The 112,342-nt window shown below is 60.2% G+C and carries 107 protein-coding genes, 1 other RNA gene and 1 pseudogene (1 of these 109 running past the window's edge); 72 read left to right on the top strand and 37 right to left on the bottom strand.

Annotated features, from left to right (window positions below):
* The first annotated feature begins 21 nt into the window (after positions 1-21).
* The 6 genes from hemC to JFT58_RS01815 all read left to right on the top strand — a co-directional run bounded on the left by hemC (position 22) and on the right by JFT58_RS01815 (position 5,525).
* Entirely contained in the window at positions 22-963 is a 942-nt protein-coding gene (gene hemC / locus JFT58_RS01835; protein ID WP_034129044.1) for a hydroxymethylbilane synthase, read from the top strand.
* Complete coding sequence (locus JFT58_RS30150; RefSeq protein ID WP_054896010.1) at positions 960-1,718, top strand: uroporphyrinogen-III synthase; 759 nt, start codon at positions 960-962, stop codon at positions 1,716-1,718. The genes hemC and JFT58_RS30150 overlap by 4 nt, the downstream gene beginning before the upstream one ends.
* 18 nt (positions 1,719-1,736) lie before the next feature.
* Entirely contained in the window at positions 1,737-2,852 is a 1,116-nt protein-coding gene (locus tag JFT58_RS30145; protein WP_034129042.1) for a uroporphyrinogen-III C-methyltransferase, read from the top strand.
* Positions 2,853-2,857: 5 nt separating this feature from the next.
* Positions 2,858-4,099: a heme biosynthesis protein HemY gene (locus tag JFT58_RS01825; RefSeq protein WP_034129041.1), complete on the top strand. Its 1,242-nt coding sequence runs from the start codon at positions 2,858-2,860 to the stop codon at positions 4,097-4,099.
* Positions 4,100-4,335: 236 nt separating this feature from the next.
* On the top strand, positions 4,336-4,857 hold the full coding sequence (locus JFT58_RS01820) for a disulfide bond formation protein B (RefSeq protein WP_034129040.1): 522 nt from the start codon (positions 4,336-4,338) through the stop codon (positions 4,855-4,857).
* Between the two features lie 209 nt (positions 4,858-5,066).
* Positions 5,067-5,525, top strand: a complete 459-nt coding sequence (locus JFT58_RS01815) for an Rsd/AlgQ family anti-sigma factor (protein WP_034129039.1) — start codon at positions 5,067-5,069, stop codon at positions 5,523-5,525.
* 53 nt (positions 5,526-5,578) lie between these two features.
* Here the strand turns inward: JFT58_RS01815 and JFT58_RS01810 are convergent, their stop codons facing one another.
* Positions 5,579-6,256: an FKBP-type peptidyl-prolyl cis-trans isomerase gene (locus tag JFT58_RS01810; protein WP_054896009.1), complete on the bottom strand. Its 678-nt coding sequence runs from the start codon at positions 6,254-6,256 to the stop codon at positions 5,579-5,581.
* Between the two features lie 192 nt (positions 6,257-6,448).
* On the opposite strand from JFT58_RS01810, the pseudogene JFT58_RS01805 reads away from it, so the two are divergent.
* Positions 6,449-7,474, top strand: a pseudogene (locus JFT58_RS01805) (AlgP family protein); the annotation flags it as partial.
* Positions 7,475-7,626: 152 nt separating this feature from the next.
* Here the strand turns inward: JFT58_RS01805 and JFT58_RS01800 are convergent.
* Positions 7,627-8,091 (bottom strand): TIGR02444 family protein, encoded by a 465-nt coding sequence (locus tag JFT58_RS01800; RefSeq protein ID WP_034129036.1) that lies wholly within the window; start codon positions 8,089-8,091, stop codon positions 7,627-7,629.
* A gap of 50 nt (positions 8,092-8,141) precedes the next feature.
* Here JFT58_RS01800 and abc-f point away from each other — a divergent pair, with 50 nt between their 5' ends.
* From abc-f to JFT58_RS01775, 5 genes are all read left to right on the top strand, one after another.
* Positions 8,142-10,052 (top strand): ribosomal protection-like ABC-F family protein, encoded by a 1,911-nt coding sequence (gene abc-f / locus JFT58_RS01795; RefSeq protein WP_014720438.1) that lies wholly within the window; start codon positions 8,142-8,144, stop codon positions 10,050-10,052.
* Complete coding sequence (locus JFT58_RS01790) at positions 10,052-10,618, top strand: mechanosensitive ion channel family protein (protein ID WP_003195372.1); 567 nt, start codon at positions 10,052-10,054, stop codon at positions 10,616-10,618. The genes abc-f and JFT58_RS01790 overlap by 1 nt, the downstream gene beginning before the upstream one ends.
* A 169-nt stretch (positions 10,619-10,787) precedes the next feature.
* The gene (locus JFT58_RS01785; RefSeq protein ID WP_005792425.1) at positions 10,788-11,420 is read left to right on the top strand and encodes a LysE family transporter; all 633 of its coding nucleotides are present in this window, start codon (positions 10,788-10,790) and stop codon (positions 11,418-11,420) included.
* Positions 11,421-11,622: 202 nt separating this feature from the next.
* The gene (locus JFT58_RS01780) at positions 11,623-13,518 is read left to right on the top strand and encodes an FTR1 family protein (RefSeq protein WP_054896007.1); all 1,896 of its coding nucleotides are present in this window, start codon (positions 11,623-11,625) and stop codon (positions 13,516-13,518) included.
* 1 nt (position 13,519) lies between these two features.
* Complete coding sequence (locus JFT58_RS01775) at positions 13,520-13,975, top strand: YaiI/YqxD family protein (protein WP_034129032.1); 456 nt, start codon at positions 13,520-13,522, stop codon at positions 13,973-13,975.
* A 146-nt stretch (positions 13,976-14,121) separates the two neighbouring features.
* Here the strand turns inward: JFT58_RS01775 and elbB are convergent, their stop codons facing one another.
* A complete protein-coding gene (elbB, locus tag JFT58_RS01770; protein ID WP_034129031.1) occupies positions 14,122-14,787 on the bottom strand; it encodes an isoprenoid biosynthesis glyoxalase ElbB in 666 nt (221 codons plus the stop codon).
* 115 nt (positions 14,788-14,902) lie between these two features.
* Here elbB and JFT58_RS01765 point away from each other — a divergent pair, with 115 nt between their 5' ends.
* Entirely contained in the window at positions 14,903-16,138 is a 1,236-nt protein-coding gene (locus JFT58_RS01765) for a sterol desaturase family protein (RefSeq protein ID WP_034129030.1), read from the top strand.
* Here the strand turns inward: JFT58_RS01765 and JFT58_RS01760 are convergent.
* Positions 16,119-16,754, bottom strand: a complete 636-nt coding sequence (locus JFT58_RS01760) for a DedA family protein (protein ID WP_034129029.1) — start codon at positions 16,752-16,754, stop codon at positions 16,119-16,121. The two genes, JFT58_RS01765 and JFT58_RS01760, sit on opposite strands and share 20 nt — an antisense overlap.
* Positions 16,755-16,962: 208 nt before the next feature.
* Between JFT58_RS01760 and hemB the strand changes: the two genes are divergently transcribed.
* Complete coding sequence (gene hemB / locus JFT58_RS01755; RefSeq protein ID WP_034129028.1) at positions 16,963-17,976, top strand: porphobilinogen synthase; 1,014 nt, start codon at positions 16,963-16,965, stop codon at positions 17,974-17,976.
* A gap of 18 nt (positions 17,977-17,994) precedes the next feature.
* Positions 17,995-20,217 (top strand): polyphosphate kinase 1, encoded by a 2,223-nt coding sequence (gene ppk1 / locus JFT58_RS01750; RefSeq protein ID WP_054896006.1) that lies wholly within the window; start codon positions 17,995-17,997, stop codon positions 20,215-20,217.
* A gap of 139 nt (positions 20,218-20,356) precedes the next feature.
* Here ppk1 and ppx read toward each other — a convergent pair whose 3' ends face one another.
* The gene (ppx, locus tag JFT58_RS01745) at positions 20,357-21,859 is read right to left on the bottom strand and encodes an exopolyphosphatase (RefSeq protein ID WP_003195352.1); all 1,503 of its coding nucleotides are present in this window, start codon (positions 21,857-21,859) and stop codon (positions 20,357-20,359) included.
* Between the two features lie 755 nt (positions 21,860-22,614).
* On the opposite strand from ppx, the gene JFT58_RS01740 reads away from it, so the two are divergent.
* The 5 genes from JFT58_RS01740 (at position 22,615) to JFT58_RS01720 (ending at position 27,920) form a co-directional block, all read left to right on the top strand.
* Positions 22,615-23,274, top strand: coding sequence for a DUF1120 domain-containing protein (locus tag JFT58_RS01740; protein ID WP_054896005.1), 660 nt, complete (start codon positions 22,615-22,617; stop codon positions 23,272-23,274).
* Between the two features lie 115 nt (positions 23,275-23,389).
* On the top strand, positions 23,390-24,049 hold the full coding sequence (locus JFT58_RS01735) for a DUF1120 domain-containing protein (protein WP_157717968.1): 660 nt from the start codon (positions 23,390-23,392) through the stop codon (positions 24,047-24,049).
* A 105-nt stretch (positions 24,050-24,154) separates the two neighbouring features.
* Positions 24,155-24,856: a fimbria/pilus chaperone family protein gene (locus JFT58_RS01730; RefSeq protein ID WP_081095710.1), complete on the top strand. Its 702-nt coding sequence runs from the start codon at positions 24,155-24,157 to the stop codon at positions 24,854-24,856.
* 6 nt (positions 24,857-24,862) lie between these two features.
* The gene (locus JFT58_RS01725) at positions 24,863-27,367 is read left to right on the top strand and encodes a fimbria/pilus outer membrane usher protein (protein WP_269837097.1); all 2,505 of its coding nucleotides are present in this window, start codon (positions 24,863-24,865) and stop codon (positions 27,365-27,367) included.
* Between the two features lie 10 nt (positions 27,368-27,377).
* Positions 27,378-27,920, top strand: a complete 543-nt coding sequence (locus JFT58_RS01720) for a hypothetical protein (RefSeq protein WP_070415456.1) — start codon at positions 27,378-27,380, stop codon at positions 27,918-27,920.
* A 4-nt stretch (positions 27,921-27,924) separates the two neighbouring features.
* Here the strand turns inward: JFT58_RS01720 and JFT58_RS01715 are convergent, their stop codons facing one another.
* From JFT58_RS01715 to JFT58_RS01700, 4 genes are read right to left on the bottom strand one after another with little or no spacing between them, the layout of a single operon-like run.
* Complete coding sequence (locus JFT58_RS01715; RefSeq protein ID WP_034129024.1) at positions 27,925-28,662, bottom strand: amino acid ABC transporter ATP-binding protein; 738 nt, start codon at positions 28,660-28,662, stop codon at positions 27,925-27,927.
* The gene (locus JFT58_RS01710) at positions 28,649-29,299 is read right to left on the bottom strand and encodes an amino acid ABC transporter permease (RefSeq protein ID WP_054896002.1); all 651 of its coding nucleotides are present in this window, start codon (positions 29,297-29,299) and stop codon (positions 28,649-28,651) included. The genes JFT58_RS01715 and JFT58_RS01710 overlap by 14 nt, the downstream gene beginning before the upstream one ends.
* Positions 29,296-29,964 (bottom strand): amino acid ABC transporter permease, encoded by a 669-nt coding sequence (locus JFT58_RS01705; protein WP_054896001.1) that lies wholly within the window; start codon positions 29,962-29,964, stop codon positions 29,296-29,298. The genes JFT58_RS01710 and JFT58_RS01705 overlap by 4 nt, the downstream gene beginning before the upstream one ends.
* Positions 29,965-29,978: 14 nt before the next feature.
* Positions 29,979-30,764, bottom strand: coding sequence for a transporter substrate-binding domain-containing protein (locus tag JFT58_RS01700; RefSeq protein WP_054896000.1), 786 nt, complete (start codon positions 30,762-30,764; stop codon positions 29,979-29,981).
* 254 nt (positions 30,765-31,018) lie between these two features.
* On the opposite strand from JFT58_RS01700, the gene JFT58_RS01695 reads away from it, so the two are divergent.
* From JFT58_RS01695 to JFT58_RS01670, 6 genes are all read left to right on the top strand, one after another.
* On the top strand, positions 31,019-31,714 hold the full coding sequence (locus JFT58_RS01695) for a FadR/GntR family transcriptional regulator (protein WP_034129020.1): 696 nt from the start codon (positions 31,019-31,021) through the stop codon (positions 31,712-31,714).
* A 121-nt stretch (positions 31,715-31,835) separates the two neighbouring features.
* Positions 31,836-32,165 (top strand): thioredoxin TrxA, encoded by a 330-nt coding sequence (gene trxA / locus JFT58_RS01690; RefSeq protein ID WP_034129019.1) that lies wholly within the window; start codon positions 31,836-31,838, stop codon positions 32,163-32,165.
* A 234-nt stretch (positions 32,166-32,399) separates the two neighbouring features.
* On the top strand, positions 32,400-33,659 hold the full coding sequence (rho, locus tag JFT58_RS01685) for a transcription termination factor Rho (protein WP_003176825.1): 1,260 nt from the start codon (positions 32,400-32,402) through the stop codon (positions 33,657-33,659).
* 156 nt (positions 33,660-33,815) lie between these two features.
* Positions 33,816-35,798, top strand: a complete 1,983-nt coding sequence (locus JFT58_RS01680; protein WP_054895998.1) for an acyltransferase family protein — start codon at positions 33,816-33,818, stop codon at positions 35,796-35,798.
* 59 nt (positions 35,799-35,857) lie between these two features.
* Positions 35,858-37,324: a 4-hydroxy-3-polyprenylbenzoate decarboxylase gene (gene ubiD / locus JFT58_RS01675; RefSeq protein ID WP_003195329.1), complete on the top strand. Its 1,467-nt coding sequence runs from the start codon at positions 35,858-35,860 to the stop codon at positions 37,322-37,324.
* Positions 37,324-38,292, top strand: coding sequence for a CDP-6-deoxy-delta-3,4-glucoseen reductase (locus JFT58_RS01670; protein ID WP_034129017.1), 969 nt, complete (start codon positions 37,324-37,326; stop codon positions 38,290-38,292). The genes ubiD and JFT58_RS01670 overlap by 1 nt, the downstream gene beginning before the upstream one ends.
* A gap of 60 nt (positions 38,293-38,352) precedes the next feature.
* Here JFT58_RS01670 and JFT58_RS01665 read toward each other — a convergent pair whose 3' ends face one another.
* Positions 38,353-38,835 carry a hypothetical protein gene (locus tag JFT58_RS01665; protein WP_054895997.1) on the bottom strand — a complete coding sequence of 161 codons (483 nt, stop codon included), beginning with the start codon at positions 38,833-38,835 and terminating at the stop codon, positions 38,353-38,355.
* Between the two features lie 250 nt (positions 38,836-39,085).
* On the opposite strand from JFT58_RS01665, the gene JFT58_RS01660 reads away from it, so the two are divergent.
* Complete coding sequence (locus JFT58_RS01660; RefSeq protein WP_054895996.1) at positions 39,086-39,739, top strand: gamma-glutamylcyclotransferase; 654 nt, start codon at positions 39,086-39,088, stop codon at positions 39,737-39,739.
* Here the strand turns inward: JFT58_RS01660 and glpT are convergent.
* Positions 39,736-41,073, bottom strand: coding sequence for a glycerol-3-phosphate transporter (glpT, locus tag JFT58_RS01655; protein ID WP_003195321.1), 1,338 nt, complete (start codon positions 41,071-41,073; stop codon positions 39,736-39,738). The genes JFT58_RS01660 and glpT overlap by 4 nt on opposite strands.
* Positions 41,074-41,364: 291 nt before the next feature.
* On the bottom strand, positions 41,365-42,342 hold the full coding sequence (locus JFT58_RS01650) for an NADPH:quinone oxidoreductase family protein (protein WP_054895995.1): 978 nt from the start codon (positions 42,340-42,342) through the stop codon (positions 41,365-41,367).
* Between the two features lie 150 nt (positions 42,343-42,492).
* Here JFT58_RS01650 and JFT58_RS01645 point away from each other — a divergent pair, with 150 nt between their 5' ends.
* Complete coding sequence (locus tag JFT58_RS01645) at positions 42,493-42,900, top strand: flagellar basal body-associated protein FliL (RefSeq protein WP_014720413.1); 408 nt, start codon at positions 42,493-42,495, stop codon at positions 42,898-42,900.
* Between the two features lie 115 nt (positions 42,901-43,015).
* On the opposite strand, the gene JFT58_RS01640 is transcribed toward JFT58_RS01645, so the two are convergent.
* Positions 43,016-43,465, bottom strand: coding sequence for an EVE domain-containing protein (locus JFT58_RS01640; protein WP_054895994.1), 450 nt, complete (start codon positions 43,463-43,465; stop codon positions 43,016-43,018).
* A gap of 195 nt (positions 43,466-43,660) precedes the next feature.
* On the opposite strand from JFT58_RS01640, the gene JFT58_RS01635 reads away from it, so the two are divergent.
* Complete coding sequence (locus JFT58_RS01635) at positions 43,661-43,810, top strand: hypothetical protein (protein WP_010207387.1); 150 nt, start codon at positions 43,661-43,663, stop codon at positions 43,808-43,810.
* Between the two features lie 9 nt (positions 43,811-43,819).
* On the opposite strand, the gene JFT58_RS01630 is transcribed toward JFT58_RS01635, so the two are convergent.
* From JFT58_RS01630 to JFT58_RS01615, 4 genes are all read right to left on the bottom strand, one after another.
* Positions 43,820-44,452 carry a 5-formyltetrahydrofolate cyclo-ligase gene (locus JFT58_RS01630; protein ID WP_034129012.1) on the bottom strand — a complete coding sequence of 211 codons (633 nt, stop codon included), beginning with the start codon at positions 44,450-44,452 and terminating at the stop codon, positions 43,820-43,822.
* Between the two features lie 57 nt (positions 44,453-44,509).
* Positions 44,510-44,688, bottom strand: a non-coding RNA gene (gene ssrS / locus JFT58_RS01625) — 6S RNA.
* A 30-nt stretch (positions 44,689-44,718) separates the two neighbouring features.
* Positions 44,719-45,036, bottom strand: coding sequence for a cell division protein ZapA (locus tag JFT58_RS01620; protein ID WP_054895993.1), 318 nt, complete (start codon positions 45,034-45,036; stop codon positions 44,719-44,721).
* Positions 45,033-45,242, bottom strand: a complete 210-nt coding sequence (locus JFT58_RS01615) for a TIGR02449 family protein (protein ID WP_003177365.1) — start codon at positions 45,240-45,242, stop codon at positions 45,033-45,035. Before JFT58_RS01615 ends, JFT58_RS01620 begins: the two co-directional genes overlap by 4 nt.
* 138 nt (positions 45,243-45,380) lie before the next feature.
* Here JFT58_RS01615 and JFT58_RS01610 point away from each other — a divergent pair, with 138 nt between their 5' ends.
* From JFT58_RS01610 to gcvH, 9 genes are all read left to right on the top strand, one after another.
* Positions 45,381-45,938, top strand: a complete 558-nt coding sequence (locus tag JFT58_RS01610) for a YecA/YgfB family protein (protein ID WP_034129010.1) — start codon at positions 45,381-45,383, stop codon at positions 45,936-45,938.
* Between the two features lie 21 nt (positions 45,939-45,959).
* Positions 45,960-47,282 (top strand): Xaa-Pro aminopeptidase, encoded by a 1,323-nt coding sequence (gene pepP, locus JFT58_RS01605; protein ID WP_034129009.1) that lies wholly within the window; start codon positions 45,960-45,962, stop codon positions 47,280-47,282.
* Positions 47,279-48,466 carry a 2-octaprenyl-6-methoxyphenyl hydroxylase gene (gene ubiH / locus JFT58_RS01600; RefSeq protein ID WP_054895992.1) on the top strand — a complete coding sequence of 396 codons (1,188 nt, stop codon included), beginning with the start codon at positions 47,279-47,281 and terminating at the stop codon, positions 48,464-48,466. Before pepP ends, ubiH begins: the two co-directional genes overlap by 4 nt.
* Entirely contained in the window at positions 48,459-48,944 is a 486-nt protein-coding gene (locus JFT58_RS01595; RefSeq protein ID WP_198834280.1) for a DUF4442 domain-containing protein, read from the top strand. The genes ubiH and JFT58_RS01595 overlap by 8 nt, the downstream gene beginning before the upstream one ends.
* A gap of 8 nt (positions 48,945-48,952) precedes the next feature.
* A complete protein-coding gene (locus JFT58_RS01590; RefSeq protein WP_169918784.1) occupies positions 48,953-50,170 on the top strand; it encodes a 2-octaprenyl-3-methyl-6-methoxy-1,4-benzoquinol hydroxylase in 1,218 nt (405 codons plus the stop codon).
* 162 nt (positions 50,171-50,332) lie between these two features.
* Positions 50,333-51,337, top strand: coding sequence for an extracellular solute-binding protein (locus JFT58_RS01585; protein WP_014720404.1), 1,005 nt, complete (start codon positions 50,333-50,335; stop codon positions 51,335-51,337).
* 150 nt (positions 51,338-51,487) lie between these two features.
* The gene (locus JFT58_RS01580) at positions 51,488-53,104 is read left to right on the top strand and encodes an ABC transporter permease (RefSeq protein ID WP_054895990.1); all 1,617 of its coding nucleotides are present in this window, start codon (positions 51,488-51,490) and stop codon (positions 53,102-53,104) included.
* Between the two features lie 156 nt (positions 53,105-53,260).
* Entirely contained in the window at positions 53,261-54,343 is a 1,083-nt protein-coding gene (gene gcvT, locus JFT58_RS01575; RefSeq protein ID WP_034129004.1) for a glycine cleavage system aminomethyltransferase GcvT, read from the top strand.
* A 52-nt stretch (positions 54,344-54,395) separates the two neighbouring features.
* The gene (gene gcvH / locus JFT58_RS01570) at positions 54,396-54,779 is read left to right on the top strand and encodes a glycine cleavage system protein GcvH (protein WP_054895989.1); all 384 of its coding nucleotides are present in this window, start codon (positions 54,396-54,398) and stop codon (positions 54,777-54,779) included.
* A gap of 144 nt (positions 54,780-54,923) precedes the next feature.
* Here gcvH and JFT58_RS01565 read toward each other — a convergent pair whose 3' ends face one another.
* From JFT58_RS01565 to JFT58_RS01550, 4 genes are all read right to left on the bottom strand, one after another.
* The gene (locus tag JFT58_RS01565; protein WP_198834279.1) at positions 54,924-56,066 is read right to left on the bottom strand and encodes a DegT/DnrJ/EryC1/StrS family aminotransferase; all 1,143 of its coding nucleotides are present in this window, start codon (positions 56,064-56,066) and stop codon (positions 54,924-54,926) included.
* Positions 56,067-56,230: 164 nt separating this feature from the next.
* Positions 56,231-56,545, bottom strand: coding sequence for a DUF2388 domain-containing protein (locus JFT58_RS01560; RefSeq protein ID WP_003176799.1), 315 nt, complete (start codon positions 56,543-56,545; stop codon positions 56,231-56,233).
* 78 nt (positions 56,546-56,623) lie between these two features.
* Positions 56,624-58,321, bottom strand: coding sequence for a GspE/PulE family protein (locus JFT58_RS01555; protein WP_054895987.1), 1,698 nt, complete (start codon positions 58,319-58,321; stop codon positions 56,624-56,626).
* A 79-nt stretch (positions 58,322-58,400) separates the two neighbouring features.
* Positions 58,401-58,739, bottom strand: coding sequence for a hypothetical protein (locus JFT58_RS01550; RefSeq protein ID WP_038451930.1), 339 nt, complete (start codon positions 58,737-58,739; stop codon positions 58,401-58,403).
* 127 nt (positions 58,740-58,866) lie between these two features.
* Between JFT58_RS01550 and JFT58_RS01545 the strand changes: the two genes are divergently transcribed.
* A complete protein-coding gene (locus JFT58_RS01545; protein WP_054896032.1) occupies positions 58,867-59,337 on the top strand; it encodes an Lrp/AsnC family transcriptional regulator in 471 nt (156 codons plus the stop codon).
* A gap of 127 nt (positions 59,338-59,464) precedes the next feature.
* Here JFT58_RS01545 and JFT58_RS01540 read toward each other — a convergent pair whose 3' ends face one another.
* Positions 59,465-60,832 (bottom strand): CYTH domain-containing protein, encoded by a 1,368-nt coding sequence (locus JFT58_RS01540; RefSeq protein ID WP_020301821.1) that lies wholly within the window; start codon positions 60,830-60,832, stop codon positions 59,465-59,467.
* A gap of 158 nt (positions 60,833-60,990) precedes the next feature.
* On the opposite strand from JFT58_RS01540, the gene argE reads away from it, so the two are divergent.
* The gene (gene argE / locus JFT58_RS01535; protein WP_054895986.1) at positions 60,991-62,139 is read left to right on the top strand and encodes an acetylornithine deacetylase; all 1,149 of its coding nucleotides are present in this window, start codon (positions 60,991-60,993) and stop codon (positions 62,137-62,139) included.
* A 133-nt stretch (positions 62,140-62,272) separates the two neighbouring features.
* Positions 62,273-63,571 carry an amino-acid N-acetyltransferase gene (gene argA / locus JFT58_RS01530; RefSeq protein WP_003195273.1) on the top strand — a complete coding sequence of 433 codons (1,299 nt, stop codon included), beginning with the start codon at positions 62,273-62,275 and terminating at the stop codon, positions 63,569-63,571.
* A gap of 113 nt (positions 63,572-63,684) precedes the next feature.
* Here the strand turns inward: argA and tauA are convergent, their stop codons facing one another.
* A complete protein-coding gene (gene tauA, locus JFT58_RS01525) occupies positions 63,685-64,671 on the bottom strand; it encodes a taurine ABC transporter substrate-binding protein (RefSeq protein WP_054895985.1) in 987 nt (328 codons plus the stop codon).
* A gap of 370 nt (positions 64,672-65,041) precedes the next feature.
* Here tauA and JFT58_RS01520 point away from each other — a divergent pair, with 370 nt between their 5' ends.
* The 8 genes from JFT58_RS01520 to JFT58_RS01485 all read left to right on the top strand — a co-directional run bounded on the left by JFT58_RS01520 (position 65,042) and on the right by JFT58_RS01485 (position 72,294).
* Positions 65,042-66,385 (top strand): OprD family porin, encoded by a 1,344-nt coding sequence (locus JFT58_RS01520; RefSeq protein WP_034128998.1) that lies wholly within the window; start codon positions 65,042-65,044, stop codon positions 66,383-66,385.
* A 274-nt stretch (positions 66,386-66,659) separates the two neighbouring features.
* Entirely contained in the window at positions 66,660-67,298 is a 639-nt protein-coding gene (locus JFT58_RS01515) for a peroxiredoxin (RefSeq protein ID WP_003195267.1), read from the top strand.
* 328 nt (positions 67,299-67,626) lie between these two features.
* Positions 67,627-68,220: an NADPH-dependent FMN reductase gene (ssuE, locus tag JFT58_RS01510; RefSeq protein ID WP_054895984.1), complete on the top strand. Its 594-nt coding sequence runs from the start codon at positions 67,627-67,629 to the stop codon at positions 68,218-68,220.
* Between the two features lie 97 nt (positions 68,221-68,317).
* Positions 68,318-69,286, top strand: coding sequence for a sulfonate ABC transporter substrate-binding protein (locus JFT58_RS01505; RefSeq protein ID WP_054895983.1), 969 nt, complete (start codon positions 68,318-68,320; stop codon positions 69,284-69,286).
* 26 nt (positions 69,287-69,312) lie between these two features.
* Entirely contained in the window at positions 69,313-70,461 is a 1,149-nt protein-coding gene (gene ssuD / locus JFT58_RS01500) for an FMNH2-dependent alkanesulfonate monooxygenase (RefSeq protein ID WP_003195260.1), read from the top strand.
* A 9-nt stretch (positions 70,462-70,470) separates the two neighbouring features.
* Complete coding sequence (gene ssuC / locus JFT58_RS01495) at positions 70,471-71,256, top strand: aliphatic sulfonate ABC transporter permease SsuC (protein WP_003195258.1); 786 nt, start codon at positions 70,471-70,473, stop codon at positions 71,254-71,256.
* Complete coding sequence (gene ssuB / locus JFT58_RS01490; protein ID WP_032902254.1) at positions 71,253-72,059, top strand: aliphatic sulfonates ABC transporter ATP-binding protein; 807 nt, start codon at positions 71,253-71,255, stop codon at positions 72,057-72,059. The genes ssuC and ssuB overlap by 4 nt, the downstream gene beginning before the upstream one ends.
* A gap of 19 nt (positions 72,060-72,078) precedes the next feature.
* On the top strand, positions 72,079-72,294 hold the full coding sequence (locus JFT58_RS01485; protein WP_003176783.1) for a TOBE domain-containing protein: 216 nt from the start codon (positions 72,079-72,081) through the stop codon (positions 72,292-72,294).
* Positions 72,295-72,416: 122 nt separating this feature from the next.
* On the opposite strand, the gene JFT58_RS01480 is transcribed toward JFT58_RS01485, so the two are convergent.
* Together JFT58_RS01480 and JFT58_RS01475 are read right to left on the bottom strand one after the other, a co-directional pair.
* Positions 72,417-73,046, bottom strand: coding sequence for a TetR/AcrR family transcriptional regulator (locus JFT58_RS01480; RefSeq protein WP_054895982.1), 630 nt, complete (start codon positions 73,044-73,046; stop codon positions 72,417-72,419).
* A 230-nt stretch (positions 73,047-73,276) separates the two neighbouring features.
* Positions 73,277-74,653 (bottom strand): glutamine synthetase family protein, encoded by a 1,377-nt coding sequence (locus JFT58_RS01475; RefSeq protein WP_003195252.1) that lies wholly within the window; start codon positions 74,651-74,653, stop codon positions 73,277-73,279.
* A gap of 597 nt (positions 74,654-75,250) precedes the next feature.
* Here JFT58_RS01475 and JFT58_RS01470 point away from each other — a divergent pair.
* The 7 genes from JFT58_RS01470 to JFT58_RS01440 all read left to right on the top strand — a co-directional run bounded on the left by JFT58_RS01470 (position 75,251) and on the right by JFT58_RS01440 (position 83,652).
* Positions 75,251-76,609 (top strand): glutamine synthetase family protein, encoded by a 1,359-nt coding sequence (locus tag JFT58_RS01470; RefSeq protein ID WP_003195249.1) that lies wholly within the window; start codon positions 75,251-75,253, stop codon positions 76,607-76,609.
* Between the two features lie 57 nt (positions 76,610-76,666).
* Positions 76,667-78,031, top strand: coding sequence for an aspartate aminotransferase family protein (locus JFT58_RS01465; protein WP_014720386.1), 1,365 nt, complete (start codon positions 76,667-76,669; stop codon positions 78,029-78,031).
* A 183-nt stretch (positions 78,032-78,214) separates the two neighbouring features.
* Positions 78,215-79,309 (top strand): polyamine ABC transporter substrate-binding protein, encoded by a 1,095-nt coding sequence (locus tag JFT58_RS01460; protein ID WP_034129075.1) that lies wholly within the window; start codon positions 78,215-78,217, stop codon positions 79,307-79,309.
* A 241-nt stretch (positions 79,310-79,550) separates the two neighbouring features.
* Positions 79,551-80,645 (top strand): polyamine ABC transporter substrate-binding protein, encoded by a 1,095-nt coding sequence (locus JFT58_RS01455; protein ID WP_034128995.1) that lies wholly within the window; start codon positions 79,551-79,553, stop codon positions 80,643-80,645.
* Positions 80,646-80,711: 66 nt separating this feature from the next.
* Complete coding sequence (locus tag JFT58_RS01450) at positions 80,712-81,854, top strand: ABC transporter ATP-binding protein (protein WP_003195240.1); 1,143 nt, start codon at positions 80,712-80,714, stop codon at positions 81,852-81,854.
* Entirely contained in the window at positions 81,851-82,771 is a 921-nt protein-coding gene (locus tag JFT58_RS01445; RefSeq protein WP_003195238.1) for an ABC transporter permease subunit, read from the top strand. Before JFT58_RS01450 ends, JFT58_RS01445 begins: the two co-directional genes overlap by 4 nt.
* The gene (locus JFT58_RS01440; RefSeq protein WP_003195236.1) at positions 82,768-83,652 is read left to right on the top strand and encodes an ABC transporter permease subunit; all 885 of its coding nucleotides are present in this window, start codon (positions 82,768-82,770) and stop codon (positions 83,650-83,652) included. Before JFT58_RS01445 ends, JFT58_RS01440 begins: the two co-directional genes overlap by 4 nt.
* A 128-nt stretch (positions 83,653-83,780) precedes the next feature.
* Here the strand turns inward: JFT58_RS01440 and JFT58_RS01435 are convergent, their stop codons facing one another.
* Positions 83,781-84,422: an HD domain-containing protein gene (locus tag JFT58_RS01435; RefSeq protein WP_054895981.1), complete on the bottom strand. Its 642-nt coding sequence runs from the start codon at positions 84,420-84,422 to the stop codon at positions 83,781-83,783.
* A 248-nt stretch (positions 84,423-84,670) separates the two neighbouring features.
* Between JFT58_RS01435 and JFT58_RS01430 the strand changes: the two genes are divergently transcribed.
* Positions 84,671-85,636: a GlxA family transcriptional regulator gene (locus JFT58_RS01430; RefSeq protein WP_054895979.1), complete on the top strand. Its 966-nt coding sequence runs from the start codon at positions 84,671-84,673 to the stop codon at positions 85,634-85,636.
* Here the strand turns inward: JFT58_RS01430 and JFT58_RS01425 are convergent.
* Complete coding sequence (locus JFT58_RS01425) at positions 85,614-85,967, bottom strand: carboxymuconolactone decarboxylase family protein (protein WP_034128991.1); 354 nt, start codon at positions 85,965-85,967, stop codon at positions 85,614-85,616. The two genes, JFT58_RS01430 and JFT58_RS01425, sit on opposite strands and share 23 nt — an antisense overlap.
* A 99-nt stretch (positions 85,968-86,066) precedes the next feature.
* Between JFT58_RS01425 and JFT58_RS01420 the strand changes: the two genes are divergently transcribed.
* Entirely contained in the window at positions 86,067-86,975 is a 909-nt protein-coding gene (locus JFT58_RS01420; protein ID WP_198834278.1) for an AraC family transcriptional regulator, read from the top strand.
* Positions 86,976-87,084: 109 nt separating this feature from the next.
* Here JFT58_RS01420 and JFT58_RS01415 read toward each other — a convergent pair whose 3' ends face one another.
* Both JFT58_RS01415 and JFT58_RS01410 read right to left on the bottom strand, forming a co-directional pair.
* Positions 87,085-89,439, bottom strand: a complete 2,355-nt coding sequence (locus tag JFT58_RS01415; protein WP_054895978.1) for a penicillin acylase family protein — start codon at positions 89,437-89,439, stop codon at positions 87,085-87,087.
* Between the two features lie 26 nt (positions 89,440-89,465).
* Positions 89,466-90,041, bottom strand: a complete 576-nt coding sequence (locus JFT58_RS01410) for a DUF6436 domain-containing protein (RefSeq protein WP_054895977.1) — start codon at positions 90,039-90,041, stop codon at positions 89,466-89,468.
* 98 nt (positions 90,042-90,139) lie between these two features.
* Between JFT58_RS01410 and JFT58_RS01405 the strand changes: the two genes are divergently transcribed.
* Positions 90,140-91,081 (top strand): alpha/beta hydrolase, encoded by a 942-nt coding sequence (locus tag JFT58_RS01405; RefSeq protein WP_054896031.1) that lies wholly within the window; start codon positions 90,140-90,142, stop codon positions 91,079-91,081.
* An 86-nt stretch (positions 91,082-91,167) separates the two neighbouring features.
* On the opposite strand, the gene JFT58_RS01400 is transcribed toward JFT58_RS01405, so the two are convergent.
* The gene (locus tag JFT58_RS01400) at positions 91,168-91,920 is read right to left on the bottom strand and encodes a DUF2059 domain-containing protein (protein ID WP_003195224.1); all 753 of its coding nucleotides are present in this window, start codon (positions 91,918-91,920) and stop codon (positions 91,168-91,170) included.
* 131 nt (positions 91,921-92,051) lie between these two features.
* Here JFT58_RS01400 and JFT58_RS01395 point away from each other — a divergent pair, with 131 nt between their 5' ends.
* Entirely contained in the window at positions 92,052-92,684 is a 633-nt protein-coding gene (locus JFT58_RS01395) for a 2OG-Fe(II) oxygenase (protein WP_054895976.1), read from the top strand.
* A gap of 2 nt (positions 92,685-92,686) precedes the next feature.
* Positions 92,687-93,169 (top strand): DUF523 domain-containing protein, encoded by a 483-nt coding sequence (locus tag JFT58_RS01390; RefSeq protein WP_034128986.1) that lies wholly within the window; start codon positions 92,687-92,689, stop codon positions 93,167-93,169.
* A gap of 108 nt (positions 93,170-93,277) precedes the next feature.
* Here the strand turns inward: JFT58_RS01390 and JFT58_RS01385 are convergent, their stop codons facing one another.
* Positions 93,278-93,751 carry a transporter substrate-binding domain-containing protein gene (locus JFT58_RS01385; RefSeq protein WP_054895975.1) on the bottom strand — a complete coding sequence of 158 codons (474 nt, stop codon included), beginning with the start codon at positions 93,749-93,751 and terminating at the stop codon, positions 93,278-93,280.
* A gap of 134 nt (positions 93,752-93,885) precedes the next feature.
* Here JFT58_RS01385 and JFT58_RS01380 point away from each other — a divergent pair, with 134 nt between their 5' ends.
* The gene (locus tag JFT58_RS01380) at positions 93,886-94,326 is read left to right on the top strand and encodes a DUF4399 domain-containing protein (protein ID WP_034128985.1); all 441 of its coding nucleotides are present in this window, start codon (positions 93,886-93,888) and stop codon (positions 94,324-94,326) included.
* A gap of 135 nt (positions 94,327-94,461) precedes the next feature.
* Here JFT58_RS01380 and serA read toward each other — a convergent pair whose 3' ends face one another.
* Positions 94,462-95,691 carry a phosphoglycerate dehydrogenase gene (gene serA / locus JFT58_RS01375; protein ID WP_003195214.1) on the bottom strand — a complete coding sequence of 410 codons (1,230 nt, stop codon included), beginning with the start codon at positions 95,689-95,691 and terminating at the stop codon, positions 94,462-94,464.
* Between the two features lie 205 nt (positions 95,692-95,896).
* On the opposite strand from serA, the gene JFT58_RS01370 reads away from it, so the two are divergent.
* The 4 genes from JFT58_RS01370 to JFT58_RS01355 all read left to right on the top strand — a co-directional run bounded on the left by JFT58_RS01370 (position 95,897) and on the right by JFT58_RS01355 (position 100,180).
* On the top strand, positions 95,897-97,291 hold the full coding sequence (locus JFT58_RS01370; RefSeq protein WP_005792341.1) for an FAD-binding oxidoreductase: 1,395 nt from the start codon (positions 95,897-95,899) through the stop codon (positions 97,289-97,291).
* 22 nt (positions 97,292-97,313) lie between these two features.
* Entirely contained in the window at positions 97,314-97,979 is a 666-nt protein-coding gene (locus tag JFT58_RS01365; RefSeq protein WP_034128983.1) for a fumarylacetoacetate hydrolase family protein, read from the top strand.
* Positions 97,980-98,226: 247 nt separating this feature from the next.
* The gene (locus JFT58_RS01360; protein ID WP_034128982.1) at positions 98,227-99,150 is read left to right on the top strand and encodes an SdiA-regulated domain-containing protein; all 924 of its coding nucleotides are present in this window, start codon (positions 98,227-98,229) and stop codon (positions 99,148-99,150) included.
* A 121-nt stretch (positions 99,151-99,271) separates the two neighbouring features.
* Entirely contained in the window at positions 99,272-100,180 is a 909-nt protein-coding gene (locus JFT58_RS01355) for an SdiA-regulated domain-containing protein (protein WP_034128981.1), read from the top strand.
* On the opposite strand, the gene JFT58_RS01350 is transcribed toward JFT58_RS01355, so the two are convergent.
* Both JFT58_RS01350 and rpiA read right to left on the bottom strand, forming a co-directional pair.
* A complete protein-coding gene (locus tag JFT58_RS01350; RefSeq protein WP_054895973.1) occupies positions 100,181-102,127 on the bottom strand; it encodes an autotransporter domain-containing protein in 1,947 nt (648 codons plus the stop codon).
* Positions 102,128-102,460: 333 nt separating this feature from the next.
* On the bottom strand, positions 102,461-103,132 hold the full coding sequence (rpiA, locus tag JFT58_RS01345; protein ID WP_003195201.1) for a ribose-5-phosphate isomerase RpiA: 672 nt from the start codon (positions 103,130-103,132) through the stop codon (positions 102,461-102,463).
* 138 nt (positions 103,133-103,270) lie between these two features.
* Between rpiA and ilvA the strand changes: the two genes are divergently transcribed.
* Positions 103,271-104,785, top strand: coding sequence for a threonine ammonia-lyase, biosynthetic (gene ilvA / locus JFT58_RS01340; RefSeq protein ID WP_034128978.1), 1,515 nt, complete (start codon positions 103,271-103,273; stop codon positions 104,783-104,785).
* A gap of 40 nt (positions 104,786-104,825) precedes the next feature.
* The gene (locus JFT58_RS01335) at positions 104,826-105,239 is read left to right on the top strand and encodes a DUF2269 family protein (protein ID WP_014720366.1); all 414 of its coding nucleotides are present in this window, start codon (positions 104,826-104,828) and stop codon (positions 105,237-105,239) included.
* Between the two features lie 105 nt (positions 105,240-105,344).
* Here the strand turns inward: JFT58_RS01335 and JFT58_RS01330 are convergent, their stop codons facing one another.
* Complete coding sequence (locus JFT58_RS01330; RefSeq protein WP_054895972.1) at positions 105,345-106,001, bottom strand: HAD family hydrolase; 657 nt, start codon at positions 105,999-106,001, stop codon at positions 105,345-105,347.
* 143 nt (positions 106,002-106,144) lie between these two features.
* On the opposite strand from JFT58_RS01330, the gene JFT58_RS01325 reads away from it, so the two are divergent.
* Both JFT58_RS01325 and ptsP read left to right on the top strand, forming a co-directional pair.
* Positions 106,145-106,624 carry an RNA pyrophosphohydrolase gene (locus JFT58_RS01325; protein WP_003176750.1) on the top strand — a complete coding sequence of 160 codons (480 nt, stop codon included), beginning with the start codon at positions 106,145-106,147 and terminating at the stop codon, positions 106,622-106,624.
* 22 nt (positions 106,625-106,646) lie between these two features.
* Positions 106,647-108,926, top strand: coding sequence for a phosphoenolpyruvate--protein phosphotransferase (ptsP, locus tag JFT58_RS01320; RefSeq protein ID WP_003195193.1), 2,280 nt, complete (start codon positions 106,647-106,649; stop codon positions 108,924-108,926).
* 230 nt (positions 108,927-109,156) lie between these two features.
* Here the strand turns inward: ptsP and JFT58_RS01315 are convergent, their stop codons facing one another.
* Entirely contained in the window at positions 109,157-109,903 is a 747-nt protein-coding gene (locus tag JFT58_RS01315; protein ID WP_054895971.1) for an NRDE family protein, read from the bottom strand.
* A 216-nt stretch (positions 109,904-110,119) separates the two neighbouring features.
* On the opposite strand from JFT58_RS01315, the gene lgt reads away from it, so the two are divergent.
* Positions 110,120-110,932: a prolipoprotein diacylglyceryl transferase gene (gene lgt / locus JFT58_RS01310; protein ID WP_003195189.1), complete on the top strand. Its 813-nt coding sequence runs from the start codon at positions 110,120-110,122 to the stop codon at positions 110,930-110,932.
* Between the two features lie 51 nt (positions 110,933-110,983).
* Complete coding sequence (locus JFT58_RS01305) at positions 110,984-111,817, top strand: thymidylate synthase (protein WP_014720362.1); 834 nt, start codon at positions 110,984-110,986, stop codon at positions 111,815-111,817.
* Positions 111,818-111,947: 130 nt separating this feature from the next.
* Here JFT58_RS01305 and cadR read toward each other — a convergent pair whose 3' ends face one another.
* On the bottom strand, positions 111,948-112,342 hold the 3' portion of the coding sequence (cadR, locus tag JFT58_RS01300) for a Cd(II)/Pb(II)-responsive transcriptional regulator (RefSeq protein ID WP_003195185.1). Its footprint extends 46 nt past the window's final position; only the last 395 of its 441 coding nucleotides appear in the window; its start codon lies off the right edge, out of view — the gene reads right to left on this strand; the stop codon is at positions 111,948-111,950.

Below are 112,342 nucleotides of genomic sequence, written 5' to 3'. Positions count from 1 at the left end.
CTATTCAGTACGGATTGATCCATGTCCTCTCGCGAAATCCGCATCGCCACCCGTAAAAGCGCCTTGGCCTTGTGGCAGGCCGAATACGTCAAAGCACGCCTTGAGCAGGCCCATCCCGGCCTCAAGGTCTCCCTGGTGCCCATGGTCAGTCGCGGCGATAAGCTGCTGGACTCGCCACTGTCCAAAATCGGCGGCAAGGGCCTGTTCGTCAAGGAATTGGAAACTGCGCTGCTGGATAACGAAGCCGACATCGCCGTGCATTCGATGAAAGACGTGCCCATGGACTTCCCTGAAGGCCTGGGCCTTTTTTGTATCTGCGAGCGCGAAGACCCGCGCGACGCCTTCGTTTCCAACACCTTCGCGTCTCTGGACGAATTGCCGCCAGGCAGTATCGTCGGCACCTCCAGCCTGCGTCGCCAGGCCCAGTTGCTGACGCGGCGTCCCGACCTGCAGATCCGCTTTTTGCGTGGCAACGTCAACACGCGCCTGGCCAAGCTGGACGCCGGGGAATACGACGCGATCATCCTCGCCGCTGCCGGCCTGATCCGCCTGGGCTTTGAAGACCGCATCACCTCGGCCATCAGCGTCGAAGACAGCCTGCCAGCTGGCGGGCAGGGTGCAGTCGGCATCGAATGTCGCACCGCCGACAGCGAAATTCACGCACTGCTCAAGCCTCTCGATCACGCGGACACCGAAGTGCGTGTTACCGCCGAGCGTGCCTTGAACAAACACCTCAACGGTGGCTGCCAAGTGCCCATCGCCTGCTATGCCGTACTCGAAGGTGAGAACCTGTGGCTGCGTGGCCTGGTCGGTGATCCGGACGGCGGTAACCTGCTGACCGCCGAGGTGCGTGGGCCGCAGCGTGATGCCACGGCACTGGGGATTCAGGTTGCCGAGGAACTGCTGGAAAAAGGCGCGGGTGCCATTTTGCAAAAAGTCTATGGCGAGGCCGGCCCGCAGTGACCAAATGGCGAGTGCTGCTGACGCGGCCTGCCGAGGAGTCGACGGCCGTGGCGGCGTTATTGGCCAAGAGCGGCATTCACAGCAGCTGCCTGCCTTTGCTGGAGACCGAAGCCTTGCCGGTGACTGCTGAGCAACGCGCGGTATTCGGCGCGCTGCCGCGCTATTGTGCCGTCATCGTGGTGAGCAAGCCGGCTGCACGCCTGGCGTTGCAGCGGTTGGGGGACAGTGTGCCGCCAATGCCCTGGTTCAGTGTCGGCGCGGCGACGGCACAGATACTGGCCGATCATGGCCTCAAGGTTCACTATCCCGCCACTGGCGACGATAGCGAGGCCTTGCTTGAACTGCCCGCCTTGCGCGAGGCTATTGCACTGCCGGGCGGCCGGGTGTTGATCCTGCGCGGCGAGGGCGGGCGTGAGTTGCTGGCAGAGCGTTTACGCGAGCAAGGTGCTAGTGTCGATTACCTGGAATTGTATCGGCGTTTTCTTCCGGTGTATGAAAAGGGCGCGTTGATGCAACGCATCCAGTTGGAACGCTTGAACGGCCTGGTGGTCAGCAGTGGGCAGGGTTTTTTACACCTGCACGCGTCAGCCGGCCCCGATTGGCCAGAGGTGGCACAGCTGCCGTTGTTCGTGCCCAGCCCGCGTGTATATGAAATGGCGCGTGCTGCGGGTGCAGAAAAAGTTGTGGATTGTCGCGGCGCGAGTGCCGCGGCTTTGTTAGTGGCGTTAGGGAGCTATCCCGTTCCCACTCTCTGATACGCAAAGGACGGATACGTGAGCGAAACAGCCTTGCCTAAAGATGAAGCTCAGCCCGCGCTTGATGCGCCGGTCGAGACACCGGTCAGCGCGCCACGCCGTGGCAATGGCCTGGCCGTCGTCGCCTTGCTGTTGGGCGCTGCGGGCGTAGCCGCCGGCGGCTGGGGGATCTGGCAGGTCCGTGCCCTGCAAGCCAGCAGCCAGCACCAACTGGGCCAGGTGCAGACCCTGGATGACCAGTCCCAGAGCCTCAAGCAAGGCCAGCAACAGCTGGCCGCCCGCCTGGCGCAGTTGCCGGGTGCGGATGAGCTGGAAGAGCGTCGCCGCCTGGTCACGCAGTTGCAGGGAGATCAGCAGCGCCTCAACCAGCGTCTGGAAACCGTGTTGGGTGCCAGCCGCAAGGACTGGCGCCTGGCCGAGGCCGAGCATCTGATCCGTCTGGCCAGCTTGCGTTTGTCCGCCTTGCAAGACATTAACAGCGCCCAGTCGCTGGTCCAGGGTGCCGACGAGATTCTTCGCGAACAGAGCGACCCAGGGGCTTTCGCTGCACGGGAGCAATTGGCCAAGAGCCTGGCCGCGCTGCGCAGCACCGAGCAACCGGACCGTACCGGCCTGTACCTGCAATTGGCTGCCTTGCGTGACCAGGTGGTGCAACTGGCGGCGATTGCCCCGGAGTATCAGCTCACGGAGCCTGCTTCCCAGGGGCGCCCCACCAGCGATACGCAGAACCAGTTGAGCCAGTGGTGGGAGCAGATCTCCCGTTATTTCCGCATTGACTTCAACCCGGATGACAACATCCGTCCCTTGCTGGCAGGCCAAGGCCTGAACCAAGTGCGCCTGGCCTTGAGCCTGGCACTGGAGCAAGCCCAATGGGCTGCGCTTAACGGCGAGGCGGCCGTCTACAGCCGCTCGTTGGGGGAAGCGCGCAGCGTGTTGCAGGACAACTTCAACCAGGACAACCCGCAGAGCAAGGCGATGCTGGCGCGCATTGCCGAGCTTGAGCCCAAGGCCGTGTCCGTGGTCACGCCTGACCTGGCCGCGAGCCTGGCCGCTGTGCAGGCGTACCTTGAGCGTCGTCATCTGTCGGCCGACGAAGCCAAGGCCGCGGCTGGCAAACCGGCGACCCAGGAGTAGAGCTGATGAAGCGTTTCTATGTGATCCTGGTGCTCGCAATTGCGCTCGCCCTGGCCCTGGGTGTAGGCATTTCGAAGCACACCGGCTACGTGTTGATTACCTATCCTCACCTGCTGCATTACGAATCAAGCCTGTGGGCGACATTGGTGGCGGTGTTTGCCATCGGCCTGGCGATTTATCTGGTCCGCGTGTTGTGGAGCCTGGTCACCACATCCGGTGGCGTGGTCAACCCCTGGTCACGGCGCAATCGCAGCCGCCGTGTTCAGATCGCTATCGAGCAAGGCCAGATGGACCTCGCCGAGGGACGTTGGGCCAGTGCGGAGCGCCACTTGCACCGCGCCGCCGAAGCAGAGCGTCAGCCGCTGCTGTATTACATCGGTGCCGCCCGTGCGGCTAATGAACAGGGCCGTTATGAGGAATCCGACGGCTTGCTGGAGCGCGCTCTGGAGCGCCAGCCCCAGGCCGAACTGGCCATTGCCTTGAGCCACGCGCAATTGCAGATGGATCGAGGTGATACGGAAGGCGCGCTGGTCACTCTTCAGGCGATGCATGAGCGTCACCCGCATAACGCGCAAGTGCTGCGACAACTGCAACGCCTGCATCAACAGCGTGGCGATTGGTCGTCTGTGATTCGCCTGCTGCCTGAGCTGCGCAAGGACAAAGTCTTGCCCGCCAATGAACTGGCCGAGCTGGAGCGTCGCGCCTGGGGCGAGAACCTGAGCCTGGCGGCCCAGCGTGAAGAGCAAGGCGAAGCAGGGTTGCAGTCCTTGGAACGCGCATGGGAGCAACTGACCACTGCCCAGCGCCAACAGCCACAACTGGTGTTGGCGTATGCCGACCAACTGCGTCGATTGGGCGCGGATGCCAAGGCCGAAGAAGTGCTGCGTGGTGCTCTCAAGCGCGGTTATGACAGCCACTTGATCCGGTTGTACGGCCTGTTGCGCGGCAGTGATCCTGCGCGCCAATTGAAGTTTGCCGAAGGCTGGCTCAAGGACCACCCAGGCGATGCCAGCCTGTTGCTGACGCTGGGCCGTCTGTGCCTGCAAAACAGTCTGTGGGGCAAGGCGCGGGATTATCTGGAAAGCAGCCTGCAAGTGCAGCGCAATCCCGAAGCCTGCGCCGAATTGGCTCGCCTGCTGGCCCAATTGGGCGACACCGAGCGCAGCAACCAGCTGTTTCAGGAAGGCTTGGGATTGCTCGACAATCGCCTGCTGTCTTCGCCGCTGCCGGTGCCTGCGCGAGCTTGAAGTAGGAAAGGGTGAGTGGGTTGGCTCGGACCGATCCGACACCCGCTCCTTCAACGCTTGAAAACACTCGGTTTAACTGGCCTTGTTACTAATTCCTACTTGTTGTAACTGAATTTCCTCGGGCCCGTGGCGGGATGTCCTTATGTTTTCGAGGAAATGTCTGCTCTAGGGCGTATTGAAAGGGGTCGGGCCTTTCCTCTACCGTAGCGACCTATCTCTTGCAGTGCGGATAAACAATGTCTTTGGCCCCTTTACGCTCTTTGTTTTTCCTGGCGTTCATGGCGGGTGCGCTGACGTTGGGCGCGTCTTTCTACCTTCAATACGGCGCGCTGCTACGACCTTGTTTTCTATGCCAGGTACAGCGCCTGTTCCTCGCGTCTTTTGCCTTGATCAACCTGATTGCCGCACTTCACAGACCTGGGCGTTCCGGCCATTGCCTCTACGGGCTGGCGAGCATGGCCTGTGCGTTGCTGGGCGCCATCACCGCAGGCAGGCAAGTGCTGTTGCAGAACAGGCCGGCAAGTCAGGTCGGGGATTGCTGGCCCAGCGTGCAGCACATGCTTGAAAACCTGTCTGTCTGGCAGGCAATGCGCTCGGTGTTCAATGGCACGGTCGATTGTGTCGAAATCAACTGGACGCTGTTTGACCTGAGCCTGCCTGAGTGGAGTCTGTTGTTCTTCGTGGCGATGCTGATCCTGGGGTTCATGCAGGTGTCACGGTTGTTGTTCGACAGGCATTTGCGCCTCGCAACGCCTTGAAAACAAGACTCAGGTTGTAGGAGCGGATTAAACACTTGTATGAACATTCTCTCCTGCGTACCTTGAAGCCATAGTCATGCGGGCATAATCTGGCCCGCACGCGTTATCCAAACCGCTTGTCAGACACGGCCTTGTCCGTCTGCTGCTTCATCCTTGAAGTGTTGCGCAGGTACAGAGCTGCGGCGCCCCAATAGGGAAGAGAGATCATCATGTTGGAAAGTTGTCAGAATGCTCAGGAACGCTGGGGTGGGGTGCATAAGCTGATCGATAGATGGCTGTTGGAGCGCCACGAACTGATTCAGGCCTATGACACTCTTGGTGCCCATCCCGATGCATTGGCTGAGAAGCAAAAGCCTCTGCAAGAATTCTGCGGGTCTTTGGTGGACTACGTGTCTGCGGGTCATTTTGAGGTTTATGAGCAGCTGACCGGCGAAGCGAAAGCCTTCAATGACAAGCGCGGATTGGAATTGGCCGAAACCCTTTACCCGCGCATTGATGTGATCACCGAGAAGCTGCTGGCCTTCAATGATCTGTGTGATGAAGGCAAGTGTGTTGCTGAAAAATTCAAGGAGCTCGGCGGTCTGCTCCATGAGCGTTTCGAGTTGGAAGATTGCCTGATCGAAGTGTTGCACACGGCCCACAAACAAAAGGCTGCTGTCCAGGCCTGACCCTCGGCGGGGAGATACAAAACGGTGCGCATGTCGCACCGTTTTTTTATGGGTCAGTGGCGAGTGCCGAGTAGTTCGATCTCGAACACCAGCGGCGTATAGGGGGGGATCAACTCACCTGCGCCGTCTGCGCCATAGGCCTGGGCTGAAGGAATCACCAGACGCCATTTCGCACCCACCGGCATCTGTTGTAATGCACTGCTCCAACCGCTGATCACGCTGTTGAGGCGAAACCATTGCGGTTGCGTACTTTTGTCGAAGACAGTTCCATCAGGCAGTCGGCCCACGTATTTAACCTGCACTTCATCGCTGGCCAACGGCTTGTTGCCAGTGCCGGGTGCCAGCTCGGTGAGCAGGATACCATCGGCCAACTGACGAACGCCGGCTGCGGCTATTTCCCTTGAGAGAAATTGCTGCTCGGCAGCGAGTGCTTTTTCGCTTTGAGGTCGTTGGGCGTCGGCGGCGCTCTGCGCTTCGTGCTGTGCGAGGATCTGTTCGATGCGCGCGTTATCCAGCGCCAGTGGCTTGCCTTGGTAGGCTTGCTTGAGTCCGTCGAGCAGGGCCTGTATCTGCAGGTCGGGGACTTCCTGGCGCAACCGTTCGCCAAGGCTTGCGCCCATGCTATAGGCAAGATCGTGCGGGGTTGCGGCGGTGGTGTTTGAAGAGGGTTGCTCGCTTGCATCGGCCACGCAGATCGCCAAGCCGAACACTAGAAAAAGGTAACGCGACATGGGCATTCTCCCGGCGAAAGTGCGACGGATTATGCCAGTGCGGCTGCGTAAAAAGTGACGTGGTTTTCCGTTATATCGATAAGAATTTTCGCACGCTGCAACGCAACGCAAAGGATACTGTCAACATGCCCTAGCGGCGGTAAGAGCAGAGGGCTAGTATGAGCCGCACCCACGTCAGCCAGGAGGTAAACCATGTCGGCCAAACAGAAGCCTGTAAATACCCCGTTGCACTTGCTCCAACAACTTTCGGGCAGCCTGCTCGAACATCTGGAAAGCGCGTGCTCCCAAGCCTTGGCTGATGCAGAAAAACTGCTCGCCAAACTGGAAAAGCAACGCGGTAAAGCGCAAGAAAAACTGCACAAGTCCCGCACCAAACTGCAAGACGCCGCCACTGCCGGCAAGTCCAAGGCGCAAGCCAAAGCCAAAGGCGCGGTCAAAGAACTTGAAGAGCTGCTGGATGCTCTCAAGGATCGCCAAGCCGAAACCCGCAGCTACATTTCCCAACTCAAAAAAGACGCTCAAGAAAGCCTGAAATTGGCCCAAGGCGTTGGCCGTGTGAAGGAAGCCGTAGCTAAGGCACTGGGTGCTCGTACGCCTGCAAAAGTAGCCGCGAAGCCAGCCGCTAAAACCGCTGCTTCCAAACCAGCCGCCAAGCCGGCTGCTAAAACTGCTGCTGCCAAACCAGCCGCGAAGCCAGCCGCTAAAACCGCTGCTTCCAAACCAGTCGCCAAGCCGGCTGCTAAAACTGCTGCTGCCAAACCAGCCGCTAAGCCAGTTGCTAAAACTGCTGCTGCCAAACCAGCCGCTAAGCCAGCTGCTAAAACTGCTGCTGCCAAACCAGCCGCTAAAACTGCTGCTGCCAAACCAGCCGCTAAAACTGCTGCTGCCAAACCAGCCGCTAAAACTGCTGCTGCCAAACCAGCCGCTAAGCCAGCTGCTAAAACTACTGCTGCCAAACCAGCCGCGAAGCCAGCCGCTAAAACTGCTGCTGCCAAGCCAGCCGCGAAGCCAGCTGCTAAACCTGCTGCTGCCAAACCAGCCGCGAAGCCAGCCGCTAAAACTGCTGCTGCCAAGCCAGCCGCGAAGCCAGCTGCTAAACCTGCTGCTGCCAAACCAGCTGCCAAGCCAGTCGCTAAAACGGCAGTTGCCAAACCGGCCGCTAAACCCGCTGCTGCCAAACCAGCCGCTAAGCCAACTGCTAAACCTGCTGCCGCCAAACCGGCCGCGAAGCCCGCTGCCAAGCCAGCGCCCGCAAAGCCAGCTACTCCAGCAGCACCCACTGCTACTCCGGCAGCAGCCACCGCTCCAACTGCATCGGCCAGCAGCACCCCTGCACCGGTAGCGCCAAGCACCACCCCAACCAGCGCTTCCTAAGTGTTGGTGGCCATGGCGCGCAATTGCAGCAGCGCGTCGTGGTCAAGGTTGGCGGCTTCGGTCGCCAGGCCTTCAAGCCATTCTTGCTGACCCGGCACCTCATTGATCGGCCACGCCTGCGCCAGCGCTTCCAAGCGCGCCAGCAGCGTTCTTTCGGCCTCCAGTTCCAGTGTCTTGACCTGCTCTCGTAGCAATGCCAATTGCGCATCCTGCTGGGCCAAGGCTCGCCATTGCCCGCGCATTTGTCGCAAGGGTTCGACAACCTGCACCCGCCACGGCTGGGCAATCTGCTGCAGTGCCTGAACGCGTTCGGGCTTATATGCCACACCTCGCCATTCCAGCCACGCACCACACAACAACAGGCACACGTCTGCCCCTTGCTCCTGCAAGCGCAGGCAAGCGGCCTCCACGCCCGGGCGAGCGTAGGTCGAAAGGGCAAAGCTCCACAGGTCAGCGCACATATTCACACCCAAGCCAGCGGCCAACGAAGCTGGTAGACTCCGCCGCCATTATGATCCGACTTCAAAGCCTAACATTACAGCGTGGCCCGCAACGTCTTCTCGAAGACGCCGAGCTGACCCTGCACGCCGGTCACAAAGCCGGCCTGATCGGAGCCAATGGCGCCGGCAAATCCACGTTGTTCGCCTTGTTGCTGGGTGAGCTGACCCCGGATTCGGGGGACTGCCTGCTGCCGGCCGACTGGCGCATTGCCCATATGCGCCAGGAGATCGACACCCTGGACCGTATCGCCATCGACTACGTGCTCGATGGCGACCTGCGCCTGCGCCAGGTGCAGCACGACCTGGCTGAGGCCGAAAAAGCCCAGGACGGTGCCGCACAGGCGCGCCTGCACTCGGAGCTGGACAGCGCCGACGGCTATACCGCCGACGCCCGTGCTCGCAAGATGCTCGCCGGCCTTGGGTTTACCAACGAACAGATGGACCGTCCGGTCGCCGACTTCTCCGGCGGCTGGCGCATGCGCCTGAACCTGGCCCAAGCGCTGATGTGCCCCTCGGACCTGCTACTGCTCGACGAACCGACCAACCACTTGGATCTCGATGCGATCCTGTGGCTGGAAGACTTCCTCAAGAGTTACCAGGGCACCTTGCTGCTGATTTCCCACGACCGGGATTTCCTCGACGCCGTGGTCGATAACATCGCCCATGTCGAACAGAAGAAAATCACCCTTTACCGTGGCGGCTATACCGCGTTCGAACGCGCGCGTGCCGAACGCCTGGCCCAGCAGCAACAGGCCTTTGAAAAGCAACAGGCGCAACGTGCGCACATGGAAAGCTACATCGCAAGGTTCAAGGCCCAGGCTACCAAGGCCCGCCAGGCCCAGAGCCGGATCAAGGCCCTGGAACGCATGGAAGAGCTGTCGGCGGCCCACGTCGATTCGCCGTTCGACTTTGTCTTCCGTGAGTCGGTGAAGATCTCCAGCCCGCTGTTGGACCTCTCGGACGCTCGCCTTGGCTATGGCGACAAAACCATCCTTGAGAAGGTCAAGCTGCAGCTCACGCCGGGCGCACGCATCGGTTTGCTCGGCCCGAACGGTGCAGGCAAGTCGACACTGATCAAGAACCTCTCGGGTGAGCTTGAGCCGCTGGCCGGCCGCCTGACCCGTGGCGAGAACACGGTGGTGGGTTACTTCGCCCAGCACCAACTGGACTCCCTGGATGCCAAGGCCAGCCCGCTGTTGCACCTGCAACGCCTGGCGCCGACCGAGCGCGAGCAGACCCTGCGCGACTTCCTCGGCGGTTTCGACTTCCGTGGCGCGCGTATCGACGAACCCGTGCTGAATTTCTCCGGTGGCGAAAAAGCCCGCCTGGCCCTGGCCCTGATCGCGTGGGATCGCCCGAACCTGTTGCTGCTCGACGAACCGACCAACCACCTGGACCTGGAAATGCGCCTGGCGCTGACCATGGCTCTGCAGGAGTTCAGCGGTGCGGTATTGGTGGTGTCTCACGACCGTCACCTGCTCAAGAGCACTACCGACAATTTCCTGCTGGTGGCCGACGGCAAGGTCGAAGAGTTCGACGGCGACCTGGACGACTATGCGCGCTGGTTGACGGAATACCGCCTGCGCAATGCGCCGGCCAGCAACACGCCGGTCAACCCGGACAAGACCGACAAGAAAGCCCAGCGCCAGGCCGCCGCCGCGCTGCGCCAGCAGTTGGCGCCGCACAAGCGTGAGGCCGACAAGCTGGAAGCCGAACTGGGCAAGGTGCATGAGCGCCTGGCCAAGATCGAAGCCAGCCTGGGCGACAGCGCCGTGTATGAGGCGGCGCGCAAGGACGAGCTGCGTGACCTGCTGGCCGAACAGGCCAAGCTCAAGGTGCGCGAGGGGCAACTGGAGGAAACCTGGATGGAGGCCCTCGAATTGCTCGAAACCCTGCAAGCGGAGCTGGAGGCGCTGTCCTGATGGAAGCGTTGCAATTGCCAGTCCCGGTGCAATGGATCGAGCCCATCTGGATTGGCGTGCAAATCCTGCTGATCCTGCTGGCCGGCTACCTGGCCCAGCGCTTTGTCGCCAAAGGCCTGACACGCCTGGGTGAGCGCTACCCGTTTCCGCCGCAATTGTTGATGCCCCTGCGCGGTGGCTTGCGCTGGCTGATCATGGGCAGTGCACTGATCTTTGTATTGGGCCGCCTGGGTGTGTCGGCCACGGTGTTGTGGACGGCCTTGTCGGGCTTTGTCGCGGTGGCGGCCGTGGCGTTCTTCGCCATGTGGTCGGTGCTGTCCAACCTGCTGTGCGCGATACTGATCTTTACCGTCGGGCCGTTTCGCCTGGGTGATATCGTCGAGCTGGTGGACACCGTCGACAAGCCGGGCGTGAAGGGCCGGGTCGTGGCGATCAACTTGCTCTACACCACGCTGATCGAAGTCGAGGAAGCCGGGACCAACAGCGCGATGGTGCAGGTGCCCAATAGTCTGTTCTTCCAGCGCTCGGTACGCCGTTGGCCCGGCTCTGGCACCAACATCCTGTAGGAGCAAGCTTGCTCGCGAAGACCGTCAACGATAACGCAGCGCTTGCAGTCAGCCCGCATCGCCTGTGCATTTTTCGCGAGCAAGCTCGCTCCTGCAGAAATCTGTAGCCAGCCTTTGGTCGCTGGAGTTAGCTTAAGGCACAACCGCTAACTCCCTTGCGAGGTGTGCAATGGCTCTCGATACATGGCTGGCCTTTTTCCTGGCCAGTTGGATCATCTCCCTTTCTCCTGGCGCCGGTGCCATCGCCTCGATGTCTAGCGGCCTACAGTACGGTTTTGTGCGTGGCTACTGGAACGCCATCGGCCTGCAACTTGGCCTGGCGATGCAGATTGCTGTGGTCGCCGGTGGTTTGGGGGCCATTCTGGCGGCCTCGTCTACTGCGTTCTATGCGATCAAATGGTTCGGCGTGGCCTACCTTGTGTACCTTGCCATCAAGCAATGGCGCGCTTTACCCATGGACATGACCGATGACGCCGCCGTGCGCCCGATCGGCAAACCGATGGCGATGATGTTCCGCGGCTTTCTGGTCAACGCCAGCAACCCCAAGGCGCTGGTATTCATGCTGGCGGTGCTGCCGCAGTTCGTGAACCCGCAGGCGCCGTTGTTGATCCAGTACCTGATCCTTGGTGCGACCATGATCAGCGTCGATATGATCGTGATGGCGGGCTACACAGGGTTGGCCTCGAAAGTCTTGCGCCTGTTGCGTACGCCTAAACAACAGAAACGTGTGAACCGCACCTTTGCTGGCTTGTTTGTCGGCGCTGCCGGTTTCCTTGCCAGCCTGCATCGCGCCACGGCCTGACCAAGCGACTGGCTCAAAAATGTGGGAGCGGGCTTGCTCGCGAATACGGTATATCAGTCAAAGAAAATAGTGACTGAAGCACCGCATTCGCGAGCAAGCCCGCTCCCACATTGGCTTTAGCGTGATATGAAATAACACCTTGAGTCGAATCCATTAAAGCTCAACAATAGTGTTACTTCGTATTTCCACTTGAGATTCATTCATGACCGCCCCTTTCCGCTTTCTCGCCTGGCTGCTGTTGCCGGCATTGCTGTCGTGCAGCCTCAATCTGTCGGCCGCGACCGCCGAGGGCGCGCCGCAAGCCCTGCATTTGCTTGACTACATTGGCGCCGACTACCCACCGACGGTAGAGGCGGGCAAGGTGGTGGATGACTCTGAATACCGCGAACAAGTCGAGTTTCTCGGGGTATTGCAGGGGCTGGTGGCGGAGTTGCCAGACAAGCCTGAGCGCGCCGAGCTGGTAAAGGGCGTTGATGAGCTGCTGGCCGCGGTCACTGCCCACCAGGACGGCGCGAGCGTTGCCCGCCAGGCTCGTCAATTGGGCGCCAAGCTGGCCGTGGCGTATGAAGTCAGCCAGGCCCCGGCCATCACGCCGGACCCGACGCGCGGCGCGCCGCTCTACGCCCAGCATTGTTCGGTGTGCCACGGCACAACGGGCGCCGGCGATGGCCCGGCAGGCGTGGGCATGACCCCACCGCCGGCTAACCTGCGCGATGCAACGCGCCTGGACCGCCTGAGCCTCTACGCGATCTATAACACCCTCGGCCTGGGCGTCGAAGGCACCGACATGCCGTCGTTCGCTGACCAATTGGACGACCGCCAGCGCTGGGACCTGGCAACCTATATCGCCGGCTTCACGGCCGACCCGGCCGCTGCCAAAGGCGAGCAGACATTCAACCTCGCCGACCTGGCCCGCCAGACCCCCACTGAAGTACTCGCCGCTGACGGCCCTGACGCTGCCACGACATTCCGCGCCCAGCGTGCGCAGCCGCCGCAGGTTCAGCGTGGCCCCGCGCAGTTGCTCGACTACACTGCCGCCACCCTGGACAAGAGCCTCGCGGCTTTCCGCAACGGCGACCATGAGCAGGCTTACGATCTATCCGTCGCAGCCTACCTGGAAGGCTTCGAGCTGGTGGAAAGCTCCCTGGATAACGTCGATGCCAATGTGCGCAAAGACACCGAGAAGGCCCTGATGGCCTATCGGCAATCGTTGCAGGACGGCTTGCCTATCGAGCAGGTGCAGCAGCGCTTGGATGCAGCCAAAGGCAAACTCACTGAATCGGCTGGTTTGCTGGGCGGCGATGGCCTGAGCTGGTCGTTGAGCTATATCTCCGGCTTGCTGATCCTGCTGCGTGAAGGCCTGGAAGCGATTCTGGTGCTGGCCGCGATCCTCGCCTTCCTGCGTAACACCGGCCAGCAATCGGCGGTGCGCAGCGTCAACGTCGGCTGGGGCCTGGCGCTGTTGGCAGGTTTGGGTACCTGGGCCTTGGCGGCCTATGTCATTGACGTCAGCGGCGCCCAGCGTGAGTTGCTTGAGGGCTGCACGGCGTTGTTTGCCAGTGTGATGGTGCTATGGCTCGGCGTGTGGATGCACGACCGGCGTCACGCGGCGGCCTGGCAGGACTACATCAAGAGCAGCCTGGTGGGCGGCGGTGGGCGTTTCGGGTTTGCCGTGCTGGCGTTCTTCTCGGTATATCGCGAACTGTTCGAAGTGATCCTGTTCTACGAAACCCTGTGGCTGCAGGCCGGCCCTGCCGGGCACAACGCGGTGCTGGCCGGTGGTGCCACGGCGCTGGTGCTGCTGGTGGGCCTGGCCTGGGTGATCTTGCGCGGTTCGGCGAAGTTGCCCCTGGCGCTGTTCTTTGGCATCAACGCCGCGTTGCTGTGTGCGCTGTCGGTGGTGTTCGCCGGGCACGGTGTGAAAGCCTTGCAGGAAGCGGGCATTTTCGGCACGCGGCCAGTGGCGTTCTTTGACTTCGACTGGCTGGGCATCCACGCCGATGCGTACTCGTTGGGGGCACAGGCCGTGGCGATCCTGGCGATTGTGGTGTTGTATGGCCGTAGCCGCCTGACCGAAAAGCACCGGGCGGCGGCGTAGCATGCGCGTGTGGATCGACGCCGACGCCTGCCCTCGGGCGGCCAAGGACCAAGTGGTGAAGTTTGCCCTCAAGCGCCAGTTTGAGGTGGTGCTGGTCGCAGGGCAAAGCCAGATCAAGCCTAGCTTTGCCTGTGTGAAGCTGATCGTGGTGCCCAGCGGGCCGGATGCCGCCGATGATTACCTGGTGGAGCACGCCGTGCCCGGCGAACTGGTGATTTGCAGCGACGTGCCCTTGGCCGATCGACTGGTGAAGAAGGGCATCACGGCCCTCGACCCGCGTGGCAAGGAGTTCAGCCCTGCGAACATGAGCGAGCGGTTGGCGGTGCGCAACCTGTTCACCGACCTGCGCGAGCAAGGCCAGATGGGCGGCGGCCCGCCGCCCCACAGCGAAAAGGACAAGCAGGCGTTTGCCAATGCGCTGGACCGAATTCTTACCCGCTTGATGAAACCAGCCTGACCTGTGGCGAGGGAGCTTGCTCCCGCTGGGCTGTGCAGCAGCCCCAAAGCCGTCGTCAGTGTTTTATCTGAATCACCGCGTCAGCTTAGATGGGGCGGCTTCGCCACCCAGCGGGAGCAAGCTCCCTCGCCACAGGTGCATCCCCATCAGTCGTTTTCGTGGGTTAATTCCAATACCCGATCCACCAGCTTGTTGATGCCGGACGCCACCTCGCTGATGTTCTTGCCCAGCATATAGGCCGGTGTACTCACCAGCTTGCGCGCCTGGTCCTCGACGATATCCTCCACAGTGCATTCGACGTGGGTGGCGCCCATCTTGTCCAGGGCTGCGGCGGTGCTGGCATCGTTGCCGATGGTGCAGGTCACGCCAGGGCCGTAGATCTTGGCGGCCAGGGCCGGCGAAATGCAGATCAAACCCACCGGCTTGCCCGCTTCGGCAAAGGCTTCAGCCAGTGCCAGCACCTGGGGGTTGATGCTGCAGCCGGCGCCTTCCACGGCAAAGTTCGACAGGTTCTTGGCCGCGCCAAAACCGCCCGGCACGATCAGCGCGTCAAAGTCTGCGGCGTTGGCTTGGCCAATATCCTTCACGGCGCCTCGAGCGATGCGCGCGGATTCCACCAGCACATTGCGAGACTCGGGCATTTCTTCGCCCGTGAGGTGGTTGATCACGTGCAACTGCGCAACGTCGGGTGCAAAGCATTCCACTTGAGCGCCGCGCTGGTCCAGGCGCAGCAGGGTGATCACGCTTTCATGGATCTCTGCGCCGTCGTACACGCCACAGCCGGAAAGGATCACTGCAATCTTTTTGCTCATGGGCATTTCTCCTGATTCATGGCGTTAAATGTCTACTAATTTGTAACCTCTTGCCAATGGGAACTCACGTCGCTGCACCTAATCTTGATGTAACAAAAATAGACCGGACTAGCCCATGGACTTTGTGCCTTACGCAGTACCGTTTTTTATTGCCCTGATCGTGGTCGAGTTGCTGGCCGACCGTTGGCGTGGCGTGCGCAACTACCGAGTGGCGGATGCCATCAACAGCCTCAGCACCGGAGTGCTGTCCACCACCACAGGCTTGCTCACCAAGGGCGTGGGCCTGCTGACCTACGCGTTCGCCATCGAGCACCTGGCGCTGTTCGAATTGCCTGCCCAGAGTGCCTGGACCTGGGTGTTTGCCTTTGTGTTCTATGACTTCTGCTACTACTGGCTGCACCGCATGGGTCATGAGCGCAACATACTGTGGGCCGCGCATTCGGTGCATCACCAGAGCGAGGACTACAACCTCAGCACCGCTCTGCGCCAGACCAGCACCGGTTTCCTGCTGAGCTGGATCTTCTACTTGCCCCTGGCGGTGGTTGGTGTGCCACTGGTGGTGTTTATCAGCGTGGCGTCGCTCAACCTGCTGTATCAATTCTGGGTCCATACACGCCATGTTCCCAAGCTTGGCTGGTTCGAATGGTTTTTCGTCACACCGTCCAATCATCGGGCCCACCATGCGCAGAACGCTCTCTACATGGATCGCAACTACGGCGGGGTGTTCATTATTTGGGACCGACTGTTCGGTACCTTCCAGGAGGAAGACGATAACGAACCGGTGATTTTCGGTGTGACCACACCCTTGGCCAGCTGGAACCCGCTGTGGGCCAACCTGCAGTTTTATGCGCAACTCTGGAGTGACGCCCGGCGTACTGAGCGTTGGTGGGACAAGCTGCGTATCTGGTTCATGCGCACCGGCTGGCGCCCGGCGGACGTCAAGGCCAAGTACCCGATGGCCAAGCCGGACCTGAGTCAGTTCCGCAAATTCGAGGTGCCGCTGGATGTGCGCCAACAGGTCTACATCGCCTTGCAGTTTGCGGCCTATGTAGGGTTTGGCAGTTATCTGATGAATTTCGGTGAGGGCTTGCCCTCCACGGCGCTGGTCCTTGGCTGGGGCACGATGGCGCTGGGGTTGTTTACCCTGGGCGTGGCGCTGGAGAATCGCCCATGGGCGCTGAAGGCCGAGCTGGCGCGCCTGGCGCTGAATGTTCCCTTGGTATGGCTGGCGCCGCTGGTGGGGTTGTGGCCCGCCAGCAACCTGGGCTGGCTGGGCCTGGCGAGCTACAGCCTGCTCAGCATCATCGGCCTCTACTGTTGCAGAAGCCGGCTTACTCGGTTGGTGTCTTAGGCGTTTCGACCGAGGCTGGCTCGTTAGCCAGCCGAGCCTTGGCCTCGGCACAGGCTTGGCGGGCGATGCGGGCATTCTTGAAGCGACGGCGCAGCCACAGGCCAAAGCCCAGCACCAGCAAGGCGGCCAATACCCACAACTCGTATTTCTTGACGCTGCCGAGCATTCCTTCCAGCACTGCGCCGAAGTGATAGGCTGCCGCCCCCAGTGCCGCGGCCCAGATCGCCGCGCCAATACCGTTCAGAACCAGGTAGCGCAACGGTGGGTAGCCGGACAGGCCAATCGCCACGGGCATCACCGTGCGCAACCCGTATACGAAGCGGAAACTCAATACCCAGATATCCGGATGCTTGCGGATATGTTCCAGTGCCTTGTCGCCCATCAGTTGCCAGCGCGGCTTGCGCGCCAGCAACTTGCGGCCGTGCTTGCGCCCCATGTAGTACCAGAGCTGGTCGCCGGCGTAGCTGCCAAAAAAGGCAACGACCACCACCAGGTTGATATCCATGTAGCCACGGAACGCCAGGAAGCCTGCGAGTACAAGGATGGTCTCGCCTTCGAAGAACGTGCCGAGAAAGAGGGCAAAGTAGCCGAAGTCATGCAGAAATTGTTGAAGCATGGTCTAGGGTGCTGGCGAAATGAACGCGCAGCCTACGCCTTCACGAAGATTCATGAAAGTATCGAGATGTGTCACGAAGTGAACAATTCCTACGCAAATGACGAATGGGACTACAGGTCGTGTCGATAAGCACAACTGTCATTCATTCGTCATAATGGCCGCTTATAACTGCAACGCTCGCCCGTAAACACGGGCTCAGGAGTCTGTCGTGAGCTTTACCCCTGCCAATCGCCTGTTCCCCGCCACCCGTCTGCGTCGCAATCGTCGTGATGATTTTTCTCGTCGCCTGGTACGTGAAAATGTACTGACCACGAATGATCTGATCCTGCCGGTTTTCGTGCTCGACGGTGAAAATCGCCGGGAAGCGGTGGCGTCGATGCCGGGTGTGGAGCGTCTGACCATTGACCTGTTGCTTGAAGAGGCGGCGAAGTGGGTCGAATTGGGCATCCCGGCGCTGGCGCTGTTCCCGGTGACCCCGGCCGAACTCAAGACCCTGGACGCCGCCGAAGCCTGGAACCCCCAGGGGATTGCCCAGCGTGCCACCCGTGCCCTGCGCGAGCGTTTCCCGGAGCTGGGCGTGATCACCGACGTGGCCCTGGACCCTTTCACCACCCACGGCCAGGATGGCATTCTTGACGAAGACGGTTATGTTCAGAACGACATCACCGTCGATGCACTGGTCAAGCAGGCGTTGTCCCACGCGGCTGCGGGCGCCCAGGTGGTTGCACCGTCGGACATGATGGACGGACGCATCCAGGCGATTCGCGAAGCCCTTGAGCTGGCCGGTCACGTCAATGTGCGGATCATGGCCTACTCGGCCAAATACGCCAGCGCCTACTACGGCCCATTCCGCGATGCGGTAGGCTCGGCGCTGAACCTGGGCAAGGCCAACAAGGCCTCGTACCAGATGGACCCGGCCAATAGCCAGGAAGCCCTGCACGAAGTGGCCACCGACCTGGCCGAAGGCGCCGATATGGTGATGGTCAAGCCGGGGATGCCTTACCTGGACATTCTTTACCGGGTCAAAGAGGAATTCAAGGTGCCGACCTTTGTCTATCAGGTCAGCGGTGAATACGCCATGCACATGGCGGCGATCCAGAATGGTTGGTTGAGTGAAGGGGTGATCCTCGAATCCCTGACTGCCTTTAAACGTGCCGGCGCTGATGGCATTCTGACCTACTTCGCCGCCCGCGCCGCCCAATTGCTTAGAGAGCAACAATAGCCCTCACAGGAACACTCGATGAATACCGAAGGACTCTCAGAAGTTGCCGTAAAAGACGCTCACCCGGTGGTTGAACAAGTCGCCCAGACCCCGCCGGAGCTGGAGCCTGCACCGCCTGCGGTGGTGGCCGAAGCGCCTGCGCCGGCGCCAGTGCCAGTGGTCACCAACCTGGATGACAGCAGCCTGTACATCCACCGCGAGTTGTCACAACTGCAATTCAACATCCGCGTGCTCGAGCAGGCGCTGGATGAGTCCTACCCCTTGCTGGAACGGCTGAAATTCCTGCTGATTTTCTCCAGCAACCTGGACGAGTTCTTCGAGATCCGTGTTGCCGGCCTCAAGAAGCAGATCACCTTCGCCCGTGAGCAAGCCGGTGCCGACGGCCTGCAACCGCACCAGGCCCTGGCGCGTATCAGTGAGCTGGTGCACGGCCATGTGGACCGCCAGTACGCGATCCTCAACGACATCCTGCTGCCGGAGCTGGAAAAGCATCAGGTCCGCTTCATTCGTCGTCGTCACTGGACCGCCAAGATCAAGACCTGGGTGCGCCGTTACTTCCGGGACGAAATTTCGCCGATCATCACGCCTATCGGCCTCGACCCGACGCACCCGTTCCCCTTGCTGGTGAACAAGAGCCTCAACTTCATCGTCGAACTCGAAGGTATCGACGCTTTCGGCCGCGATTCGGGCCTGGCGATCATTCCAGCGCCGCGTCTGTTGCCTCGGATCATCAAGGTACCGGAAGAGGTAGGGGGCGCTGGCGACAACTATGTATTCCTGTCGTCGATGATCCACGCGCACGCCGATGACCTGTTCCAGGGCATGAAGGTCAAGGGCTGCTACCAGTTCCGCCTGACTCGTAACGCCGACCTGGCGTTGGACTCCGAAGACGTTGAAGACTTGGCCCGTGCCCTGCGCGGCGAACTGTTCTCGCGGCGCTATGGCGATGCGGTGCGCCTGGAAGTGGCGGACACCTGCCCGAAACATTTGTCGGACTACCTGCTCAAGCAGTTCAACCTGGCCGAGTCGGAGCTGTACCAGGTCAACGGCCCTGTAAACCTGACGCGCCTGTTCAGCATCACCGGCTTGGACAGTCACCCGGAGCTGCAATACAAGCCGTTCACTCCGCAGATCCCGAAACTTTTGCAAAACAGCGAGAACATCTTCAGCGTGGTGAGCAAGCAGGACATCCTGCTGCTGCACCCCTTCGAGTCGTTCACCCCGGTGGTCGACCTGCTGCGCCAGGCTGCCAAGGACCCGCACGTCCTGGCCGTGCGCCAGACCCTGTACCGCAGCGGTGCCAACTCGGAAATCGTCGATGCGTTGGTGGATGCTGCGCGTAACGGCAAGGAAGTCACTGCGGTGATCGAGTTGCGGGCGCGCTTTGACGAGGAGTCCAACCTGCAACTGGCCAGCCGCCTGCAAGCGGCCGGTGCGGTGGTGATCTACGGCGTGGTCGGCTTCAAGACCCACGCCAAGATGATGTTGATTCTGCGCCGTGAGGCCGGTGAAATTGTGCGTTACGCCCACTTGGGTACCGGCAACTACCACGCCGGCAACGCCAAGCTCTACACCGACTACAGCCTGCTGACATCCGATGACGCGCTGTGTGAAGACGTCGGCAAGTTGTTCAGCCAGTTGATCGGCATGGGCAAGACCTTGCGCATGAAGAAGCTGCTGCACGCGCCGTTCACCCTCAAGAAGGGCATGCTCGACATGATTGCCCGCGAGACCCAGTTCGCTCTCGACGGTAAACCGGCGCACATCATCGCCAAGTTCAACTCGCTGACCGATCCTAAGATCATCCGCGCGCTGTACAAGGCCAGCCAGTCCGGTGTGCGCATCGATCTGGTGGTGCGTGGCATGTGCTGCCTGCGCCCCGGCATTGTGGGCGTGTCGCATAACATCCACGTGCGCTCGATCATCGGCCGCTTCCTGGAGCACACACGCGTGTTCTACTTCCTCAACGGCGGCGAAGAGCAGATGTTCCTCTCCAGCGCCGACTGGATGGAACGCAACCTCGACAAGCGTGTGGAGACCTGCTTCCCGGTAGAAGGCAAGAAGCTGATCATGCGGGTCAAGAAGGAGCTGGAAAGCTACCTGACCGACAACACCCATAGCTGGAGCCTGCAGTCGGATGGGCGCTACGTGCGTAACACGCCGACCGGCAACCAGAACCCGCGCAGCGCGCAGGCGACGTTGCTGGAGAAGTTGGGTAGCCCGATTCTGACGGTGAACTAGCCCAGGCATACGCAATTCCATGTGGGAGCGGGCTTGCTCGCGAATGCGGTGTGTCAGTCAATGCATCTGGTGACTGATCCACTGCATTCGCGAGCAAGCCCGCTCCCACATTTGTTCTGCAGAATGCTTTTAGATTTGCTTAGCGCAGGTTCAGGCTGAACCCTACCCGCGTCAGCCATTCCGCTTCCTGGGCGAAGTCCGCCTGGGTCAGCTGGTTTTCATCCAGCCAGCCTTTGGGGAACATCACTTCCAGGCTATCGCCATCGGCGTGCAGTTTGACCTGGGGCATTTCCTGGGTGCCGCGGATGTGGTGGAACAGGATTGCAAAGCGCAGCAGCGCACACAGGCGGATCAGCTTGATGCCGTCTTTACCGAACTCGGCAAACTTGTCCTTGGGAATATTGCGACGATGGCCGCGTACCAGCAGCGCGAGCATCTGTTGGTCTTCCCGCGAGAAACCGGCCAGGTCCGAGTGTTCGATCAGGTACGCGCCGTGCTTGTGATAATGGTAGTGGGCGATGTCCAGGCCGACCTCATGCACCTTGGCTGCCCAGCCGAGTAACTCGCGCCAGACGCCGTCTTCCAGGTCCCAGTCCTCGGCCACCTGGTCGAAGGCGTGCAAGGCTTTGCGCTCGACGCGGGCGGCTTGCTCCAGGTCGACGTGGTAACGCTCCATCAGCGAGCTGAGGGTGCGCTCTCGCACGTCTTCATGATGGTGCCGGCCCAGCAGGTCGTAGAGCACACCTTCGCGCAGGGCGCCGTCACAGTGGTCCATGCGTTGCAGTTCGAGGGCGTCAAAGATGGCTTCGAGAATCGCCAGGCCCGCAGGGAAAATGGCGCGACGGTCGGGCTTGATGCCGTCGAAGTCGATTTTCTCTGCATCCCCCAGCTTGAACAGCTTGCGCTTGAGCCACGCCAGGCCTTCGGCGTTCACCTCACCGGTGCCATGGCCACCGGCCTTCAAGGCCAGGCCAATGGCACGGATGGTGCCGGACGAGCCGATGGCTTCATCCCAGGTCAGGCGGTGCAAGGCATGTTCGATGCTCATGATTTCCAGACGCGCTGCGGTGTAGGCCTGGGCATAACGCGCCGGGGTGATCTTGCCATCCTTGAAATAACGCTGGGTGAAACTCACACACCCCATCTGCAGGCTTTCACGCAGTAGGGGTTCGAAACGCTGGCCGATAATGAACTCGGTGCTGCCACCGCCAATGTCTGCCACCAGGCGTTTGCCGGGCGTGTCGGCCAGGGTGTGGGACACGCCGAGGTAGATCAGGCGTGCCTCTTCACGGCCCGAGATGACTTCCACCGGATGCCCGAGGATTTCCTCGGCGCGATGGATGAATTCGTTGCGGTTGCGCGCTTCGCGCAAGGCGTTGGTGCCAACGATACGCACCGCGCCAGGGGGCATGCCGTTGATCAGTTGCGCGAAACGCTTGAGGCAATCGAGTCCGCGCTGCATGGATTCTTCATTGAGCTTGCGCTCGTCGTCGATCCCGGCGGCCAGTTGCACCTTCTCGCCGAGCCGCTCAAGGATGCGGATCTCGCCGTTCTGGGCCTTGGCCACGACCATATGAAAGCTGTTGGAGCCCAGGTCGATGGCGGCGATCAAGGACAGATTCTTGGCTTGGGATTGCGGCATGGTTTGGGGGTCTCGGTCGATAACCTTGCCATCGTGCCACGATCGACGGCTGGCGCCAACGCGTAGTGCCAGAGGAATTTTCCCCAATCACTCATCAGAAATTGTGAATGCCGCTTGTAGGAGGTGGTTGCGATAGCTGTGTTATTGGGTCAGGAGTCGCTGTAGTTCATAACTTGCAGTGTGCGTAATTTCTGGATGGTCAACTTAGTCCTACATGTGTATGCATATTTGTCTTGGTTTTTTGTGTTTGCTCCTACAGTAAACAATCTAAATGTGAGCCGTTTTCGCAGAGCTGTCTTACGTTGATTGAGGTATTTTTCCGGCTTAATTATTTATGTGTGGCGCCGATACTGCCGGTCGGCAATTAAGCCGTGGCGGTAATTATTTGTCGCTCAGGGCTTGTGCAAGGGGGTAGTTATGCGTGTGGGGTTCAACAAGTGAACACCTCACATCGCTGACTATAGGTGCTGTTTTTACATGTTCAGGAAATTAAGGTGCTCAGATGAAGAGCAAAGGGTCAGTGCCGGCGGGACTGCTTCTGGCTGCTGTAGATTTAAGCGTCGAAGCAGCCAATCTATGAGTGAAGGGTATTAATGGCCCCGCCCGTTGCAGTTTAACACTATGAGTTCGATGGCAAGCAGCCTGCGCTAGAGCTGTGTTATTTCCGATAGTTGTTGTGTCGGCAGTTTTAGTGATGAGCGATATCGGTTTTTTGCTAGCGAATCCATTTCTATGTCTATGCAGGATGTAAGATCATGAAAGTAAAGTTTGTTTTGGTGGCAGGTATGGTGCTTTCGGTGGCTAGTCTGAGTGCTCAGGCCTCAGAGTTGCGCGTAAAGGGGGCCATTGTTCCTGCCAGTTGCAGTTTTACAATGACTAATGCCGTTTTCGATTATGGTGATATCCGGCCGTCGAGCCTAAGCGAAACTCAGTATACGCGTTTGACGGCGAAGTCTACGCCGTTCGCTGTTAAATGCGAGGGAAGTGCACTTACTGCGGTTGGGCTCAAGGCAGTGGATAATCGTTCATCCAGCAAAGTGCCAGGTATCGTTAGCTCAATAGACCAGGGCTACACTGATAACTACAACTATGGATTGGGTTTGTCGTCCAAAGGACAAAAAATAGGGGGTTATGCCGTACATGTTCAAAACTCTATTGCTGATGGGCGAACCGTCCGTACAGTGACTTCCGCAGACAATGGCAATACATGGACGAACTATCGAAGTAACGCGTTGGGTCAAGGCGGCGATGTCATTGCCTGGTGGGGTGGTTCAGGAGCGCAAACACCACTTAAGGTTAATTCGGTATCGGGGAATATTCAGATTATCACCTTTATTAATAAAAAGTCCGCGCTCGATGTGGGCAGTAAAATTGAGTTGGACGGTCACGCAACCTTGGAGCTTCGTTACCTCTAGGCTCCTATTCGTACTTCCTTGATCAGATAATTCGCATCGGTGTGTGGGTGATAGCGCAGGCCTAATTGTCATCGGGTTTGATCTGATATTTATCGTTATGTTGAGAGTGCTAAAAATGAATAAGACGATGTTTGTAATGAGTGTCGCGTGCTTGGCGTCCCTTGGTTTTCATGCTCAAGCTGCTGACCTGAGTGTGAAAGGAACGATTGCCCCCGTCAGCTGCAGTTTCACGATAACCAATTCGGTTTTTGACTACGGAAGGATTGACCCGAATTCCCTGAGCCCGACGCGTTATACACAGTTGGCTAAAAAGACAACGCCTTATTCGATCAAGTGTGCCAGCAATGTCAAGACAACGGTGGCGATCAGGGCGTCGGACAATCGTGCAAGCTCTCGAATTCCCGGCATGATGCTCAGTCTTTTTGGCAGTAATTATAAAGATATTTATAACTTCGGATTGGGTGCTACGTCCCAAGGGCAAAAGATTGGTGGGTATCTGATCCACTTACGTAATTCTGTGGCGGACGGTGTAGCGGTGGGGATTGTTGGTTCCGAGAATAATGGCGGATATTGGCATACGAATAGCACCCAAGCCGTCGGCCATACCTCCAACCTTACGGCTTGGCGGGCAGGAAATGTCTACGCACCTATCAAGCTTAATACGGTGGCAGGCCAAATTGAAGTGTTGCCTGTTATCAATAAAACATCAGAGTTAAATATGAGTAATCAGATTAATCTGGACGGTCAGGCTACTTTAGAGCTGCGCTATCTATAACTAGGTTCGGAAAGGGGCCGAGCAGAGCCACGCTTTATTAAGCGGGCTTTGTGTCGGCCAATATTTCTTTCGCAAAGCCTGTGCGCACAAGTGGGTAGTGAAGTGATGGTTAAAAGATTTCTTAAATCATGCTTGTTAATAGGTTTTTTCTTGCCGGCGGTGCTGTTCGCCGACGGTATGCGTCCTGATACCACCGTCATTGTGCTACATGAGGCAGAAGGTGAAGTCAGCATTAACGTCACCAATACGGATAGCAGTCCGGCACTGCTGCACTCGGTTATCGAGGATGTCCCGGAAGATACCGAGCAACTGATTGTTGTCACCCCACCGGTCACACGTGTGGATGCAGGAGAGCGTCAGATGGTGCGGTTTCTTTCAATAGGCACCGAACCACTCAAGACCCAGCGCCTGAAGCGTGTGTCCTTCGAAGGAATTCCTCAGGCACAACCTGGTTCCGGTGCGACCATTGGTATCAGCCTTCGGCAGAACCTTCCGCTGATCCTGCATCCCAAAGGCTTGCCAAAGAACGATGCGCCTTGGGAGTTACTGACCTGGCATCTTCAGGCCAACGTCTTGAGTGTGCGCAACGACAGCCCCTACGTAGTTCGCTTGGCGGCAGACGTCCGTCTTAATCCGCAACGAGTGACGGCCAGCCTTGCTCGTACCTACGTGCTGCCTGGCGAAGTGTTGCAGGTGGCCTTGGACAAGCCTGTACCCGGTGCGACCTCGGTCACCCTTGAACCCGCGACCGTCTACGGCTTCGCTGTCGATAGCTACGATGCGCTGCTCATCACGAATGCGCCGTGACCGTTCATGAACACAACCAATGGCAATTTCGGTGCAGCTCCCGACGACTTGAATCATGTACAAAAGCGTGAGGCGCTTTTCAGGCGAAGCGGGCTGAGCCTGTCGGTGTGCATGGCAATGATGGCGGTGGTGGTCACGGATGCTTCTGCCGCCCGTGTATCGAGCATTTCCGGGTTCGACTTGGAAACGCTGCAGGCGCGGGGTATCAGCCCTTCGGTTGCCCACTATTTTCGTCATGCGCCACGTTTCAGTGAGGGTGTGAGGGTCGTGGACCTGCACGTCAACGGTGAGCGGATAGGCTTGACGGATGCTCGGTTCGATAAAGAAGGCGAGCTATGTTTTACCCGTAGTTTGCTTGATCGTGGCAGCTTGCGGGTACCTTCCTCGGTGATCGACAAAAGTGTCCCCCCCGAGCAAGCCTGTCATGACTTCAAAGCCGAATACCCTGAGACAGTAACGACATTGCGTCCTGGCAACGAAGAGGTGTCGTTGGTGGTGCCTACGCAAGCGCTGCGAGACGTTCAGCGAGACTCCGGCAGCTATGCGCGCGGAGGCACGGCAGCGCTACTCAATTACGACGTCCAGGCAATCAACAGTCACTCCAGGGCGGATACCTATCGGTATCTTTCAGCCTCCACAGAGGTGGGCTTCAATTTTGGCGATTGGATTGCCCGCAGCCGCCAGCTTTATATTTCCAACGATCGCCGCACAACGGCCGAACACCTTTTCGCCTATGCACAACGGGATTTCTTGCCTTTGGCTTCGACCTTCCAGGTCGGTCAGATATCGAGCAATAACCCGGTGTTTGGGGGAGTACAACTGACGGGCGCGCAGATTTTCCCCGATGGTATTGAAAGTGGTGGCAGTCACAATGGCGTGGTAGTCGAGGGGCGAGCCCTGAGCCAATCACGGGTGGAAGTACGGCAATCCGGCGCGTTGATCTATACCACGGTCGTTCCTGAGGGGCCTTTTACGCTGACCAATCTGCCCTTGCTCAACGGCACCAGCGACCTTCAGGTCACGGTGATAGAGACCCAGGGCGGGCAGCGCAGTTTTATCGTGCCGGCTGCTACGTTCCGCGCAGTGGTCCCCGTGAAGTCTGGATATACAGCTTCTTTGGGCAAGATCCGCGAGGTGGAGGGGAGAGGGGCCAAAGAGCCCCTGCTGGCCATGGCCAGTGGTACGTGGGCTGTGGGCAAGGACAGCGCGGTCAGCGCAGGGGTACAAGGTACCGATAGCTACAATGCGGTGGGGCTTGCCCTGGACAGCAGCTTTTCTCAGCGCTTTTCCCTGGGGGTGCGTAACAACTTGTCCCGGGATCATTCAACAAACGTACAAGGCGCGCGCAACAGTGTGTCTGTGAGCGTCGGCCTGCCTGCGAATGTACAGATGTCCTTGAGTGCCACTGCGCAGACACCGGGCTATCGTGACGTCATCGATACAGTGACGCCTCATGTAAACGATGTGGATGGCTCGCGATTCAAGAACCAGTACACCGTAGGATTCAGTTGGGCGGACCCTCAGTTGGGTGGCTTCTCCATCGGTTATAACCGGGGGGCCGATTTCAAGAGCCGGATTACCCAGAATATCTACGGCACGTGGAACAAGAGTTTCAGATATGCCAGTGTCGGTGTAACCGTGGACTCTCAGATTGGCCAGTCCAACAGTGCCGATGACCGGAACGATGACGGACTGGGTATTCGACTGCAGGTCAGTGTTCCCCTGGGCCGTGATCGGAGCCTCAGCGCATTCGCTCGACGTCAGGGAGAGCGCTCCAGTATCGGCACTGCCTATGATGAGCGTGTCGACGAGACGCTGAACTACCAGATACGCAGCGACAGAGACTTCGCAGGGCATCGTGAGCACACCCTGGGCGGCACGCTCAACGCGTCTTCTCGTTACGCGCAAGTGGGGCTGGGGCTGAATCGTGACTCGTCCAGCACCAGTTACTCCGGGCAATTGCAAGGGGCGGTGGTCGCCCATTCTGAAGGTTTCACATTGTCGCCGTATCGGGTTGAGGACACGTTTGGCGTGGTCTCGGTGGGCGAGGTTGCCGGTGCTCGTCTTACCACACCTCAAGGGCCGGTTTGGACCGACCCGTGGGGCAAGGCTGTGATCGCCAGTTTGCCGGCTTATCAGTCGAGCGTGTTGGAGCTGGAAGGCAAAAGCCTACCTCGCCAGATGGATATCAAGAACGGTACCAAGGTCCTGGAAGCGGGCCGTGGGTCCTTCAACAGGGTCGATTTCGAAGTAATCAACGTACGCCGGGTACTGCTGCGCGCTACGGATATACACGGCAAACCATTGCCTCAGGGCGCTGCCGTGCTGGGGCCAGAAAATGCATTGCTGACCACGGTGGTTGGGGATGGGATGATTTTTCTCAGCAACGTCGACGCGCCCCAGGCCCTTAAAGTCTCTTCCAGCACAGTGTCCTGCGCGCTGCAGCTCGACCTTCCGGAGCAAACCTATAATGGCAAATTCTACGAAACCGCTTCGGCGGTCTGTCGGTGAGATGGCCCGCATGAACGAGTGGCGTATCGGGTGCCTCAAAGGCTTGGGGCTGTTGTTGAGCTGCCTTTTATTGGCAGCGCCGGCAAGCGCTGCGAACTGCCGCCTGTCCCTGAGCCAGCCCATCATCGATTACGGCCTGCTTCGCCCAGGCGAACAGCTCGAAAACCGGGGTGCTTCGCTGGGGAAGCGTATGGTACGTCTGAACGTGATCTGCGTGGAGGCTGCGGTGATTGCGCTACGTTTTCAAGGCGTGCCGGCCAATGAGACTGGCTACAGGTTTGGCCGCCAGGGCTTTTTCAACCTGACGCTTCAGCATCCTCAACTCGACGGTAAACCCATCGAGTTAGCGCAATGGCACAACCCTACCGAACGGGACGCCCAGCTACGCCCAGGCCAATCTCTGGTAGTGCTGGTCGGCGGAGCTCCTGCCAGAGGCCACGCTTTTTCGGCGCAGGTGCAAGTAGACACCTGGCTATCGAGCGCAGCCACTGCTGTTGGCAATAAAACCACATACGAGGGCAATGGGCGTTTCGAGCTGGTGTCCGGTGGCTGAGTCCTCAGGCAGGTGATCCATGGCTGCCGATGAAGTTTGCCAGCTCGGCAGATTGCGGATGTGCAAACAGCACTTTCGGATCGCCCACTTCATGCACCTTTCCCTGGTGCATGAACACCAACTTATCCCCAACCTCCCGGGCAAAACGCATTTCGTGGGTCACCATGATCAGGGTCATGCCGTCTTTAGCCAGTTGGCGCACCACGCTGAGCACTTCATTGACCAGCTCAGGGTCCAGGGCCGATGTGATTTCATCGCACAGCAGCACTTTGGGTGACATGGCCAGTGCGCGGGCAATGGCGACTCGCTGTTGCTGGCCACCGGACAGTCGATCAGGGAAAGCGTCGAACTTCTCGCCCAGGCCTACCCGTTCCAGCATCTGCTTTGCCAACTGCACCGCTTTGGCCTTTGGCACTTTCTGCACCACTTGCGGCGCCAGCATCACGTTCTCGCCCACGGTCAGGTGCGGGAACAGATTGAATTGCTGGAACACCATGCCGACCTTCTGCCGCAGGCTGCGCAGGTCGGCGCGGGCCGCGTCGAGGTATTCACCATCGACTTCGATGACGCCGTCGTTGATCGACTCCAGACCATTGAGGGTGCGCAGCAAGGTGGACTTGCCCGAGCCGCTGCGGCCGATGATTGCCACCACCTGGCCTTCGTCCACCGTCAGGTCGATGCCCTTGAGCACGTGGTGATCGCCGTAATACTTATGCAGGGCAGAAATTCTAAGCAGAGGCATGCAGTCTCCTTTCCAGGTAGCGCGCACTGAGGGACAAGGGGTAGCAAAGCAGGAAGTAACCGAGGGCCACCAGGCCATAGACCATGAAGGGTTCGAAGGTGGCGTTGGCGAGCATGCCGCCCGTCTTGGTCAGTTCGGTGAAGCCGATGATCGAGGTCACGGCGGTGCCTTTGACCACCTGCACCGAGAAACCCACTGTCGGCGCGACAGCAATACGTAGCGCCTGGGGCAAGATCACGTAGCGCAGTTGTTCAAGCGGGTTGAGGGCCAGGCTGGCCGAGGCTTCCCATTGGCCGTGGGCAATGGAGTCGACGCAGCCGCGCCATATTTCAGCCAGGTAAGCGCTGGTAAACAGGGTCAACGCAATCGCCGCTGCCAGCCAGGGCGATATGTCCACGCCGAGCAGGGCAACGCCGAAAAACACCAGGAACAGCTGCATCAGCAGTGGCGTGCCCTGGAACAGTTCGATATAGGCGCGGGCAATGTTGCGTGGGAACGCTTTGCGGCTGATGCGCAGGGTCATCACCAGCAAGCCGATCAGACTGCCGCCCACAAACGCCACCAATGACAGCAGCAGCGTCCATTGCAGGCCGGTAAGCAGGTTGCGCACGATGTCCCAAAACGAAAAATCACTCATCGGCTGTTCCTCATGACAAACCGTCGGCCGATCCAGTTGAGCAACTGGCGAATCATCAGCGCCATGCACAGGTACACCAGCGTGGTCAGGGCATAGGTTTCAAAGGCACGGAAATTACGTGACTGGATAAAGTTGGCGGCAAAGCTCAGCTCTTCAGTCGCGATCTGCGAACACACCGCCGAGCCGAGCATCACGATGATGATCTGGCTGCTCAGGGCTGGCCACACCTTGCCCAGGGCTGGTAGCAACACCACATGGCGGAACGCCTCGAAGCGCGTCATTGCCAGCGCCGCGGCCGCTTCCAGTTGCCCCCGTGGGATGGCCTGGATACCCGCACGTATGATCTCGGTGGAGTACGCCCCCAGGTTGATTACCATCGCCAGCACGGCGGCTTGCCATTCGGTGATTTTCAATCCCAGGGACGGCAGTCCGAAGAAGATGAAGAACAGTTGCACCAGGAACGGCGTGTTGCGGATCAACTCGACATACACACCAAAGAGCCATGCAAACGGCTGGATCTTCCACGCCCGTACCACGGCGCCGACAGTGCCCAGTGCCACGCCGAGGAGGGCGCCAATGGCCGTCAGCTCAAGGGTGAACAGCGCGCCACGCAGGAGCAGGTCGGTATTGGCCAGCACCGGCACAAAGTCGAATTGATAGGCCATCGTTGAGCTCCGCGTCAGAGGTCGGCAGGCAGCGGTTCTTTGAGCCACTGCATGGCGTTTTTCTCCAGGCTACCGTCAGCCTTGGCTGCGACCAGGATCTGGTTGACCTTTTCCAACAGCGCCGGCTCGTTCTTGTTCACGCCCACGTACACCGGCGAGTCCTTGAGCTTCACCTTCAGCGCGGGTACGCGTTTGGGGTTGCGTTCGCTGATGGCCACCATGACCACGTTGCCGCTGGCGATCAGGTCGACCTGGCCGGCCAGGTAGGCGGCGATGGTGGAATTGTTGTCTTCAAAGCGCTTGATCGTGGCTTCCTTGGGCGCTACCGCTGTCAGCTCGATGTCCTCGATGGCGCCACGGGTCACGCTGATGGTCTTGCCCTTGAGGTCGTCGAGGCTGGCGATGGCGGCGTCAGGCGGTCCAAACACGGCGAGGTAGAACGGCGCGTAGGCGCTGGAGAAGTCGATGACCTTTGCGCGCTCGGGGTTCTTGCCCAGGCTGGAAATCACCAGATCGACCTTGCCGGTGGTGAGAAACGGGATGCGGTTGGTGCTGTTCACCGGGGTCAGTTCCAGCTTGACCTTGAGTTGGTCGGCCAGCAGCTTGGCGGTGTCGATGTCCAGGCCACGGGGTTGCATGTCAGGGCCGACCGAGCCAAACGGCGGAAAGTCCTGGGGGACGGCAACCTTCAGCGTGCCACGAGCGACGATGTCATCCAGACCATTCGCCTGGGCGGGTGCCTGGCTCAGCATCAGGCTGGCAAACAGGGCAGTGAGCAGGGCGCTGTAGCGCTTGGTCATGGCAACTCTCCGAAAAAGGCGAAGGAATTTTCTGAGTTTGCCCAGTGCACAGCCCATGCCAGCACCGTTCGGATCGTCTGCAAGGCTGATGTTTATTGAGATGCACAGGTCTTACTGGTCTGAACAGTTGCCAGGGTTTTCGCACCCTTTTCGAGCGCTGACAAAAAGCTGCGAGCCCCTTTGGGGCGTGGCTTGCAGCCGGCCATAAATAGTTTTACAACGGGTCACGCAGCTATCGGGAACCTGTGCTTTTTATGAATTCCATTGCCCAAGCCGTACCGGAAGCGGCCTTGCAGGCCATCCGCAAACTCATCAAGGAGCAAGGCTTCGGGCCGGGCGATGCGTTACCGTCCCAGCGCGACCTGGCCCTGCAATTGGGGGTGAGCCGGGCTTCGTTGCGTGAGGCGCTGTCATCGCTTAGCGCCTTGGGCGTGGTCAGTGTGCAGCCGGGCAAGGGCGTGTTCGTGCAGGACGTGCAAGAAGCGCCCGGGTTTGCCTGGCCCTTCGCGGCGCAGGCTACGCCGCCGGATATCTTCCAGCTGCGCTACGCATTGGAGGGGTTTGCGGCGGGGTTGGCAGCAATGGCACTGACCATCGAGGCGCTGGACAGCCTGGAGGATAATGTCGAAGCCATGCACAGAGTGCTCAAGGCGCGTGACTTCGAAGCGGCCGCACGCCTGGACTTCGAATTTCACCAGTGCATTCTGCTGGCCAGCGGTAACCAGGCAATGGTGAGTATCCTCAGTGCCAGTGCCGAGGTGTTTTTGGAGAGTCAGAAACTACCGTTCATCCGGCCGGAGCGGGCCATGGAAACCTGGCAGGAACATCGCAGGATCCTGCGCGCCCTGGCCCGCCGCAACAGTACGACGGCGCAGAAAACCATGCAGGAACATATACGTAATGCTGCGTTGCGCACGGGCATTGCGTTCGTGACGCCCGTTACGTCGTGAGTGGGGTCATACCCACACTCATTCAACTTCATAGCAAGACTCAATCAGACGCGGCTTCCTGAACAGGGGAAGGGCGGCTATGATGGGCAACGTTTTTTTTGCTTACAATCCGGAGACATCCATGAGCAACGATCTTATCAAGCACGTCACCGACGCGACCTTTGAGGCCGAAGTACTCAAGGCTGCCGGCCCGGTGCTGGTTGACTACTGGGCTGAATGGTGCGGCCCTTGCAAAATGATCGCTCCGGTCCTGGACGACATTGCAACCACCTACGAAGGCAAGCTGACCGTTGCCAAGCTGAACATCGACGACAACCAGGAAACTCCGGCCAAGCATGGCGTACGTGGTATTCCTACGCTGATGCTGTTCAAGAACGGCAATGTTGAAGCGACTAAAGTGGGCGCGCTGTCGAAGTCCCAGCTGCAAGCTTTCCTCGACGCGAACATCTAAGCGTCGTCAAAAAAGCCCCGCAAATAGCGGGGCTTTTTCGTAAAGCAGGGCTAGACGCTCCGAAATCCAGGTGGTACATTCGGCCCCGCAGTGGTTTCTCCACTGCCCCCTGCAAGCCGTCGCCGACGCATTCCTTTTCGATTAGTACGCGATCCTGTCGCCTTCTCTGCGGCGCGGCCTCATTAAGCCAAAAGCTTAATTTCCCCCCTCCATAAATGATTACGTCATTCCTATATGAATCTGACTGAACTCAAGCAAAAGCCGATTACCGACCTGCTCCAATTGGCCGAAGAAATGGGCATAGAAAATATGGCCCGTTCGCGCAAGCAGGACGTGATTTTCTCCCTGCTCAAGAAGCACGCGAAAAGCGGCGAGGAAATCTCCGGTGATGGCGTGCTGGAGATCCTCCAGGACGGCTTCGGCTTCCTCCGCTCTGCAGACGCGTCCTATCTCGCCGGCCCAGACGATATCTACGTCTCGCCGAGCCAGATCCGTCGCTTCAACTTGCGCACTGGTGACACCATCGTTGGCAAGATCCGTCCTCCGAAGGAAGGCGAGCGTTACTTCGCCCTGCTCAAGGTCGACACGATCAACTTCGACCGCCCAGAGAACGCGAAAAACAAGATTCTCTTCGAGAACCTGACCCCGCTGTTCCCGACCGTGCGCATGAAGATGGAAGCCGGTAACGGCTCCACCGAAGACTTGACCGGTCGTGTGATCGATCTCTGCGCTCCGATCGGCAAAGGCCAGCGTGGCCTGATCGTCGCACCGCCGAAAGCCGGCAAGACCATCATGCTGCAGAACATCGCCGCGAACATTGCACGTAACAACCCTGAAGTTCATCTGATCGTGCTGTTGATCGATGAGCGTCCGGAAGAAGTGACCGAAATGCAGCGCACCGTGCGCGGCGAAGTGGTTGCCTCGACGTTCGATGAGCCGCCAACCCGCCACGTGCAGGTTGCCGAAATGGTGATCGAAAAGGCCAAGCGCCTGGTCGAGCACAAGAAAGACGTGGTGATCCTGCTCGATTCCATCACGCGTCTGGCCCGTGCCTACAACACCGTGATCCCGAGCTCCGGCAAGGTGCTGACCGGTGGTGTCGATGCCCACGCCCTGGAGAAGCCAAAGCGTTTCTTCGGCGCTGCGCGGAACATCGAAGAAGGCGGCTCGCTGACCATTATCGCCACCGCGCTGGTTGAAACCGGCTCGAAGATGGACGAAGTGATCTACGAAGAGTTCAAGGGTACCGGCAACATGGAACTGCCTTTGGACCGCCGCATCGCTGAAAAGCGTGTGTTCCCGGCGATCAACATCAACCGCTCCGGCACCCGCCGCGAAGAGTTGCTGACCGCAGACGACGAACTGCAGCGTATGTGGATCCTGCGCAAGCTGCTGCACCCGATGGACGAAGTCGCGGCCATCGAGTTTCTGATCGACAAGCTGAAAACCACCAAGACCAACGACGAGTTCTTCCTGTCGATGAAACGCAAGTAATACAGCGTTTTAGGTCCAAAAAAATGGCGTCCTTAATGGGACGCCATTTTTTTTGCGTCGAGATTCTGCGATTTTTGTGGCATAAGTATCCGTTAAGTAACAAAAATTGACGCGTGACTTCGCTCATCCCTTTCGTCGCAGACTGACCACATTCTTATGACCACCCTTGCTTACCGCAGAGACATCGATGGCCTGCGTGCCATTGCTGTCCTTGCAGTCGTGTTGTTCCACTTTGGTGTCCCTGGCATTACTGGCGGTTTTGTTGGCGTTGACGTCTTCTTCGTCATCTCAGGTTTCCTGATCACGTCAATTATCTGGCGTGAGCGTCAAGCTGGACGCTTCAGCTTCATCGACTTCTGGGCTCGTCGAGCCCGGCGTATCTTGCCGGCCCTGTTTGTGATGATCGCCGCGACACTGGCAGTGGGTTGGTTTCTGTTGGCGCCCAAGGACTATGAGGAGTTAGGGCGGTCTGCGCACTATCAGGTGACCTTTACGTCGAACCTGTTGTTCTCGCGTCAGCATGGCTACTTTGATGCCTCATCCGACATCAAGCCCTTGCTGCATACCTGGTCGCTTGCAGTAGAAGAGCAGTTCTATATTTTCTTCCCATTGCTGCTGACGTTGCTTTCCAGTCGGTTGAAGCACTGGCGCCTGGCATTGTTCGCGGTACTGTTGGTGTCGTTTGGCATGAGCGTCTGGGCGGTTCAGCATGAGCCGCAGAAAGCCTTCTTCCTGTTGCATCTGCGGGCCTGGGAACTACTGGCCGGTGCAATGCTGGCGGTGCAGCCCAAGCGTGAATGGCGCGCCTCGCCGGCCTTGGCTCAAGGGGTCAGCCTGGCTTCCCTGGCATTGATCCTCATCGCTGTGCTGGGCTACGACGCGAAAACGCCGTTCCCAGGTGCGACCGCGTTGTTGCCCGTGCTGGGGGTGGTCGGGTTGATCTGGGCCAACGGTCAGCAACAGACCTGGGTCGCTCGCCTGTTGGGCACACGGATCATGGTGGGTATCGGGCTGATCTCTTATTCCTGGTACCTCTGGCACTGGCCGGTGTTCGTGTACGCCAACTATGCCGCGGTGGATGGCTTGAGCGCGCTGGAGCTGGCGGGGCTGATGCTGCTTTCGCTGGTGCTGGGCTATCTGTCCTGGCGCTTCGTGGAAACGCCGTTCCGGGAAAAACGTTTGCTGGCTTCGCGTAAGGCGATTCTGGCGTCAGCCATGGTCGGCATTCTGGGGCTGGGCTTCACTGGCCTTGCGATACGCGAAGCTGACGGCGTGCCTTCGCGCTTGTCCGAACAGGCGTTGCGTTTTGCCCAGGCCAAGAAGTGGAGCCCTGACCTGCTGGCGTGCATGGCCGACAAAGATACGCCCGATGAACGCTTGTTCTGCCATTTCGGCCCGAAAGGCCAATCTGTTTCAGCGCTGGTATGGGGCGACAGTCACGCCACTGCGCTGATACCCGCACTTAAAGAGGGCGCTGATCGCCACGATATCAGCCTGGTCGAAGCCAGTTTTGCCGGCTGTATTCCCCTCGATGGCCTGGAGAATATTGCCCGCTGCGCGCATTTCAATCGTCGCGTCGAGAAGGCCATGTCCGAGCAGGCTTTCAGCGATGTGGTGTTGGCCGCCCGCTGGAGCCTGTATGTGTACGGGCAAATGTCCGGTGACAAGGAGCATGCGCTCAAAGACCCGGGCACCGGCCAGTATGTGCGTGCCGTCGCCGAACAACGCTTTGCCCAGGGCTTGCGCGAGCGCATCCAGGGCTTGCGCGCTGCCGGGCACAAGGTCTGGCTGGTCAAGGAAGTGCCGCTGCAGGAAATCATCGTACCTTACCGTCTCAGCCGCCTGGCCATGATGAACCGCCCCGTGGACGGTGAAGGGCTCGCCGTGGCCGAGCATGTAAAGCGCCAGGCCTTTATCACGCACTTGTTTGATGAGTTGGCGGCGGCCGACAGCGGTGTCGCGGTGCTGGACCCTGCACCTTTGCTGTGTGGCACCGACGGTGTATGCCGGGTCGAACTCAATGGCCGAGCGCTGTATACCGACGATAACCACCTTTCAGACGTCGGCGCGCGACACATCGAAGCCTTCCTGGAGCCGTTGTTCAGTTCGTTGCAATCACGCGGATTGACGGCCAATTAAGCTGCCAGCCGCCCTCAGAGCAGGTAGGATGTACGCCTATTTTACGGGTGGCATGGTTAATGAAATTCAAGGATCTTCGGGATTTCGTGCAGCAACTTGAGCAGCGCGGAGAGTTGAAACGTATCCAGATGCCGATTTCTCCGGTGCTGGAAATGACTGAGATTTGCGACCGCACCTTGCGCAACAAGGGCCCGGCGCTGTTGTTCGAAAACCCGACCGGCTTCGATATTCCGGTGCTGGGCAACCTGTTCGGCACTCCCGAGCGCGTGGCCTTTGGCATGGGCGCCGAGTCCGTCAGCGAACTGCGCGAGATCGGCAAGCTGCTGGCCTTTCTCAAGGAGCCCGAGCCGCCCAAGGGCTTGAAGGACGCCTGGTCCAAGCTGCCGATCTTCCGCAAGATCATTGCCATGGCCCCCAAGGTGGTCAAGGACGCGGTGTGCCAGGAAGTGGTCATTGAGGGCGACGATGTCGACCTGGCCATGCTCCCGGTGCAAACCTGCTGGCCCGGCGACGTCGGCCCGCTGATCACCTGGGGCCTGACCGTCACCAAAGGCCCGAACAAGGACCGCCAGAACCTCGGTATCTACCGTCAGCAAGTCATTGGCCGTAACAAAGTGATCATGCGCTGGCTGAGCCACCGTGGCGGCGCCCTCGACTTCCGTGAGTGGTGCGAAAAGCATCCCGGCAAGCCGTTCCCGGTATCCGTGGCCCTGGGTGCCGACCCGGCGACCATCCTCGGCGCGGTCACGCCCGTACCTGACAGCCTCTCCGAGTACGCTTTCGCCGGTTTGTTGCGCGGTAATCGCACGGAGCTGGTGAAGTGCCGCGGTAATGACCTGCAAGTGCCGGCCACCGCCGAAATCATCCTTGAAGGCGTGATTCACCCAGGTGAAATGGCCGATGAAGGCCCCTACGGCGACCACACCGGTTACTACAACGAAGTCGACAGCTTCCCGGTGTTCACCGTCGAGCGCATCACCCATCGGGTCAAGCCGATCTACCACAGCACCTACACGGGTCGTCCGCCCGATGAGCCCGCCATCCTCGGCGTGGCGCTCAACGAAGTGTTCGTGCCGATCCTGCAAAAGCAATTCCCGGAAATCACCGACTTCTACCTGCCGCCCGAGGGCTGTTCGTATCGCATGGCCATCGTGACCATGAAGAAGTCGTATCCGGGGCATGCCAAGCGGGTAATGCTCGGCGTATGGTCGTTTTTGCGACAGTTCATGTACACCAAGTTCGTTATTGTCACCGACGACGACATCAATGCCCGGGACTGGAACGACGTGATCTGGGCCATCACCACGCGCATGGACCCCAAGCGCGATACGGTGATGATCGACAACACGCCTATCGACTACCTCGACTTCGCGTCGCCGGTATCGGGCCTTGGCTCAAAGATGGGCCTGGATGCCACGCACAAATGGCCGGGCGAAACCACGCGTGAGTGGGGCCGGGTGATCGTCAAGGATGAAGCTGTCACTGCGCGGGTCGATGCGATCTGGAAAGAATTGGGAATAGATTGATGCGTGTAACCCTGCAACCTTCCGGTGCTGTGCTGGAGCTGGCTCCTGGCGAGCGAATCCTCGAAGGCGCCCGTCGCCTGGGCTATGAGTGCCCTCAAGCCTGTCGCAATGGCGTGTGCCATGTCTGCGCGGCGTTGCTGGTGGAGGGCCGGGTACGCCAAGCCGGGGAAGTGCGCGATCATGGGGAGTTCTACACCTGTATCGCCGAGCCCCTGGAGGATTGTGTGGTGCTGTGGGATGGCGTTCTGGCGCCGGGAGAGTTGCCGTTGCGCAAATTGTCGTGCCAATTGATCGAGTGTGCGCAAGTGGGTGGCGATGTGTGGCGCGTGCGCCTGCGCGCCCCGGCTGGCAAGGCGGTGCGTTATCACGCCGGGCAATACCTGATGATCGAGCGGGACAACGGCGAGAAGTCAGCGTTTTCCCTGGCCTCGGCGCCCCATGCCGGGCGTGAGTTGGAGTTGCATGTACTGGCACGGGAAGCCAGCGCGCGCAGCCTCATCGAACAGTTGCAGCGTAACCAGATGGCGCGCGTCGAGCTGCCGTTTGGCGACACTCACCTGGCTGAACTGCCAGACGGGCCACTGGTACTGATGGCCGCCGGCACCGGCATGGCGCAGATGAACAGTCTGATCGAGCATTGCCGCGCTTCAGGTTTCAAGCACCCGGTGCATCTGTATTGGGGCGTGCGTCTGCCGGAAGATTTCTACGAAATCGAGCATTGGGATCAATGGCTGCAATTACCCAACCTGTTCCTGCACAAAGTCGTCAGCGACCTGTGTGGTTGGGAAGGGCGCTGTGGTTTGCTGCATGAGGCAGTGTGCGAAGACATTGCCGACCTCAATAGCGTGCACGTCTACGCCAGCGGTTCGCCGGCGATGATCTACGGCACGCTGGACGCACTGGTCAGCGCCGGCATGGATGCGCACCGGATGCGCGCCGACGTCTTCGCCTACGCCCCAAGGCCCTGAAGCCTTGCGCTGAATAATGTAGGAGCAGGCAAGTCAGCTCCCACAGGGGACAGTGTCGTGTCAGAAGCGCACGCCAGTTGTCACCATTGCCGCGTTGAACCCGAGCAACACCAACTCCGCCGCCACCGGCCCGTAATGCGCGCCCACCGACGGAATGATCACCGGCGCCACACCGAATCGGTTCAACGGGATCTTGTCGCGGTAGTCGCCGCGATAGCCCTGAAGCAGCCCGCCGGTCAATTTTGTATACACCGGATAGTCGGCCAGGTCATAGCGCTTGCCCGCATAGGCGTAGTACGAGCGCTGGCGGAACGAGTTGCGAAAAGTCACCCCACCATACAACAGCCCCGATGCCTCGTTGCGTTCCAGGCCGATCAAGTCCTGCTTGTTGTTGTGCTCGGGGTCGGGTGCGAAGTGCCGGGTGTAGACACTGGTCTGGGCGTACCAGAAGCCTTTGTCGTCGTTGGCGAGTGGGGTTTCGCTCGCCAGCGCGGTGGTGGCTTGGGCCAGGAACAACAGCCCAGGCAATCGAAATTTTTTCATGGGGCGACCTCGATAGTCGATGTAATGAACGGCTAAGTGGGTCGTTATGTGCGCGCTAGTTTGACGGCATGGCGCCCGCCCAGGCTGAACCGGGGCTGACAGTAGCGGGATTAACCGTCCAGATCCTGACGAGTGGCGGCGTTGATTAATGCCCAGTGGCACTTTTTCGCCGTACGGTTACAGCGCTGCGTTTTATTACGGTAAAGTCGCTCACAACTGGTAACACTCAGGAGGCGTACCGCATTTCGCCATGACCGCCATTGAAACCGATCTTCTGCAATTGGCTTACCCTCCGCGCCTCGATCTTGGGCCGCAACTCACACACGAACAGTTGATGAGCTCGATGCAAGCCACCATGGCACGGCATAAGGGTGGGCCGGTGTGGCTATTTGCTTATGGTTCGCTGATCTGGCGCCCTGAATGTTCATCCACCGAGCGCGTTCGGGCACGGGTCCACGGTTATCACCGGGGCTTGTACCTGTGGTCCCATGAGCATCGGGGTACGCCGGAATTGCCGGGGTTGGTGTTTGGGCTGGACCGCGGTGGTTCCTGCAGCGGGTTCGCCTACCGTTTGCCGGAAGATCAGTTGGAGGCCTCGCTGTATGCCCTGTGGCAACGCGAGATGCCATACCCCTCTTACCGGCCGCACTGGCTCAGCTGCCGATTGCAAGATGGCAGTACCGTGCAGGCGTTGGGGTTTGTGTTGGAGCGGCATTTGCCCAGCTATGCCGGCAACTTGCCTGATATCGTGCTTAATCATGTACTGCAAAGCGCTTGCGGGCGTTACGGCACGACTCGCGATTATGTCGAGCAGACCGTGAACGCCCTGCGTAGCCACGCCATGCCAGATAAAAACCTGGAGGCGCGGCTCAAGCGTTGTGCCAAGGGTTGCCCGGGCGATTAACGCGCCGAGCTGACACTGTTGGTGTGCCACAGCGTGGGGATCAGGAACGCGATCGCCAGTACGCACGCACCAATCAGCAGCACGAAACCACCGTCCCAGCCGAAATGGTCGACCGTGTAGCCCATGGCCGCACTTGCCGCTACCGAACCGCCCAGGTAACCGAACAGACCGGTGAAGCCCGCTGCGGTGCCGGCGGCCTTCTTCGGAGCCAGTTCCAGTGCCTGCAGGCCGATCAGCATCACCGGGCCGTAGATCAGGAAGCCGATGGAGAACAGCGCAATCATGTCGATCATCGGGTTGCCCGGCGGGTTGAGCCAGTAAACCAGGGTTGCCACTGTCACCAGGGCCATGAACACGATGCCGGTCAGGCCGCGGTTGCCACGGAAGATCTTGTCCGACATCCAGCCGCATAGCAGCGTGCCCGGAATACCTGCCCACTCGTAGAAGAAGTACGCCCAGGACGACTTATCGACTGTGAAGTGCTTGGCTTCTTTCAAGTAGGTCGGCGCCCAGTCCAGTACGCCGTAGCGCAGCAGATAGACAAACACGTTGGCGAAGGCGATGTACCAGAGCATTTTGTTGCGCAGCACGTACTTGACGAAGATTTCCTTGGCGCTGAATTCGTCTTCGTGGCTGGCATCGTAGCCTTCCGGGTAATCGTTCTTGTACTGCTCGATAGGCGGCAGGCCCACCGATTGCGGTGTGTCGCGCATGGTGATGAAGGCAAACGCTGCCACCGCCAAGGCCACGGTGGCCGGTACATAGAACGCCGCATGCCAGTCGTTGAACCACGCCATGCCCAGCAGGAACAGCGGGCCGATCAAGCCACCGCCGACGTTATGCGCCACGTTCCACACGGACACCACGCCGCCGCGTTCTTTCTGCGACCACCAGTGCACCATGGTCCGCCCACTTGGCGGCCAACCCATGCCCTGGGCCCAGCCGTTGATGAACAGCAAAATGAACATCATGGTCACGCTGGACGTTGCCCAAGGTGCGAAACCGAAAATGAACATCACCCCCGCCGAAACCAGCAGGCCAAAGGGCAGGAAATAGCGTGGGTTGGAGCGGTCGGACACTAGGCCCATCAGGAATTTGGACAAGCCGTAGGCAATCGCGATCGCCGACATCGCCAGGCCCAGTTCACCGCGGGTGTAACCCTCGTCGATCAGGTAGGGCATGGCCAGGGAGAAGTTTTTACGCAGCAGGTAGTAACCGGCGTAACCAAAGAAAATACCCGCGAAGATCTGCCAGCGCAGCCGTCGGTAGGTACTGTCTATTTTTTCTTCAGGCAGGGGCGCCTGGTGTGCGGCAGGACGAAAGAAAGCAAACATTCAAGAGCTCCAAATTTCTTGTTTTGACTGCGGATGCGAATGTTACAGTTTCGTTACCGAAAATAGCATCGCCTCTTATCTGCAAACACAGGAAACGAGAGCAATTGCATGTTCTTTTACGAACATGTCGCCTATAGATAAGTGATAGTCGTGGTTAGGTCCTAAGACCGCGAAGTAACTGCTGTGGGAGCTGGCTGGCCTGCGATGACGGTCTTTCAGCTTCATCTGTAGCAGCTGACTCACCGCTGTCGCAGGCAAGCCAGCTCCCACATGGATTGCATTTCAGGTGTGTTATCGGGTTTGGACAACTATTTTACCCACTGCCTTGCGCTGCCCCAGATCATTGATCGCCTGTGCTGTCTGTTCCAGCGGATACACCTGTGACACCAACGGCTTCAACTTGCCCTCGCCATACCACGTGAACAACTGCTGAAAATTCGCCGCGTTATCCTGCGGTTGGCGCTGGGCAAACGAACCCCAGAACACCCCGACCACCGCTGCGCCCTTGAGCAACGCCAGGTTCACCGGCAGTTCAGGAATACGCCCGCTGGCGAACCCCACCACCAGCAGCCGACCATTCCAGGCGATCGAACGAATGGCCTGGTCAAACAGGTCGCCACCCACCGGGTCGTAGATAACATCGGCGCCATTGCCATCGGTCAGGCGCTTGACCTCATCCTTGAGGCTGGCTTCGCTGTAGTTGATCAACTCATCGGCGCCGGCCGCCTTGGCTACTGCGAGCTTGTCGGCGCTGCTGGCGGCGGCAATCACCCGGGCGCCCATGGCCTTGCCGATCTCCACGGCGGCCAGGCCCACGCCGCCGGACGCACCAAGCACCAGCAAGGTCTCGCCGGGTTGCAGGTTGGCGCGTTGTTTCAGCGCATGCATGGAGGTGCCGTACGTCATGCTGAAGGCGGCGGCGGTGTTGAAATCCATGCTCGGCGGGATCGGCAGCACGTTATAGCCGGGCACCGCGACCTGCTCGGCAAAGCTGCCCCAGCCGGTCAGCGCCATCACACGGTCACCGACTTTCAGATGGCTGACTTTCTCACCCACTTCACTGACCACGCCTGCCGCTTCGCCACCGGGTGAGAACGGAAAGGGCGGCTTGAACTGGTATTTGCCTTCGATGATCAGGGTGTCCGGGAAATTCACCCCGGCGGCGTGCACGTCCAACAGGATTTCGTTCTTCTTGATCGCGGGGCTGGCGATCTCTTCCAGCACCAGGGTTTCGGCGGGGCCGAAGGCTTTGCACAGCACAGCTTTCATCGGACTATTCCTTTTGGCGTCGTGGCCGATAAGTGTAGGAGGGAACGCCCGTGGGTCAACGAGCATGCCCGCGCCTGATAAGCCCCCATAAGCTTGTGCTCAGCCTTGCTAGCGTTATGCTACCCGGCAACCGAATTCGAGGAATGAACTGTGAAAGCGTGGATCCTGTTGATGCTGGCCCTGACCTTGCCGATGGCAGCCCAGGCCGAAGAGGCCAAAGAGGGCGAGGCGCCGAAGGTCAGCTATATCAGCCTGAGCCCGCCGTTCGTGGGCAATTACGGCCTGGATGGCACCGCCAAGCTCAAGGTCTACAAGGCCGACATTGCACTGCGCGTGACCGGTGATGAGGCGGCGAAGCTGGTCAAGGCCAACGACCCGTTGATTCGCAACCAACTGGTCGCGCTGTTTACCCAGCAGACCAACGAGACCATGAGCAGTGTGGAAGGCAAGGAAAAGCTGCGTCAGGAAGCGTTGAAGCAAACGCAGCAGGTGATGAACGATGAAACCGGCAAGCCAGTGGTAGAAGACCTGCTGTTCAACAACCTGATCATCCAGTAAGTCGCTGCGCGACTATCGCGGGCAAGCCCGCTCCCACAGGGGCTCGCATTTCCAGTGTGGGAGCGGGCTTGCCCGCGAAGAGGCCCTGACAGGCACCGCAAGAAGCCAGTGTCAATTAAAGCAACTGCAGGACCACCGCCCACTGCTCCGGTGTGACTGCCATGACCGAAAGCCGGCTGCCCTTTTGCACCAGCGGCATTTCAGCCAGGGCAGTTTGCTGCTTTAGATAGCCGAGCCCCAGCACCTTGGGGAAGGTCTGCACGTGCGCGACATCGATCGCGCTCCACGGGTTTTTCTCCGGGGTGGCCTTGGCGTCGAAATAGTGGCTTTCTGGTTCCAGCGCAGTGGGGTCCGGATAGGCGGCCCGAGTGATTTTGCCGATGCCGGCAATCCCTGGCTCCGGGCAACTGGAGTGGTAGAAGAAAAACTCGTCGCCCACGGCCATGGCGCGCAAAAAGTTGCGGGCCTGATAGTTGCGTACCCCGTCCCAGCGCGCTTCGCCGAGCTTTTCCAGGCCGTTGATAGAGAGTTCGTCGGGCTCGGATTTCATCAGCCAGTAGGCCATTGTTGGGCTCCTGAAAAAGGCATTGGGCAAGTTGTCGGGCAATTGCATGACAAACCGACAGTCGGTTGGCGTCAAGGTTTGCGTGTTGGTTCACGTTACCGCAGAATGCGCGCTTTTAAGCTTGACGCAGCTGCAACGGACTACTTTGGAACGTTGTTGTCATCGTGTACGAGGTGCCTGAAAGGGGGGCAATCGATGCAACGTAAGCCGGATTTACTATGGATTTTGGTTATTTTGTTTGGTCTGGGCGTCGTGACCACCGGTTATGCCCAGAGCCTGTGGTCGAACAAGACCGATGCACCGGTTGAACTGGCTCAGCAGCAGCCACAACCGTTCAAGCGTTAACTCAAGCATTCACCAAGGCGCCGCTGTTTCCAGCGGCGTTTGTGCGTCATACCACTGTGTATCAGTCACCGTCCCCGCCAACGGCACATCCCAACTCGCCTGCGCCAGGCGTTCGACTTTCTGGCATTCATGGGCCAGCCCCAGCAGCGTTGGCTTGCGCCAGCTCTGGCGGCGGGCAAGATAGGCCAGGCTGCGATCGTAGAACCCGCCGCCCATGCCCAGGCGCCCACCCACATCGTCGAACCCCACCAGCGGCAATAACACCAGGTCCAGCGCCCAGACCTGGCGCTGACGATGGGCATTGACCCGTGGTTCAAGGATGCGAAAGCGGTTGGGCAGCAACTTGTCCCCAGGTCGTACACGCTGGAACACCATCTTGGTGCGCGGCCAGGCGCTGAGCACCGGCAGGTAAGTGGCTTTGCCGCGGCGCTGGGCCGCACGCAGCAGCAGGCGCGGATCGATTTCACCATCCGTGGGCAAATATAAAGAGATATGTTTGGCCCGGCGAAACAGCGGGTGCTGTGCCAGTTGCCGGTACAGACCCTGAGCGGCCTGGCGCTGCTCGCTTGGCGTGAGGGCGCGGCGGGCCTTGCGCAACATGCGTCGAAGTTGCGGACGAGATAGCGGCGCAGGTTCGGTCATGATTTTCGGCTCATAAAACAATGCCAGTCCGGGGACTGGCATTGAGTTTGGGAATTCAGGCTCCCCGACAGAGCCGCTGTCGACTTAGCCCTTGAACCCGAAAGTTCAAGGTGGAAGAAGCAGTAGGCTTTAAGGCTTTCCGTCTAGCGGACATGCACACCAGCCCAACGTGCAACTTCCAGGGTAGTGCGAATCGGCTCAGGGACATCGCCGACTGGCAAACACGCCAGGGAGTGGGGCGAGTATACCTTAAACCCGCTCGGCAATCAGCCCTTGGGTGTGTCTGAATCGGTGGAAAGCGCCAGATCCACGCGATCAAGCAGGTCACGCACCTGCTCGCGCGTCGAACCACTGGCCTGTACGTCAGGGCGCTCCTGCTTATGCAGCAGGTCGTGGGTGATATTCAGCGCGGCCATCACAGCGATGCGGTCGGCGCCAATCACTTTGCCGCTGCTGCGGATTTCGCGCATCTTGCCGTCCAGGTAGCGGGCAGCGCTCACCAGGTTGCTGCGTTCTTCCTGGGGGCAGATGATCGAATATTCTTTGTCGAGGATCTGCACGGTAACGCTATTGCTTGAACTCATGAGTCTTGCTCCAGGGCCTTCAGGCGCGAAATCATCGATTCGACCTTACGCCGGGCGATTTCGTTTTTTTCAATGAGGTGAGCGCGTTCCTCGCGCCAGGTCTTTTCCTGAGCTAATAGGAGTCCGTTTTGACTCTTAAGTTGCTCGACCCGATCAATTAGCAGTTCGAGTCTGGCCATCAGCGCTTGCAGGTCGGTGTCTTCCATTGGGTTCCACTGGATTTGTCTGATGAATGGCAACTGCAGGATAAACGATCTGACGCCCTCGATAGTCTTGGTACGTCTGCCGGTGCTAGGATACAGCGCTCCATTCTAGACATTGCGCCGTCTGGCGCCTAGCTCACCATGCCCATTCAAAATTCCCCGTACGACGCTTTTTCCAAACTGCTGAGCACCAGCGGCCACCCTTGCTCGCCTGCCGAACTGCACGGCGTGCTGTTGGGCCGCAGTTGCACCGGTGTGGGCTTTGATGCCGACAACTGGCTGGCCGATGTGGCCGAGTTGCTGGAAACCGAACCCACCGAGAACGTGCGCAATGCGTTGATCGGCCTGCAAGAGATGGTCAAGGGCGAGTTGACCGGTGACGACGTCACCGTGGTCCTGCTGCTGCCGACCGATGACGCGCCGCTTACCGAGCGCGCTGCTGCCCTGGGCCAATGGTGCCAGGGTTTCCTCCACGGTTTCGGCGTGAATGCTGGCGGCCTGGAGCTGAGCACCGACGCCAAGGAAGTGCTGCAGGACCTGGCGGCGATCTCACAGGTGCAAGATGCCCTGGAAGAGTCCGAAGATGGCGAAGGCGACTACATGGAAGTCATGGAATACCTGCGCGTCGCGCCGTTGCTGCTGTTCACCGAGACCAGGAAGTCCGCTGAGCCGGTCGCTGCCAAGCCGTCGTTGCACTAAAGAAAGGAAGCCCATCTGCCCATGATTCATATCCCCAAAGCGGAATACACCCGTCGCCGCAAGGCGCTCATGGCGCAGATGGAACCCAACAGCATCGCGATCCTGCCGGCCGCCGCCGTGGCCATCCGCAACCGCGATGTCGAGCATGTTTACCGCCAGGACAGCGATTTCCAGTACCTGAGCGGTTTCCCCGAGCCCGAAGCGGTGATCGTGCTGATGCCCGGTCGCCAGCATGGCGAGTACGTGCTGTTCTGCCGCGAGCGCAATGCCGAGCGCGAATTGTGGGACGGCCTGCGTGCGGGCACCGAGGGCGCGATTCGCGACTTTGGCGCGGATGACGCCTTCCCCATTACCGATATCGACGACATCCTGCCCGGCCTGATCGAAGGTCGCGACCGCGTGTACTCGGCCATGGGCAGCAATGCCGAGTTCGACCGGCACGTGATGGAGTGGATCAACGTGATCCGTTCCAAAGCACACCTGGGCGCCCAGCCGCCGAACGAATTCGTTGCCCTGGATCATTTGCTCCACGATATGCGCCTGTATAAATCGGCGGCAGAAGTGAAGGTGATGCGCGAGGCAGCGCGAATTTCCTGTGCGGCCCATGTGCGGGCGATGCAGGCCAGCCGTGCCGGCCTGCATGAGTTCAGCCTGGAAGCCGAGCTGGATTACGAGTTTCGCAAAGGCGGCGCGAAGATGCCGGCCTATGGCTCCATCGTCGCCGCCGGGCGCAACAGCTGCATCCTGCATTACCAGCAGAATGACGCGGTACTCAAGGACGGCGACCTGGTGCTGATCGACGCCGGGTGTGAGATCGATTGCTACGCCAGCGACATCACCCGTACCTGGCCGGTCAACGGCAAGTTTTCGCCGGAGCAGAAGGCGATCTACGAGATTGTGCTGGCCTCCCAGGAAGCCGCCTTCAAGCAGATCGCGCCGAACAAACATTGGAACCAGGCCCATGAGGCGACCGTGCAGGTCATCACCGCCGGCCTGGTGAAGCTGGGGTTGTTGCAAGGTGACGTTGACGAGTTGATCGCCAGCGAAGCCTACCGCGCCTTCTACATGCACCGTGCCGGCCACTGGCTGGGCATGGATGTGCATGATGTGGGCGAGTACAAAGTGGGCGGTGAATGGCGCGTGCTGGAAGTGGGCATGGCCTTGACCGTGGAGCCGGGCATCTATATTTCCCCAGACAACCAGAACGTGGCAAAAAAATGGCGTGGCATTGGCGTGCGCATCGAGGACGACGTGGTAGTGACCAAGCAAGGCTGTGAAATCCTGACTGGCGGCGTGCCCAAGACCGTTGCCGAGATCGAGGCGTTGATGGCGGCTGCCCGATGAGCCGGGTCAACCTGGCGATTATCGGCGGTGGCCTGGTGGGCGCCAGCCTGGCCCTGGCGTTGCAAGCGGGGGCCAAGGCGCGGGGTTGGAAGATCGTGCTGATCGAGCCCTTTGCACCGGGCGACAGTTACCAACCGAGCTACGATGCGCGCTCTTCCGCGCTGTCGTTTGGCGCGCGCCAGATTTACCAGCGGCTGGGCCTGTGGCATGCCATTTCCCGACGTGCGGAGCCGATCAAGCAGATCCATGTATCGGACCGTGGGCGCTTCTCCACCGCGCGTTTGTCCGCGATGGAGGAGGGCGTGCCAGCCCTGGGTTATGTGGTAGAAAACGCCTGGCTCGGCCAATGCCTGTGGCAAGGCTTGGACAAGGACGTGGTGAGCTGGCGCTGCCCGGCAGAAGTCACGCGCATGGAGCCGCTGCCCGATGGCTATCGCCTGACCCTCAACGATGAAACCGTGCTGGAATGCGACCTTGCGGTACTGGCCGATGGCGGCCGTTCCGGCCTGCGAGAGCAACTGGGCATTGGCGTGAAAACCCGGCCCTACAACCAGAGCGCGCTGATCGCCAACATCACCCCGAGCGAAGCGCACAATGGCGAGGCGTTCGAGCGCTTTACCGATGAAGGCCCCATGGCCTTGCTGCCGCTGCCGGACAACCGTTGCGCGCTGGTCTGGACCCGCATCGGCATGGACGCCCAGCGCTTGGCCAGCCTCGACGAGCGTAGCTTCCTGAGCGAACTGCAGGGTGTGTTCGGGTATCGCCTGGGCACCCTCAAGCAAGTGGGTGCCCGCCACCTGTACCCGTTGACCCTGGTGGAAGCCGAAGAGCAAGTGCGTTCGCACCTGGCGGTCCTCGGCAATGCCGCCCATAGCCTGCACCCTATTGCCGGGCAGGGGTTCAATCTGTCTCTGCGCGATGCCAATGCCTTGGCCGAAGCGCTGCTGGCCGGGCCTGCTGTGCCGGGTGACCTGGCGACTTTGCAAAGCTATCGCGAGCGCCAGCGCCTGGACCAGCAACTCACCGTAGGCTTCTCCGACCAGGTCACGCGCCTGTTTGGCAGTGCCCAACCGTTGGTGGCGCTGGGCCGCAATATGGGCTTGCTCGGCCTCGACCTGTTGCCACCAGCCAAACGCTGGTTCGCCCGCCAGGCCATGGGCCTGGGTACGCGTTCCGATGCGTAAGTGGCTAACCCAACGCGTGGGCAAGGCGCGGCTGTTGCGCTGGTTCCTCACCCTGTACCCGCCGTACCTCGGCGCCGGGGTGCGGGTGCAGGCACTGAGTGCCGACTTCCGGCATGCCAAGGTGCGCATGGGCCTGGGTTGGTACAACCGCAATTACGTCGGTATGCAATTTGGCGGCAGCCTGTATTCGATGGTCGATCCGTTCTACATGTTGCTGTTGATGGAAAACCTGGGCCGCGACTACATCGTGTGGGACAAGGCTGCGAGTATCGACTTCATCTCGCCGGGCAAAGGCCCGGTGTATGCCGAATTCTCCATCGACGACGCTTTGCTCGATGAAATCCGGCGCCAGACCGCAGGTGGCGAGAAATATCTGCCCCACCTCAAGGTCGAGATTCATGACGGCTCCGGCACCCTGGTGGCGCGGGTCGACAAAACCCTTTATGTGCGGCGCAAGCCGCCAGCGAGACAGGCTTGAATATGGACATGCGCGCAGATGTGCTGATTGTCGGGGCCGGAATGGTCGGAAGCGCCCTGGCGCTGGCGTTGCAGGGCAGTGGCCTGCAGGTGCTGCTGCTCGACGGCAGCCCGTTGAGCGTCAAGCCGTTTGAACCGGCTGCGGCGTTTGAACCGCGGGTGAGCGCGCTGTCGGCGGCCAGCCAGCGCATTCTTGAGCGCCTGGGCGTGTGGGACGGCATCGTAGAGCGGCGTGCCAGCCCCTATGGCGAAATGCAGGTATGGGACGGCAGCGGCACTGGGCAGATCCACTTCTCGGCGGCCAGCGTGCATGCGGAGGTGCTTGGGCATATCGTCGAGAACCGCGTGGTGCAGGATGCCTTGCTCGATCGCCTGCATGACTGCGACCTCGGCCTGCTGGCCAATGCGCGCCTGGAACAAATGCGCCGATCCGGCGATGACTGGTTGTTGACCCTGGCCGACGGCCGCAAGCTGCGCGCGCCGCTGGTGGTGGCCGCCGACGGTGCCAACTCCGCCGTACGCCGCCTGACCGGTACACCTACCCGCGAATGGGATTACCTGCACAACGCCATCGTCACCAGCGTGCGCAGCAGTCAGCCGCACCAGCGCACCGCGTGGCAACGTTTCACCGACACCGGCCCGTTGGCGTTCCTGCCGCTGGTGCGCGATGGGCAGGAAGACTGGTGCTCGATTGTCTGGTCGACCACGCCCGCCGAATCCGAGCGCTTGATGGCGCTGGATGACGAAGGCTTCTGCCGTGAGCTGGAGCGTGCTTTCGAGGGGCGCCTGGGCACCGTGCTCAGTGCTGACCCGCGTGTGTGCGTACCGTTGCGCCAGCGCCATGCCAAACGCTATGTGGCCGAAGGCCTGGCACTGATCGGCGACGCCGCTCACGTCATCCACCCGTTGGCGGGGCAGGGCGTCAACCTGGGTTTCCTCGATGCAGCCGTGCTGGCCGAAGTGCTGTTGGCGGCGACCGAGCGCGGCGAGCGCCTGGCCGATGTGAAAGTGCTGAGCCGTTACGAGCGGCGCCGCATGCCCCATAACCTGGCGCTGATGGCGGCGATGGAAGGCTTTGAGCGCTTGTTCCAGGCCGATCAACTGCCGCTGCGCTGGTTGCGCAACGCGGGTTTGAAAATCGTCGACCAGATGCCCGAAGCCAAGGCAGTGTTTGTGCGCCAGGCGCTGGGATTGACTGGCGATCTTCCCGAACTCGCCAAACCCTGAACTGACAATACAACCCTCTGTGGGAGCCGGGCTTGCCCGCGATGAGGCCGTCAGCTCCGGCGCATATTCTGGCTGTGCAACATCTGGTAACGCCTCCACCAAGCGTTACCAAATGTGAGTCCTTATCATTTGCCCTCCATTTGCAAATGAGAGACCGCACCCATGTTGGCACCCAAGCGCCTCCTGACTGCCCTGGCACTCACCCTGATCGGCAGCACCACCGTGCAGGCGGCCGACGAAGTCGTGGTCTACTCCTCGCGTATCGACGAACTGATCAAGCCCGTGTTCGACGCCTACACCAAAAAGACCGGCGTACAGGTCAAGTTCATCACCGACAAGGAAGCCCCGTTGATGCAGCGCATCAAGGCCGAGGGCGAGAACGCCACCGCCGACCTGCTGCTCACCGTTGACGCCGGCAACCTCTGGCAGGCCGAGCAGATGGGCATCCTGCAACCGTTCACCTCTCCTGTCATCGACAAAAATATTCCTCTGCAATATCGCTCATCGGCCCACGCCTGGACCGGTTTGAGCCTGCGTGCGCGAACGATCGCCTATTCCACCGACCGGGTAAAACCGGGCGACCTGACCACCTACGAAGCCCTGGCCGACAAGCAGTGGGAAGGCCGCCTGTGCCTGCGCACGGCGAAAAAAGTCTATAACCAGTCGCTGACCGCCACGTTGATCGAGACCCATGGCGCGGCCAAGACCGAAGAAATCATCAAGGGTTGGGTGAATAACCTCTCCACCGACGTGTTCTCCGATGACATCGCCGTGCTGGAGGCGATCAACGCCGGGCAGTGCGACGTGGGTATCGTCAACACCTATTACTACGGTCGCCTGCACAAGCAGAAGCCAGACCTGGCAGTGAAGTTGTTCTGGCCGAACCAGGGCGACCGCGGCGTGCATGTGAACCTCTCTGGCATCGGCCTGACCCAGCACGCACCGCACCCGGAAGCGGCCAAGGCGCTGGTGGAGTGGATGACCACGCCTGAGGCGCAGAAGATCTTCGCCGACGTCAACCAGGAATTCCCGGCCAACCCGGCGGTACCGCCATCGGCGGAAGTGGCGACCTGGGGCAAGTTCGTGGCCGATACCTTGCCGGTGGAAGTGGCAGGCAAGCGCCAGGCCGAAGCGATTCGCCTGATGGATCGCGCTGGCTGGAACTGAAGCTGCGCCGCTTAACTGTGGGAGCTGGCTTGCCCGCGATTGCATCACTTCGGTATCACTGATACACCGAGGTGCTTGTATCGCAGGCAAGCCAGCTCCCACATTGGTTAGTGGCCGCTTCAACATCTTTATTTTTCTGAGAGCTTTTCCTTGGCCCACCCCGCCCAACGTCGCTGGTACCTACCGGTTTTCAGCGTCGCCGCCCTGGTGCTGTTGCCGCTGAGCGTGCTGCTGCTGTCCTGGCAAAGCATCGACCCGCAGATCTGGTCGCACCTCTGGGACACTCAGATGCCCCGCTTGCTGGGCAACACCTTGACCCTGGTGCTCGGTGTCGGCCTGGGCGTGACGCTGCTGGGCGTCAGCCTGGCCTGGCTGACCAGCCTGTGCGAGTTCCCCGGGCGGCGCTGGCTCGATTGGGCACTGATGTTGCCCTTTGCAATCCCTGCCTATGTGCTGGCCTTTGTGTTCGTGGGCCTGCTGGATTTCGCCGGTCCGGTGCAAACCCTGCTGCGCGAGTGGTTCGGCACCGGGTTGCGCTTGCCGCGGGTACGCTCTACCAGCGGCGTGGTCATTGTGTTGGTGCTGGTGTTCTATCCCTATGTCTACCTGCTGGCGCGCAGCGCGTTCCTGGCCCAGGGCAAAGGCTTGATGGAAGCGGCGCGGGTGCTGGGGCAATCGCCATGGCAAGCGTTCTGGCGCGTGGCATTGCCAATGGCGCGACCAGCAATTGGTGCCGGTGTGGCCTTGGCGCTGATGGAGACGCTCGCGGATTTTGGCGCGGTCTCGGTGTTCAATTTCGACACCTTTACCACCGCAATCTATAAAACCTGGTACGGCTTTTTCAGCCTGTCCAGTGCCGCGCAACTGGCCAGCCTGCTGCTGCTGGTAGTGATGCTGGTGCTGTATGGCGAGCGACGTGCGCGCGGGGCCAGCCGACCGAGCAATGAGCGCCCACGGGGCAAGGCGTTGTACCACCTGCGCGGGTTCAAAGCCGTGGCGGCCAGCGCGTGGTGCAGCTTGGTCTTCGCCTGTGCGTTCGTGATTCCGATGCTGCAACTGGTGGCGTGGTTCTGGCAGCGTGGCCGCTTCGACCTGGATGAACGTTACACCGGGCTGATCGTGCATACCCTTTACCTGGGCGGTATCGCAGCGCTGATCACGGTCAGCGTGGCGCTGATACTGGCCTTTGCCAACCGTCTGGCGCCCACTCGCGCGATTCGCTCCGGTATCAGCCTGGCCAATGTCGGCTATGCCTTGCCAGGCTCGGTGCTGGCGGTGTCGATCATGCTGGCGTTCAGTTACCTGGACCGCGAGTTGGTGGTGCCGCTCTCCGGATGGCTGGGCGGGGCGGGCAAGCCTTTGCTGCTGGGCAGCCTGTCGGCACTGGTGCTGGCGTACCTGGTGCGGTTTCTGGCGGTGGGCTACGGGCCGCTGGAAAACAGCCTGGCGCGAATCCGTCCGTCACTGCCCGAAGCGGCACGCAGCCTTGGCGTGAGCGGCCCACGACTGTTTTGCAAAGTGTATCTGCCGTTATTGCTGCCGGGCACGTTGAGCGCAGCGCTGCTGGTGTTTGTGGATGTGCTCAAGGAAATGCCCGCCACCTTGCTGATGCGCCCGTTTGGTTGGGACACCCTGGCGGTCCGCATCTTTGAAATGACCAGTGAAGGCGAATGGGCGCGGGCGTCTTTGCCGGCGCTGACCCTTGTGCTGGTTGGCTTGTTGCCGGTCATCGGGCTGATTCGTCGCTCGGCTCGGCAAATCGGTTAGGTGCCAGTCCTACGGCTTGAGGCTACAATGCGCGGCATTCGGTGCGCTCCGTCTTTCGGATCGACCTGCTGTATGTGGCTGCGGGCCTTGTAGTACGAGGTGTTCAGCGCAAGTGGCAGCTCTGCGCGCCTTCGCCAAGCCCGGAAGGAGAAACCCATGGGACAGCGTACGCCTCTGTATGACCTGCATCTCGCCCTCGGCGCGAAAATGGTCGATTTTGGCGGTTGGGATATGCCTTTGCATTACGGCTCGCAAGTTGAAGAGCACCACCAGGTGCGACGTGACTGCGGGGTCTTCGATGTATCTCATATGACCGTGATCGATGTCACCGGCCCCCAGGCCAAGGAATGGCTCCAGTACCTGCTGGCCAATGATGTCGACCGACTGCATGGCTGTGGCCGTGCGTTATACAGCGCCATGCTCAACGAGCAGGGCGGGGTGGTGGACGACATGATCGTCTACCGCACCGAAACCGGTTACCGCCTGGTGGTCAACGCCGCCACCCGCGATCAGGACATGGCCTGGATGCAGGCGCAACTGGGCACCTACTCAGTGCAGCTGCATGAGCGGTCAGAGTTGGCCATGCTCGCCATCCAAGGCCCCCACGCCCGGCAGAAAATCGCCGAACTGGTGACCCAGTCCCGTGGCACCCTGATCCACCAGCTCAAGCCGTTCGAAGGCCGGGCCGACGGTGACTGGTTTATCGCCCGCACCGGCTATACCGGCGAAGACGGCCTCGAAATCGTGCTGCCGGCCGATCAGGCACCGGGCTTTTTCAACGATCTGGTGGGCGCAGGCATTTCCCCCATCGGCCTCGGTGCGCGCGACACCTTGCGCCTGGAGGCCGGCATGAACCTGTATGGCCAGGATATTCACCAGGCCGTCTCGCCCCTGGCGGCCAACATGGCCTGGAGCATCGCCTGGGAACCGGTCGAGCGTAACTTCATTGGCCGCGCTGCGCTGGAAGCAGAAAAAGCGGCCGGCGTGCAGTTCAAACTGGTGGGGCTCGTCCTCGAAGAGCGTGGCGTGCTACGTGCTCATCAGGTGGTTCGTATCGCCAATGTTGGCGAAGGAGAGATCACCAGTGGTAGTTTCTCGCCTACGCTAAGCAAATCCATTGCGCTGGCGCGTGTGCCGACGGCGACTGCCGACCGGGCCGAAGTGGAAATCCGCGGCAAGTGGTATCCGGTTCGAGTGGTCAAGCCGACCTTCGTGCGTCATGGCAAAACCCTGATCTAACCAATTCCGGCAGGCCAAAGGCCGCTGACATTTCATCTTGAGGACACAGACTATGAGCAATATCCCTGCCGACCTGCGTTTTGCCGAAAGTCACGAATGGGCCCGTCTGGAAGCTGACGGCACCGTGACCGTCGGGATCTCCGACCATGCACAGGAAGCTTTGGGTGATGTGGTGTTTGTTGAACTGACCGAAGTGGGCAAGGTGTTTGCCGCTGAAGATCAAGCGGGGGTGGTGGAGTCGGTCAAGGCCGCTTCGGACATCTACTCGCCGATTGCGGGCGAAGTGATTGCTGTCAACGAGGACTTGAGTGGCAGCCCTGAGCTGTTGAACTCTGACCCTTACGGCGCCTGGATCTTCAAGCTCAAGCCAAGCGACAAGGCTGAGCTGGACAAGCTGCTGGATGCCGCGGGCTACAAAGCCGCCATCGGCGAATAAACGCCATAGTTACAACGACACAAATCAATGTGGGAGCTGGCTTGCCTGCGATTGGATCACCCGGGTATCACCGATACACCGAGGTGCCAGCATCGCAGGCAAGCCAGCTCCCACAGTTGATTGGGGTGTGTCTGCTGGTTGTGATCAGTCTCTTTTCAATACGGCTTTAACCGCCGCTACAGCCCGCTCCACATCCGCCTCTGTCATCGCCGTGAACATCGGCAACGACACGATCAAACGCCCAACACGCTCCGCCACCGGGAACATGCCTTCCTTGAAACCCTGTGCCCGATACAGGCTCAGCAGGTGGATCGGCGGGTAGTGATAGCCGATACCCATGCCGTGGGCCTGCATCTGTTCCATGAACGTGGCGCGGGCTGGCAGGCCATCCTGGCGCTCCGGCAATACCAGTTGGAACAGGTGCCAGTTGCTGTTTTCGAAGTTGGCCGGCGGCAGTTGCGCGCCGTATTGGGCTTCGAAATCGCTGCCAAAGCATTTGAAGTAGTGCCGTGCCAGGTTCTGACGATGGGCGGTGATCTTCTCGATGTGCGCAAATTGCCCCAGGCCTATGGCGGCGGCAATGTCGGTCATGTTGAACTTGCCACCCAGCACATCCACATCCAGGCCATCGAAGCCGCTGCGGGTGACGCCTTGCAGTCGGTACTTCTCTGCCAGACGGGCCTCCTCGGCATTGTTCAACACCAGGCAGCCGCCTTCGGACGACGTGATGTTCTTGTTCGCCTGGAAGCTGAAGGACACGAAGTCGCCGGTTGCGCCGATGCGTTCTCCATCCCAACTGGACCCCAGGGCCTGGGCAGCATCTTCGACAATACGCAGGTTGTACTTGTTGGCCAGCGCGTAGAGCATCGGCATATCCACAGGCAAGCCGGCCAGGTAGACCGGGATGATCGCCTTGGTGCGCGGAGTAATGGCCGCTTCTACCTGGGCCAGGTCGATATTGCGCGTCACCGGGTCGATGTCGGCAAAGACCGGAGTGGCACCGACTTCGAGAATCACGTTAGCCGTGGCAACCCAGGAAATTGGGGTGGTGATGACTTCATCCCCAGGCCCGATCCCGGCGATGCGCAAGGCGATCTCCATGGTGCAGGTGCCCGAGTTGAAGGTGCGTACCGGACGGCCGCCAAAATAGTCCGACAGCTGTGCTTCGAATGCCTGCACCTTTGGTCCGCTGGTGATCCAGCCGGAACGCAGAACATCGCCGACCGCCGAAATGGTGGCTTCATCAATGGTCGGTTTGGAAAACGGCAGGAAGGGCTGTTGGCTCATGACGAAGAAGGCATCCGTTTCAGGTAGGCAATGAAAGATAGACGAGTCAGTAGGGCATGGTTGCACGCTGAGACTGAATATAGCCTGTCATCCATGAACGATTCGTCATGCAGCAGGCAAAAAAATGCCGCTTGAGAAAGCGGCATTTTTTATGAGGGCAGTTGTTACTCGGTTACAGCATTCTTCGCCAGGATGGCGTTAGCCAGTTCCATGTCCGTGGCTTGGAGGCCAGGGTTATCGGCGCGGACCTTCTGCATGGCCGCTTCCAGATACGGGCCGCGAATGCCGCCGTCGCTGGCGACGAAGCTGCCCGCGTCGTCCTGGGCGGCGACCACCAGCTTGTGGTCCTTGAAGGTCAGGTAAGTCGAGCCAGTGGTGGCGCCCGACGAGATGACATTACGCCAGAAGCTATCGGCCATGGCTGAGCCGACAGGTAGGGAAAGCACAGCGAGGGTTGCGACAGCATATTTGAGACGCATGATGGGTGACTCCGGTGGGTTATCTGTACGTTTTGATTGTAGTTAACCCGATCCAGTTCCATCACTGACTAAACAGTTTCAGTACTCGATCAAACCCGAAGAATTTGTTTCTGAATCCCCTGGCGTGACCCGCAATACCTCCGTCATCGTGGTCAGGCCGGCCTTCACTTTCTCGACGCCGGCCATGCGCAGGCTGCTCATGCCCTGCGCCAGTGCCTCACGGCGCAGCGCTTGTACGTCCGCGCCCGGGGTGACCAGCGCTTGGAGTGCCGGGTCCATGAGCATGATTTCATACAGCCCGGCCCTGCCTCGATAACCGCTGTCACGGCATTGCGCACAGCCGACGGCTTCGCAGCCGTCAGCGTCCTCCTGGCCCAGCGGGCGCTTGCAATGGCTGCACAGCAGCCGCACCAGGCGCTGCGCCATCACACCTATGAGCGTAGCTTTGATCAAATAGTGAGCAACGCCCAGTTCCTGCAGGCGGCTGATGGCGCTGGGTGCATCGTTGGTGTGCAAGGTCGAGAAAACCAGGTGCCCGGTCAGCGCGGCCTGGATAGCCATCTCTGCGGTTTCCTGGTCGCGGATTTCGCCGATCATGATGATGTCCGGGTCCTGGCGCAGCAGGGCGCGGATGCCGCTTGCGAACGTGAGGTCGATGTTGTGCTGGACCTGCATCTGGTTGAAGGCCGGCTCGACCATTTCAATCGGGTCTTCCACCGTGCACAGGTTGACCTCGCGGGTCGCCAGTTGCCTGAGGGTGGTGTAGAGGGTGCTGGTCTTGCCTGAGCCGGTGGGGCCGGTGACGAGGATGATGCCGTGGCTGCGTCGCGTCATGGCGTGCCAGCGCTGCTGGTCGGCGTTGGACAAACCCAACTGGTCAAAGTCCTTGAGCAGCACTTGTGGGTCGAAAATTCGCATCACCAGTTTTTCGCCGAATGCCGTGGGCAGGGTCGAAAGCCGCAATTCCACTTCGACACCCGCAGGGTTCCTGGTCTTGACGCGGCCATCCTGGGGTTTGCGTTTTTCGGCCACGTTCATTCGCCCCAGGCTTTTCAGGCGGCTGACCACGGCCATGGTGACCTGTGGGGGAAATTGATAGACGTCATGCAGCAGCCCGTCAATGCGAAAGCGCACCCGGCCCTGGTCGCGGCAGGGCTCGATATGGATATCGCTGGCTCGTTGGCCAAAGGCGTATTGCAGCAGCCAGTCGACGATGTTGACGATATGCGCGTCGTTGGCATCCGGCTCCTTGTCGCTGGCGCCGAGGCTGAGCAAGTCGAGATTGCCAGGCGTCGTCATCTTTTCATCCGCACCGCTGACGGACTTGGCTAAACGGTAAAACTCGTTGATACAGCGCTGGATATCGCTGGGGTTGGCAACCACGCGCTTGATCGTGCGTCTGAGCACCTGGGACAGCCCGGCTTCCCAAGTGGTGATATTGGGTTGGGCACTGGCGACCGTCACGCTGTGGGCATCCACCGCGACTGCAAGAATGCCGTGGCGCTGAGCAAAGGCGTGGGACATCAAGGGCACCACGGCCGCCACATCAATCTTCAATGGGTCGATGCGCAGGTAAGGCTGGCCGACCTGCCGGGCCAGCCATTGAATCAAGGTCTCCAGACAAGGGCCCTGGGCTGCGATGCATTCCAAGGGATGCTGGCTGCCGGACGCTGGCGCCACCTTTTGCGCCGCCTGCGCCGTGATCAGCCCTTGCTCGACCAACGCCGGCAATAATTGCTGCAGTTCCAAGGGGTGATCGTGAGTGGCGACGGGCATGCAGGTTTTCCTGGGGCGTGGGGGTAATCCCAGGCTAGCCAGCCGCTGAAGATCCTGCTGGCGCTTGTATTGCCGGTTTTTACTGCGCCATCGCCGCCAACGCTTGAGGCCGCTCGGAATCAGCCGACCACAGCTCCAGGGTGCAGACGCTGATCAGGTTTCGAATCTTTTCACCGATCACTTGGGCGCGGTGCCAGCTCAGGCCGGTCATCACGATATCGATGCTCAGCAGGTCGGCTTCCCGGTTCATGCTGACCTGGGTGGGCGTGAGCAATTGCAGCGCGAAGTAGTTCAGCACCCGGCACAGCACGTCCGGTTCAGCCTCGGCGACGATGCGATAGTGCGCCTGGCAGTGGCTGCTATTGACGGCCCACGCATCGACGCGGGTGGCGGGGTAGGCGGTTTCGACGGCATGCATGCTGACTCTCCAGTTTCGACTGGAGAAATTTTTACATTCGCCTCGGGAGATTTCTTATCTAATATAAGCCTATTTGGCGATAAATAGACCAAAACAATTCAAGATAAGCCTATTCATGGGTACTTTTATGCACAATGAGTTGGACGCCTACGACCGCCGCATCCTGGCCTTGCTGCAAGAGGATGCCTCGCTCTCCAGTGCACAGATTGCCGAGCAGGTCGGCCTGTCGCAGTCGCCATGCTGGCGGCGTATTCAGCGGCTCAAGGAGGAGGGCGTGATCCGCGGCCAGGTCACCCTGCTGGACCGCAAGAAAATCGGGCTCAACACGCAGATTTTCGCCGAGGTCAAACTCAACGCCCACGGTCGCTCCAATTTCACCGAGTTCACCGAGGCGATTCGCGGGTTTCCGGAAGTGTTGGAGTGCTATGTGCTGATGGGGGCGGTGGACTTTCTGCTGCGTATCGTCACCTCGGATATCGAGGCGTACGAGCGGTTTTTCTTCGAGAAGTTGTCGATGGTGCCGGGGATTCAGGAGGTCAACTCGATTGTGGCGCTGTCGGAGATCAAGTCCACCACCAGCCTGCCAGTATTGCGCTGACAGGCATGCCATTGACTGTAGGAGCGAGCTTGCTCGCGAAGATCGTTAACGATAACGCGGGAAGCCTGGCTCCCCACATCGCTCTCGGGTTTTTCGCGAGCAAGCTCGCTCCTACAGGTAGAGTGACTTACAGGCGCAGAAGGGTCTTCCAGGCACGATTCTGATAAACCGCAATCGCCTGGTGCATACGCGCATCCAGCGATTCATCGGTAATCGGCTGGTTGGCCAGGTGCGCCAGCTTGTTCAGCTCGCCGTACAAACGGTCCAGCTCAGGAATGTCCACCACATGGCGCGCATGGTGCAGCCAGGCCTGGATGCGTTCGATGCGCGGCAGTTGCTCGGCCAGGTCTTCCGGCTGTTGCTGGTAGCGCTGCAGTTGCAGGGCGACAGCGTCGTCGGCCAACAGGCGTGGCAGCCAGTTGGTAATTTGCGCAGCGCCCTGGCGGTTGCCGCGCACGTTACGTTCGGCCGTCCAGGTGCGAGCCAGCAGCCAGCGCGAGAGGTTGAGTGAGAACAGGCCCCAGCGCACGTCTTGCAGCTCTTCGATGAACTGTTCCGGCGCGGCTTTGCGAATGTCTTCATCGTCGTCACCGGCCTGGACCAGCGGGCGCCAGTCTTCCAGCAACGCATCCAGGGCGCTGCGCAGTTCGCTGGTGGATTGGCGTGGCGCGGCCTGGCCGAGGCTGCCGATCAGGGCGCGCAACTCGCCGAGGTTCTCGACCCAGTCCTGCAACAGGCGCCAGTGGCCATTGAAGCGGTATTGCTCAGCCAGGCGCTGGCTGCTGCCCAGCAGGTGCCACAGGATCGCGGCGAAGGCGTCGTCCAATGGCATTTCGGCGTGGATCTGTGGCGCCGGCAGGCTCAGGGAATAGCTACTGGCGTCATACAGGCGATAGCCGCGTTCGGCCTTGCTGATGTCGCACGGCATCAGGGCCAGGGTTGCGGCCAGCTCGGCGGCCAGTTCCAGCAGGGCCGCCGGTTCGCCTTCGCGCAGTTCCAGTTCCAGCTCGCAGATTTCTTCTTTCTGCTTGCCGACCACCACATGGCCCAGGTCCAGGGCGGCTTCGATCACCACCTTGGCCTTGCCACGGCCCCAGGCGATTTCGGCGCGTTCACGCACGAAGTCGGTGGTGAAGATCGGCTTGAGAGTCTTTTTGTCCAGCTCGGCCAGTTGCTCGGGCCAGCACTCGCCATCGAGTTTCTTCACATCGAGCTTGGCTTTGGGCAGGTCCCAGTTGTATTCGTTGCGTTCCGACAAGCCGGCGACGCTTTGGCCGCGGGTCTTGAGGGTCTGGATGATGTCGTCACCGTCCTTGCGCAGGCGCAGGGCAACCTTGGCCTGGGCCAGGTCACGCTCGGGGGTGTCGAAGTACTGGTTCATCAACTCACGGCGTTCCCAGCCACTTTTGTTGCGTTTTTTCAGTAACGGGTGCTCACGCAGCGCGGCGAGTGTTTCGCGGCTGACGCGTAGCTTGATTTCGGTTTCTTTCTGCATGGCCGGAAAATCCAGGATCGGGAGCGCAGCCGGGGAAAAGTGTGGCTGCCAAGGTCGTGCAGTGTACAGGACTGAGCCCGGCAACGTGCCGCAACGGTTTATTGTGTTGCGCAGATGCCTCTATAGTGAGGTTCATCCGGGAAGTTGGGAGACCGCGCATGCCTTTACCGTCTATGAAAGAGCAGTTCGCCGCCTTGATCGCCGCGCCGTCGGTGAGCTGCACCCAGGCGTCTCTAGACCAGAGCAACCGCCCGGTGATTGACCTGCTCGCCGCTTGGCTGGGCGACCTGGGCTTTGCCATCGATATCCAACCAGTCAGCCCCGGCAAGTTCAACCTGTTGGCCAGTTTCGGCAGCGGCCCCGGCGGCTTGGTGTTGGCGGGGCATAGCGATACCGTGCCGTATGACGCGGCGCTGTGGAACACCGACCCGCTCAAGCTGACGGAAGTCGACGGCCGCTGGGTAGGGCTGGGCAGTTGTGACATGAAGGGGTTCTTCGCACTGGTTATCGACGCGGCGTTGCCGCTGCTGGACCAACCCTTCAAGCAACCGCTGTTGATCCTTGCCACCTGTGATGAGGAAAGCTCTATGTCCGGTGCCCGTGCGCTGGCCGAGGCGGGGCGCCCATTAGGTCGTGCAGCGGTGATCGGCGAGCCGACCGGGCTCAAGCCGATCCGCCTGCACAAGGGCGTGATGATGGAACGCATCGAGATCCTCGGGCGCAGTGGCCACTCGTCGGACCCCAGCCTGGGCCATAGCGCCCTGGAAGCCATGCATGACGCCATCGGCGAACTGCGCGGCCTGCGCTTGGCCTGGCAGCGCGAGTACCGCAACGCGCAATTCAGCGTGCCGCAGCCGACGATGAACTTCGGCTGCATTCACGGCGGCGACAACCCCAACCGCATCTGCGGCCAGTGCTCCCTGGAGTTCGACCTGCGACCCCTGCCGGGCATGGACCCCGAGGTGCTGCGCGCCGCGATCCGCCAGAAGCTCGAACCCCTGGCCGAGCGGCATAAGGTCAAGATCGACTACGCGCCGTTGTTCCCCGAAGTGCCACCCTTTGAGCAGCCCGAAGACGCCGAGTTGGTGCGGGTGGCGGAACGTTTGACCGGTCATCGTGCCGAAGCAGTAGCGTTCGGCACCGAAGCGCCTTATCTTCAGCGCCTTGGTTGCGAAACCCTGGTGCTCGGCCCTGGCGACATTGCCTGCGCCCACCAGCCTGGCGAGTACCTTGAAATGTCACGCTTGACGCCTACAGTGCGTCTATTGCGGGAACTGATCGAACACTACTGCCTGAAACCTGCATAAATTAACCCCTGCCCATTCGTACATAAGGAGAGTGAGCGTGTCGCCAAGCCTGTTCCGACGATAACCATCAGCCGCTGTGCGCTTTCACGATTGATCCTTTATTTGGCTGCTTTTTATTACAGGCCCAGGTGTTATGCCCGAATACGTCAACTGGCTTCGTCACGCTTCGCCCTACATCAATGCCCACCGCGACTGCACTTTTGTGGTCATGCTGCCCGGCGATGGTGTAGACCACCCCAACTTCGGCAATATCGTCCACGACCTGGTGCTGCTTCACAGCCTGGGTGTGCGCCTGGTGCTGGTGCATGGCTCGCGCCCGCAAATCGAAACCCGCCTTGAAGCACGCGGCCTTACCCCGGCTTACCACGAAGGCTTGCGCATCACCGATGCTGCGACGCTGGAGTGTGTGATCGACGCGGTGGGTCATTTGCGCATTGCCATCGAGGCGCGCTTGTCCATGGACATGGCGTCATCGCCGATGCAGGGCTCGCGCCTGCGTGTGGCCAGCGGCAACCTGGTCACCGCACGGCCAATCGGCGTGCTTGAAGGCGTGGACTACCACCACACCGGCGAAGTGCGCCGGGTCGACCGCAAGGGCATCAACCGCCTGTTGGATGAGCGCTCTATCGTGCTGCTGTCGCCGTTGGGGTATTCGCCCACCGGCGAGATCTTCAACCTGGCCTGCGAAGACGTCGCCACCCGCGCCGCCATCGACCTGGGCGCCGACAAGTTGCTGCTGTTCGGCGCCGACCCCGGTCTGATCGATGAGAACGGCCGCCTGGTGCGTGAATTGCGCCCACAACAAGTACCCGCGCACCTGCAGCGCCTGGGCAGCAACTATCAAGCCGAACTGCTCGATGCCGCTGCCGAAGCCTGCCGGGGTGGAGTAGGGCGCAGCCATATCGTCAGCTACGCCGAAGATGGCGCTTTGCTTACCGAACTGTTCACCCGCGATGGTGGCGGTACGCTGGTGGCCCAGGAACAATTCGAACTGGTGCGCGAAGCGGCGATTGAAGACGTCGGCGGCTTGCTGGACCTGATCAGCCCGCTGGAAGAGCAGGGCATTCTGGTGCGCCGTTCGCGGGAAGTGCTGGAGCGTGAGATCGAGCAGTTCAGCGTGGTCGAGCGCGAAGGCATGATCATCGCCTGCGCGGCGCTGTATCAGATCGCGGATTCGGATGCGGGGGAGTTGGCGTGCCTGGCAGTGAACCCGGAGTACCGCCACGGCGCGCGAGGCGATGTGTTGCTCGAACGCATCCAGACCCGGGCACGCGCCCAAGGCTTGAAAACCCTCTTTGTACTCACCACGCGCACGGCCCATTGGTTCCGCGAACGCGGCTTTGTACCCAGCAGCGTGGACCGCCTGCCGTCGGCGCGAGCGTCGCTGTACAACTATCAGCGCAACTCCAAGATCTTTGAAAAGGCCCTGTAAAAGAGTACGGCTCTGTGTGGGAGCTGGCTTGCCTGCGATAGTGGCGCCTCGGTTTATCTGAAGGACCGAGTTGCTGGTATCGCAGGCAAGCCAGCTCCCACCGAAGACTGTATTTATTGTGTGATGAATTTGTCGGTCACATACGCCGAATAATCCGGCAGCACTGTCTCCACCTTCCCCTGTTCCTTCAAGAACTTCGCCGTCTCCTCAATCGCCTTCGCCGTGCCGCCCTTGAGCAGCGCAGCGGTTTGCTGTGCCTGCGCATCCGGAAACGTCGTACCGGCCAAGAGTTCCGGAATGTCATCCGCATTTGAACCTGTCAATTTGGCGATTTTCTGCACTGGCTCGGAATCCACCGTCCAGCTGTCTTTGTGGGCGGCATAGTCGGCAAAGGCATCCAGGGTAACTTTGGCGAACTTGGCCACTACCTCAGGATGTTTTTGCGCAAAATCCTTGCGCGCCACCCACACCTCAAACGTCGGCGCGCCCCATTGGCCCACCTGCGCCGCGTCTGTGAGGGTCTTGCCGCTCTTGCGGATTTCACCCAGGGCCGGGGACCACACAAAAGCCCCATCAATATCGCCACGCTTCCAGGCGGCGGCGATTTCGGCCGGTTGCAGGTTCACCACTTTGACTTGCTGGGTGTTCAGACCCCAGTGTTTCAGCGCGCCGAGCAGGCTGTAATGGGAGGTGGAGACGAAGGGCGTGGCGATGGTTTTACCGATCAAGTCCTGGGGGTTGTCGATGCCACTGCCGTTGCGCACCACCAGGGCTTCAGAAGCGTTGATCTGTGCCGATACGATAAACGCCACAATCGGCAGGTTGCGCGAGGCCGCCGCCGCGAGCGGGCTGGAGCCGAGGTTGCCGATTTGTACATCACCCGAAGCGATGGCCGTGACTACCTCTGGCCCGCTGTTGAAGCGGCGCCAGGCGATTTTTTCGCCGATGGCTTTTTCATACAGGCCGTCGGCCTGGGGAACCTTGCTGGGATCGATGCCGGTCTGGTAGCCCACCGTCAGGTCGGTGGCGTTGACACCAAAAGAAAGTAATAGCGATACAAAAACTGTAACAAATTGACGGGAGGATGTGCGTTTGGCCATGATGGCGTCGCCTTTTTGATCGTGAGTGACGTATGCAACCGTACGGCAACACTAATCGATCTAAAAAAGCACCAGTAAATACCCTTTAGGAATTAGCTTATGGAGCGGCGCGTCTATCCTGACCGGCCAGCTTCACGGAAAGTCTTATTCCTGGATCGTATGAAAAAGAATGAAATAATTCTTTTTGGGTGTATGAAAAACTCATTACCCTGCAGGGACCAAATCAACTGCGATTAGACGAAGGTAGTAGACACACAAGGTTACGATTGACTTGGTGGTCACTATCTGGCGCTAATCGCGCATCTGTGGATCGAGGGCGTCAGACCCGAGACCAAAGAAATACAAAAATTAGAAATGAGAGGAGCGGTACATGAAGAAGTCCACCTTGGCTGTGGCTGTAACGTTGGGCGCAATCGCCCAGCAAGCAGGCGCTGCCGGTTTCATCGAAGACAGCAAGGCCACACTGGGCCTGCGTAACTTCTACATCAACACCGATAACCGCGAAGGCACGGCCAACCCGAGCCGCAACGAAGAGTGGGGCCAAGGCTTCGATCTGCGTTTCATCTCCGGTTACACCCAAGGCACCGTCGGCTTCGGTCTGGACGCTATCGGCCTGCTGGGTGTTCGCCTGGATTCCGGCGGTGGCACCAACGGCGCGACTGCCAGCTCCTACGGTGGCACGATCTTCCCGAGCAAGTCCAATGGCGAAGCCGTTGATAACTACTCCAGCCTGGGCCTGACTGCCAAGGCCAAGATCTCTCAAACCGAACTGAAGTTGGGTACCTTGCAGCCCAAGCTGCCGGTCATCGTCACCAACGATGGTCGTATGCTGCCGCAAACCTTCCAAGGTGGCCAGATCACCTCCAGCGACATCAAGGACCTGACCCTGGTCGCGGGCCAGATCGAAAAGGCCAAGGGCCGTAACTCCAGCAACAACGAAAGCCTGTCCATTTCCGGCGCCAACAGCCGCGGTGTGAACTGGCGTTCGAGCAACAAGTTCTACTACGCCGGTGGCGACTACAAGATCACCAAGGATCTGACCGCCCAGTACTACTACGGCAACCTGGAAGATTTCTACAAGCAACACTTCCTGGGCCTGACCCACAACTGGGCTATCGGCCCTGGCGTGCTGAAGTCTGACCTGCGTTACTTCAACAGCTCCGACGATGGCAACAACGGTAACCAGTCCGCTTATTTCTCGACGGGCAACTACAGCGGCGTGAACTCCGGCCGTGGCAAAGTCGACAACAACCTGTACAGCGGCCTGTTCCTGTACTCGGTGGCCGGTCACACCTTCGGTGGCGGTTACCAGGTCAGCAACGGCAGCAGCGACTTCCCTTGGCTGAACCAGGGTGACGGCTCGTCGGCTTACATCACCACCGACATGCAAATCCAGAAGTTCGCCCGTGCCGGCGAGCGTACCTGGCAAGCTCGCTACTCCTACGACTTCGCCAAAGTCGGCGTGCCTGGCCTGACCGCCGGTGTGGTTTACCTGAAAGGTGATCATATCGACACCGTCGCCAGCAACCGTACCGAGTTCACCGGCCAGTCCGAGTGGGAGCGTGACATCACTGTTGCCTACGTCGTACCGGAAGGTCCGCTGAAGAACGTCGGCGTGGCGTGGAAAAACGCTATGTGGCGCAGCGACATCGCCAACGCGCGTAACCAGGACGAAAACCGCTTGATCGTCAGCTACTCGATCCCGCTGTTGTAAGACTGTAAAACCTTGCCCGGCGCAATGCCGGGCAAGGTGTCTTGCTATTCAAGTCGGGCTCAACCCCCGCAAGCCCTTCCTGAATCCCTCTTTTTTGCAGCGTCTCAAGGCCTTCTCGAACCTTGAAGGCGATGTTGGCCTCAGGCCGTTCCCAAGTCCAATGAACTGATTTTTAATATTCTTTTATCGTCTAGATAAATCGATATTTATTCTTTTTAAATCACCAAAAATCCATGCATAGTGGGCTCCATAAGCACTCATCAGGAGCCACACCATGAGCCTAAGACTGGGCGATATCGCCCCCGACTTCGAACAGGATTCCAGCGCCGGCAAGATTCGCTTCCACGAATGGCTGGGCGACAGCTGGGGTGTGCTGTTTTCCCACCCTGCGGACTTCACGCCGGTGTGCACCACCGAGCTGGGTTTTACCGCCAAGCTCAAGGATGAATTCGCCAAGCGTGGCGTCAAGGCCATCGCCCTGTCGGTAGATCCGGTGGACTCGCACCACAAGTGGATCGAAGACATCAACGAGACCCAGAACACCGTGGTCAACTTCCCGATCCTGGCCGACGCCGACCGCAAGGTCTCGGACCTCTACGACCTGATCCACCCGAATGCCAGCGATACCCTCACCGTGCGCTCCTTGTTTGTGATCGACCCGAACAAGAAGATCCGCCTGACCATCACCTACCCGGCCAGCACCGGGCGTAATTTCCATGAAATCCTGCGGGTGATCGACTCGCTGCAGCTGACCGACAACCACAAGGTGGCAACACCGGCCAACTGGCAGGATGGGGATGAGGTGGTCATCGTGCCGTCACTCAAGGACGAGGAAGAGATCAAGAAACGCTTTCCCAAGGGCTATCGCGCGGTGAAGCCGTACCTGCGTCTTACCCCACAACCCAATCGTTAAGGCATCACGGACCATGCCTCTGTAGGAGCGAGCTTGCTCGCGAAAAACGTCAACGATAACGCGTGCTTCCTGAATGAACGCGGCGCCTGTGAGTTTTTCGCGAGCAAGCTCGCTCCTACCAAAAAGCACTGACTCACAGCAGGGGTTTTCAGGCCGTTTCCACGGCCTTTTTTTTCGCCTGGGGATTGATCAATCGCTTATGTTTTTATGGAATAAACAAATGAATAAATAAGATTTATAGATATATAAATCTGCTGATAAGGTCTATCCCATCTTGGCGCCATCGCCGTACAGCGAACCGCCGACACTTGCTCAAGGAATCTCCTGCATGCTGGTCGTAACACTTGGAGGCAGTCCCAGCCAGCGGTCCCGCTCTGGGGTCTTGCTGGATAAAACCCGTCAGTGGCTGCAACAGCAGGGCGTGGAAGTGGTGAGTTACCAAGTACGGGACTTCCCGGCTGAAGACTTGCTGCATGCGCGCTTCGACAGCCCCAAGGTCATCGACCTGCTGCAACAAGTCGCCAATGCCGACGGCCTTGTGATTGCCACGCCGGTGTACAAGGCGTCGTTTTCCGGGGCGTTGAAGGCCGTACTGGACCTGCTGCCGGAGCGTGCGTTGGCCCATAAGGTGGTGCTGCCGATGGCGACCGGCGGCAGCATCGCCCACATGCTGGCGGTGGACTACGCCCTGAAGCCGGTGCTGTCGGCCCTCAAGGCCCAGGAATTGCTCCACGGTATTTTTGCCGAAGACAGCCAGATCGCCTATGGCGAAGGCAGCGTGCAGGCGCAACTGGTGCCGGTACTCGAACAGCGTCTGCACGAAGCCCTGGAGCAGCTCTACAGCGCCATGGCGCGCCGGCCAAAACCGCTGGACCCTGACGTATTGAATGAACGTTTGTTGAGTGCTCGCTGGAGCATCTGAGCCTCACCCCGAAAAGCTGGAAACACTCACCTTACTCAGCCGACAACGGCCAAGCAGGTGCAGCCAAAACCCTAATCGCACAGTTGGAGAGAGCGCCATGCGCACTGTCATCTTGCGTCGTGGTCTGGTCGCACTCTTTGCTGCGGCTGTGTCCCTCGGCGCCATCGTTCAAGCCCAAGCCGCCGAGACCTTGCGGATCGGTTATCAGAAGTACGGCACCCTGGTGCTGCTCAAGGCCAAGGGCACCCTGGAAAAACGCCTGGCCGACCAAGGCGTGCAGGTGCAGTGGACCGAGTTTCCCGGTGGCCCGCAATTGCTCGAGGGCCTGAACGTCGGCTCCATCGACTTCGGCGTTACTGGCGAAACCCCACCGGTGTTTGCCCAGGCGGCTGGCGCCGATCTGCTCTACGTCGCCTACGAACCACCCGCGCCTACCAGCGAAGCGATCCTGGTGCCCAAGGACTCGCCGATCAAATCGGTGGCCGAGCTCAAGGGTAAAAAGGTCGTGCTCAACAAAGGCTCCAACGTGCACTACCTGCTAGTGCGTGCCCTGGAAGATGCCGGCCTCAACTACACCGACGTAAAGACCGTGTTCCTGCCCCCCGCCGATGCCCGTGCTGCGTTCGAGCGTGGCAGCGTGGACGCCTGGGTGATCTGGGACCCGTACCAGGCCGCCGCCGAGAAGCAACTGCAAGCGCGCACCCTGCGAGACGGCACCGGGATTGCCGACAACCATCAGTTTTACCTGGCCACCAAACCCTACGCCGAACAGTACCCGCAAGTGATCAAGGCGTTGGTGGAAGAGGTGCGTGCGGTAGGCGAATGGTCCAAGGCCAACCCGCAGGAAGTGACTGAGCAGGTCGCCCCACTGCTCGGCCTGCCGGCAGATATCACCCTCACATCGGTGAAACGCCAGGGCTACGGGGCGCTGTTCCTGACCCCGGCAGTGGTCGCCGCCCAGCAGAAAATCGCAGACACCTTCTACCAACTCAAATTGATCCCCAAGCCCTTGAGCATCAAGGACGTGATCTGGACGCCACCCGCCGCGGTTGCCAAAGCGCCGTAATCCGACTTCATTCAGGAGACAACTCCATGAGCCTCAATATTTTCTGGTTCCTGCCCACCCACGGCGACGGTCATTACCTTGGCACCGCCGAAGGCGCCCGCGCTGTCGACCACGGTTACTTGCAACAAGTGGCCCAGGCTGCTGACCGCCTGGGTTTCGGCGGGGTGTTGATCCCTACGGGTCGCTCTTGCGAAGACTCGTGGTTGGTGGCCGCCTCGCTGATCCCCGTGACCCAGCGCTTGAAATTCCTGGTTGCCCTGCGCCCTGGGATCATCTCCCCGACCGTGGCCGCGCGTCAGGCCGCGACCCTGGATCGCCTGTCTGGTGGCCGTGCGCTGTTCAACCTGGTCACCGGTGGCGATCCGGAAGAACTGGCTGGCGACGGATTGTTCTTGAGCCATGAAGAGCGCTACCAGGCGTCGGTGGAATTCACCCGCATCTGGCGCCGTGTGCTGGAAGGCGAGACCGTGGACTACGACGGCGAGCACATCAGCGTCAAAGGCGCAAAATTGCTCTACCCACCGATTCAACAACCACGCCCGCCGCTGTATTTCGGGGGTTCCTCCGAAGCCGCCCAGGACCTTGCGGCCGAACAGGTCGAGATGGTACTGACCTGGGGTGAGCCGCCGGCAGCCGTTGCGGAAAAGATCGCGCAGGTACGCGCCAAGGCTGCAAAACTGGGACGCACGGTGCGCTTTGGCATTCGCTTGCATGTGATCGTGCGCGAAACCAACGACGAAGCCTGGAAAGCCGCCGACAAACTGATCTCCCACCTGGACGACGAGACCATCGCCCGGGCCCAGGCGTCCTTGGCGCGCTTCGATTCGGTGGGCCAGCAACGCATGGCAGCCTTGCACGGCGGTAGCCGTGACAACCTGGAAGTCAGCCCCAACCTGTGGGCCGGCGTCGGCCTGGTACGTGGCGGCGCAGGGACGGCGCTGGTGGGCGATGGCCCAACGGTTGCGGCGCGGGTCAAGGAGTACGCGGACCTGGGTATCGATACCTTTATCTTCTCCGGTTATCCACACCTGGAAGAGTCGTATCGGGTCGCCGAGCTGTTGTTCCCGCACCTGGATATCGAACGTCCCGAGCTGCCAAAAAGCGCCGGCTACGTCAGTCCGTTTGGCGAGATGGTGGCCAACGACATCCTTCCCAAAGCTGCGTCACAGAGCTGAGGCGCCGTTATGGACTTAGAAAAAATCAGCCATCGCGTGGCGCCCTGGGTGCTGCCGATCTTATTGCTGGCGGTGTGGCAGTTGTCGGTGTCGGCGGGTTGGTTGTCGACGCGCATTCTGCCAGCGCCGAGTGCGGTGATCGAAGCCGGGGTGAACCTGGTGGTCAGCGGCGAAATCTGGACGCACCTGGCCATCAGCGGCTGGCGCGCCGGCCTGGGCTTTGTGATCGGTGGCAGCATCGGTCTGGCCCTGGGCTTTATTACCGGCTTGTCGAAGTGGGGCGAACGCTTGCTCGACAGCTCGGTGCAGATGATTCGCAACGTGCCGCACCTGGCGCTGATTCCGCTGGTGATCCTGTGGTTCGGCATTGATGAGACTGCGAAAATTTTCCTGGTGGCCCTGGGTACCTTGTTCCCGATCTACCTGAACACTTACCACGGCATCCGCAATGTCGACCCGGCACTGGTGGAAATGTCGCGCAGCTATGGCTTGTCCGGTTTCAGCCTGTTCTGGCAAGTGATCCTGCCGGGCGCGCTGCCGTCGATCCTGGTGGGGGTGCGCTTTGCCCTGGGCTTCATGTGGCTGACGTTGATCGTGGCGGAAACCATCTCGGCAAGTTCCGGCATCGGTTACCTGGCGATGAATGCCCGTGAATTCCTGCAAACCGACGTGGTGGTGCTGGCCATCGTCATGTACGCCATCCTCGGCAAACTGGCAGACCTGGCAGCCCGCGGGCTGGAACGTGTGTGGCTGCGCTGGCACCCGGCGTACCAAGTCAAAGGAGGCGCAGCATGACGGCTCAACAACCTCCGCGTCTGTTGAAGGGCATCCCTCTGGCAGTGCGCAAATTGCGCAAGGCCTTTGGTACCCGCGAAGTGCTCAAAGAGATTGACCTGCATATTCCCGCAGGGCAGTTCGTGGCCGTGGTCGGTCGCAGTGGTTGCGGCAAAAGTACCTTGCTGCGCCTGTTGGCGGGGCTGGACAAAGCCAGTGGCGGCGAGCTGCTGGCCGGCTCCGCGCCACTGCACGAAGCGATTGAAGATACGCGGTTGATGTTCCAGGAAGCGCGCTTGCTGCCATGGAAGAAGATCATCGATAACGTCGGCCTGGGCCTCAAGGGCGACTGGCGGCCCAAAGCGCTGGATGCGCTGGAAGCGGTTGGCCTGGCCGAGCGCGCCAATGAATGGCCGGCGGCGTTGTCCGGTGGCCAGAAACAGCGCGTGGCACTCGCACGGGCGTTGATCCATCAGCCGCGCCTGTTACTGCTCGATGAGCCGCTGGGCGCACTGGATGCCCTGACCCGCATCGAGATGCAGCAACTGATCGAAAACCTGTGGCGCAAGCACGGTTTCACGGTGTTGCTGGTGACCCACGACGTCAGCGAAGCCGTGGCGATTGCCGACCGCGTAATTCTGATTGAAAACGGCGAAATCGGCCTCGACCTGAACATCGATCTGCCACGCCCACGGGCCCGTGGCTCACACCGCCTGGCCGCGCTGGAAGCCGAAGTGCTCAACCGCGTGCTGTCGCTACCCGGTTCCCCACCGGAACCCGAACCTGTTTCACCGCTGCCGACGCAATTGCGTTGGGCTCAATAACTCACACAGGAAAAACACCATGACTATTAAAGCCATCAACGTGCGTAACCAGTTCAAAGGCACCATCAAGGAAATCGTGGTCGGCGACGTGCTGTCGGAAATTGACGTGCAGACCGCGTCCGGCATTGTCACCTCGGTAATCACCACCCGTTCGGTCAAGGAGTTGGAGCTGGTGATCGGCAGTGAAGTGATTGCCTTTGTGAAATCCACTGAGGTGTCGATTGCCAAGTTGTGATAACCCCACTGATCGTTCCCACGCTCTGCGTGGGAATGCCGCCTGGGGCGCTCCGCGTCCCGCTGTGCCAAAGGTGACGCAGAGCGTCACGGGATGTATTCCCACGCAGAGCGTGGGAACGATCAGCGCTTGGGCAGATAGGCCGGCAAATAAAGCCCCACATACGCATCAAACACCCGCATCCCTTCCTCCGCCATGCGCGGCGTAATCAGCCCATGCTGATGCACCGAGCGCGCGTACACGCGGTCGCTCAACTCCAATGCCAGGGCAAACACGTCCACATCGCCCGGTAGCGTTGGCACTTCAAAGTGGCGATTGAACACCGCCAGCATCAAGTCGCCCAATTCCAGATCATGCTGGCGATCGGCCTGGGTCACTTCGGTCAACCCATGCTGGGCCAGGATCAACTGGCGCGCCGCGGCATCGTTGCTGTAGATGCTGAGCATGCGTTGTTCAACGATGTAGGACAGGTCGCGCCAATGCTTGAGCGATTCATGCTCGATGGGCGCCTGGATGGCAGCGCGAAAGGCTGCGTGAACGTCAGCGGTCAACGCCTCAAGCAACGCCGGCACACTGGCGAAAAAGTGGTACACCGATGACGGCGGTATCTGTGCTCGTTCGGCCACGCTGTAGATCGACAAACTGGCCACACCTTCGGCGGCCAGCAAGGTGCGGGCGGCGTCGAGGATCGCATCGATCCGGGCCTGGCTGCGGGCGCGGGGTTTGCGAGGGGCGGCGGGGCGGGTGGTCATGGATGTCTCCTACAAGGCAGCAGGCATTGTATGAGCAGGAATCTGTGTTGTCTGCCAAGCCGCTATCGCAGGCAAGCCAGCTCCCACATTTGACCGAGTTCCAACCTTGAAATGCGTTCCACTGTGGGAGCTGGCTTGCCTGCGATGAGGCCAACCCGGTTTCCCAAAATAAACCCATAAAAAAACGCCACTGACCAAAATCAGCGGCGTTCTTTTATTGCAGCAACCGCTTACACGGTATGCAGGTACCAGTTGTACTCAAGGTCGGAGATGGAGTGTTCAAACTCCTCCAACTCACTTTCCTTACAGGCGACGAAGATATCGATGTATTTAGGATCGATGTACTTGGCCATCACCTCGCTGTCGTCCAACTCACGCAGCGCATCGCGCAGGTTGTTCGGCAGGCTCTGCTCGTTCTGCTCGTAGCTGTTGCCTTCCACTGGAGCGTTCGGCTCGATCTTGTTGGTCAGGCCGTGGTGTACGCCCGCCAATACCGAGGCCATCAGCAGGTAAGGGTTGGCATCGGCGCCAGCCACACGGTGTTCGATACGCACGGCATCGGACGAGCCGGTGGGTACGCGAATCGCCACGGTGCGGTTATCCAGGCCCCAGCACGGCGAGTTCGGCACGTAGAACTGTGCGCCGAAACGACGGTAGGAGTTGACGTTGGGGCACAGGAACGCCATTTGGGCGGGTAGGGTCTCCAGCACACCGCCGATCGCGTGACGCAATGCGGCGTTCTGCTCGGGATCCTCGCTGGCAAAGATGTTCTTGCCGTCCTTGTCCAGAATGGAAATGTGTACGTGCAGCCCGTTGCCTGCCTGGCCTGGGTAAGGCTTGGCCATGAAGGTGGTGTCCATCTCATGGTCGTAGGCGATGTTCTTGATCAGGCGCTTGAGCAGTACCGCGTAGTCGCAGGCCTTGATCGGGTCGGCGACGTGGTGCAGGTTCACTTCGAACTGCGCCGGGGCACTTTCCTTGACGATGGCATCGGCCGGAATGCCTTGCTCCTTGGCACCTTCCAGAATGTCCTGGAGGCAGTCGACGTATTCGTCGAGGTCGTCGATCAGGTAGACCTGTGTCGAGTGCGGGCGTTTGCCGGAGATCGGCGAGCGGGGCGGTTGTGGGCGGCCGTTCACGTTCTCCTGGTCGATCAGGTAGAACTCAAGCTCGAAAGCGGCGCAGATGGTCAGACCGAGGTCGTCAAACTTGGTGACAACTTGGCGGAGCACTTCGCGCGGATCGGCGAAGAAAGGTTCACCTTCAAGTTCGTGCATGGTCATCAGCAGTTGCGCGGTGGGGCGCTTTTGCCAGGGTTCATTGCACAGGGTGTCGGGGATTGGATAACAGATTCGGTCAGCATCACCGATGTCCAGGCCCAGGCCGGTGCTTTCCACCGTAGAGCCGTTGATATCCAGGGCAAATAAAGAGGCAGGCAGGTTAATGCCCTTCTCGTAAACCTTGTGGAGGCTGGTGCGTTCGATGCGCTTACCGCGCACCACACCATTCATATCCGCAATTAGAAGGTCTACGTACAGAACCTCAGGATGATCCTTAAGGAACGCGTTCGCTTCGTTAAGCTGAACGGCACGCGGGGGTACCGACATGATGCAACACCTTTGTTGTTAAAAATATCAATCATTGATCTTTTCTGGTTTCAGTCAACCCGAACGGCCTGCCGAAGTCAAGCGAGGCATTTTTTGCCCTAAAAAAGCGCCACGAAGCCTTTTTTGCGGGGTTTTGGGGCGATTTTTTGGGTTTGAGGGGCTTGGGACCTGCAGGCTTGAGCGGGCCGTGTAGGATTTTTTACGGGGGTGTTGTGTAAAAAAATGAACAAGGCTAAGCTCGATTCAAACCCATAACAGCAATAATACCGGGGTGCTTCATGTTTCACCTGCCGCCAATCGGCGTCTCTGCCTGCTCCAGCCAGGCGTTGTCCGCAGTTCGTTCGCCCCGCGTGAATGCCCAGGCACCGGCCAATATTCTTGACGGCCCGGCCGATCTCCTTTTTGCCATCTCCGACGCCGCTGAGCGACCCTCATCCGCCGTGCCGATCATAATTGCGCACAACTTTGGCCTGAGGAATGCAACCCATGGGCAAATGGCAGGTAAGCTCCTACCCTGAATGAAAAAACGACGCGGATGCTGCGTCAACCAACGCCTGGCCTTTAATGGATGCCAGGAAACCCAGCCCAGAGGCATTTATGAGTAACAACCTCGACCAGCTCACCGATTGGTTGAAAGACCACAAGATCACAGAAGTCGAATGCATGATTGGCGACCTCACCGGTATTACCCGGGGCAAGATCTCGCCGACCAACAAGTTCATTGCCGAAAAAGGCATGCGCCTGCCCGAGAGTGTTCTGTTGCAGACCGTGACCGGCGACTATGTCGAAGACGACATCTATTACGAATTGCTCGACCCGGCCGACATCGACATGATCTGCCGCCCCGACCAGAACGCGGTATTCCTGGTGCCCTGGGCCATCGAGCCGACCGCCCAGGTGATCCACGACACCTACGACAAGCAAGGCAACCCGATCGAGCTGTCGCCGCGCAACGTGCTCAAGAAAGTCCTCAAACTCTACTCCGACCGCGGCTGGCAGCCCATCGTGGCGCCGGAGATGGAGTTCTACCTGACCAAGCGCTGCGAAGACCCGGACTTCCCGCTGCAACCGCCGATTGGCCGCTCCGGCCGCCCGGAAACCGGTCGCCAGTCCTTCTCTATAGAAGCGGCCAACGAATTCGACCCGCTGTTCGAAGACGTCTACGACTGGTGCGAACTGCAGGAGCTGGACCTCGACACCCTGATCCACGAGGACGGCACCGCGCAGATGGAAATCAACTTCCGTCATGGCGACGCCCTGTCCCTGGCCGACCAGATCCTGGTGTTCAAGCGCACCATGCGTGAAGCCGCGCTCAAGCACGACGTGGCCGCCACCTTCATGGCCAAGCCCATGACCGGCGAGCCCGGCAGCGCGATGCACCTGCACCAGAGCATTATCGACATCGCCACCGGCAAGAACGTCTTCTCCAATGAAGACGGGACCATGAGCCAACTGTTCCTCAACCATATTGGCGGCCTGCAGAAATTCATCCCTGAATTGCTGCCTTTATTCGCCCCCAACGTGAACTCGTTCCGCCGCTTCCTGCCCGACACCTCGGCGCCGGTGAACGTGGAATGGGGCGAAGAAAACCGCACCGTCGGCCTGCGCGTACCGGATGCCGGCCCGCAGAACCGCCGCGTGGAAAACCGCCTGCCGGGCGCCGACGCCAACCCGTACCTGGCGATTGCCGCCAGCCTGTTGTGCGGCTACATCGGCATGGTCGAGGGCCATAACCCGAGCGCGCCGGTGGTGGGCCGCGGTTACGAGCGACGCAACCTGCGCCTGCCGTTGACCATCGAAGACGCCCTGGAACGCATGGAAAACAGCAAGACCATCGAGAAATATCTGGGGCAAAAATTCATCACAGGCTACGTCGCGGTCAAGCGGGCCGAGCATGAAAACTTCAAGCGCGTGATCAGTTCGTGGGAGCGGGAATTCCTGCTCTTCGCCGTCTGATGCGCCGGGCGCGCCCTTCAAACGGCGCGCCTTCACTGAAAAGTCTAGGAGATTGGTATGTCCAGCAACAACCCGCAAACCCGTGAATGGCAAGCCTTGAGCAATGATCACCACCTGGCGCCGTTCAGCGACTTCAAGCAATTGAAAGAGAAAGGCCCAAGGATCATCACCAAAGCCCACGGCGTTTACCTGTGGGACAGCGAAGGCAACAAGATCCTCGACGGTATGGCCGGCCTGTGGTGCGTGGCGATCGGTTACGGTCGCGATGAACTGGCCGATGCCGCCGCCAAGCAGATGAAAGAACTGCCGTACTACAACCTGTTCTTCCAGACCGCACACCCGCCGGTATTGGAGTTGGCCAAGGTCATTTCCGATGTCGCGCCGGCTGGCATGAACCACGTGTTCTTCACCGGCTCTGGCTCCGAAGGCAACGACACCATGTTGCGCATGGTCCGCCACTACTGGGCGATCAAGGGCCAGCCCAACAAGAAAACCATCATTGCCCGCAAGAATGGCTACCACGGCTCTACCGTGGCCGGCGCCAGCCTGGGCGGCATGACCTATATGCACGAGCAGGGCGACTTGCCGATCCCGGGCATTACCCACATCGCGCAGCCGTACTGGTTTGGCGAAGGCGGCGACATGAGCCCCGAGGAATTCGGTGTGTGGGCCGCCAACCAGTTGGAAGAGAAAATCCTGGAGCTGGGCGTGGACAACGTCGGCGCCTTTATTGCCGAGCCGATCCAGGGTGCCGGTGGCGTGATCGTGCCGCCTGCCACGTACTGGCCGCGCATCAAGGAAATCCTCGCCAAGTACGACATCCTGTTTGTCGCCGACGAAGTAATCTGCGGCTTCGGCCGTACCGGTGAGTGGTTCGGTAGCGATTTCTACGACCTCAAGCCGCACATGATGACCATCGCCAAGGGCCTGACCTCGGGCTACGTGCCCATGGGCGGCCTGATCGTGCGTGACGAAGTGGTGGCGGTGCTCAACGAAGGGGGCGATTTCAACCACGGCTTTACCTACTCCGGCCACCCGGTGGCCGCGGCCGTGGCGCTGGAAAACATCCGCATCCTGCGCGATGAAAAAATCGTTAACCGTGTGCACGACGAAACGGCACCGTATTTGCAAAAGCGTCTGAGGGAACTGGGCGATCATCCGCTGGTGGGTGAAGTACGCGGCGTCGGTATGCTCGGTGCGATCGAGCTGGTGCAGGATAAGGCGACGCGCAAGCGTCACGAAGGCAAAGGCGCCGGCATGATCTGCCGAACCTTCTGCTTTGAAAATGGCCTGATCATGCGCGCCGTGGGCGACACCATGATCATTTCGCCGCCACTGGTCATCAGCAAGGCTGAAATCGACGAGCTGGTAACCAAGGCCCGCCATTGCCTGGACCTGACTTTGGCTGCCTTGCAGGGCTAAGTGCTAGGCTCAGTGCGCGGTGCACTGGGCAGTTAAAAATGCAGGGGCTTTGGTTGAAAGCCGGCCCCTGAACTTGCCAGACTGTCGCCCTGTTTTGTTGCCCTTCGGTTGGGCCGTAAAACATACAACGCTTGTGGCCCAAAAAAGAAAAAATTGGAGCATCACCAAATGAAGGCATTAGGTTTGAAGAACGCTGGCAAGACCCTCCTCGCCTTGTCCCTGATGGGTGCAATGGCGGGCGCGGCCCAGGCAGACAATAAAGTGCTGCACGTTTACAACTGGTCCGACTACATTGCACCGGACACCATCGCCAACTTTGAAAAAGAGTCGGGCATCAAAGTGGTGTACGACGTTTTTGACAGCAACGAAACCCTGGAAGCCAAGTTGCTGGCAGGCAAGTCCGGCTACGACATCGTCGTGCCGTCGAACAGCTTCCTCGCCAAGCAGATCAAGGCCGGTGTCTACCAGGAGCTGGACAAGTCCAAGCTGTCCAACTACGACAACCTGAACAAATCCCTGCTCAAGGCCGTATCGGTCAGCGACCCGGACAACAAGCACGCCTTCCCGTACATGTGGGGCTCGATGGGCATCGGCTACAACCCGGAGAAGGTCAAGGCCGCACTGGGCGTGGACAAGATCGACTCGTGGGACGTACTGATGAAGCCGGAAAACATCGCCAAGCTGAAAAGCTGCGGCGTGAGCTTCCTCGATTCGCCAACCGAAATGCTGCCGGTAGCGCTGCATTACCTGGGCCTGCCGACCGACACTACGAAGAAGGCTGATCTGAAACAGGCCGAAGACCTGTTCATGAAAATCCGTCCTTCGATCGGCTACTTCCACTCCTCCAAGTACATCTCCGACCTGGCCAACGGCAACATCTGCGTGGCTGTGGGCTACTCGGGTGACATCGAACAGGCCAAAACCCGCGCGGCTGAAGCCGGCGGCAAGGTCAAGATCGCCTATGACATTCCCAAGGAAGGTGCTGGCAGCTTCTTCGACATGGTCGCCATTCCCAAGGATGCCGAAAACGTCGAGGCTGCCTACGCATTCATGAACTACCTGCTCAAGCCAGACGTCATGGCCGCGATCACCAACAGTGTGCGTTTCCCGAACGGTAACGAGAAAGCCACTGCCCTGGTCGATAAAGACATCACCAGCGACCCGGGTATTTATCCGTCGGCCGAAGTGCAATCCAAGCTCTACGCCATTGCCGACATGCCGGCGGCAACTCAGCGTGAAATGACCCGTAGCTGGACCAAGATCAAGTCCGGTAAATAACGCACAAACCTGTAGGAGCGAGCTCGCTCGCTAAAATCGTCAACGATAACGCGGGGCCTCTGATAGCCCGCGTTGCCTGTGAGTTCTTCGCGAGCAAGCTCGCTCCTACAAACAGTGGCAGCCGTACAGAAAATAAATGACAGAAAGTTTTGCCGGATCGGTTTATCGACGGTAAGTTGCGCGCCGGTTTTGTTGCCGGGCAACAACTTCAAGGCCCCCAACTATTCAAGAGGACCTCCACTTGCCAATTTCTTTATTTCGCAAAGCCATGCTGGTGGGTGCAGGTATCACGCTGGCTGCCAGCGTACAGGCCGCACCGACGGTGCATATTTATAACTGGTCGGACTACATCGGCCCCGACACCCTGGCCAACTTCGAAAAGGCCAGCGGTATCAAGCCTGTGTATGACGTGTTTGACTCCAACGAAACCCTGGAAGGCAAGTTGCTCGCCGGGCGTACCGGCTACGACGTCGTGGTTCCGTCCAACCATTTCCTGGGCAAGCAGATCAAGGCTGGAGCGTTCCAGAAGCTCGACAAGTCACTGCTGACAAACTACGCCAACCTCGACCCGGTGCTGCTCAAGCGCCTGGAAAAGAACGACCCGGGCAACCAGTACGCGGTGCCGTACCTGTGGGGCACCAACGGCATTGGCTACAACGTCGACAAGGTCAAGGAAGTGCTGGGTGTCGACAAGATCGACTCCTGGGCAGTGTTGTTCGAACCGGAAAACATGAAGAAGTTGGCCACTTGCGGCGTGTCGTTCATGGACTCGGCCGATGAAATGCTACCGGCGGTACTCAACTATATGGGCCTGGACCCCAACAGCACCAACCCGGCCGACTACAAGAAAGCCGAGGAAAAACTGCTGAAAGTGCGGCCCTACGTGACCTACTTCCATTCCTCCAAATACATCTCGGACCTGGCCAACGGCAACATCTGCGTGGCGGCCGGTTTCTCCGGCGATGTGTTCCAGGCCAAGGCCCGTGCGGCGGAGGCGGGCAAAGGCGTGAACATCGCCTACACGATTCCCAAAGAAGGCGGCAACCTGTGGTTCGACGTGCTGGCGATTCCCAAGGATGCCAGCAACGTCAAGGAAGCCCACGCCTTCATCAACTATTTGCTGCAGCCTGAGGTGATCGCTCAGGTCAGCGATCAAGTCGGTTACGCCAACCCTAACCCAGGGGCGGACAAACTGATGGAGCAATCGATACGCACCGACGAAGCGGTTTACCCACCGCAGGCGGTTCTCGAGCGGACATTCGTCAACTTTGAGCTACCCCCGAAAGTGCAGCGTTTAATGACCCGTAGCTGGACCAAGGTCAAGACGGGCAAGTAAGGCTAAAACTATCCAAGGCTGGCCCGCATTGGGCCGGCTGCACAGTTTTTTTTGGGAGTTTCGTAAATGGCAGTTGCCTCCGGCGCCTATAAGAAAGCCCTCGAGGGCGACCAGACACCGAAAAAGGTGCTGGTCAAAATCGACCGGGTCACGAAGAAGTTCGACGAGACGATTGCCGTGGACGATGTGTCCCTGGAAATCAAGAAAGGCGAGATCTTCGCCTTGCTCGGCGGTTCGGGTTCGGGCAAATCCACCTTGCTGCGCATGCTTGCAGGTTTCGAGCGCCCAACCGAAGGTCGCATCTACCTCGACGGTGTGGACATCACCGACATGCCGCCCTACGAGCGGCCGATCAACATGATGTTCCAGTCCTACGCCTTGTTCCCGCACATGACCGTGGCGCAGAACATCGCCTTCGGCTTGCAACAGGACAAGATCCCCAAGGCTGAAGTCGACGCACGCGTGGCCGAGATGCTCAAGCTGGTGCAGATGAGCCAGTACGCCAAGCGCAAGCCGCACCAATTGTCCGGCGGCCAGCGCCAGCGTGTGGCCTTGGCCCGCTCCTTGGCCAAGCGCCCGAAGCTGCTGCTGCTCGATGAGCCGATGGGCGCACTGGACAAGAAGCTGCGCTCGCAGATGCAACTTGAGTTGGTGGAGATCATCGAGCGCGTTGGGGTGACCTGCGTGATGGTGACCCACGATCAGGAAGAGGCCATGACCATGGCCGAACGCATCGCGATCATGCACCTGGGCTGGATCGCTCAGATCGGCAGCCCCATCGATATCTACGAAACTCCCACCAGCCGCCTGGTGTGCGAGTTCATCGGCAACGTCAACATTTTCGACACCCAGGTGGTGGACGACGCCGAAGGCCACGCAGTGCTCAAGTGCCCGGACCTGGACCGCGACATCTACGTAGGCTACGGCATCGCCACCTCGGTGGAAGACAAGTCGGTGACCTACGCCATTCGCCCGGAAAAGCTGTTGGTGACCACCGAAATGCCGACCTGCGAACACAACTGGTCCAGCGGCAAGGTGCACGACATCGCCTACCTGGGCGGCCACTCGGTGTTCTACGTGGAGCTGCCGAGCGGCAAGCTGGTGCAGTCTTTCGTCGCCAACGCCGAACGCCGTGGCCAGCGCCCAACCTGGGGTGACCAGGTGTACGTGTGGTGGGAAGACGACAGCGGCGTGGTACTTCGCTCATGAACATGAAGAAATTCAAGCGGCGCTTGGATCGCATCGTGCCCAATGGCAAGCAGGTGGTCATCGGGATTCCCTTCCTCTGGCTGTTCCTGTTTTTCGCACTGCCGTTTTTCATCGTGCTGAAAATCAGCTTTGCCGAAGCCGATGTGGCGATCCCGCCCTATACCGAGATCTATACCTACGTTGAGCAAAAGCTGGAGGTGGTGCTGAACCTGGCCAACTACAGCTTGCTGGCGGGCGACGAGTTGTACATCGCCGCCTACCTGGGCTCGCTGAAGATGGCGTTTTTCAGCACGCTGCTGTGCCTGCTGATCGGCTACCCGATGGCCTACGCCATTGCCACCGCGCGCAAAGAGATGCAGACCGTGCTGGTGCTGCTGATCATGATGCCCACCTGGACCGCGATCCTGATCCGGGTGTATGCGTGGATGGGCATCCTCAGCAACAACGGCCTGCTCAATGGCTTCCTGATGTCCATGGGCTTGATCAACGAGCCGCTGCAGATCCTCAACACCAACATCGCGGTGTACATCGGCGTGGTCTATTCGTACCTGCCGTTCATGATCCTGCCCCTGTACGCCAACCTGGTGAAGCACGACCAGAGCCTGCTGGAAGCCGCTTCGGACCTCGGTTCGAGCACCTTCAACAGCTTCTGGAAAATCACCGTGCCGCTGTCCAAGAACGGCATCATCGCCGGTTGCATGCTGGTGTTTATCCCGGTGGTGGGCGAGTTCGTGATTCCTGAACTGCTCGGCGGCCCGGAAACCTTGATGATCGGTAAGGTGTTGTGGCAAGAGTTCTTCAACAACCGTGACTGGCCGGTGGCGTCTGCCCTGGCGGTGGTGATGCTGGCGATCCTGATCGTGCCGATCATCCTGTTCAACCGCAGCCAAGCCAAAGAGCTGGAGGGCAAGATATGAAGCGCTTTCGTTTCTCCAGCTTCATGCTGGTCGCAGGCTTGTTGTTCATCTACCTGCCGATGTTGATCCTGGTGATCTACTCGTTCAACGAATCCAAGCTGGTGACAGTGTGGGGCGGTTGGTCGATCAAGTGGTACGTGGGCCTGTTGGACAACACCCAGTTGATGGGCTCGGTGGCCCGCTCCCTGGAAATCGCCTGCTACACGGCGGTGGCGGCGGTGGCGTTGGGTACCCTGGCCGCCTTCGTGCTGACGCGCATCAGCCAGTTCAAGGGCCGCACGCTGTTCGGTGGCCTGGTGACGGCGCCGTTGGTGATGCCGGAAGTGATCACCGGCCTGTCGCTGTTGCTGCTGTTCGTGGCCATGGCGCAGATGATCGGCTGGCCCCAGGAGCGTGGCATCGTCACCATCTGGATCGCCCACACCACCTTCTGTGCGGCGTATGTGGCGGTGGTGGTGTCGGCGCGCTTGCGTGAGCTGGACCTGTCGATCGAAGAAGCGGCGATGGACCTGGGCGCGCGGCCGTGGAAGGTGTTCTTCCTGATCACCATCCCGATGATCGCGCCATCGCTGGCAGCGGGCGGCATGATGTCGTTCGCGCTATCGCTGGACGACCTGGTACTGGCCAGCTTCGTGTCGGGCCCCGGTTCCACCACCTTGCCGATGGAAGTGTTCTCGGCGGTGCGTCTGGGGGTTAAACCCGAGATCAACGCCGTGGCGAGCCTGATTCTGTTGGCGGTGTCGCTGGTGACCTTCCTGGTGTGGTTCTTCAGCCGTCGGGCCGAAGAGCATCGCAAGAAGGCTATTCAGCAAGCGATTGAAGAAGCCGCAGCGGATGGCTGGCAGCAGCCGGACAAGCGCCGGGCGCCAGCGCCGGTCTGACTGCCGACGCGATCCACTGTAGGAGCGAGCTTGCTCGCGAAGAACGTTAACGATGACGCTGGGTACCTGACACCCAGCGGCGCTCTCAGGTTTTTCGCGAGCAAGCTCGCTCCTACAGTGGGGTTTAGCTATGCAGCCCACGGCGACGTGCGGATCACCTGCACAAAATTCATCGGCTTGAACCCCGGCTCCTGGTCCACCAGCACGTCGGTCTTAACATTGCCAAACGTGGTCTGCGGGCGATGGCGCAAGCCGTCGGCGAACGCGCAGATAATGCACTCCTTGAACCCTTCACCTCGTGGATGCGCGTGCACCACCGCTTCGCGCTGCGCGCTGCTGAACGCGGCGTAGTCGATGCCCAGCACGTCCATCTCCACACCGGCGGTCACCAGCGCTACGGTGGGGCGCAGGTGTTTCGGCACGCCCGGTGTGGTGTGCAGGGCGATGGACAACCACACTTGTTCGATATCGTCATCGCTCAACCCATAGGGCTTGAGAAATGCGGCGGCGGCGTTGGCGCCGTCCACTTCAAAACGCTCATCGTCACTGCGGTGGCCTTCCACCAGGCCCAGGTCATGGAACATCGCGCCGACGTAGAGCAACTCCGGGTTGTAGGCCAATTGCTTGCGCTCACCGCTCAAGGCGCCGAACAGGAAGACGCGGCGCGAATGGTGGTAGAGCAGGTCCGATTCGACGTCGCGGATGTATTCGGTGGTGGCCCTGGCCAAGGCGCTGTCAGGGATCTGGATACCGGCTATGGTGGTGCTCATGGTGGATCTCCTCTGGAAAGACTTCAGTCTGGTCCCATGACCCTGAAGCGGCTATTGCGACAGGGAGGCGATCCCGGCCAATGTGCCGCCACATCGTGCCAAGCATGTAGGCGATCCCCTGTGGGAGCTGGCTTGCCTGCGATAGCATCACCTCGGTGTACCTGAGGTACCGAGCCGTCTGCATCGCAGGCAAGCCAGCTCCCACAAGGGGGGCGCGTTTATCCAGTTGGAAAAAGGTGTTTGTGACCATGGGCAAAACCGTCGCCATCCTGATCTTCCCCGGTGTCCAGTCGCTGGACGTGAGCGGGCCGATGGATGTGTTCTGCGAGGCCAACCGCTTCCTGGCGCCCGAGGATCACTATCGGCTGGAAGTACTCGGCTTTGGCCACGGCGCCATGGCGGCCTCCAACGGTTTGTCACTGCAGGCGCACAAGCACTACAGCGAAGCCCGGCAACCCTATGACCTGTTGCTGGTCGCCGGTGGCCCACAGTTACCCTTCGAGGATTTCGGCTTCGAGTTTGACGCTTGGCTGCGCGCGGCCGCCGCGAAGGCGCAGCGCTTCGGCTCGATCTGCAATGGCGCCTTCATGCTGGCCCGCGCAGGTCTGCTGGACGGCAAGACCGTCACTACCCATTGGACCGATGCCGCCAGCCTGGCGCGCCTGTGTCCCTCGGCCCAGGTCGAAGCCGACCGTCTCTATGTGCAGGACGGCAAGCTCTACACCTCCGCCGGGGTCACGGCAGGTATCGACCTGTCGTTGTACTTGCTGGCCCAGGATCACGGCCCGGAAGTGGCCCTGAGCGTGGCCAAGCGCCTGGTGGTGTTCACCCAGCGCTCGGGCGGGCAATCGCAGTTCAGCCCGTTCCTCACGCCCCATGCCGAAACCACCTCGGCGGTGGCGCTGGTGCAGCTGTACGTGCTGGCCAACCTGACGGGAGACTTGACCATTGCCGACCTGGCCAAGGCGGCCAATATGAGTGCGCGCAATTTCTCCCGGGTGTTTGCCCGTGAAGCGCGGATTACGCCGGCGGAATTTGTCGAGAGGGCGCGCGTGGATGCGGCGCGGGTGATGCTTGAAAGCAGCCACGCACCGCTTAAAACCGTGGCCTATCAATGCGGCTTTCGCGACGCCCAGCACATGCGCAGTGTGTTCAACCGCCGGCTGGGCGTCACGCCGCAACAGTTCAGGCTTAACTTTGCGGCGCCGGTTTGAGCGTGTCGTAGGCTTCCAGGGCGCGCAACGAGTAGATGTAGGCCGCGCCTGCATTCAGCGAGATCGCGGTGGCCAGCGTGGCCGCCACTTCTTCGCGGGTTGCCCCGGCCTTGATCGCGGCATCGGCATGCACGCCGATACAACCGTCGCAGCGGGTGGTGATCGCCACCGCGATGGAAATCAGTTCACGGGTCTTGGCGTCGAGTACATTGTTTTCCTCGGCAGCTTCCCCCAGCGCCATGTAGGCTTTGACCATCTTCGGGTTGCTCTTGCCCAGTGAGCCAAAGGCTTTCTTCACGGTAGGCAGCAAGTCGGACCAGTTATTGAACATTGCGGTAACTCCTGAACAGGTTGGGTGTGAAGCCAGTCTGTAGCGTTGAAGGCTACGGCTATTGTTCAATCCGCTCATTTTTTTGACCGATGCTCGCAAATGAATGCCATCGACACCCTTATCGCGCTGGCCAACCTGCGCGGCAGCCTGGATTTGCGTTGCCAGTTCCAAGGGGACTGGGCGTTGGACCATGCGCCGGAAAACCTCGGCGTGGCGCCTTATCACATCGTGCTTAGCGGCACCTGCCGCGCCGAGTTGTCTGGCGGGCAATATGTAACGTTGGAGGAGGGCGATATCCTGCTGATGCCCGGTGGCGGTACCCACTTGCTGCGCAGCCAGGGCGCGCGGATCCGCCCGATGCAGCCTCGCGTTATCGAAGGGGGTGCGCTGACCGTGCACCGTTTTGGCGGTGAACAGCCGGATGTGGATATGCTGTGTGGAAGCTTTCACTACAACCGCCAATCGCTGTTGTTCGATGCGTTGCCGGACTACCTGGTGGTGTCCAGCCGCCAGTGGCAAGGCGATGGGCAACTGGCGGCGTTGATAGCGTTGCTGCGCAGTGAAGCGGACGGGCAGCAAGTGGGTGCCCGTTCGTTTATCAATGCGCTGTCGTCAGCCCTGTTCACCTTGATCCTGCGCAGTTGGCTGAGCGACCAGGCGCCAGGGGCGGGAACCTTCGCCTTGCTCGCTGACAAGCGCTTGAGCAAGGCCTGGCAAGCCATGCTGGCCGAACCTGGGCATGAATGGACCATCGATGGTCTGGCGTCGGCGGCCAGCATGTCCCGTGCGACTTTTATGCGTGCGTTCGTCAAAGTGGCAGGTGTATCGCCCTGGGTGTTGCTCACCCAATTGCGCATGGAGATGGCGTTCAACCTGCTGCGCCAGTCACGCCTGAGCCTGATCGATATCGCCGCCCAGGTGGGTTATCAATCCCAGGCGGCGTTCAGCAAGAAATTCAAGGACACCTACGGCCAAGCGCCAGGGCGCATGCGGGCTCACACCCGATGATCATTCCCACGCTCTGCGTGGTAACGCCTCTTGGGACACTCTGCGTCCCGCTTCTAAGGGCGGACGCGGAGCGTCCATGCCTGCATTCCCACGCGGAGCGTGGGAACGATCATCGGGCGGGTAGCAGTTTCAAGGTGCCGTGGGTATTGGCCGTCACTTCCTCCTCACTGAAGTGCGCCTGCTCATACCTGCCCTCGATATAGCTCTGCGCCTGGTCGCCATAGTGCGTATCAAAGGGCACACCGCTTTGCCCCACCGGGTTGATGGTGAGGGCGTGGGCCGGGTCGGCGAAGTCGATCAGGCGCCGTGTCGACGGGCCGTAGGTCACAGGCCACGGCGCCGGGCCAATCGGGGCGGTCTGGTTGTTCGGCACTTCGTGGCTGCCCGGTGCCGGGAACGGGCCGACGTTGAAGATTTTATCCAGCGGTTTTTGCAGGCCCAGCGGGTGGCCGTGGGTCAGGGTGTGCGCCTTGCCCCACTGCCACTGTGCCGGGTCATCGCCGAACGTAGCCTTGAGGTGGGCCAGGCTATTGTCCCAGGCGAGCTTGACGGTGTCGGCCCGATTGCCGTTCCACCAGGGTGAGTCTGCCGACGCGGCCAGGCGTGGCAAGGCGGCGTCGATCACGCGGGTGCCGAGCAGGGTCTTGAACAAGGCATCGCCGAGTTTGGGGTGAAAGGTTGCGTCGCTGAGGTTGAAGAGCAACTGGTTGAACAGCGTGGCATTGGTGGAGTCCAGTGGGTAGTCACCCTTCCAGTTGGCAAGCTGTTCCACCAGTTTGAGTTGCGCCGGGTCCTTGACCACCTCGCGCAGCACCGGCAACAGCGGTGCCAGCAGGCGTGGGCCGTAGGCGGTGGTGGTGCCCAGTTGCAGGGCCTGGCTGTTGGTCACATCCCACTTCACGCTTGTGTCGCTCAACTGCGCGTTCAACTGCTGGCCGCGGTCAGCCAAGTTGTAATAACCGGGGATCGGCATGCCGGTGGGCGATGCCGGCTGGGCATTGGCGGACACCACATAGCCGCGCGGCGGGTTTTCTTCCTGGGGGTTGGCACTGAAGGGGTAGAAACCCAGCTTGTCGGCCTGGGCAGTGCTACCGTCGAGGATGAACGCCGGGTTGACGCCGGCCGGGCGGATCGGCAACTGCGCTGCCGCCCACCAGCCGATATCGCCTTTGGCATTGGCCCACACGATGTTCAGGCCTGGCGCCGACACCTTGGCGGCTGCGGCACGTGCCTTGGCCAGGGTGTCGGCACGGTTGAGCTGATAGAAGCCATCGAGGATCGGGTTTTCACTGTCCAGGAACGCCCACCACATGGCAATCGGTGTGCTGCCGGCGTTCTCACCGAGCACGTCGTTGATGATCGGGCCGTGGGGCGAACGGCGCAGGGTGAGGGTTACCGGCGCCTGGCCCTTGACCTGGATCTGCTGCTCGCTGCTGCTCATGTCCACCCATTGGTCGTGGTACCAGACCTGGTTGGGGTTGTCCGGATTGACCTTTTCGGCGATCAGGTCGAGGTCGTCGTTCTGGAACATGGTCAGGCTCCAGCCGAAGTCCAGGTTGTGCCCCAGGAACGCCACCGGTACCAGCGCGTTGTGGTAGCCGTACAACTCGAAGCCTGGCGCCGACAGCTGCGCCTCGTACCAGACCGAAGGCACCGAGAAACGGATATGAGGGTCACCCGCCAGCAACGGTTTGCCGCTTTGGGTATGGCTGCCGCTGACGGCCCAGGCATTGCTGCCTTCGAACTGCGGCAGGCCGTTGTCGGCCAGGGCCTGTTCGCTCAGGGCGGCGATGGCGCCAAGGGTCTGCCAATCGCTGGCCGCCAGGTTGAGGGCGCCCTTGGGTTGCCAGTCGAGATCGAAGACGTTCAAGTAGGCGCTGCCCAGTCGGTCGCGCACATAGGTCAGTACCGGCTCGGTGCGAAAGGCTGCGGCAAAGCTGTAGGCCATGTACCCGGCGACGCTGATGCTGTCTTCGGCGGTAAACGGGCGCTTGGCGATGCCCAGCACATCGAATTCCATGGGGCTGGCGTGGCTGTCCTGATACTGGTTGATCCCGTCCAGGTAGGCTTGCAGGGCCTTGGACGAGGCTGAGCCAGGGTCCATGTGCTCCACATAGCTCAAGGCACGCTCGCGAATGCGCAGGCTGCGAAACAGCTTATCGGTCTCCAGCAGCTTGGGCCCCAGCACCTCGGCCAGTTCGCCACGGGCCAGGCGCCGCATGATCTCCATCTGGAACAGGCGGTCCTGGGCATGCACATAGCCCAGGGCGCGGTACAGGTCGGCTTCGTTTTCGGCGCGGATATGCGGTACGCCACGGTCGTCGTAGCGCACCGTGACCGAGCCTTGCAGGTGCGCCAGCGTCACCGTGCCCTGGCGCGTGGGTTGTTTGCTGTAGACGTACCAACCGACGCCCAGGGCGACCAGCACAATCAGCACCGCAAAAACCTGCAAGACGCGCTTCATGAACATTCCTTACCAAAGTGGACGGACTACAGATCCTTAGGCCACGAACAATAGCAGCCTACCGCAAGGGTGTGAGTGGCATTCACTTCGCGTCCGGCTCCAAGGACCTTGAGGATTGGCTCGATAAAACTGTTGCTGGCGTTGCACGTCAGGCCTTCGCTGTAGGGGCCGAAATACGCCAGCTTGCCGGTGCGGTCCCAAATGCCCACGGCCGGGCTGGCGGGGATCTGGTCCGCGCCGGGCAGGGCATCGAGGACTTTCAGATGGCGCAGGTTCTCGGGCAACTGGCCGTGGCTGCCGGGTTTTTGCAGGGCATAGAACTCCACCCCTTGGGGCGCGTACTGCTCGATCAACTCGCCCAGGTGTTGCTGGTTACCGACATTGCACGGGCACGCCGGGTCCCAGAAGTGCACCAGGCGAATCGGGCCAGGGCCGCTGAGAGCTGCGGGTAGTTGCAGCGCATCGCCGGAAAATACCGCGGTGTGTTCGCTGAAGGCGCGCAGGTAGCGGCCCTGGAACCAGTCATAGGCCGCCCACAGCACCCCGGCGCAGATAACCAGGATCAGGCTGGCGAACAGGGCGTTACGGTAGGGCGGTCGCATTGGATGTATCCTCGCAGGTCGCGTAGCTTGCCATGCTTGTCCTGACAGATGAATATCGCAGCTCGATATTCATCTTCACCGCAAGTCTGGAAGCCTTTATGCCCGTCACCTTTGACCCTGATCATCTGCGCGAAAGCTTGCGCCCCCTGGTGGATGCGCAGCCGCTGTCAGCCGAGGCGAGGGTTTACCAGCGTTTCTACGGGCTCGACCTAGCCGCACGTCAGGTGCCGGCGGTGAGCCGCCTGGGGCGCTTGCAGGTGGATGGGTTCGAGGTGGTGGCCCAGGTCTGGTGGCCGCCAGCGCCAGTGGCGACGATGTTCCTGTTCCACGGTTTCTACGATCACATGGGGCTGTATCGCCATGTGGTGGATTGGGCGTTGGACCAGGGCTTCGTGGTGATCGCCTGCGACCTGCCTGGCCATGGCTTGTCCAGCGGCGCACGCGCCAGCATCGATGACTTTGCGGTGTACCAGAGCGTGGTGCAGGCCTTGTTCGTCGAGGCCAAGGCGCTGCAATTGCCGCAACCCTGGCACCTGTTCGGGCAAAGCACCGGCGGCGCCATCGTGGTGGACCATCTGCTCAACCACGGCGCCCAAAGCCCGGCCCAGGGCAAGACCTTCCTGTTGTCGCCGTTGGTGCGGCCGCGTGCCTGGGGTTGGTCGCAGGTCAGCTATTACCTGCTGCGCCCGTTCGTCAAAGGCATCGCCCGGCGTTTCAGCGATAACTCCAACGACCCTGCGTTCAAGCCGTTCCTGGAAGCCGACCCGCTGCAGCCTCGCCAATTGCCGACCGCCTGGGTGGGGTCGCTGGCGCGCTGGATCAAACGCATCGAAGCCGCACCACGCAGCCCCCGGCGCCCGGTGATCGTGCAGGGTGAGGAAGATATGACGGTGGACTGGCAGCACAATTTGCAGGTGTTGCGAGGTAAGTTCGACCGGCCTGAGGTGTTGATGCTCAAGCAGGGGCGGCATCACTTGGCCAATGAAATTCCGCAGATTCGCGAAGCATATTTTAACTTCCTCACGGATCACCTGAAATAACGCAGTCCAAATGTGGGAGCTGGCTTGCCTGCGATAGCGGTGTCACTGACACATCGCAATCGCAGGCAAGCCAGCTCCGACAGGGTTTACTGCGTCAGGCTTGAGGTGCTTTGACCAACGGCAAGCCCTGCGCGAATGGCTGCAAGGGCGGCCTGGTAATACGCCTTGCCCTCCGGCGACTCAGCAAAGGTGGCGAACTCTTCCAGCTCCGGGTCGGACAAATCCCGATAGACATACAGCAGGGTATTGTTCAAATCCTTGTCGATCTGCTGCATCAGCCGCTCGCGCTGGCCATTCAACATTCCTTGCGCCTGACCGCCGCCGAGCAGGCCTGGGATCATCTGGCTCAAGCTGTCGGCCGCCACGCCAGCAATCGCCAGGCTGACCTCGGCGCCGGCCTCGCGGGCGGGCAGGGCCTGGGCCAAGTGGCCGATGATCAGGCTGCGGGTGGCATCGGCTTCAAGTTTAGGCAGACCCTGGGCGTTTTTTGCCAGTTGGTCGCGGCGCGTGGCCAGCAACTCGGCGGCGACGATCTTGCGGCCCAGGGGCGATTGGAAAAACGCCAGGGCAGGTTTCGGGTCGGGCAAGTGCTTGCGCAATTGCGCCTCGGCACGCTGGTCCATGGCCTGGGCGGCAAAGCGTTTATTGCTGTTGTCCACCAGCGCCTGGTACACCACCGGCGGCAGGCTATTGCGGTAGCGCTGCTGGGCGGCACTGAGGGCGTCATTGAAGTGCGCACGTTGTTCAGCCCAGCCGGCGACCTTGTACAACTGGTCATGGCCGTCTGCCCAGGCGGGCAAAACGCAGAACATCAACACAGAAAAAAACAAACGACGCATAAGGACTCCTGTCAGTCGGCCACTATTGTCCGTGTCGGGCGTAGGATTTGTCGAGAAGTCCTATCAGTCACCTGACTAAAGTGTATTCAGACGCTCAACGGCGCTGTCGGATTTTCAGGCGTATGGATACTATGCGCGCCATGCAAATACCCCTCGAACACCCGCTGCTGCAACGCATCGTCGACGACTTGGCCGAAAAAGGCTGGTCGCAGCAAAATGGCTTCCTGCCCCAGGCTCTGACCCTGGAGCTGGCGGCTGAGTGCCGTAAACGTGCGGCGCAAGGTGAACTGGCACCCGCAGCAGTAGGTCGTGGGCCGGCCCAGGAGATTCGCGAGGGCATTCGCGGTGACCATATCCAGTGGTTGGAGGAGGGGGACGCGCCTATCTGCGATACCTACATGGGCGTGATGGACGGCCTGCGCCTGGCGATGAATCGCAGCCTGTTCCTGGGCCTGGAAGATTTCGAAAGCCACTTCGCGATGTATCCGCCGGGCGCGTTTTACCTCAAACATGTAGACCGTTTTCGCGACGATGACCGGCGCATGGTCTCGGCGGTGATCTACTTGAACGACGCCTGGCTGCCCGAGCATGGCGGCCAACTGCGCATGTACCTCAAGGGCGGTGTCGAATACGACGTGGTGCCCACCGGGGGCTGCCTGGTGGTATTCCTGTCGGGCGAGGTGCCTCACGAAGTCCTGCCCGCTACGCGCGAACGCCTGTCCTTGACGGGCTGGTTTCGCCGGCGGGGCAACGAGCCGTTTTAAACATGGAAAAGATTCTGGTCAGCCGCTGCCTGCTCGGGCACAAGGTGCGCTATGACGGCGGGGCCAGCGGCCCGTTCGATCAACTGGCGGCGTGGCAAGCTGAAGGTCGCGTGGTTGCCATCTGCCCGGAAGTGGCGGGCGGCTTGCCCACACCGCGGCCCTCGGCCGAAATCCCAGGCGGGCAGGGCATCGACGTGTGGGAAGGCCGCGCCCAGGTGCTGACGGCCGAGGGCGAAGACTTCACCAGCGCCTTTCTCGACGGTGCCCGCCAAGCCTTGGCGCTGGTGCAACGGCATCACATCCGCATCGCCATTCTCAAGGCCAACAGCCCATCCTGCGGCAATCTGTTGACCTATGACGGCACCTTCAGCGGGGTGAAGGTCAGTGGCGAAGGCGTTACGGCTGCGCTGCTCAAACGCCATGGTGTGCAGGTGTTCAGTGAGCTGGAGTTGCCACAGGCGGCGATTGCCCTCACGCAGCTTTAAGAAGCTTAAACAGATCAAGTGTGGGAGCTGGCTTGCCTGCGATAGCGGTCTGTCAGTTACACATAAGGTGCTGATACACCGCTATCGCAGGCAAGCCAGCTCCCACATTTATTGCGCCTTGAGCCATTTCTGCGACAGCGCCTTCAACCGGCCATCGTCCTTAACCCGCTTCAACGCCCCGTTCAAACTGGTCTTGAACGCCGGGTTGCCCTTCTGGAACGGGATCGCCAATGTCGGCTTCTGGTGATAAGGCTCACTGAAATCGAAACGATCCTCAAGCTCGGCAGTCATAGCCATATGGTTAATGGCCACGTCGTACTTGCCGGTTTCCACGCCGGAAAGCAGGTCCGCGTTATCGGTGGTGATAAACGAGGAGCGCACCTCCATTTCCTTGGCCAGCAGTTCACCCAGCTCCACTTCAAAGCCGGCGAGTTTGTCGCCCTCTTTGAAATTGTACGGCGGAGTATCGGCTTCCAGGGCGATGCGCAGTTCACCGCGATCGTTGACGTCGTCAATCAGTTCGGCATGAGCCAAGGGGCTCAGAAGAGGAAGCAACAGCAACAGGCCAGGCGAAAAGCGCATGGTCACTCCTAAAGAATTCGTACAGGCGAGGCGCCGTTCAGCAACGTTTTGTTATGGTGTCGGGTGCCTTGGACCGCAATTTATCGCGAAGTTGTCATAACCCTACAGATTTCACAGAAAAACTGGAGAAGCGAATGAAAGCCCTTTTGTCCCGTGCAACGATTGCCAGCCTTTTGCTGGGTACCTCGATGTTGGCCAGTGCCGCAGACCTTCCTCGTACGCCTGCGCCTGAAGGTGCCGAAGTGTTCATCGTCTCGCCGAAAGATGGCGCCACCGTTGATAAAACCTTCACCGTCAAATTCGGCGTCAAGAAGCTGGACCTGGAACCGATCGACAAGCAAGTGCCTAACGCCGGGCACCACCACCTGTTGGTAGACCAGAAGGTGGAGTCGCTCAACGCCAATGAGGCGATCCCGGCAACGCCTACCTCGATTCACTTCGGCAAGGCGCAGACCGAAACCGAGCTGACCCTGACGCCAGGCAAGCACACCCTGCAACTGGTGGCCGGCGACAACGTGCATCGCCAGTTTGAGCCCACTGTTGCATCGAAAGTGATCACTGTTAACGTCAAATAAAAAAACGGGAGCCCTTTGCGGGGCTCCCGTTTTTATTTGTAGGAGCGAGCTTGCTCGCGAAAATCCCAAGGGCACCGCGTTTAAACAGCTTAAACGCGTCATCGTTGACGTTCTTCGCGAGCAAGCTCGCTCCTACTAGAACAACACGCGGCTACGAATAGTGCCGTTGATGTGCTGCAGCTTCTCTTGCGCCAGGTCCGAGTACTCGGCGTCGACGTCGATCACCACGTAGCCGACCTTCTCGTTGGTCTGCAGGAACTGACCGGAGATGTTGATGCCGTTTTCCGCGAAGACCTTGTTGATCTCCATCATCACGCCAGGGATGTTCTGGTGGATGTGCAGCAGACGGTGCTTGCCCGGGTGAGCCGGCAGGGCCACTTCCGGGAAGTTGACCGACGATACCGAGGTACCGTTGTCGCTGTACTTGACCAGTTTTTCCGAGACTTCCAGGCCGATGTTGGCTTGGGCTTCAGCGGTGGAGCCGCCGATGTGCGGGGTCAGGATCACGTTGTCCAGGCCACGCAGCGGGCTTTCGAAGATGTCATCGTTGGAGCGTGGCTCCACCGGGAACACGTCGATGGCAGCGCCGATCAGGTGCTTGTCCTTGATCGCGTCGGCCAGGGCATCCAGCTCGACCACGGTGCCGCGAGCGGCGTTGATCAGGATCCCGCCTTTCTTGATCGCGCGGATTTCCTTCTCACCGATCATCCACTGGGTCTCGGCCGTTTCCGGAACGTGCAGGGTGACGATGTCGGACATGCCCAGCAGCTCGGTCAGGCTGGCCACTTGGGTGGCGTTGCCCAATGGCAGCTTGGTCAGGGTGTCGTAGAAGAACACCTGCATACCCAGGCCTTCAGCCAACACCGACAGTTGCGTGCCGATCGAGCCGTAGCCGACGATGCCCAGCTTCTTGCCGCGGATTTCGAAGGAGTTGGCCGCGCTCTTGATCCAGCCGCCACGGTGGCAGGAAGCGTTCTTCTCAGGGATACCGCGCAGCAGCAGGATGGCCTCGGCCAGCACCAGCTCCGCTACGGAACGGGTGTTGGAATACGGTGCATTGAACACCGCGATGCCGCGCTCGCGCGCTGCATTGAGGTCGACCTGGTTGGTGCCGATGCAGAAACAGCCGACAGCCACGAGTTTTTTGGCGTGGTCGAAGATCTCTTCGGTCAGCTGAGTGCGGGAGCGAATGCCGATAAAGTGCGCGTCGGCGATCTTTTCCTTGAGCTGGGCTTCCGGCAGAGAACTGGTGATGTACTCAATGCTGGTGTACCCGGCGGCTTTCAGAACGTCGACAGCCGATGGGTGGACGCCTTCCAGAAGAAGGAACTTGATCTTGCTCTTATCGAGAGAAGTCTTGCTCATCTGCGTAAACCTGTATCCCGGAGAAAATTGGCAGGGAGTCGAGCAGCGCAAGCTGACCCGGACGGCAGGAAAGCCGTCACCGCAGAAACGCCCTTTGGGTCTGTCCTGCGGGGGCGGTATGCTAGCATACGCACCCCGCTAAACACCTATTCCTGCGACGTGAAGCGTTCTCAGGATGACCATGAATTGTTCGAGAGTTCTGTCGATGACCCATCCTGCCCTGATTGATGAGCTAAAGACCCTGGTTGAGCCCGGCAAAGTGCTGACCGACGCCGACTCCCTGGAGGCTTACGGCAAGGATTGGACCAAGCACTTCGCTCCCGCACCTAGCGCCATCGTGTTCCCCAAGACCACCGAGCAGGTGCAGGCCATCGTGCGGTGGGCCAATGAGCACAAGGTGGCGCTGGTGCCATCGGGCGGGCGCACCGGTCTGTCGGCCGCTGCCGTTGCCGCCAATGGTGAAGTGGTGGTGTCGTTCGACTATATGAACCAGATCCTCGACGTGAACCTCACTGACCGCACCGCCGTGTGCCAGCCGGGTGTGGTCACCAAGCAACTGCAGAACGTCGCTGAAGAAAACGGCCTGTATTATCCGGTGGACTTCGCCTCGTCCGGTTCCAGTCAGATTGGCGGCAATATCGGCACCAATGCCGGCGGAATCAAAGTGATTCGCTACGGTATGACCCGCAACTGGGTGGCCGGCATGAAGGTCGTCACCGGCAAAGGCGATGTGCTGGAGCTGAACCGCGACCTGATCAAGAACGCCACCGGCTACGACATGCGCCAGCTGTTTATCGGCGCTGAGGGCACCCTGGGCTTTGTGGTCGAAGCCACCATGCGCCTGGACCGTGCGCCAAAGAACCTCACGGCGATGGTGCTCGGCACGACTGATTTCGACTCGATCATGCCGGTGCTGCACGCCTTCCAGAGCAAGCTGGACCTGACCGCCTTCGAATTTTTTTCCGACAAGGCCCTGGCCAAAGTCCTTGGCCGTGGCGACGTGCCGGCGCCGTTCGAAACCGAGTGCCCGTTCTACGCATTGCTGGAATTTGAAGCCACCACCGAAGAAGTCGCCAACCACGCTCTGGAAACTTTCGAACATTGCGTGGAGCAGGGCTGGGTGCTGGATGGCGTGATGAGCCAGAGCGAAACCCAACTGCACAACCTGTGGAAACTGCGCGAGTACATCTCCGAAACCATTTCCCACTGGACGCCGTACAAGAACGACATCTCGGTGACCGTGTCGAAAGTGCCAGCGTTCCTGAGCGAAATTGACGCGATCGTCGGTGAACACTACCCGGACTTCGAAATCGTCTGGTTCGGCCATATCGGTGACGGCAACCTGCACCTGAACATCCTCAAGCCGGAAAACCTGAGCAAAGACGAGTTCTTTGCCAAGTGCGCCACCGTGAACAAGTGGGTATTCGAGACCGTCGCCAAGTACAACGGCTCGATCTCCGCCGAGCACGGCGTGGGCATGACCAAGCGCGATTACCTGACCTACAGCCGTTCACCGGTTGAAATCGAATACATGAAGGCCGTCAAAGCCGTGTTCGACCCTAACGGGATCATGAACCCTGGCAAGATCTTCGCTGTTTAATCGCACCTGAAGGAGTCGTTCCATGAGCTACCAGCACAAGTATGTCGACGGCACCAACATCCACTTCCCGGTGGGTAAAGTGGTGTGCATCGGGCGTAACTACGCCGAACACGCCAAGGAACTGGACAACCCGGTGCCCACCGAGCCGCTGCTGTTCATCAAGCCGGGCAGCTGCGTGGTGCCGTTGGAAGGCGGCTTTGCCATTCCGACCGAACGCGGTTCGGTGCACTACGAAGCGGAAATCGCCGTGTTGATCGGCAAGCCTTTGTCCGCCAAGCCGAGCCGGGAAGAAGTGCTGGACGCCATCTCGGGCTTCGCCCCGGCCCTGGACCTGACCCTGCGCGACAAACAGGCCGAGCTCAAAGCCAAGGGCCTGCCGTGGGAAATCGCCAAGTCTTTCGATGGCGCGGCGGTGATTGCCCCCTTCGTGGTCAGCAGTACCTTTGCAGACGTGACCGATATCGGCATTCGCCTGAGCATCAACGGTGAAGTGCGCCAGGACGGCAACAGCGCGCAGATGCTCAACCCGATTGTGCCGATGATTCAGTACATGGCGGGTTGCTTCTCCCTGCAGGCGGGCGACGTGATCCTGACCGGCACCCCGGCGGGCGTTGGCCCGTTGAATGTGGGGGATGAAGTGGTGTTGGAGCTGGCGGGTGTCAATCGCTTCGAAAGTGTTGTGCGCTAAATCACTGCCAAACTGCAATTAAACTGTGGGAGCGGGCTCGCCCGCGATGGCAGTGTGACAGTCACTGAATAGTTGACTGAACGCCCTCAATCGCGGGCAAGCCCGCTCCCACAGTTGTTTGTGTACATCTGCAGGATCCGGCGTTTTGCATTTTTTTCACACGCCATCCGGATAATTCCCTGCTCTTGCGCGCGGGGCCTTGAATCCTGTGCTATCCCCTACGGCTCACTTTCCGGAAAAGCGCTCAATGGTCGTGCCTTTGCCCACTTCGAAAACCTCGCTCCGCTCCCGCTTGTCCATGCGCTGGTATTCCTGGGTGTTCTTGGCCGGTGCCATTTTGTATGGCGTGGCCTGGGCCATGCACTGGGACGATCGCGGTCTGCTGTGGGTGCTGGAGCGTTTCGAGAGTTCGGCTGAGCGCCGGGAGAGTGTGTGGCTGCCCGACTATCACGCGGTGATCGACGCCAAGTTGCTGCCCGGTATGGAGAAGGATGAGGCTTCGGACCTGTCCTACAACCCTCAGACCAAAACCCTGTTTTCGGTGATGGGCAAGAACCCCTTCCTGGTCGAGTTGAGCCTGCAAGGCGATGTGTTGCGCAAAATGCCGCTCAACGGTTGGAACAATCCGGAAGGCGTGGCGGTGATGGAAAACGGCTTGATGGCGGTGGTCGATGAACGCGATCACAGCCTGACCGTGGTCAAGGTCGACGCCGGTACTACGGCGCTGAACAAGGCCGATTTCCCCAGCCATGACCTGGGCCCGTCCAAAGATCAGAACAAAGCCTTTGAAGCCGTCACATGGGACAAGCGCAACCAGCAGCTGGTGCTGGGCGAAGAGCGTCCGCCGGCCTTGTTTACCTGGAAAAGCGATGGCAATACGCTGACCGGCGACAAGCAAAAACTGGCCAGCACCGAACTGGATGTGCGCAACCTGTCGGCCCTGTCCATCGACCCACGTACCGGGCATTTGCTGGTGCTGTCGGCCGATTCCCACCTGCTGCTGGAACTGGATGAAACGGGCGAGCAAGTCAGCTTCATGACCTTGCTTGGCGGCTTCAATGGCCTGAAAGACACGATCCCACGTGCCGAAGGCGTGACCATGGACGAGAGCGGCAATCTGTACATGGTCAGTGAGCCAAACCTGTTCTATCGCTTTGAAAAGCAGAAATAACTGACGAATTACGTCAGAGTTTTCTTTATAAACGGCATTCGCCAGGCAGTCCGGTGCGTTTAAGTTTAAATTCAGGTGACCTTGATATCTATTCGCCAGTTTTTTCTCTGAGCCCGCCCCGATGCGTCGACTTGCCCGCCCCAAACCTGCTGTTTTTATCCTGCTGTTGCTCGCCTTGGTCGCTGCCGGGCTGGTGGCACAGCAGTTCCGTCTGTTCGAACGCGCCTGGTTCAACTGGCAGGTGTGGTACCAGCCTGCGGATGAGCGCGCGATTGGCCTGGCGGATTATCGCGTCACCCTCGAAGGCCAGGTGATCGAAGGGCTCGACGACGATGTCTCGGCCCTGACCTACGACCCCGTGCGCAAAAGCCTGTTTACTGTCACCAATAAAAACGCCGAACTGGTCGAGTTGTCGCTGGAGGGCAAGATCCTGCGGCGCATTCCGCTGGTGGGCTTTGGCGATGCCGAAGCGGTGGAATTTATCAGCGACAACATCTACGTCATCAGCGATGAGCGCCAGCAGCGCTTGATCAAAGTGCATGTGGACGATGACACCACGTTCCTCGACGCCGCCGATGCGGAGCAAATGACCCTGGGCGTGCACGTTGGCGGCAACAAAGGCTTTGAAGGGTTGGCCTACGACTCGGTGGGCAAGCGCTTGTTCGTGGCCAAGGAACGCGACCCCATGCTGATCTACGAGGTGCACGGGTTTCCCCATTTCAAGCCGGAAAAAACCTATTCGGTACATGTGATAAACAACCCCAAGCGCGATGCCGGGCTGTTTGTGCGCGACCTGTCGAGCCTGCAATACGACGAGCGCAGTGGCCATCTGTTGGCGCTGTCGGATGAGTCGTTCCTGGTCTTGGAGCTGGATATTGATGGTCGCCCTCTAAGCAGTCTGTCGTTGCTTAAAGGGCGCCATGGGCTGAGCAAGCGCGTGCCCCAGGCCGAAGGGATCGCCATGGATGACGACGGCACGCTGTACATGGTCAGCGAGCCCAACCTGTTTTACGTGTTCAAGAAACCCTGATCAGAACATCCATTGCACGCCCAGCGAATAACCGGTCTGGCTGCCTTCAGCATGCCCTAGGCGGCCATTGACCTCGGCAAACACGCCCAACTGTGGGGTGATCGCCAGTTGGCTGCCGAGTTGTGCGCGAGCGAAGCTTTTATCCACTGAGCCCAGCCTGGCGGTGCGGGCCTGGCCATCGGCGCGTGCGGTGAGTTGCAGGTCGTCCAGGCGGCCGTCGGCCAATTCCTTGACCCAGGCGATGTCGCCGTAGGGCATCAGGTTCAGGCCATAGGGCAGGGCAACAGCGCCGCGCACGCGCCAGCCGAGGCTGGCTTCCAGCGAGTCGAAAGACTGCTCTTCGTACTCCAGGGCCGTGCGCAGGTTCTGCTTTTCGTGGAACTTGTCGATGCGGTAATGGCTGTAGTCCAGGCCGGCGAACGGCCCGCTCTTGATCGCGCCAAAATCAAAGTCATAGCCACCCAGCACCCGTGCGCCCAACGCCAAGGCATCGGTGTCGCCCGTCAGTTGCTGATTGAGCAGGATCGGCCCGCCATTGGCCTGGATGACCAGGTTGCGCTTGGAGTCGAAGCGCGTGTGGCCCACGCTCAGGTCACCGGCCAGCCAGCTTGGCCCGCCATCGTTGAGCAGCGCATAGACGGCTGCCTGCCAGGTGTCGCTGTCGAGCTTGCCGCGATGCTCCAATTTGTCGCGCCCATTGAGGTAGCTGAGGCTGGCGCCGATATTCAAGCTTGAAGTCAGTTGGTAGTCGCCGAGGGCATGCAGGCCCACGCGCCGGGCTTCGGGGTTGGGGGCACTGTCGAAGCCGCTGTCCGGGTTGTATTCGCCATCCACCCCGATCTCGCCATCGAAGCTTGCGACCTCGCGGCTGGCCGCTTGCAGGGTCAGCCAGCGGCGATCATGCAGGCGCACCAGGGCCTGATGCTGGCGCTGCAGGTTGTCTTGCATATTGCGCGCAACGGCACCGCCAGAAGCGGTCGAGGCCATCAGGTCGGCGTTGGTCAGTTCCAGCACCAGGCGGCTGAGCAGGCGTGAATAGTCACGCAGGCGCTGGTCGATGCGCGCCTGGCCGAACGCATCGGTCAGCACGGCTTTGTTGTCTTCGTTCGGGTCGTGCCAGGTCGAGCCGCCGGGGATTTTCGGGTTGTCGGTCTGGGTGTAGCCGTCCAGGTCGCCCAGTTCCCAGTTGGTGGCCTCTATATAAAGGATCGGGATATTCAGCGGTTCGAACGCTTCACCATCGCTGCAGCAGCCCGTGCCCTTCGGGTACTGCGGGTCGAGGCCGGGGTTGCTGAACAAGGGAATGTTCAACTCCTTGGCGATCTGGAAGGCGTGCTCGCGCAAGGAGGCCAAGGCCGGGTTGGCGGTGCTGTTCTGGCCGGCGTGGGCATACATCATGTCGCCGGTGATCAGGCTGTCGAGGTTGATCATCGCGAGCATGTTGGCGCGCTGGCTGGCGCTGAGTGAGTCGACAAAGGCACGGGAGCCGCGCAGGCCTTCTTCTTCGGCGCCGAAGCCAACGATTTGCAGGCCATTTTCCAGTGACAGGCCGCCGAGGTTCTTCGCCACCTCGGTCAACACGCTGGCGCCGGAGCCGTTGTCATCCAGGCCTTGCAGGGTCGGGCGGCCGAAGTAAGTGTCGAAGTGCGCGCCAATCACCACGTACTGGGCCTTGATACCAGCGGCAGAGGCCACCACGTTTTGCGAAGCCCGGCTGCCGTTGTTCCAGGTGAAGTCCTGGCGGCTGAAGCTATAGGCCGTGCCCATCTGGCTCTGCATCCAGTCGGCTGCCCCGGCAAAATTTGCCGTGCCTCGATATCGGCCAGGGTAGTCGTTGATCAGTTTTTCCAGGGTGGTGTTGGCGTGCTGGCCGTAATCGTAGGCCTGGGTATGCGTGGACAGCAGCGCACCGGCAACGCTGATGGCGAAGGCTAAGGGCTTTATCACAAGGTCTTCCTTGAGGTGAGGGGGACGTTCAAGCCCAGACCCTTTGCACAATGCGCGCCTCATTCCATGGGCGGCTGCGAATTGGCGCATTGTTAAACGCGTGGGTCGCGTGGCTGTAATTTGTAACGGATTGGATACCAGGCGGGGCAGGGGATGCCGTGACAGAGCGCACGGTTTTGGCGAGGAGTGCTGCGAAAAGTAGCGTTTTTGTTACATCGCTCTAGAGTCGAGCGCTAACACATGTGGGAGCTGGCTTGCCTGCGATGGCATCGCCTCGGTATCCATTGATACGCCGAGTCGTCTGCATCGCGGGCAAGCCCGGCTCCCACAGGGTCAGGCCTTGAGGGTTTTCACGCCTTCCGGGGTGCCCAGCAGCAATACATCCGCCGGGCGCGCCGCGAACAGGCCGTTGGTGACCACGCCCACAATGGCGTTGATCTGCGTCTCAAGCTCCACCGGGTTGGTGATCTGCATATTGAACACGTCGAGGATGATGTTGCCGTTGTCGGTCAACACACCTTCGCGGTACACCGGGTCGCCGCCCAGTTTCACCAGCTCGCGGGCCACATGGCTGCGGGCCATGGGGATGACTTCCACCGGCAGTGGGAACGTGCCCAGCACGGGTACCAGCTTGCTCGCGTCGGCGATGCAAATGAAGGTTTTGGCCACGGCCGCGACAATCTTCTCGCGGGTCAGGGCCGCGCCGCCGCCTTTGATCAGGTTCAGGTGCTCGTCGCTTTCATCGGCGCCGTCGACGTAGAACTCCAGGTCGCTCACGGTGTTGAGCTCGTACACCGGAATGCCATGGCCCTTGAGGCGGGCAGCGGTGGCTTCGGAACTGGCCACGGCGCCGTCGAACGCGCCCTTGTGCTGGGCCAGTGCGTCGATGAAGCAGTTGGCGGTGGAACCGGTGCCGACACCGACGATGCTCTTGTCGTCGAGCTTAGGAAGGATTAAATCGACAGCGGCCTGGGCCACTGCCTGTTTGAGTTGATCCTGGGTCATGCGGGCTCCGGAACGGGCGGGGAATTAACGAGGGCGGCGAGTATAACCCAACAAAACCTCGGGATTCGTGTGGTCGCCCGGCCAAACGCTGGGTTAGACTCCTTGGCCCTGCCCAACCCGTGAAGTAGATGCCTGCCGATGCTTGAACACTACGTCAAAAAAATCCTCACCTCGCGTGTCTACGACATCGCCGTGGAAACCCCCTTGCAGACTGCCCGCCAGCTCTCCGAGCGGCTGGGTAACAAGATTTGGCTCAAGCGCGAAGACTTGCAGCCGGTGTTCTCGTTCAAGATTCGCGGCGCCTACAACAAGCTGACCCAGCTCAGTGCCGAAGAACGTGCGCGCGGCGTCGTCACCGCGTCGGCCGGCAACCATGCCCAGGGCCTGGCCCTGGCGGCCAAGGTGCTGGGGGTCAAGGCCACCATCGTGATGCCCAAGACCACCCCGGAGATCAAGGTCGAAGGCGTGCGCTCCCGTGGCGGCAAAGTGGTGCTGCACGGTGATTCCTTCCCGGAAGCCCTGGCCTACTCGCTCAAGCTGGTCGACGAAAAAGGCTACGTGTACATCCACCCCTACGATGATCCGCACACCATTGCCGGGCAGGGCACCGTGGCGATGGAAATCCTGCGCCAGCACCCAGGGCCTCTGGACGCGATTTTCGTACCGGTGGGCGGCGGCGGTCTGATCGCCGGGATTGCGGCGTACGTGAAATACCTGCGCCCGGAGATCAAGATCATCGGCGTGGAGCCGGACGATTCCAACTGCCTGCAAGCCGCCATGGCGGCGGGCGAGCGCGTGGTATTGCCGACCGTCGGCCTCTTTGCCGACGGCGTGGCAGTGGCGCAGATCGGCCAGCACACCTTCGACATCTGCAAGGACTATGTGGATGAAGTGATCACCGTCAGCACCGATGAAATCTGTGCGGCGATCAAGGACATCTACGACGACACCCGCTCCATCACCGAGCCGGCGGGTGCGCTGGGCGTGGCCGGGATCAAAAAGTACGTCGAGACCCGCGGTGTCAGCGGCCAGACCTTTGTCGCCATCGACTCGGGCGCCAACGTCAACTTCGACCGTTTGCGCCATGTGGCCGAGCGCGCCGAACTCGGTGAAGGCCGTGAGGCCATCATCGCGGTGACCATCCCCGAGCGGCCGGGCAGCTTCAAGGCCTTCTGCGAAGCGGTGGGCAAACGCCAGATCACTGAATTCAATTACCGCTACCACTCCGGCAGCGAAGCGCACATTTTCGTCGGCGTGCAGACCCACCCGGAGAACGACCCGCGCAGCGCGTTGGTGGCCAGCCTGACCAGCCAGGGTTTCCCGGTGCTGGACCTTACCGAGAACGAACTGGCCAAGTTGCACATTCGCCATATGGTCGGCGGGCATGCTGCCAAAGTCAGCGACGAGCTGGTGTTTCGTTTCGAGTTTCCGGAGCGGCCGGGGGCGTTGTTCAACTTTCTCCACAAGCTCGGCGGGCGCTGGAACATCTCGATGTTCCACTACCGCAACCACGGCGCGGCTGACGGCCGAGTGGTGGCGGGCTTGCAAGTACCGGCGGACGAGCGCCACCTGGTGCCTGCCGCGTTGGCGCAAATCGGTTACCCGTACTGGGATGAAAGCGAAAACCCGGCTTACCAGCTGTTCCTCGGTTGAGCGACTACGCTGACTGAGCGGCCTATAAGGAATAGAGACCATGGAAACGCTGACCACCCTCAAGGTGATCCACATCACCGCCACCGTATTGCTGCTGCTCAGCGGCCTCGGCCTGGCCGTATTGGCGTGGCGTAAACGCAGCGCCGGCCCGGCCGCGACCGTGCAGCGCCCCTGGGCATTTGTATGGCTGCTGATGGGAATTTGCCTGGTGAGCATGCCCTTTACCGGATGGTGGCTGGTGCACTTGCTCGGCTGGCCATTGGGGCAAACCTGGATCTTGGGCTCCAGCATCCTCTACACCGTGGCGGCGCTGGCCTGGTTCTGGCTGGTGGCGCGGCTCAATCGGCTGCGCAAGGGCGAGGGCGGGAGCCTGAATTTCACCCTGGTGCTGGCGGTGGTCAGCCTGGTGGGGTTTGTGGCGATTGCAGGGCTCATGGGCGCCAAGCCTGTTTGAAACCGCGTCGCCTTCATCGCAGGCAAGCCAGCTCCCACACTTGACCGGATTCCAACATGAGAACAGGGTCAAAATGTGGGAGCTGGCTTGCCTGCGATAGCGTTGTCAGCTGCGCAGCGTAATCACCGGCCAACCCCGTTTCTGGGCCTCAGCACGAAGATTCGGATCCGGATCCACTGCCACCGGGTGCGTCACCTGCTCCAGCAACGGCAAATCATTCATCGAATCGCTGTAGAAGTAGCTGTCTTCCAGGCTATGCCCGGTTTCTTCCAACCAGCGGTTCAAACGCGTCACCTTGCCCTCGCGAAAGCACGGCACATCGGTGCTGCGCCCGGTATAACGGCCATCCACCATTTCGCACTCGGTGGCGATCAGAGTCTCGACGCCCAGGCGGGCGGCAATTGGCGCGGTGACGAAGCGGTTGGTGGCGGTGATGATCACCAGCTTGTCACCGGCGGCGCGGTGCTTGGCCAGCAGTTCAACGGCCTTGGGAAGCATGATGGGCTCGATGCAGTCGCGCATGTAGTCGTTGTGCCACGCGTCCAGCTGGGCCATCTCGGTGCGGCCGAGGATTTCCAGGCAGAAGTTCAAGTAGGCGGCGTTATCCAGCCGGCCGGCCAGGTAGTCCTGGTAGAACTCGTCGTTGCGGGCCTTGTAGGCTACCGCGTCGAGAATCCCGCGTTCACACAGGTAATCGCCCCAGGCGTGATCGCTGTCACCGCCCAGAAGGGTATTGTCCAAGTCGAATAAAGCCAGGCGCATTGCAGTTACTCGCTGAAAAGTCTGTAAAAAGGCGTCCAGAATACGGTCTTTTCACAAGAGTGCACATAAGGTAAGAAGCCTCGTTGCCGCTGGAACAACCTTTGTGGAACAATGCGGCGACATGCGTTTGCGAGGTTGTTGCCGTGATCGACCCCGATGGTTTCCGTCCTAATGTCGGCATTATTCTGACGAATGATGCCGGACAGGTGCTATGGGCTCGCCGAATCAACCAAGATGCCTGGCAGTTTCCTCAAGGTGGAATCAACCCCGACGAAACCCCTGAAGACGCCTTGTACCGTGAGTTGAACGAAGAAGTCGGCCTTGAGCGCGAAGATGTACAAATTCTGGCCTGTACCCGTGGCTGGTTGCGCTATCGTTTGCCGCAACGCCTGGTGCGTACCCACAGCCAACCGCTGTGCATCGGCCAGAAGCAGAAATGGTTTCTTTTGCGCCTGATCTCCAACGAGCAGCGGGTGCGGATGGATTTGACCGGTAAACCGGAGTTCGATGGCTGGCGCTGGGTCAGCTATTGGTATCCGTTGGGCCAGGTGGTGACATTCAAGCGCGAGGTTTATCGTCGCGCTCTCAAAGAGCTTGCCCCGCGCCTTTTAGCGCGCGACTGACGACGGAGTTCGACCCCGAGCCATGCTCAATACGCTGCGCAAGATCGTCCAGGAAGTTAACTCCGCCAAGGATCTCAAGGCGGCGTTGGGGATTATTGTGTTGCGCGTCAAGGAAGCCATGGGCAGCCAGGTCTGCTCGGTTTACCTGCTGGACCCCGAGACCAACCGTTTTGTGCTGATGGCCACGGAGGGCTTGAACAAGCGCTCCATCGGCAAGGTCAGCATGGCGCCCAATGAAGGTCTGGTGGGCCTGGTGGGGACGCGTGAAGAACCCCTGAACCTCGAGAACGCGGCCGATCACCCGCGTTATCGCTACTTTGCCGAAACCGGCGAAGAGCGCTACGCCTCGTTCCTTGGTGCGCCGATCATTCACCACCGCCGCGTTGTCGGCGTGTTGGTTATCCAGCAAAAAGAGCGTCGCCAGTTCGACGAAGGCGAAGAAGCCTTCCTGGTGACCATGAGCGCGCAACTGGCCGGGGTTATCGCCCACGCCGAAGCGACCGGCTCGATTCGCGGCCTGGGGCGCCAGGGCAAGGGCATCCAGGAAGCCAAGTTCGTCGGCGTACCGGGTTCGCCAGGCGCCGCGGTGGGTACCGCGGTGGTCATGCTGCCGCCAGCCGACCTCGATGTGGTGCCGGACAAGAGCGTCAGTGACATCGACGCCGAGATCAAACTGTTCAAGACCGCCCTCGAAGGCGTGCGCGCCGACATGCGCAACCTGTCGACCAAGCTGGCCACCCAGTTGCGCCCCGAAGAGCGTGCGCTGTTCGACGTGTACCAGATGATGCTCGACGACGCGTCCCTGGGTAACGAAGTCAAGACCGTGATCAAGACCGGCCAGTGGGCCCAGGGCGCGTTGCGCCAGGTGGTCACCGATCACGTCAACCGTTTCGAAATGATGGACGACGCCTACCTGCGCGAGCGGGCATCGGATGTGCGCGACCTGGGGCGCCGTCTGTTGGCGTACCTGCAGGAAGACCGCAGCACCAACATGGTCTTCCCCGATAACACCATCCTGGTCAGTGAAGAATTGACCGCCACCCAGCTTGGCGAAGTGCCTGAAGGCAAGCTGGTAGGCCTGGTCTCGGTATTGGGTTCGGGTAACTCCCACGTGGCGATCCTGGCCCGGGCCATGGGTATCCCGACGGTGATGGGCCTGGTGGACCTGCCGTACTCCAAGGTCGATGGCATCGACATGATCGTCGACGGGCATCGCGGCGAGGTGTTCACCAACCCCAGCGACGTGCTGCGCAAGCAATACGCCGAGGTGGTGGAAGAAGAGAAGCAACTGGCCCAGGGCCTGGATTCGCTGCGCGAGCTGCCGTGTGTCACCCCCGACGGCCACCGCGTACCGCTGCTGGTCAACACCGGCCTGCTGGCGGATGTAGCTCGTGCGCAACAACGCGGCGCCGAAGGGGTGGGTCTGTACCGCACCGAAGTGCCGTTCATGATCAACCAGCGTTTCCCGAGCGAGAAGGAGCAGCTGGCGATTTATCGCGAGCAATTGCAAGCCTTCCACCCGTTACCGGTGACGATGCGCAGCCTGGATATTGGCGGCGATAAGTCACTGTCCTATTTCCCCATCAAGGAAGACAACCCCTTCCTTGGCTGGCGCGGTATTCGCGTTACCCTCGACCATCCCGAAATCTTCCTCGTCCAGACCCGTGCCATGCTCAAGGCCAGCGAGGGCTTGAACAACCTGCGTATCCTGCTGCCGATGATCTCCGGCACCCATGAACTGGAAGAAGCCCTGCACCTGATCCACCGCGCCTGGGGCGAAGTGCGCGACGAAGGCGCCGATGTGCCGATGCCGCCGATTGGCGTGATGATCGAAATCCCTGCGGCGGTGTACCAGGCCAAGGAACTGGCGCGGCAGGTGGACTTCCTGTCGGTAGGCTCCAACGACCTGACCCAGTACCTGCTGGCCGTGGACCGTAACAACCCACGGGTGGCCGACCTCTACGACTACCTGCACCCGGCGGTGCTGCAAGCGCTGCAACACGTGGTGCGCGACGCCCATGCCGAAGGCAAGCCGGTGAGTATCTGCGGCGAAATGGCCGGTGACCCGGCGGCGGCGGTGCTGTTAATGGCGATGGGCTTTGACAGCCTGTCGATGAACGCCACCAACTTGCCGAAAGTGAAGTGGATGCTGCGCCAGGTGGAATTGAGCAGGGCCAAGGATTTGCTCGCCGAGTTGATGACCATCGACAACCCGCAGGTTATCCACAGCTCGCTGCAATTGGCGCTGAAAAACCTGGGATTGACCCGGATGATCAACCCGGCCTCGGCCAAAACCCTGTAGAAGCGAGCTTCTAGCAGATCGTTCCCGCGCTCTGCGTGGGAATGCAGCCCTGGACGCTCCGCGTCGGCTTTTAGAGCGTGACGCAGAGCGTCACAAGAGGCGTTCCCACGCAGAGCGTGGGAACGATCAAAGACCGAGGCGCCTTCATCGCAGGCAAGCCAGCTCCCACCTGTGGAATGCATTCCCCTGTGGGAGCTGGCTTGCCTGCGATAGCGGTGGTCCAAGCAGCGCTAAAACATCAGGTCCACCTCACCCAGCCGCCCCCCGTGCGGGCCAAAGCTGCGCTCCAGCATCCGCCGCGTCCCATCGGCATTCACGATCAGCGCCGTGCTCGCCCGTGTCCCATAACTAGGGCTGGCGATAAACACGCTCGACAGCAGGCTTTCGGTCGCCAGGCCTACGCCGGTGTCCGGCAACTCAGCAAACGGGGCAGTCTGCGGGTCGCTGAGAATTCCCAGCAGTGCCTCAGGCTCGGGGTTTTCCAGCACGGCGCTGAACGCTGCTTTGGTATTCACCAGCTTCGGCCATGGCGTATTCAGGCCGGCATTGGATAACCCGTACACCCCCGCCTTCAACCGCGTCGGCTCGGTATCATTGGCGTTGTAGTGCCACAGCTCATCCCGCGTGCCCACCAGCAGGTTGAACCCGGCATATTCAATCGAGCGGCCATTTACATCGGCCAAATAATCGTCGATCGGCAGCGAACCGCTGAGAAACCGCGCAACCAGTTCGCCGCGAGACTTGCGTGCCGGTGGCTGGTGCGGGTCGCGGATGTTGGTCAAGGCGGCAAAGCGCCCATCCGCGTTCACCCCCAGCCAGGTGCCCCCGGCCTCCTGATCGCGACCGGCATAGACCTGGGGCGCATCCGCCCACTGGGCCAGCGGCAGGCTGGGGCGGGCGTAGAACTCATCGCGGTTGGCCGCAACGATCAGCGGTTGGGCATGGCCCGGTCGCCAGGCGAAAACAATCAGGCACATCGGGTGACCCCTTTTGTGTTTTTGCCACTCTACCCACAGACGCGCCGGTGTTCCATCGTCTCGAAGTTGGGCCGCGCACCTCTGATCCGTTAACATGCCGGGCTGTTTGGTGTGTATGTGAACTTCTTAATTTGATCTCGCAGCTGTAACGCAGGCTTAATCGCACATCGGCATGGTCCGGTGCGTCATGACTAAATGTTTTAACGAGGAGTCGCAATGCTGCCTTACCCGCAGATCGACCCGGTGGCCCTGGCCATCGGTCCGCTGAAAATCCATTGGTACGGGTTGATGTACCTGATCGGCATCGGCGGTGCCTGGCTGCTGGCTTCCCGGCGCCTGAACCGTTTCGACCCGACCTGGACCAAGGAGAAGCTCTCCGACATGGTGTTCTGGATGTCGATGGGGGTGATCGTCGGCGGGCGCCTGGGGTATGTGCTGTTCTACGACCTGTCTGCGTATCTCGCCAACCCGACCCTGATCTTCGAAGTGTGGAAGGGCGGCATGGCGTTCCACGGCGGGTTTATCGGCGTGATGATCGCCGCCTGGTGGTTTGGCCGGCGCAATGGCAAGTCGTTCTTCCAGCTGATGGACTTCGTCGCCCCCTTCGTGCCGATCGGCCTGGGGGCCGGGCGCATTGGTAACTTTATCAACGCCGAGCTGTGGGGCAAGCCGACCGACGTGCCGTGGGCGATGGTGTTCCCGCCGTTCAGCGACCCGGCGCAACTGCCGCGCCACCCGTCGCAGCTGTACCAGTTCGCATTGGAAGGTGTGGCGCTGTTCCTTATTCTCTATATCTTCTCGCGCAAGCCACGCCCAACCATGGCCGTGTCGGGCATGTTCGCGCTGTTCTACGGGATTTTCCGCTTTATCGTCGAATTCGTACGGGTACCGGATGCGCAGTTGGGCTACCTGGCGTGGGGCTGGCTGACCATGGGTCAGGTGCTTAGCCTGCCGATGATCCTGGCGGGCCTGGGCATGCTGTGGTGGGCGTACAATCGCCCGCAGCCGCTGAAGAACGCCGCGCTTTAAATTCGAATGCCAAGACCAGGAGGTCTTGGCTTCAACGATACGGGTAAAAACATGAAGCAATATCTCGAACTGCTGCAGGACGTCGTGACCAATGGCCTGACCAAGGGCGACCGCACGGGCACCGGTACCAAGGCTGTGTTTGCGCGTCAGTATCGGCATAACCTGGCCGACGGCTTCCCGCTGCTGACCACCAAGAAGTTGCACTTCAAAAGCATCGCCAACGAACTGATCTGGATGTTGAGCGGCAACACCAACATCAAGTGGCTCAACGAAAATGGCGTGAAGATTTGGGATGAGTGGGCCACCGAAGACGGCGACCTGGGCCCCGTGTACGGCGAGCAGTGGACGGCCTGGCCGACCAAGGACGGCGGCACGATCAACCAGATCGACTACATGGTGCACACGCTCAAGACCAACCCCAACAGCCGTCGCATCCTGTTCCACGGCTGGAACGTTGAATACCTGCCGGACGAAACCCAGAGCCCGCAGGAAAACGCGCGTAATGGCAAACAAGCCTTGCCGCCGTGCCATTTGCTTTACCAGGCGTTCGTGCATGACGGCCACCTGTCGATGCAGCTGTATATCCGCAGCTCCGACGTGTTCCTGGGCCTGCCGTACAACACTGCCGCGCTGGCGTTGCTGACCCACATGCTGGCCCAGCAGTGCGACCTGATCCCCCACGAGATCATCGTCACCACGGGCGACACCCACGCCTACAGCAACCACATGGAACAGATCCAGACCCAGTTGGCGCGTACGCCGAAAAAACTGCCGGAACTGGTGATCAAGCGTAAGCCTGCGTCGATCTACGACTATAAGTTCGAAGACTTCGAAATCGTGGGTTACGACGCCGACCCAAGCATCAAGGCCGACGTGGCGATCTAAAGCCTTACTCGGTGAAAAACTGTGGGAGCTGGCTTGTCTGCGATAGCGCAGTGTCAGGCGAAATTAATGTCGCTGGTCCACCGCCATCACAGGCAAGCCAGCTCCCACATGGGTTTGGTGTTCACCTGAGTTAATGGCCGTGGCTTCTGCCCACATGCGAAGGCTCGGCCTCGCTGGCCGCAATCCCTCCGCTGACTTCCAACTGCTGCAAGATCCCGCACTGGTTGCCACCGCCGCAACGTTGGCGCAGGTCCAGCAGTTGTTCCTGCAAGGCCAACAATCCGTCGATCCGCGCTTTCACATGATGGATATGCTCGTCGATCAACGCATTTACGCTTTCGCACTGGTCCTGGGGGCTGTCACGCAGCCCCAGCAGGCTGCGGATTTCTTCGAGGGTCATGTCCAGGCTGCGGCAGTTGCGGATAAAGGTCAGCCGCTCGGTGTGCGCCTGGGTGTACACGCGGTAGTTGCCGTCGGTGCGTGCCGGAGGCGGCAGCAGGTTTTCCTTCTCGTAATAACGGATGG

Origin of the sequence: Pseudomonas sp. MF6767 (assembly GCF_016405475.1) — a bacterium.
Classification (GTDB): domain Bacteria; phylum Pseudomonadota; class Gammaproteobacteria; order Pseudomonadales; family Pseudomonadaceae; genus Aquipseudomonas; species Aquipseudomonas paracarnis.
The sequence above is the reverse complement of the archived record's forward strand: the minus strand, read 5'-3'. Positions and strand labels throughout refer to the sequence as shown.

Excerpts from the sequence above, each read along its gene's own strand:
- hemC (WP_034129044.1), top strand. The coding sequence starts at position 22 with ATGTCCTCTCGCGAAATCCGCATCGCCACCCGTAAAAGCGCCTTGGCC.
- JFT58_RS01825 (WP_034129041.1), top strand. The coding sequence starts at position 2,858 with ATGAAGCGTTTCTATGTGATCCTGGTGCTCGCAATTGCGCTCGCCCTG.
- JFT58_RS01820 (WP_034129040.1), top strand. The coding sequence starts at position 4,336 with ATGTCTTTGGCCCCTTTACGCTCTTTGTTTTTCCTGGCGTTCATGGCG.
- JFT58_RS01815 (WP_034129039.1), top strand. The coding sequence starts at position 5,067 with ATGTTGGAAAGTTGTCAGAATGCTCAGGAACGCTGGGGTGGGGTGCAT.
- JFT58_RS01810 (WP_054896009.1), bottom strand. The coding sequence starts at position 6,256 with ATGTCGCGTTACCTTTTTCTAGTGTTCGGCTTGGCGATCTGCGTGGCC.
- JFT58_RS01800 (WP_034129036.1), bottom strand. The coding sequence starts at position 8,091 with ATGTGCGCTGACCTGTGGAGCTTTGCCCTTTCGACCTACGCTCGCCCG.
- abc-f (WP_014720438.1), top strand. The coding sequence starts at position 8,142 with ATGATCCGACTTCAAAGCCTAACATTACAGCGTGGCCCGCAACGTCTT.
- JFT58_RS01790 (WP_003195372.1), top strand. The coding sequence starts at position 10,052 with ATGGAAGCGTTGCAATTGCCAGTCCCGGTGCAATGGATCGAGCCCATC.
- JFT58_RS01785 (WP_005792425.1), top strand. The coding sequence starts at position 10,788 with ATGGCTCTCGATACATGGCTGGCCTTTTTCCTGGCCAGTTGGATCATC.
- JFT58_RS01780 (WP_054896007.1), top strand. The coding sequence starts at position 11,623 with ATGACCGCCCCTTTCCGCTTTCTCGCCTGGCTGCTGTTGCCGGCATTG.
- JFT58_RS01775 (WP_034129032.1), top strand. The coding sequence starts at position 13,520 with ATGCGCGTGTGGATCGACGCCGACGCCTGCCCTCGGGCGGCCAAGGAC.
- elbB (WP_034129031.1), bottom strand. The coding sequence starts at position 14,787 with ATGAGCAAAAAGATTGCAGTGATCCTTTCCGGCTGTGGCGTGTACGAC.
- JFT58_RS01765 (WP_034129030.1), top strand. The coding sequence starts at position 14,903 with ATGGACTTTGTGCCTTACGCAGTACCGTTTTTTATTGCCCTGATCGTG.
- JFT58_RS01760 (WP_034129029.1), bottom strand. The coding sequence starts at position 16,754 with ATGCTTCAACAATTTCTGCATGACTTCGGCTACTTTGCCCTCTTTCTC.
- ppk1 (WP_054896006.1), top strand. The coding sequence starts at position 17,995 with ATGAATACCGAAGGACTCTCAGAAGTTGCCGTAAAAGACGCTCACCCG.
- ppx (WP_003195352.1), bottom strand. The coding sequence starts at position 21,859 with ATGCCGCAATCCCAAGCCAAGAATCTGTCCTTGATCGCCGCCATCGAC.
- JFT58_RS01740 (WP_054896005.1), top strand. The coding sequence starts at position 22,615 with ATGAAAGTAAAGTTTGTTTTGGTGGCAGGTATGGTGCTTTCGGTGGCT.
- JFT58_RS01735 (WP_157717968.1), top strand. The coding sequence starts at position 23,390 with ATGAATAAGACGATGTTTGTAATGAGTGTCGCGTGCTTGGCGTCCCTT.
- JFT58_RS01730 (WP_081095710.1), top strand. The coding sequence starts at position 24,155 with ATGGTTAAAAGATTTCTTAAATCATGCTTGTTAATAGGTTTTTTCTTG.
- JFT58_RS01725 (WP_269837097.1), top strand. The coding sequence starts at position 24,863 with ATGAACACAACCAATGGCAATTTCGGTGCAGCTCCCGACGACTTGAAT.
- JFT58_RS01720 (WP_070415456.1), top strand. The coding sequence starts at position 27,378 with ATGAACGAGTGGCGTATCGGGTGCCTCAAAGGCTTGGGGCTGTTGTTG.
- JFT58_RS01715 (WP_034129024.1), bottom strand. The coding sequence starts at position 28,662 with ATGCCTCTGCTTAGAATTTCTGCCCTGCATAAGTATTACGGCGATCAC.
- JFT58_RS01710 (WP_054896002.1), bottom strand. The coding sequence starts at position 29,299 with ATGAGTGATTTTTCGTTTTGGGACATCGTGCGCAACCTGCTTACCGGC.
- JFT58_RS01705 (WP_054896001.1), bottom strand. The coding sequence starts at position 29,964 with ATGGCCTATCAATTCGACTTTGTGCCGGTGCTGGCCAATACCGACCTG.
- JFT58_RS01700 (WP_054896000.1), bottom strand. The coding sequence starts at position 30,764 with ATGACCAAGCGCTACAGCGCCCTGCTCACTGCCCTGTTTGCCAGCCTG.
- JFT58_RS01695 (WP_034129020.1), top strand. The coding sequence starts at position 31,019 with ATGAATTCCATTGCCCAAGCCGTACCGGAAGCGGCCTTGCAGGCCATC.
- trxA (WP_034129019.1), top strand. The coding sequence starts at position 31,836 with ATGAGCAACGATCTTATCAAGCACGTCACCGACGCGACCTTTGAGGCC.
- rho (WP_003176825.1), top strand. The coding sequence starts at position 32,400 with ATGAATCTGACTGAACTCAAGCAAAAGCCGATTACCGACCTGCTCCAA.
- JFT58_RS01680 (WP_054895998.1), top strand. The coding sequence starts at position 33,816 with ATGACCACCCTTGCTTACCGCAGAGACATCGATGGCCTGCGTGCCATT.
- ubiD (WP_003195329.1), top strand. The coding sequence starts at position 35,858 with ATGAAATTCAAGGATCTTCGGGATTTCGTGCAGCAACTTGAGCAGCGC.
- JFT58_RS01670 (WP_034129017.1), top strand. The coding sequence starts at position 37,324 with ATGCGTGTAACCCTGCAACCTTCCGGTGCTGTGCTGGAGCTGGCTCCT.
- JFT58_RS01665 (WP_054895997.1), bottom strand. The coding sequence starts at position 38,835 with ATGAAAAAATTTCGATTGCCTGGGCTGTTGTTCCTGGCCCAAGCCACC.
- JFT58_RS01660 (WP_054895996.1), top strand. The coding sequence starts at position 39,086 with ATGACCGCCATTGAAACCGATCTTCTGCAATTGGCTTACCCTCCGCGC.
- glpT (WP_003195321.1), bottom strand. The coding sequence starts at position 41,073 with ATGTTTGCTTTCTTTCGTCCTGCCGCACACCAGGCGCCCCTGCCTGAA.
- JFT58_RS01650 (WP_054895995.1), bottom strand. The coding sequence starts at position 42,342 with ATGAAAGCTGTGCTGTGCAAAGCCTTCGGCCCCGCCGAAACCCTGGTG.
- JFT58_RS01640 (WP_054895994.1), bottom strand. The coding sequence starts at position 43,465 with ATGGCCTACTGGCTGATGAAATCCGAGCCCGACGAACTCTCTATCAAC.
- JFT58_RS01635 (WP_010207387.1), top strand. The coding sequence starts at position 43,661 with ATGCAACGTAAGCCGGATTTACTATGGATTTTGGTTATTTTGTTTGGT.
- JFT58_RS01630 (WP_034129012.1), bottom strand. The coding sequence starts at position 44,452 with ATGACCGAACCTGCGCCGCTATCTCGTCCGCAACTTCGACGCATGTTG.
- JFT58_RS01620 (WP_054895993.1), bottom strand. The coding sequence starts at position 45,036 with ATGAGTTCAAGCAATAGCGTTACCGTGCAGATCCTCGACAAAGAATAT.
- JFT58_RS01615 (WP_003177365.1), bottom strand. The coding sequence starts at position 45,242 with ATGGAAGACACCGACCTGCAAGCGCTGATGGCCAGACTCGAACTGCTA.
- JFT58_RS01610 (WP_034129010.1), top strand. The coding sequence starts at position 45,381 with ATGCCCATTCAAAATTCCCCGTACGACGCTTTTTCCAAACTGCTGAGC.
- pepP (WP_034129009.1), top strand. The coding sequence starts at position 45,960 with ATGATTCATATCCCCAAAGCGGAATACACCCGTCGCCGCAAGGCGCTC.
- ubiH (WP_054895992.1), top strand. The coding sequence starts at position 47,279 with ATGAGCCGGGTCAACCTGGCGATTATCGGCGGTGGCCTGGTGGGCGCC.
- JFT58_RS01595 (WP_198834280.1), top strand. The coding sequence starts at position 48,459 with ATGCGTAAGTGGCTAACCCAACGCGTGGGCAAGGCGCGGCTGTTGCGC.
- JFT58_RS01590 (WP_169918784.1), top strand. The coding sequence starts at position 48,953 with ATGCGCGCAGATGTGCTGATTGTCGGGGCCGGAATGGTCGGAAGCGCC.
- JFT58_RS01585 (WP_014720404.1), top strand. The coding sequence starts at position 50,333 with ATGTTGGCACCCAAGCGCCTCCTGACTGCCCTGGCACTCACCCTGATC.
- gcvT (WP_034129004.1), top strand. The coding sequence starts at position 53,261 with ATGGGACAGCGTACGCCTCTGTATGACCTGCATCTCGCCCTCGGCGCG.
- gcvH (WP_054895989.1), top strand. The coding sequence starts at position 54,396 with ATGAGCAATATCCCTGCCGACCTGCGTTTTGCCGAAAGTCACGAATGG.
- JFT58_RS01565 (WP_198834279.1), bottom strand. The coding sequence starts at position 56,066 with ATGAGCCAACAGCCCTTCCTGCCGTTTTCCAAACCGACCATTGATGAA.
- JFT58_RS01560 (WP_003176799.1), bottom strand. The coding sequence starts at position 56,545 with ATGCGTCTCAAATATGCTGTCGCAACCCTCGCTGTGCTTTCCCTACCT.
- JFT58_RS01555 (WP_054895987.1), bottom strand. The coding sequence starts at position 58,321 with ATGCCCGTCGCCACTCACGATCACCCCTTGGAACTGCAGCAATTATTG.
- JFT58_RS01550 (WP_038451930.1), bottom strand. The coding sequence starts at position 58,739 with ATGCATGCCGTCGAAACCGCCTACCCCGCCACCCGCGTCGATGCGTGG.
- JFT58_RS01545 (WP_054896032.1), top strand. The coding sequence starts at position 58,867 with ATGCACAATGAGTTGGACGCCTACGACCGCCGCATCCTGGCCTTGCTG.
- JFT58_RS01540 (WP_020301821.1), bottom strand. The coding sequence starts at position 60,832 with ATGCAGAAAGAAACCGAAATCAAGCTACGCGTCAGCCGCGAAACACTC.
- argE (WP_054895986.1), top strand. The coding sequence starts at position 60,991 with ATGCCTTTACCGTCTATGAAAGAGCAGTTCGCCGCCTTGATCGCCGCG.
- argA (WP_003195273.1), top strand. The coding sequence starts at position 62,273 with ATGCCCGAATACGTCAACTGGCTTCGTCACGCTTCGCCCTACATCAAT.
- tauA (WP_054895985.1), bottom strand. The coding sequence starts at position 64,671 with ATGGCCAAACGCACATCCTCCCGTCAATTTGTTACAGTTTTTGTATCG.
- JFT58_RS01520 (WP_034128998.1), top strand. The coding sequence starts at position 65,042 with ATGAAGAAGTCCACCTTGGCTGTGGCTGTAACGTTGGGCGCAATCGCC.
- JFT58_RS01515 (WP_003195267.1), top strand. The coding sequence starts at position 66,660 with ATGAGCCTAAGACTGGGCGATATCGCCCCCGACTTCGAACAGGATTCC.
- ssuE (WP_054895984.1), top strand. The coding sequence starts at position 67,627 with ATGCTGGTCGTAACACTTGGAGGCAGTCCCAGCCAGCGGTCCCGCTCT.
- JFT58_RS01505 (WP_054895983.1), top strand. The coding sequence starts at position 68,318 with ATGCGCACTGTCATCTTGCGTCGTGGTCTGGTCGCACTCTTTGCTGCG.
- ssuD (WP_003195260.1), top strand. The coding sequence starts at position 69,313 with ATGAGCCTCAATATTTTCTGGTTCCTGCCCACCCACGGCGACGGTCAT.
- ssuC (WP_003195258.1), top strand. The coding sequence starts at position 70,471 with ATGGACTTAGAAAAAATCAGCCATCGCGTGGCGCCCTGGGTGCTGCCG.
- ssuB (WP_032902254.1), top strand. The coding sequence starts at position 71,253 with ATGACGGCTCAACAACCTCCGCGTCTGTTGAAGGGCATCCCTCTGGCA.
- JFT58_RS01485 (WP_003176783.1), top strand. The coding sequence starts at position 72,079 with ATGACTATTAAAGCCATCAACGTGCGTAACCAGTTCAAAGGCACCATC.
- JFT58_RS01480 (WP_054895982.1), bottom strand. The coding sequence starts at position 73,046 with ATGACCACCCGCCCCGCCGCCCCTCGCAAACCCCGCGCCCGCAGCCAG.
- JFT58_RS01475 (WP_003195252.1), bottom strand. The coding sequence starts at position 74,653 with ATGTCGGTACCCCCGCGTGCCGTTCAGCTTAACGAAGCGAACGCGTTC.
- JFT58_RS01470 (WP_003195249.1), top strand. The coding sequence starts at position 75,251 with ATGAGTAACAACCTCGACCAGCTCACCGATTGGTTGAAAGACCACAAG.
- JFT58_RS01465 (WP_014720386.1), top strand. The coding sequence starts at position 76,667 with ATGTCCAGCAACAACCCGCAAACCCGTGAATGGCAAGCCTTGAGCAAT.
- JFT58_RS01450 (WP_003195240.1), top strand. The coding sequence starts at position 80,712 with ATGGCAGTTGCCTCCGGCGCCTATAAGAAAGCCCTCGAGGGCGACCAG.
- JFT58_RS01445 (WP_003195238.1), top strand. The coding sequence starts at position 81,851 with ATGAACATGAAGAAATTCAAGCGGCGCTTGGATCGCATCGTGCCCAAT.
- JFT58_RS01440 (WP_003195236.1), top strand. The coding sequence starts at position 82,768 with ATGAAGCGCTTTCGTTTCTCCAGCTTCATGCTGGTCGCAGGCTTGTTG.
- JFT58_RS01435 (WP_054895981.1), bottom strand. The coding sequence starts at position 84,422 with ATGAGCACCACCATAGCCGGTATCCAGATCCCTGACAGCGCCTTGGCC.
- JFT58_RS01430 (WP_054895979.1), top strand. The coding sequence starts at position 84,671 with ATGGGCAAAACCGTCGCCATCCTGATCTTCCCCGGTGTCCAGTCGCTG.
- JFT58_RS01425 (WP_034128991.1), bottom strand. The coding sequence starts at position 85,967 with ATGTTCAATAACTGGTCCGACTTGCTGCCTACCGTGAAGAAAGCCTTT.
- JFT58_RS01420 (WP_198834278.1), top strand. The coding sequence starts at position 86,067 with ATGAATGCCATCGACACCCTTATCGCGCTGGCCAACCTGCGCGGCAGC.
- JFT58_RS01415 (WP_054895978.1), bottom strand. The coding sequence starts at position 89,439 with ATGAAGCGCGTCTTGCAGGTTTTTGCGGTGCTGATTGTGCTGGTCGCC.
- JFT58_RS01410 (WP_054895977.1), bottom strand. The coding sequence starts at position 90,041 with ATGCGACCGCCCTACCGTAACGCCCTGTTCGCCAGCCTGATCCTGGTT.
- JFT58_RS01405 (WP_054896031.1), top strand. The coding sequence starts at position 90,140 with ATGCCCGTCACCTTTGACCCTGATCATCTGCGCGAAAGCTTGCGCCCC.
- JFT58_RS01400 (WP_003195224.1), bottom strand. The coding sequence starts at position 91,920 with ATGCGTCGTTTGTTTTTTTCTGTGTTGATGTTCTGCGTTTTGCCCGCC.
- JFT58_RS01395 (WP_054895976.1), top strand. The coding sequence starts at position 92,052 with ATGCGCGCCATGCAAATACCCCTCGAACACCCGCTGCTGCAACGCATC.
- JFT58_RS01390 (WP_034128986.1), top strand. The coding sequence starts at position 92,687 with ATGGAAAAGATTCTGGTCAGCCGCTGCCTGCTCGGGCACAAGGTGCGC.
- JFT58_RS01385 (WP_054895975.1), bottom strand. The coding sequence starts at position 93,751 with ATGCGCTTTTCGCCTGGCCTGTTGCTGTTGCTTCCTCTTCTGAGCCCC.
- JFT58_RS01380 (WP_034128985.1), top strand. The coding sequence starts at position 93,886 with ATGAAAGCCCTTTTGTCCCGTGCAACGATTGCCAGCCTTTTGCTGGGT.
- serA (WP_003195214.1), bottom strand. The coding sequence starts at position 95,691 with ATGAGCAAGACTTCTCTCGATAAGAGCAAGATCAAGTTCCTTCTTCTG.
- JFT58_RS01370 (WP_005792341.1), top strand. The coding sequence starts at position 95,897 with ATGACCCATCCTGCCCTGATTGATGAGCTAAAGACCCTGGTTGAGCCC.
- JFT58_RS01365 (WP_034128983.1), top strand. The coding sequence starts at position 97,314 with ATGAGCTACCAGCACAAGTATGTCGACGGCACCAACATCCACTTCCCG.
- JFT58_RS01360 (WP_034128982.1), top strand. The coding sequence starts at position 98,227 with ATGGTCGTGCCTTTGCCCACTTCGAAAACCTCGCTCCGCTCCCGCTTG.
- JFT58_RS01355 (WP_034128981.1), top strand. The coding sequence starts at position 99,272 with ATGCGTCGACTTGCCCGCCCCAAACCTGCTGTTTTTATCCTGCTGTTG.
- rpiA (WP_003195201.1), bottom strand. The coding sequence starts at position 103,132 with ATGACCCAGGATCAACTCAAACAGGCAGTGGCCCAGGCCGCTGTCGAT.
- ilvA (WP_034128978.1), top strand. The coding sequence starts at position 103,271 with ATGCTTGAACACTACGTCAAAAAAATCCTCACCTCGCGTGTCTACGAC.
- JFT58_RS01335 (WP_014720366.1), top strand. The coding sequence starts at position 104,826 with ATGGAAACGCTGACCACCCTCAAGGTGATCCACATCACCGCCACCGTA.
- JFT58_RS01330 (WP_054895972.1), bottom strand. The coding sequence starts at position 106,001 with ATGCGCCTGGCTTTATTCGACTTGGACAATACCCTTCTGGGCGGTGAC.
- ptsP (WP_003195193.1), top strand. The coding sequence starts at position 106,647 with ATGCTCAATACGCTGCGCAAGATCGTCCAGGAAGTTAACTCCGCCAAG.
- JFT58_RS01315 (WP_054895971.1), bottom strand. The coding sequence starts at position 109,903 with ATGTGCCTGATTGTTTTCGCCTGGCGACCGGGCCATGCCCAACCGCTG.
- lgt (WP_003195189.1), top strand. The coding sequence starts at position 110,120 with ATGCTGCCTTACCCGCAGATCGACCCGGTGGCCCTGGCCATCGGTCCG.
- JFT58_RS01305 (WP_014720362.1), top strand. The coding sequence starts at position 110,984 with ATGAAGCAATATCTCGAACTGCTGCAGGACGTCGTGACCAATGGCCTG.